This window comes from Mycolicibacterium neworleansense, assembly GCF_001245615.1.
GTDB lineage: Bacteria > Actinomycetota > Actinomycetes > Mycobacteriales > Mycobacteriaceae > Mycobacterium > Mycobacterium neworleansense.
Genome location: NZ_CWKH01000002.1, coordinates 513369 through 626160 on the forward strand (window position 1 = coordinate 513369; position 112792 = coordinate 626160).

Sequence of the window (112792 nt, forward strand, 5' to 3'; positions counted from 1 at the left end):
TCAGCACGTGGATGCAGTGAATCGACGTCAGGAAGAAGTAGTGCTGAAAGAACTCGTCGCTGGTGAAGGTGTTCCCGATGCGGATCTGGGTGACCCACTCGACGATCTTGCCGGCCAGGAACAACGCGCCGAAGGAGATCGTCAGGTAGACGTTTTTCAACGCGGATCGGTAATTGCCCTCGCGCGAGGCCTGGACGCACCGGGCGACGGCCCACGAACTCAGTAGCAGGGCAATGGTATTGACAACGCCAATGCGCAGGTCCAGATGGGATTGCGACTGCAGGAAGAGTTCTGGATTCTGGGTGCGCGACACCAGATACACCGAAAAATACGCGGTGAACAGCAGGGATTCGAACAGCACGAACATCCACATGTCCGGCTGCCCGGGCACTGCCCTGATGCGGGCACCTTCGACCTGTTCGGTCATCGAACCGCCTCCACCGAATCACGCAATTCGCCGGTATCCTTTGCCGGCAGATCCGGCAGTGGACCGGTGCCGAAGTCCTCGCGCTCGATCATCCTGCGTAGTAGCACGATGAAAACGCCGGTGTACGTGACGAATACGACCATGTTGACCCACCAGGCGATCGCGCCGTTCCAGGCGAACGCGCCCCGCTGGAAGATCCAGGCCGGCGCGACGACCACTTCGGTCAGCGCGTTGCAGAGGTTGAGGTAGCCGAACCACTTGGGGAACACGCGGTTCTTGTCGAGCAGGACCGCGGTCATCCACACCAGCGAGCCGATCAGGAACACCCCCATGGTCCCGCTGAACGACAGGAACGCGAATTCGTAGAGCCAGTGGATGATCTCGGGATCCCGGTCGGGTCGCAACGCGGCGGCGGTCATCGCGATGGCCATGACCAGCATGCCTGGAATTGCGCTCAGCGAGTACATGATCAGATACGAGTAGGCGAAGACAGGGCTGACCGACATGCGCCGCATCGAGTAGGCGAGCAGGGCGTTCATCGGCGCGCACAGTCCGGTGATGAGGAAGACGACGCCAAAGCCGGCGAGGACGCCGAACCGGTGGTCAGTGACCCAGTGCACGACCATCGGGGTGTCCCAGGCCGGGCTCGGCGGCGGTTGCACGCGGGTGACGAAGAAGAACAGCACACCGTAGAGCTGATAGAAGAACACCATCACGTACCAGGCGAACCACAGTTCGCGTTTGGGGTGGTAGCGGACGTTCCACAAGAACCTGCTCCACCGTGAGCCGCTCATGCCGGTACCTTGTCCTGCGCGCGTTGCTGCTTGATCGCCTGGGCGAGAACGACTCCCATCACCAGAATCCAGACGGCGATGGCAATGTTCTTGAGCCAGAAGGACAACACCCCGTCCCAGGCGAAGGGCCCGTCGAACGACAGGGCGGTGAACGTCGCGGGCACCAGCGCGGCCGCGACGACGAGATTGAAGTACGCCACCCACGGTTTGAACACCGATTGTTCCTGCTGATCCCAGTAGATCGCCAGCGCCAGCAGCAGGCATTGCGCGATCAGATACGGCACCAGAAGCGTGAAGGTGAGCCAGGCCAGATCGTTGAGCACCTGAGTCAATTCGGGAGCGCGGTCGGGGCGGAACGAGCCGAGCAGCCAGAACATGTTGGCGATGAGAAACAGCGTCGGCGGACCACCGGCGGCGGCGATCAGGCTGTAGGTCAGGATCGGCGTGCGGTGGGCCATCCGGCGTACCTGCATCGCCAACAGGATCACGATGGGGATGAGGCCGACACCGAACCAGTTGAACAGGATCATGCTGTACCGGATCCGCGCGGTGTCGTCCTGGTAGAAGCTCGCGACTTCCTCGGCAGACATGTTGGGGGACATCGGATGTACGAATCCGGGAAACAGGAAGAACGCGGAGATCCAGATGATTGCCACCACGGGCAACGTCCCCAAAAGGATCAACTCACCATCAGGTCGTCTCATCGTCGGACTCTCTTCATGCGTGACGTTGGTTGCCGATCGGCAACTTGGACGGTAGCCGATCGGCAACCAGGCGGTCAATCGTCGGTTACCGTTGATGCTGTGACGTCCACGCAGGAGGCCCGCACGTTCGGTGCGATCACGCGCACCGCCGCCCAGACGCGGGTGATGGACGCAGCGCTCAAGCTCATCGCCAATCACGGCGTCAGCGGGACGTCGCTGCAGATGATCGCCGACGAAATGGGCGTCACGAAGGCAGCCGTCTACCGGCAGTTCAAGACCAAGGACGAGATCGTCATCGCGATCACCGAGCGGGAAATGAGCCGGCTCGAAGAAGCATTGGAAGCGGCTGAGGCGGAGGGGTCGCCCGGACAGGCCCGCGACGCGCTGCTCGACCGGATGATCGAGCAAGCCATCGACCGCCGCGGCACCTTCAGCATTCCGATGTTCGACCCCGTGATCATCCGCCTACAAGCGGAGTACGAACCGTTTCAGCGGTTCATCGAACGCCTCTATGCCGCACTGCTGGGCACAGAAGCCGGCGTGGAGGCCCGGTTTCACGCGGCGATGCTCTCCAGCGCGATCAGCGTGGCCGTCATGCACCCCCTGCTCGCCGACATCGACGGCGAAACGCTGCGGGTGCAGTTGAACAAGATGACCCGCCGCGTGCTCGGGCTCGCCGACTAATCAGTACTTTCGGTCACCTTCGCTGTCATCGAAGAATGCCCAGTCGCCATCGGCCGACAGCACCTCCATGCGCCAGCCCAACTCGGGCTTGGCCTTCTGGTCGACGAACCACGCATGCGCATCGCCGGCGCTCTCGATGTCCTTGGTGTCGACAACCTCGCCTTTGGGGTTGAGAACTCGATATGTAGCCATTCGTCCAGCGTTCCCCCGATCTCGGGGTTCGAATCAGCTCGCGCCGCACCCATCGATATCACTGAGGGCCTGAACACTTCCGACCGACAAGTCAGGTAGTCGAGTACTCATTCGCTTGGCCAAATCAGCGTGCAGGATTCATTGTGTCCAGGGTTCTTGTGACCATTCCAGCCTCCATATCAGCAGGCACCAGATTTTCTCGGGAGGGGGCATGCGACAGCTGTTCATTTCTTATGCCCGCGAGAACAGAGCTGATGTCGAGGCGCTGCTCCGTGACCTACACGCGTTGGGCTATGAGACCTGGGTGGATTCGTCGCTGCGGGGCGGACAATCCTGGTGGCACGAGATCCTGGAGCGCATCGCCGACTCCGATGTGTTCGTGGCGATCGTCTCCGGCCACACATTGAACTCGGTGGCATGCAAGCGAGAGCTGGCATGGGCGTTGGCGCTGAACAAGCCGGTGTTACCGCTCGCGGTAGAGCAGCTTCCCGACGCGCTACCCCGGACCCTCTCGATGCGCCAGATCATCGACTATTCGCAGTCCGGCCGGGAGGCGGCCTTCGCCCTGGCCGGTGCGCTCGGGACTCTCCCGCCCGCGCCTCCGGTGCCAGATCAGCTGCCCGAACCCCCAGGGGCCCCACTGTCGTACCTGTCGGACTTGTTCGAGCAGGTGGGGCAGGCTGAACCGCTGACTCAACAGCAGCAGCATCAGATCCTGATCCAGTTGGAGCCGGCGCTGCGATCGGCGGATGCCGAGGAGCGTCGCGGCGGGCGCTACGTGCTGAAGATGTTCAGCAGGCGCGGCGATCTGTACGCCGACGTCGACCGGAACCTGGCTCAAACAGTCCTGGACGACCACGACATAGAACCTTCGGCCGACGACGCGGCGACCGTCGAGGTCCCCGACAACGGCCTACCAAATCCAGCCGAGGCGCCTGCCGATATCCGTCGGAACCTGCTGACCGACCCGCGGTGGGTCGATTCGATGAGTGCCTTCTTCGCCGAACGCTGGGCTGAGGCAGCCGAGCGGCTCGAGACGCTGCAGGCCTCCTATCCGGGTGAGACGAGGATCGAAACCAGACTGACCGAGGCCCGCCGGCGGCGCGACATCGACGGATGGTCCGGAAAGGCCGCGGTTTCCGCCGATGCGGGTGACTGGGACACGGTCGTGAATGCGCTGGAGAATCTCTCCGCGCTCGACCCGACTCACCCCGATGTCGAGACGCGCCTCGAGCAGGCACGGACAGCCCAGCGGCGGCGCGCACTGGTGGATGAGATCGCGGCCCTGCATCGAGCCGAGCGTTGGACTGCCGTCACGGCCGCCGCACGGGAGTTGGCCCAAATCGACCCGCACAACCAGGATCCGGAGGGGATGGTCTCGCACGCGCAGGCCAAGATCCTCGAAGCCCAACGCGCCGAGCGGTATGCGCAAGCACTCGACCATCTGGACCAAGAAGACTGGCAGCAGGCAGCCAACATGCTGGCCGAGATCGAGCGGGAACAGCCCGGCTACCGAGACGCTGCCAACCTCCTCACGACCGCCCAACGGCGGCGTGCACGGGCGGCACTGCCCGATCCAGTTGCCGCAGAAGAACATCGGGCGGTTCCGCCGCCCCCGACAACGACGCTTCCCCGCAGACGCCGGCTCGCCGGCCGCTGGCTTGTCGTCACCATTTCCATCGCCGCGGTCGGCATCACCGCAGCACTCATCCTGGCCGTGATGCAGAGCTCGAAGTCGTCTGACACCTCGACCTCGACGACAGACCGTGCCGCTCCCCCGACGTCGGCTCAAATATCCGGTCCCAACGAGACGCTCGCCGACTACATCAAGAACAACGACATCCAGCGGACCGCAGTCGTTCCGGGCACACCGGGAGCGCCGAAGATCGACCTGCCTGTTCCAGAAGGCTGGACCAGGATCTCCGCAGGCGCTGACGCACCGTACTTCGAGATCGTCCCGATCACGCCGGCAGATCCCGCCGATCCGCCCAGAATCACCGCAACCGTCGACAAACTGACAGGCGCTGTCGATGTGGACAAGCTGTTGCTCGTCGCACCGGGCGAAGTCAAGAACTTGAGCGGTTACCAGGGTGACGACGCCGTACGGGCCACGATGAGCGGCCATCCCTCATCCCGGCTCGGCGGCTCGTACACGAAGAACGGTGCCATACGAATGGTTGCCCAGAACACGGTGGTGATCCAGAACGCCGGCGGCATATACGTATTGCAGATCGCCGCCGAGGGCCCGCAGGCCGACGCCGGACCGTTGCAGGCCGCGGCGAAGGAGATCGTCCAGAAAGCCACGATCGCGCCGTGACACCCGGGTGAGGTATTGCTCGGATTTTTCGAGTAGCGCACTACTCGTGACCAGGCGAAACTTGGCGAACAGACTTCTCCCATGGTGAGGTCCGACCGCATGCAGCACCGCGGGCCCACCAGATCGAAGGAGTAGCCATGGACGCCAAGTTCACCGGCAATGGCCCCCGGACAGCATCACCGACCTACGTCAGGTCCCCGTGGCACCGCCGCGCAGGCATCCTTTGTGGGTCTGCCGCGGCGATAGCCGGGGCCGCAACGGTCATCTCGGCGCAGGGTGAGCCGGTCACCACGCCTGCCGGCTCAGCCCAGGCGAGCACGCTGTGGTCGGTGGGCTTCTCGCTCATTGCGACCGATTATTGGGAACCCGCACCGGCACCCCCGCCTCCGGTGGCCGCGCCACCACCGGCACCCGCACCGGAGGAGGCACCGGCACCACGACGCGCGGCACCCCGCCCCGCCCCTGTCGAGGAACCCCAACAGGCCATCGTGGCGCCCCCGCCGCCGCCGCCACCGCAGTTGAAGTTGTGGTTCGGTCCTGGCGGGCCCGAGGGGATATCGGCTTTCGCGTCGATCGCCAACAACGACCGCCCGACGGTGGGTTGCACCTATAACGCCGTTGCCGTGTCGGGTGCGGCGGCTCTGGTCAACTACAACGACGTGGTGAACTTCGCGGTCAACGGCTCGGCGGAAGCAAGGATCGATCGGCCTGGGCCGCCTACCGGCTCGAACTGGCACGTCACAGTGACGTGCGACAACGGGCTGTCGACCGCTCAGGACGTGGTCTACTGAGCTGCGAGCGAACCTAATACGTCGTCGAGGGGTTGGGACTGCGCTCCGCTGCCAGCACCAGTTGCCGCCGGATCAGAAACAGCGGGAAGGCCACGCTGACGGCGATGACGGCACTGAGCACCAGATAGATCCACACCTTGGGAATGCCGACTCGGCGAGCCTCGACCACCATGAACACGAACGCGGCCAATCCGAACAGCAGCAGATCATTCGTCAGTGACGACGACGCGTAGTTCACATAGCCGCTCTGGAAGAAATCGATCAGGCTGGTGCTCTCGGTGGTGAAGAAACCGATGTTGTTCCACCAGGTGGCGACCAACGCTATCAGCGCGATCACCGCGTAGGTGCCACACAAAATCTTGTCGTTTCGTGTCAGCATTGCCATCGTCACGCCTCCCCCGTCACCCCGACCCGGTCCAGGCGAACTTATCGATCCCGCGGCTTCCAGGGGGCAATTTGGAGCTCAGATTGGTGAGTGAGTACTCTCTCACCATGTCGACCGGACGGGACCGTCTCCTGGCCACAGCACTGAAGCTGTTCGCCGCCAAGGGGTACGCCGCGACGTCGGTCGCCCACATTCAGCAGGCCGCCGGCCTGGCGCCGGGGTCGGGCGCGCTCTACAAGCACTTCGGCTCGAAACGGGAACTGCTCGAGGCCGCCGTCTCACACCGCATCGATGCCATCGTCAGTGCCCGCGAGCAGTATGACGCCGGCAATCCCAAGACCGTCGAAGAGGCGGTTCGCAGTGCCGGGCAATTGATCTGGACCAACCTGACCCAGAGCGAGGAATTGCTGCGGGTCATGCTGCGTGAACCTGACGAACTCGGGGAGCTCGACGAGAAGACGTGGCAGGTCATCACTGACAACGCGTATCAGCGATTCGCCGACGAACTGGCGGCATCCAATCGCTCGGGCCGATTCGAGATCCCCGATCCGGAGGCCACCGCGGCCGTCGCGATCGCCGGGCTGTCCTACGCGGCAACTCTGCAGGCCCTGACCGGGCGCTTGCCGGGCAACGTCGACCACGAACGTTTCTTCGAGGCCTGGGTCACCCAGACCGTCAGCATGATCAAGCAACACCGCTCTCAAACCAACTGACCATCAACATATTTCAGGAGCCCGACTGTGACGTTCTCCATGCAACTGAGCGACGACGTGATCGAGGTCCGCGACTGGGTCCACCAGTTCGCGGCCGATGTGGTGCGTCCGGCCGCCGCGGAGTGGGACGAGCGTGAAGAGACGCCGTGGCCGGTCATCCAGGAGGCCGCCAAGGTCGGGCTGTACTCCCCCGAGCTGTTCGCCCAGCAGACCACCGAACCGACCGGACTGGGCATGCTGACCGTGTTCGAGGAGCTGTTCTGGGGTGACGCGGGTATCGCGCTGTCCATCCTGGGCACCGGCCTGGCCGCGGCGGCCTTGGCGGGCAACGGAACTCCCGAGCAGATCGGCCAGTGGCTGCTCCCCATGTTCGGCACCGCCGACGAACCCCAATTGGGCGCCTTCTGCTCCTCCGAGCCGGATGCGGGGTCTGACGTCGGGGCCATCCGCACCCGCGCTCGCTTCGACGAGGCGACCCGCGAGTGGGTTCTCAACGGCACCAAGACCTGGGCTACCAACGGCGGCATCGCCAACGTCCACATCGTCGTCGCCTCGGTGTACCCCGAGCTCGGCTCCCGCGGACAGGCCACGTTCATCATCCCGCCGGGAACTCACGGCCTGACGCAGGGCCAGAAGTTCAAGAAGCACGGCATCCGCGCCTCGCACACCGCCGAGGTGGTGCTCGACAACGTCCGCCTGCCCGAAGATCTCATCCTGGGCGGGCGCGAGAAGTTCGAGGAACGCATCGCGCGGGTGAAGTCCGGAGCCTCGGCCGGTGGCCAGGCCGCGATGAAGACCTTCGAGCGCACCCGGCCCAGCGTCGGCGCGATGGCGGTCGGCGTGGCCCGAGCCGCCTACGAGTACGCCCTCGACTACGCCTGCCAGCGCGAGCAATTCGGCCGCAAGATCGGTGAGTTCCAGGCCGTCGCATTCAAGCTCGCCGACATGAAGAGCCGGATCGACGCCGCCCGGATGCTGGTGTGGCGGGCCGGCTGGATGGCGCGCAACAATCAGCCCTTCGACAACGCCGAGGGCTCGATGGCCAAGCTGGTGGCCAGTGAGACCGCGGTGTACGTGACCGACGAGGCCATCCAGATCCTCGGCGGCAACGGCTACACCCGCGACTACCCGGTGGAGCGGATGCATCGCGACGCCAAGATCTTCACGATCTTCGAGGGCACCAGCGAGATTCAGCGCCTGGTCATCTCCAGGGCGATCACCGGACTGTCGATCCGATAGACCGCAGGCCTACTTGCCGTTGCGCTCGCGGTGCTTGCACCCGGGCCAGCAGCACGGCCGCCGCTGACCTTCCTCCAACTCCTCCTGCGTGCGGCGGATCCGTCGCTCGCGCGTCACCTGCTGCTTGGCGTCCTCGACCCAGCAGATGAACTCGTTGCGCGCGAGCGGCGTGATGTCCTGCCAGGCGGCCAGCGCCGTGGCATTGCCGATCAGGGCTTCACGCAGGTCCGCCGGCAACTTGTGCACCACCCCTCCGGGCACCCGTTGGCCAGTCATGAAGCCAGGTTACGGGCGGTGGGTCAGCAACACACTTGCGACACGACATTGCCCTTACCGTGACCTTAAAAGGATCTTATTTTTCTTAGAGTTGGTGTACGGTGGGTGCTCAAGGGCGGTTGTGACCACAGGCACACCACCGTGGTCTCACCGGTCAATCTCGGCCCAGCCGCCTCGGCAGTGACGGAAAGGAACCCGACATGCAGCCTGCAGCAGCCACCCGGATCGCTCTTGTCACCGGTGCATCGCGGGGTATCGGCGCCGACGTCGCTCAGCAGCTCGCCGGACCGGACACCCACGTCATCGTCAACTACCGTGAGAAGGCCAAACGCGCCACCACGGTCGTCGACGCCATTCGCCGGGCGGGCGGTCGCGCCTCCACCCTCGGGGCCGACATTTCCGATGAGGCTGCTGCCGCCGCCATGATCGAGCGGGTGGGCCGCGAGTTCGGCCGGCTCGATGTCCTGGTGCTCAACGCATCGACCGGGCTTGAGCTGGGGACCGACCCCGGCTACGCGATGCGCCTGAACCGCGATGCCCAACGCCGGCTGGCCAAGCTGGCCCTGCCGTTGATGCCGGTGGGCGGTCAGATCGTTTTCGTCACCAGCCACCAGGCCCACTTCTTCCCGAACAAGGCCGTGCCGAAGGGCTACGCGGCGATCGCCGCGAGTAAGCGCGCCGGTGAGACCGCGCTCTACGCCATGCGTTCCGAATTCGACCGGCGGGGCATCGATTTCACCGTGGTGTCCGGTGAGGTGATGTCCGACCGGCAGTTGGCGACGACGATCGCGCGCGCGGCGTCCGCACCGTACCCGTCCGGCATCGTCTACGTCGGCGGGCCCGACTGCCTGAGCCGGATGTCGGCCTGACAAACACCGAGTCAACAAGTGAGGGCGCCCGGATGGGCGCCCCTCACTTGTTTCGTGCATCAGCGGCCGTGCATCAGCGGCCATTGCCCACTATGGATGTGACGGCGCCGGTGCTGGCGTGCTGCTGGTTGTCGTGCACCCACTGGTGATGGGTGATGTCAGCCTGCGCCGGGGCGGCCAGGCCGACGATGGCGGCGGCGAAACCAGTGGCGATGATGCCGGCAAAACCAAACTTCTTCATGTCGAAGCCCTTCGTTTCTGGGCGTTCGAGCCGTGGCGTGGGAGTCGCGGTTCGGACGTCTCTCCACCGGTTCGGGGGATTCCTACCCGGTCTGGCTCTCACAACACGCTGCTCGACACGGTTAATTCCGCTGGCAGAAATTGAGCGGCCGTTGGCAGCAATCACTCGAACCCGGTGGCGTCAGGCGCCCTTCGGGATCATCGCCAGCTGGCGGCTCTGCACGACGACCGCACCGGTCGCATCGAGGATCAGGTGATCCTCCTCGAACCAGGTCGTGCCCATGACCGTCGAATTCGCCCTCACGCGTAGCCAACCCGGGGCCGGGCGCCGACGAAGATACGTCGTCAGCTGGACGGTCGGGGCCCAGCCGAACATTCCGCGGTTCATCGTCACCGGAGCACTGATGTCACCGGCCATCAGCGCGAACAACAATGCCGTGTCAGCATCGGCCTCGTCGGCTGCGAACGGCCGCAACCACATCCGGTTGACCGGATCGCCCTGCTGCCCGGCCAGGAACAGCGCCGCCGAGGGGTCCACCCGCAGATCGCAGCCCTGCGCGACATGGACGATCTGCCCCATCGGATGATCCGGCGTCACATGCACGGCATCGGCCGTCGGCTCAGCCGCCATCTGCGTCAACGCCAGCGGCTCCTGATGCCGCGGGTCGCCGTCATCGAGCAGACCGAGGGTGACTGCTGCCGTCACCGCAACCCGATCGCCCTGCGACAGCTGCACATCCACGGCGCACACCTGTCGGCCCAGCTTGCGCAGGCTGGTGTTCACCTGCACCTCGCCGGGATCCGGGGCAGCCAGGTAGTTGGCGCTCACCGCGATGGGCTGCAGCGCCGCGCTGCCGCCGGCGGTGAGGACGGAGCGACGCGCGGCGGCCGCGCAGATCGCCATCATGCATCCGCCGTGCACCTTGGGCCCGATGGTCCACATCGGGTCGACGGAGGCGATGAAGCTGTCCGGACCGAGTTCACGCAAGGCGGTCAGGTCAGCGAATGGGCTGGTGCGGGCGAGTATCTCGGTCACGGGGTTCCTTTCGGGATCTCCACGGTCGGCTCATCGCCCGCGCCGGCGCCGGCATGTGCGGGAACAGGTTGCGGGACAGCACGACTGGGGCGCACCGGTCGGCTGCGCACCTTGAGCGGCCACCAGAACCAGCGGCCGAGCAGCGCCGCGATGGACGGTGTGATCAACGACCGGACGATGAAGGTGTCGAACAGCAACCCCAGACCGATCGTGGTGCCGATCTGGCCGACCGAGCGCAGATCGCTGGCGATCATCGAGATCATGGTGAAGGCGAACACCATTCCGGCTGCGGTCACCACTCCACCGGTGGCACCCATCGCCCGGATCAGCCCCGTCTTGATGCCGCCGCCGAGTTCCTCCTTCATCCGCGACACCACCAGCAGGTTGTAGTCCGAGCCGACGGCCAGCAGCACGATCACCGACATCGCGATCACCAGCCACTGCAGTTCGATGCCCAGGATGTGCTGCCAGATCAATACCGACATGCCGAACGACGCGGCGAGCGAGAGCACGACGGTACCCACGATCACGATCGAGGCCACCAATGCCCGGGTGATCAACAGCATGACCACGAAGATCAGGATGATCGCCGCGATGGCCGCGATGAACAGGTCGTAATGCGCGCCTTCCTGAATGTCCTTGTAGGTGGCCGCGGTACCCCCGAGATAGAACTTCGCGTCGGCCAGCGGTGTGCCCTTGACGGCCTCCTTGGCGGCCAGCAACTCGGCGTCCACATGCGAAATGCCCTCCAGCGTGGCCGGATCCACGTCGTGGGTGATCAGGATCCGTGCCGCCTTCCCGTCGGGTGAGAGCATCAGCTCCATACCGCGCAGGAAGTCCGGGCTGGTGAAGGCCTCTGGCGGCAGGTAGAACATGTCGTCGTTCTTGGCCTCGTCGAAGGTCTGCCCCATGGCTGACGCGGTGTCGGTCATCTGCTCCATCTGGATGAGCATCCCGCGGAACGTGCTGTGCAGGGTCAGCATCAGGTCACGAACCTGGGTGGAGATGGAGATCATCGGCGGCAGTTGTGCGGCGATCTGCGGCGTCAGGCCGTCGACCTTGTCCATCGCCGAGGCCAGCGACTTGGTGTCGTCGGCCAGTTTGTCGAATCCGTCGGTGGCGTCGAAAACCGACCGCAGGGCGTGGCACACCGGGATGTTGAAGCAGTGCGGTTCCCAGTAGAAGTAGTTGCGCAGCGGGCGGAAGAAGTCATCGAAATCGGCGACCTGATCCCGCAGTTCGGCCATGGTGGCCTCCATGTCGTGCGTGGCACCGACCGCGCTGTGGGTCGCATCGGCCAGCTGCACGCTCAGGTCGTGCAGGTGCTGCATGATCGCGATCATCTCGCCGAGGTGATCGGTCATTTTCAAGGTGTCGTCCAGTCTGGCCCGCAAGAACTGCAGGTTCTCCCGCATCGCCACCCCTTGCGCGCTGACCTGGAATGGCACCGAGCCGTGCTCCATCGGCGGGCCGAGCGGGCGGGTGATGCTCTGCACCCGCGCGATACCCGGCACCCGGAAAATGTTCCTGGCGATGCGGTCCAGCACGAGCATGTCGCGCGGGTTGCGCATATCGTGGCCGACCTCGACCATGAGCATGTCGGGATTCATTCGGGCCGAAGAGAAATGCTTCTCGGCGGCGGCGTGCCCGATATTCGACGGGACGTCGGCGGGAACGTAGTGCCGGTTGTCGTAGTTTGTCCGGTACCCGGGCAGGGCGAGCACGCCGATGAGCGCGACCGCCGTGGCAGCGGCCAGGATCGGCAGCGGCCAGCGCACGACTGCCGTGCCGACTCGCCGCCAGCCACGGGTCTTGGTGGCCCGCTTGGGATCCAGCCAACCGAATCGCACACACAACGCCAGCACCGCCGGCGCGTAGGTCAACGCCATCACCAGGATCACCAGCATGCCCAGCGCGCACGGGACGGCCAGCGTGTTGAAGTAGTTCAGCCGCGTGAAATGCAGGCACAGCATCGCCCCGGCGATGGTCAGCCCGGAGCCGGTGATGACATGGGTGACACCGGAAATCGTGGTGTAGTAGGCGGTTTCGCGGTCTTCACCGGAGTTTCTGGCTTCGTGGTAGCGGCCGACGAGGAAGATCCAGTAGTCCGTGCCCGCCGCGATGGCCAGCGCGGTGAGGATGCTGACCACGAAGGTCGACAGACCGAAGGCGTGCACGGAGCCGAGCACGGCGATCAGCCCCCGCGCCATGCTCATCTCGGTGAGCACGACCAGCAGCGCGATGAACATGGCCCCGAACGAGCGGTAGACCACCAGCAGCATGATCGCGATGACGGCGAGCGTCACGCCGGTCATCTTCACCATGCTCTTGTCGCCGGCTTCATTGGTGTCGGCGACCAGCGCGGCCTGCCCGGTGACGTAGGCCCGGATACCCGGTGGCGCTTCGGTGCGTTCGACGATCTCGCGGACCGCGTCGACGGATTCGACGCCCTGGGTGGAGCCCTGGTTTCCGGCGAGGTTCACCTGGACATAGGCGGCCTTGCCGTCCTCGCTCTGCGACCCGGCGGAGGTGATGCGGTCGCCCCAGAAATCCTGAACGTGCTGGACGTGCTCGGTGTCGCGTTCCAGGTTGGCCACGAGTTCGCCGTAGTACCCGCGGGCGGCGTCGCCGAGCGGCTCGTCACCCTCCAGCACCACCATCAGTGCGCTGTCGGAGTTGAACTCGTCGAACTTCTCGCCGATGTGCTTCATGGCGATCACCGAAGGTGCGTCCTGCGGGGACAGAGAGACGGCGTTGTCCTTGCCGACGATCTCCAGCTGCGGCACCAGCACACTGACCGCGATGGTGGACGCCAGCCAGAACAGGATGATCGGCACCGAAAGGGTGCGAACCAGCCGCGGGTAGAGCGGCGGACGGGCGCCGTCGACGCTGCGGCGCCCGCTCATGCCGCCTTCACCAAACAGCTTGTGGTGGCGGTGTATCCGTCGGCGGTGCGCTCGTCCCGCAGTTCGCCGTTGACGGTGATGCGGCAGCCAAGGGCACCGCTGTCGCCCTGTGCGACGACGTTGGCGAACACGCTCGGCACGGTCGTGGTCAGGGTCAGAGTCCACGGCAGGGCGTCGAACCGGACCTCCTGCGCCTGCGCGTGCTCGTCGATGTAGCTGACCATCCCCGACGTGGCCGCCGGTCCGTACACCTCGTAGGTCACGTACTTGGGCACGGTCGAGACGATGTTCTCCACCCGGGCGTCGCCGCCGGCCGTTCGCTGCGTGCCGAACACCCCGTGGAACCGGTTGATGATGAACGCGCCGGCACCGACCACCACGACGATCACCAGCAGAATCCACATCCGCGCCAGCCCGCTCACCAGTGTCTTCATGGCCTGCACCCAGACGTTTTTCGCGTTACCGCACCCAACATGAACGCTGACCTTACAACCATAAGGAAACAGCTGTAAAGTTGAGCCGTGCAGACTCCGACCCAGGACACGCATAGGCAAGGAGGTCGGTAACAGGTTTGGCCACAACGGTTTTGACACGGGGGGTCAACGCCACCCAAATCGAGGGGAACAACCTATAGTGGTCATCGGCGCGACAACCGGTCAGTTAACCTAACACGTGTTAGCATACATGCATGGTCTCCGCCCCTCGCCGACGCAATCTGCGTGGTCAGGGCGCTCTTCTGCGCGAGGAGATCCTGGCGGCGGCGATCCGCGTCATCGACGCCGCGCAAAGTGAGGCCGAGGTGTCGCTGCGCAGCATCGCCCGAGAGGCCGGCATCGCCGCCCCCTCGGTCTACGCGCACTTCGAGGACCGCGACAGCGTGCTGGACGCGGTGGCCGAGGCGAGTTGGACACAAGTGTCCGAGGAGATCGCCGAACACCGCACCGGCAGCCGGCCCCCGCGCGAGCGGCTGTTTCTCGGCTGCCAGACCTACGTGTCATTCGCCGAGCGCCACCCGCTGCGCTACGCGCTGATGAGCCAGATCACCGACACCTCGCCCGCGGCCCGGCAAGCACTGGCGATCGTCACCCGAGGGCTGCTGGCCTGCCGCGGCGACGACCCACAGGCCCCACCGACACTGGAAGCCGATCGGATCGCCGCGGCCCTGTCGGTCGCTGTGCACGGCGTGGCGATGCTGCACCGCACCGATACCCCCCACCTGTGGCTGAGCTCCTTCAGCACCGATGAGATCCTGCGCAGCCTGATCGACGCGGCCATCCTGCAACTGGATCAGGCCGCCGCCCCGGCACAGCGGAAATCGACGTCAGGGCGTGGACGCAAGGACCGCAAGCTCAGTACGTGACCGGCAGCTTCACAGCGCGCCCGTGGCGTACTACATTCGGTAGTAGTCGACTCCCAGGGGGCACGATGCGGTGGCGCGGAGTAAGTCATGTCGAGTTCGCGGTCTTGGATTACGACGAGTCGATCGCGTTCTACGACGCGATGTTCGGCTGGCTGGGGTTCAGCAGCTTCTCGTCACTGAACATGGAGTACCAGTCGATCTACTACATGACGCGATTCATCAACCCGCACAGCTATATTGGCATCCAGCCTGCGCATACCGGGGAGAAGCTCACCCATGCCGACCAGGCCGTCGGCATCAACCACGTCGCGCTGTGGGCCCGAAACCGCAAGGAAGTGGACCGCTTTCATCGCGACTTCCTGATCCCCCGGGGCATCGCGGTCACCGATGAGCCGACGGAGTACCCGCAGTATTGGCCCGGCTACTACGCGGTGTTCTTCGACGATCCGATCAACGGCATTCACTGGGAGCTGGCCTGGGTACCGAAAGTCCCCAGCCCCCGCCAGGTCTGGTCCTTCTACCGGACGATGCGGGCCTTCGGCAAGCAACGACCGGACCTGGCGAGGACGGTGCCCGGCATCACCCTGCAGGCGATGCGGACCCTGCCCGGCAAGTGAGACATCGGGCTAGGCCAGGGCCACTCCCAACTCCTGGGCGAAGACCTTGATCATGTGCTGCACCGCAATCTCGTTGCGGCCGATGATCATATGGTCGTGTTGACCGTGGCGGACTCCTTCCCCACACTGCGGGAGCATCGCGAAATCCTCGTCGCGCACCGCGGCGTGAACGCCTTCGTAGACCGCGTCGTAGGCGGCCCGCATGTCGTCGTTCGTGGCCGGAATCCGGCCCATCCAGCTGTGCCGAACCGTGCAGCGGGTGGGTTCACCCTCGGGCAGCATGTCGATGATCTCCACGCCGACCGGGCTGTTCGCGAGGATCAGATTGGGATAGACCCAGTAGATGACGCCCATGTTCGCCGACGGGTCGAACGAGGCGCTCGGATCGTCGGTCAGGTTCTTGATCCAGTTGAACGGGAAGCCGATGCGGTGATGCTTGCCGAACTCGTCGTAGATCGCGGTGTTCGGCAAGGTGTTCTGCCCGATCAGACTCTCGCCGTGGACGAACGGGAAGTGATAGCCCTCGGCAAACGCCTCGAGTGCACCCTTCCACGACACCTCTGAGGAGAACTCGCGGTCGGTGTGATAGCCGTACGTGTCGTAATTCCATTGCGCCAGTTCCGGTCCGAGTTCACCGAGATGGGCGTCGAGGTCGATGGCGGCATCCGCGGTCAGAACCGCCCAGATGAAGCCGTGGCGCTCCTCGGACGGCAGCTCGACCAGGCCGTAGTCCGCGGTGTCCATCGTGTCGAAGCCCGCCTTGCCCGGGACCATGAACAACTCGCCGGTGTTGCGGTAGGTCCAGGCGTGATATGGGCAGACGAACCGGGACGCGTTGCCCGAACCGCAGGCCGGCATGGCGCCGCGGTGACGGCAATAGTTGAGGAACACGTGGGCAGCTCCGGCGCGGTCCCGGGTGACCAACAGGGAGTCCCCCAGTACCGAGCGGACCACGAAGTCGTTCTTCTGCCGGATCTGGGCCGACGGCACGATCGCCAGCGGGACGCGGCGCAGGATCTGGGATTCCTCGATCTCGGTGATCTTGGGATCGCGGTAGTAGTGCAGCGGCACCTTGAGCACCGCCTCCGCCATGTCCGTCGTCCCCTCGACGGCATGCCGCAGGGCGCGGCGGGTCAATTCCTCATCGGTGCTGCTCACTGGGCTGACGGTCATGGTTTGACCATACAACGAGCATCAACTGTATTGTCAAGATCTGATCGTCCATTGTGCGACCATCGACGGATGCGCAGGCACGGCTGGTCGGGAGACATTCCCGCCGACGACGACGAAGCCGTCGGCCGCATCATCGGCGTGGCCCGCCAGGCCATCGACGCTCGCGGCACGGTGAGCGTGTCCGAGGTGGCGCAGGCTCTCGGAGTGACCCGTCAGACGGTCTACCGCTACTTCCCCACGCAGGAGAGCCTTCTGGGCGCCACTGCCCTGTCGTCGGTGGACGGCTTCCTCGATCGGTTGGCCGCAGATCTGGGTTCGATCACCGACCCGAGCGAGGCCGTCGTCGAGGGCATCGCCTACACCCTCGAGCAGATCGCACATGACCGTTATCTCAGTCTGGTGTTGCAGCCCGGCAAGGCCAGTGCCTTCACCGCCGGTGTCACCTCAGATCTCGCCATCGAATTCGGCAAGTCGATCCTGCAGCGGTTCGACATCGACTGGTCTTCAGCAGGTTTCGACGGCGAGCTGCTCGATCAGCTGGTCGAGTTCATGTTGCGTACCCTGCAGTCGTTCATCATCGACCCCGGTGGCCCATCACGCCACGACGCCGGATTGCGTGCCTACCTGCGCGATTGGGTGGCGCCGGCGGTTTCCGCGCACGCGATTTAGAGCGTCGCAGTTCCTTGGAAGCAGGTGGTGGTGATGCCACCGACCCAGACCGACCCGTCGGATTCGGCCATCACGCTGATTTCACCTGCCCTGCCGAGCCGCGCGCCCTGAGATACCCGGTACTTCGCCGGAGCGGCACCGGTACTCGTCAGCCACTGCCCCACTGAGGCATTCATGCTGCCGCACACCGGATCCTCGGGAACGCCGACCGCGGGCGCGAACGTCCTCATCTCGTAGTCGTGCTCGGATCCGGCCGGATAAGCACCGACGACACCGACCATGGCCGTGGGAATCCGGGCCAGATCAGGCTCCAATTCGAGCACCTGCCGCGCGCTGCCCAACACGAGCACCGACCAACCGGGCCCGTTGTCCACCCATTGATGCGCGAGGACGTCGGCGCGCGCCAGTCCGAATGCGTCGACGAGCTGATCCAGGTAATCGTCCGCGAGAAGTCCGGATCGCAGCGTCGGCGGCGCCTGGAAGTACAGCTCCGCGTCGCGTTGCCGGATCTCCACGAGACCGGCACCGCACTCCTGCACGACATGACCCTCACGCCGAGGTTGATTACCCTGCCCAAGCCAGGCATGCGCGGACCCGAGGGTGGGGTGCCCGGCGAACGGCAGCTCGCTGCCCGGGGTGAAGATGCGCAGACGGTAGTCGGCCTCGGGATTGGTCGGGGGCAGTACGAACGTGGTCTCCGACAGGTTGGTCCAACGCGCAAGGCGTTGCATCGCAACCTCATCCAGCCCCTCACCATCCACCACGACAGCGACCGGATTGCCCAGGTACGGGGTTCGTGAGAACACATCGACCTGGGCGAATGCACGTTGACGGGCCATTGTCATCCCCTTTGAAGATCGCAGCAGCGTCCTCCAGTATCCGCCGAGTCCATGGGGGGCTCGTAGGTCAGGCGTACGCTCACCCACGTGGTCGACCTCTCGTATGTCATTGCCGGATCCGAAGCCACCGGCGGCGCCGGCCTGCAGGCGGACCTGCGCACCTTCCAAGAGTTCGGTACCTATGGCGTGGGCACCGTGACCTGCATCGTGTCGTTCGACCCCAAGGCGAACTGGGGACACCGATTCGTGCCGGTCGACCCGCAGGTCATCGCTGATCAAATCGAGGCGGCGACCGCGGCCTACGACCTCGACGTCGTCAAGATCGGCATGCTGGGCACCCCCGCAACGATCGATGTGGTCGCCGCCGCCCTGGCGCGTCAGCCCTGGCGGCACATCGTCGTCGACCCCGTCCTGATCTGCAAAGGCCAGGAACCCGGGGCCGCGCTCGACACCGATACGGCCCTGCGCCGCCAGATCCTGCCGCTGGCCACGGTCGTCACCCCGAACCTGTTCGAGGCCCGCACGCTCGCCGGGATGGATGACCTGTCCTCGATCGACGACCTTGTCGAAGCGGCCCGACGCATTGCCGATCTCGGCCCGTCCTACGTCGTGGTCAAGGGTGGTGTGGAGTTTCCCGGCGACGACGCCGTCGATGTGCTCTTCGACGGCACCGACGCGGAGATCGTGCGCGCACCGAAGGTCGGACACGAGCGCGTCGCCGGCGCGGGATGCACTCTGGCAGCGGCGATTACCGCCGCGCTGGCGAAGGGGTCCGATGTGGCCGAGGCGGTCCAGCGGGCCAAGGAGTTCACCACCGCGGGCATCGTCGACCGTATCGGCGGTAACGCACCGTTCGACACGGTGTGGCAGGGCGCCGGCGCCACCACCCGCTGAGACCGGTCACCGCGGCGCGATTCCCAAAGCAACGGCGAGGGATTCGTACATTCCGAACGCGTCGTCGTCATACACCTGGAGCAGAACCTCCGGCATCTTCGGGTGCGGCGCCGAACGTTGGCCCACCACCTGGATTTGCACGTGATTCGCCCCGGCCGCCAGGTGCTCGCGCAATCCGCGCGCGACCGTCACCGCGTCGCCGTGAACGGCGAGCTGGTCGATCAAGCGGTCGCTACCGTCGCCGGCCAGATCCTCGTCCGTGAAGCCGAGTCGCCGTAAGTTGTTGGTGTAGTTCACCAATCCGAGGTATGGATGCTTGATCCGCGGACGCGCGAGGGCCCGGGCCCGTTCGGGGTCGGATTCGAGGACCACCTTCTGTTCCGGCGCGAGGATCCGCCCGGGTCCCAACGCCGACCGCGCGAGGCGGGTGTGCTCGGGCGTGACGAGGTAGGGCACCGAACCGGCCGCACGCTCGGCCGCCAGGGCGAGCATCTTCGGGCCGAGCGCGGCCAGCGCCCGCTTCTCGCGGGGCAACCCGTGCTCATCGAGCGCATCGAGGAACCCGTTCAGAGTGGCCATCGGGCTCCGGTAGTGGTCAACCTGCTCAGGGTGGCCCACTCCGAGGCCCAGCAGCAGGCGGTCCGGGTACGACCTCTCGATCCGCCGGTACGCCGCCGTCAAGGTGGCCGCGTCACCGCGATAGACGTTGTAGATACTGCTGGCCACCACCAAATGGTCCGTGGCGGCCAGCAGTTCGTCGATCCCCGACAGATCCGGCTCCGGGCCACCCAACCACAAGGCGGTGTAGCCCAGATCCTCGATCCGCTTGGCCATTTCGGGTGTGGTGGCATAGGACGGTTGCCAGACACCGAATTCCCCGAGATTCACTGCACACCTCCAGTCACGCGCTTTTACCCCACGAGCGTGACTCGAGAAAAATGGACCCTCAAGTCCAAAGCGGTACCTTCACCAACCTGCCTCATCCAGCGAGCTCAGCGGGGGCGCAATGGTCTTCAGCCCCACCGTCATGGTGTCGTGATCGCGCAGAACGCCGAACGACAGCCCGGACAAGCGCTCGATGTCGGCAACGGATTTCTGGAACATCACCACTTTGTCGATGTCGGTGAAGGATTCAGTGCCGGATCCGAAGGCCGCATCCAATGCCGCGTTCTGATCGGCCAAGAACGCCGTGGCCCGGAGGTCGCCATCCGCGGCGCTGACCCGCACGACGATCTTCCAGAACTGTCGCGGCACGTTGACGCCTCGGTACAGCGGGTCGTTGCCACCGAACACCGGCCCGGTGATGACGGTGATCTGTCGTTTCTCGGCGCCGGCATTGACCAGTGCATAGTTTTCGATGCGCGCCCACAGATGCTGGTTGAACGCCGAGATCTGCGGGCAGCAATTGGCGAAGTGGAAGGTGTCATCGGTCCCCTGTTTGGCGGCCACCGCACTGCCCCACGCCGGGTCGAGGCGGCGCACCATATGCCCGCGGTCGAACAATCGCGGCTTCTGTCGTTCGAACACATCCTGATCGAGCTGGAGTTCCGGATGCAGGCGCGGGTCGGTGTACCACGTTTCGACGGCCTCGACCTCTCCCGTCTCGCGTTTGATCTTGCGCAACCGGCGGCCGTCGATGTTGACGATGGTGAACAGTGGCATCCGACGGTCGGCGCGGATCACCAGGCTGAAGTGGTGGTAGCGCAGCACCACATTGGCCGTCGAGCGTTTGAGCCCGTCAGGAACAGCGCACTTCGCCAGCAGCTTCGTCGGGATGACCGGGACTGCAACGGCTTTGGACAGGAAATCCGGATCGTAGCCGGATCGATTGCTGTAGTCCGGGTTGGGTGCGTCGTTGCGTTCGAGGACCGACGGTTGCGCCGGGTTCGACACGTCGTCGATGACGGCCGCGGCCGCGGTGACTTCCAACGGTGTTCCGGCCGCCGGGGGATTGAGCGCTTCCGCCAGTAAATCCCTCAGGGCGGAAGGCAATTGGTCGTGGCGGGCACGGAGGGCATCGACGATCGCGCTGGTCCGGATACCCTCATTGCATTCTTCCGGGACGGGCCGCCCGTCTTCGAGCTCGGTGTCATTGCGACCGCCGCCGGCATGATGCAGGGCCACCAGAACGAATTGATCATTGAACACCGGGCTGCCGCTGGAGCCGTGCAGCGTATCGGCGGCGTAGTAGAGGGTGGCGCCCTTCTTACCTCGGCCCATCACCCGGTTCTCGCGTAGGGCGATCTGCTTGTAGTCGGCATCGGGATGTTCGATGATCGTGACGTGGTCACCTTCGGCGTGTTTGTCCAGCGCCGATGACAGTGCGGTCCAACCGAAGTCGGACAGGTTTCCGTCGCCTGCGGTGCGAGGGCCGACAGCGATCAGCGAGACGTCGAGTTCGTCTTCCGGGCTGGTCCAGAAGAAGGTTTCCGGGTCGAGCCCGAACTCGGTCACCGGTGCCGGCACATCGTCGATGTCGAGTTGGTAGTTGAACTGGATCGACGTCGAGGCGGCACTCTGCGCCTCCGCGATGACGTGGTTGTTGGTCATGAACAATCGCGGAGACACCATGACGCCGGTGCCCAGAGGACGGCGCTTTCCGTCAATGACGCGCGCCACCGCGCGCGCGGACAGCCCCGCCCTGTCGATGAAGCAGATCGGCACGAAATCGGTCGTCGGCCCGATGATCTTCCGCAGCTGATCCCGCATCTGCGGCTTGAGCAGAGCGGCCACCTTGTCCTTGCCGGATTGGGGGAGGTTCTTGAGCAGGTCGAGATCGCCATCGACGACCTTGCTGATCTGAGTGGAGGTCAGGTCGCCTTCGGTGATCGCAGCGACGCGGCGAACCAGCCGGCGGTGGTCAGGTTCCAGGAACACGTTCGACATGACGGCTACCTCGTGGACGTCGGGTTATCGCTGCAACCAGTCTTTTCCCTGCGCCCGGTCGGCACACGCGTAGGCGGATACTCGTTTCCACACAGGCTGCACTAGTAGTGCGTTATATTGCACTCATGGACGAGGCCGCGGCCAAGCTGGCCACCGCGATCGGTACCCGTGTGAAACAGGAGCGCACGGCCCGGGGGTGGACACTGGATCAGCTCGCGGCCGCCGCATCGGTCAGCCGGCGCATGGTCGTCAGCGTCGAACACGGCGAGGTCAACCCCAGTGTCGGGACGCTGCTTCGGCTCAGCGATGCGCTCGGTGTCGGACTGCCCGCCCTGGTCGAGCCGCCGGAGACCCGCCCGGTGAAGGTCACCCGCGCCGGGGACGGCGCGCAGCTGTGGACCGGCGAGGCCGGCGGACGCGGCGTGCTGGTCGCCGGCACCACCCCGCCCGACGTCGTCGAATTATGGGACTGGGCGCTCGGCCCCGGTGACCGCCACGCCAGCGAGGCACACGCCGCCGGCACCGAGGAACTGATTCACGTGCTCGAGGGCGCGATCGACGTCGAGGTGGACGGCCGGGTGATCGCCCTGCGAACCGGCGACGCCCTGACCTTCCCCGGCGATGTGGACCACGCATACGCCAATCCCCACGACACCCACGCCCGGTTCGCCCTGACGGTGTTCGAACCCGGCGTCGGCACCGTCCAACGACGCCAAGGAGACTGACATGTTGATCCACCCATGGGATGCCGCGCTCGACGAGGACGAATGGCAGAACTGGTTGGCCGGCACCGACCGATTCGGCATTCTGGGTGTCAACAACGTCGACCCGGCCGCCGCGCCGCTGATGGTGCCGACCCACTTCACCCACGCCGGCCCCGAGCTGCTCTTGCATCTGGCCCGGCCCAACCCGGTCTGGCCGCACCTGGAAGCCGCCATCGAGGTGCGCCTGAGCGTGATCGGCGACTACGCCTACATCCCCACCTACTGGCGCGCCAAAGCGGGCGGCCCCGACGAGGACGGGGTGCCGACGAGCTATTACTCATCAGTCCAGTTCATCTGCCGCCCAACAATTCTCGACGATGCAGAGGGCAAGGCCCGTATTCTGGCCGCACAACTTGCCGACTTCCAGCCCGAGGGCCGCCACGCCAACGTCGCCGTCGGCGAAGACCCCTACGGACGCATGCTGCCCGGGATTCGCGGCATACGCCTGGAGGTGCTGCGGGTGGACGCCAAGTTCAAGTACGACGACGCCAACCCCGTCGAACACCGCGAGCGCGTCATCGACAACCTCGAACAGCGCCGACACGGCCTGGACACCGCCGCCGCATCTCAGCAGCGCCGACGCCTCGACGCGATCGGCGACTGGAAGCTCAGGCGGAAGGAAAACGGAAGATGAGCGCGTCCAGCAGGCGCCTCACCTCGTTGACTCGCGCGACCACCGCATCCTGATGGCGGAGGGCTCCCGGCCGGCCCGCACTGACGCGCCGTTCGATCCGCGCCAATTGTGACTGGAGGTCGGCCATCTCATCTTCGAGCATCGCGATGAACGCCTGCGCCTGGCGTACGTCGGCGCTGGCTCGCGGAGCCAGGTTCACCACCGGAGCAGGCACGGCCAACGGCCGACGCCAGAGTGGATCCACAGGGTCTACCGTCATCCGGATACGGTGGCAGTGCGCCCCGCCGATACAGTTTCCCGCCCGTATCCGTTCAGTAAGGAGCTGTTCACACGGCAGTCAACCCGAGTGTGAGCTTTCGCTCTGGTCGACTCCAGAAAGGCAACGCCATGTCCGCTTACAGCCATCCGCACTCCTTGGACGGCCACGCCGTGATCGTCACCGGGGCGGCCCGTGGTGTCGGTAAAGGCATCGCCACCGCCCTGCTCTCCCGCGGGGCCCGTGTCCTGGTGACCGACATCCTCGATGACCTATTGGCAAACACCACAGCCGAATTCATCGAAGCCGGATTCGATGTCGCAGCCGTGGTAGCAGACCTGCGTGACGCCGGCAGTGCCCAGAACATCGTCGGCGCCGCGCTCGACGCATTCGGAACTGTGGACGGCTTGGTCAACAACGCCGTGGCCAGCGCCGGACCCATTCCGTTCGTCGACATCCCCGCCGAGGAGTACGAGCGGGTCCACGACACCGGACCACGCGCCACTTTCCGGCTCATGCAGGCGATTCACCCGGTCATGGCCAAAGGCGGCGGATCCATCGTCAACCTGGGTTCGGCCGCGGGCACGGTCGGCACGCACTCCTTCGGCGCGTACGCCGGTGCCAAGGAAGCCATCCGCGGCATGTCCAAAGTCGCCGCCCTGGAATGGGGAGTCGACGGGATCCGTGTCAACGTGGTCTGCCCGCTCGCCGAAACCGACGGCCTGAAAGTGCTGCGCGACATGGCGCCCAAGCAGTACGACGCGGTGGTCAGAAGCACCTCGCTCAAGCGAATCGGCGATCCCACCAACGACATCGGTGCCGTCGTCGCTTTCCTGCTCGGAGACGACTCCACCTATCTCACCGGTCAGACGCTGCTCGTCGACGGCGGGGCAGGCTCGTTCCGGTAGCGGCAATCGCCGCCAAAGCAGTGGTCACCCTTGTAGCTTCGAATTTGGATACAAAGAAGGCACGAGCGAACAAGGAGGAAGACCAATGACGAATCGTTCAGGAAGTGCGTTCTCCCGACGCACGTTCATCCGCGGCGCCGCCGTCACGGTGCCGATCATCGGAGCCGCCGTCATTGCGCCGGTTGCCCTGGCGGCACCTCAGGAATGTGGTGACCCAGCCGGCAAGGTCGGCAACTGCGCGGCTCAGTTGCCGCAGGAGTTCACCTCGACCAGCTTCAGCACGACCGCGATCGTCGGCGGCACGAACTACTCAATCCTGTTCAGCACGAACATCAGGCGCGGCCCACTCATCCCGTCCGGCACCACCGGCTACCGGATCAGAAGCGTCAGCGTGTCCGGCACGAAGCTGGACGGCGCACCGTTCTACCTCACACCAGGTATCGGTGAGGTCGGCCCGCGCTTGCTCAACGCCTTGTCCGCGTCGTCCTTGGGTTTCGCCCTTGATGTGCCGTGGGATCCGAACCAGCTGGTCCGGTCGTTCCTCTACACCTACGACGTCGAATTCTTGACCGGCCTGACGGTGAATCAGACCTGCCGCTACACCACGACGATGACGCTCGCCGACAACGGCATGACCCTCGGCGGTGTCGGATCGGTCAACTTCTCCACGCCGATGCTCGCCGAGTGCGAGACGGCTCCGCCGCCTCCGCCGCAGTAGCGGCCGGCCGCGTCGTTACCCGTGCGCCTTGCGGACCAGGTCGATGGCGTACTGGTTGACGAAGGTGCCCGCGGAGGCCTCGCCCGTGCCGCAAGCGCCGTCAGACTCACCGGGCCGCTTGACCCAGAGGAAGGCGTCGACGTTTCCGTTTCCGGTCGCCGTGGTGGGGGCCGCGCCGAGGGCCCGGCCGCTCGGGTTGCACCAGTACATCTCGCCCTCGGCCGGTCCGGCGCCGTTGCGCGAGGTGTCGATGACGTAGGGCTTGCCGCCGGTCTGGCCGGAGATGGCGTCGCCGTAGCCGATCTCCTCCTCGGTGGTGAAGAAGTTGGCGGTGTTGAGGCTGAAGCCGCGTGCCTTTGCCACACCGACCCGGTTGAGCCGGTTGGCCATCTCGCCGGCGGCCACCCAGCGGGAGTGGCCCGCGTCGACGTAGACCGCGGTGCCCGGATTGCGGGTCAGCGTGTCAACGGCGTAGCTCATCAGGTTGTAGCGTTCCTCGCGCTGATCGCCCGACAGGCAGTCGGCCATCGCCAGCGCGTCGGGTTCCAGGATGACCGCGGCCGGCCCGCCACCGATGGCGGCGGCCACCCCGTCGATCCAGCCCTTGTAGGCCGCGGCCGATCCGAATCCACCGGCGGCGTAGCTACCGCAGTCGCGGTGCGGAATGCCGTACAGCGCCAGGATCGGCATGGTGCCGGCGGCCTGCGCCGTCGCGATGTACTTCGCGTCCACCGCGGGGCTCGACACGTTGTCCATCCAGTACGCCGTGGGCGTGTTGGCGATCGCCTGCAGCTCAGGGCTCGGGTCGCCCTGCGCGGCACGCGCGGCCTTCGAGGAGGGGTTGACGTAGAACGAGTGCCCCTCGAGCGGATTGCCATCACTGGCCAGGCGCACCTGCGGCGCCGGATCGGCGGCAAGACCCGCACCGACTACGGAGGCAACTGCGAGGAAAGGGACGATCAACCGTGCGACTGCGCCAGCAGCTGAGGACATCACCTCAGGGAAAGTAATGGCGCGGCGCGAGAAGCGCCAGTCGCCCCTTACCCGGACGGCGCGTCAGTCTTGAACCTCTCGGTACAGAAACTCATGCGCTCCCGCAGCTCGGCGGGGTCGATGCCGAACTGCTCGGGCCGGTAGTGGTGTTTGCCTTTCCCGTGGCGGGGTTGGGCGCGGTGGTGCGCGGCGAGCATTGCGGCGATGTCGGGCGCCTCCATCTGCGCGGCGGCGTAGATGCGACGCACCGTCTCCTCGGGGTCGGCGACCAGGTCGGTGTATTGGATGTCGAGCCAGGTGACGGTCGGCTCCGCCGCGGCTCGTGCGGCCACGGCGCGCCGCAGCCACAGTTCGGTCTGTTCGGTTTGAAACCGGCCGACGTCCATCCCGTCAACGTGGTCGCTGTAGGTGGACCGATACGTCGCGAACAGGCTCGCACCGGAGGTGACGGTTTCCACGATGTCGCGGTGCAGCGCCACGATGCAGGCGCCGGGATATGTCGCGATCACATGGCTGAGCTCTGCGGTATGTGCCGGGGCCTTGAGCACCCAGCGGCGCGCGTCGCCGGCGTCGAGGATCTGCAGCATGCGCCGGTGCTGGGCGTATTCGAGTGCGAAGTCCTGACCGGCCAGCCAGCGTGCGTAGCCGTCCAGGCGGGTCGTGGCGGTGAACCCCCAGTTGCGCAGCGTCGTCCCCATGCCGAGCACACACTCCTCGGGCAGATCGGGCCCGGAGTCGTGCACGATCGCCATCGCCGGGTTCAGCACGTGTAGCAGGTACTGGCCGGCGGCAGCCTCCTCGAGGCGCCGCACCCGCTCCGCGGGGTCGAGGTCCCCGGGTAGCCGCCAGGGAGCACCCAGCTCGGCGGGCAGCGGCGCGCGCAATCTGGGGTCGCGGTCGAGTAGCCGGAACAGGAACGTGGTGCCGGTGCGCCAGCCTCCGGTGATGATGACCGGCGGCGCGAGCTGTCGGTTCTCGGTCGCCGGATGTTCGTTCAGGTGCCGCGCGATCGCGATCCGGGCAGCCAGTCTTCCGGCCGCCGTCCGTTGGGCGGTCAGCGCGCCGAGCGCATTGAGCCGGCCGTCCTCCTCGGCCGACGCGAGGTACTGCCGCAGCCCTGGACGCCACTGGTCGGGGTCTCCGAGGGCACCGGCGCCCGCACCGCGGGTTGCGCGGTCGACGACGATGTCGATCGCATCGGCGCCGAGCTGATACCGCTCGGGACGGACAGCCCGATCTGTTTCGGCCGCCGCGTATGCCTCGAGCGCCTGCGGGGTGCGGGCGGGCGCGGTCCAACCACTCATGCGCGCTGCGCCAGGTCTGTCAGCCGCACGACGCGCGTCGTCGGCACGACCGGCTGATGTTCGGGTTGCAGGAACCGCATGACGACGATGCCGAATGCGCGTCCCTCGCTGTCGATCCAATCGCCGGCGTCCGGGCCGGGATCGGTGGCCGAGACGACGAAGCGGTAGCGGCCGGCATCGACCTGGGCGGTGACACCGGTATAGGACACGCGCCGGTGTCGATAGTCCAGTGAGTTGAGAAATCTGCTGTACGCCAAGATGTTCCAGTAGCGGCACGGCATCAGCTCGCCCTCGATGAGCAGTGCTTCATCGGGCCCCAACTGCCAGCCGCCGCGCAGGTAGTGAATGGCGGGCTCGGTGAACACCGCACCACCGGCCATCTCGGTCCAATGCCGCATCTGGTTCGGCGACGTTCCGTCGGCGGCTGCGGCGGCGTGCCAGATGCGGGGCAGGTGCGTGATCGCCGCCGACGTTTTGGACAGGTGCTTGCCGAACCGTGCCGGGTCGATCGGCGCCGGGGTCGGCGGCACCTCGACCGGCTCGATGGCACACCAACCGATGTGTTCGGTCCGCACGTCGTCGTGGAAATGACGTACCCAGACCACGGTCGCGCGCTCAGGCAGGTCCAGCCAATCACCGTCCGGCGCTCCCCCGACCGTTACCGTGTAGGCCCCATCGGCACCGAAAGTAATTGCGTCACTGTCGATCCTGGACGTCGCCTGGGCCTCTCCCCCACTCGCCCCGTAGACGGTGATCGACACATATGCCGCGTCGCCGCGGTTACCGCGGATCCGATAGCGGCCGTCCGTCCGGATATCGGCCACCCAGTACTGAAAGTCGGGATTGTCCATCAGGAACTTCTGACGCCAACCGTTGAATGCCACGAACTCGGGCTTGTCTCGGTCGACTTCGAAGCGTCCCAGCTGATTTGACACCGCCCTCAGCAGTGCGCGGAAGCCATCCGCGCGCTCGGACTCCGGGAGGTCCGCGGTGTCGATCGCGAGTTGCGCACCGGCAGTGCGTAATCCGTCGACAAACGCCTCCCAGGCTTCGACTTCGGCGCGGGATTCTTCTGCACTGGGCGCGGCCACGGGCATCCCTCCCAATTCCGGAAGCATGCGCTTCCGGAATTGGATCGTGCCCGCTACGCTGGCGGCATGTCAAGGCCGTACCGCGGCCAGGCCGCCGACGCACGGTCGGCGGAACGCCGCGCCCGACTGCTCCAGGCAGCCGTTGAGCTGGTCGGCACCCACGGGGTCGCCGCCATGACGATGCGTGCCGTGTGCCGCGAGGCCGAACTCAGTCAGAAGTTCTTCTACGAAAGCTTCTCCGACACCGACGATCTGCTCCGCGAGGTCTACCGCAGCACCTTCGAGCACGCGCGTCGCGCCATCAATGCCGCAGGCGACCCCGCAACCGATCTCCCCTCCCGCACACGCGCCGGCGTGGCAGCCGCAGCCCAACTCGTCAAGGACGATCCCCGGATCTGCCGAATCCTTTTGGTGGAGCCGATCGCCGACCTGAGACTGCGGCAGTTTGTGCGCGACACCATCGGCGCGATGACGCTGGGCGGGCTCACCATCCCGACCGACGGGCCCGGCACCGCAGCTCCGGCCCGGGTGAAGATGCAGTACGCCACCGTGTTCGGCGCCATCATCTCGCTGTTCATCGAGTGGACCGAAGGCAACCTGGGTTCCGATCAAGAGGCATTCGTCGAGCATGTGACCACCATGCTGTTGTCGTCACCGCTAGTGGACAGCACTCGGCCCCGTCGACGCTAGGGTGACGGCACGGGGTCCAATTCAACGGCATGTTCTGCGGCCCGTCGGCCCGAGAAAACGCAATCAGCCAGCGACAGCCCACTGACATACGAGTTGACGCAGATCCCGATCGCCGTTCGCCCCGCGGCATACAAACCTGGAATTGGTTGGCCCTCAGGTGTTTTCACCGCACCACTGTCTTCGTCCACGATCAGGCCGCCGAGGGTGAACATCGGGCACGGGTTGATCAGGCTGCGTTTGATGGATATCGCGATCAGCGAGAACGGCCCCTGGCCGACGGGCTGTACGAATTCAGCGGGCTTGCCCAGCGGATCCGGCAGCCCCTCTGCCGCGGCGGCGTTGTGGGCCTCGACGGTGGCCCGCAGCCCCGCTGGATCGACGCCGGCCTTGGCGGCGACTTCCTCCAGGCTCTGTCCGACGACCCGGTCGGTACGCAACATGGCTTCCATCTGCAAACGCTGAAACCAGATGGCCTGCTTGGGAAGCTGTGCGCGTGCCTCGTCGAGCAGCCGCTGATCGGCCAGGATCCAGCCGCGGCCGCCGTGATCTTGGACCATGGCGTGCCCGACGGCCGCGCCGTAACGGGTCTCGTCGATGAATCGCTGTCCGCGATCATTGACGACGAGGGCACCCAGGAACGCACTCGGTGGGGTGATGAACCGCCATGCCGATACGTTGTCGAGGCGATCGACGGCGGCACCGATATCGGCGGCGAGAGTGATTCCGCTGCCATCGTCGGCGCTCGTGCCGAGCTGAAGTCCGTCGCGGTAGTCCGGTGCGTGCTCGGCGATCCACTCGCGGTTGGCGATGTACCCGCCCGCACTGAGGATGACCGCTTGCCGCACATGAATGTCGACAGTGCGGGCATACCTGCGCTCCAGGCGGTCCAAGAGCCGTTCCATCGCGGCCCGCAGCGGCGGGTAGTAGATGCCCGGTTTGATCGCGAGTTCAGCGTATGCGCGGTAGCGGTGTCGGACCCAGGCCGGTGCGTCGGCGAGCGTGCTGGCGCGTACCCCGACCACCCGGCCGTCGGCATTGGTCAGCAGCGCGACGGCGCGGGTGTGGAACTGCGTGCGCACGCCCATGGCTGCCGCCGATGCGGCCAGGGGCTGATAGATCTTCTTGCCAGAGGCACCAGACCCTTTGGCCCGGTGGCCGCGTTGGGCCGGCGGGGTGATCGCACGGAACCGCCCGGAGTTCTCACTGCCCGAGTAGTACAGGTAGTACTTGTTGTTCGGGTAGGACGTCTTGTACGGACACACCGAGGCTTCGAATGGCACGCCGTGTTCGGTGAGCCAGTCGATCATCGCCGGGCTGCCGTCGACGAAACGTCGAAGTGTTTCGGGACGGACGGCATCCCCGATCTCCGCCTGCAGGTAGGCATACATCGCATCGGCGTTGTCCTCGACGCCGGCTTGACGCTGCACCCAGGTGCCACCCCCGGCGTAGATGATCCCGCCGGAGACCTGAGTCGCGCCGCCTCCATTGAAGCGGTCGATGGCCAGCACGTCGGCGCCCCTGGAGCGCGCTTCCAGGGCAGCACAGACGCCCGCGGCGCCATATCCGACCACGAGGACGTCGACTGTGCGCGCTTCTGCCATGACTCTCCCTGAACGTGATCGGTCGCCGATCTTGGACACCTAGTTTGTACTCAAAGTACAAACACAGCGCAAGAGCGCTCTAGACTGCGCTCGTGGTTGAACAGAGCGGGCGGACCGTGCCCCCTGCCGTTGCCGAGAAGCTGTACGCCGCGACCGACCTCATTGCCGCCCGCGGGCTGGAGAAGACCAAGATCGAGGACATCGCCACGGCATCAGGCGTCCCGAAGGCAACGCTGTACTACTACTTCAAGGGCAAGGACGACATCCTCGCCTTCCTCTTCCGGGACTCCCTGGACGCGCTGGCCCGCGATGTTGCCGCCGCCGCCGACGCTCCCGGGCTGGGCCGAGACCGATTGGCGGCAGTGCTCCAGGTCCAGGTGGCGCACACCATGAGCCGGCCAGGCACGGCTCAGGCACTTGTCGGCGATCTGGGCCGCGCGATTCGCCTCCCCGACCTCGCGTCGGCCGTTCAAGAGGCCTTCTACGAACCGATCGCACGCGTGCTGCGGGCCGGGGCCGACGACGGCTCGCTGCGGAATCTCGCCGACCCACAGACCACCGCAATCAGCATCTTCGGCGCCATCATGCTGACCGCGGTACTGCACAACGTCATCGGCTCCGACAAGACACCCGATGACATCGCCGACGACGTCATGGATCTCATCGGCAACGGGCTCGCACCCCCGGCCTGAGCCCTTCCACCCCGATGGAGGCCGGATGCTTCGCGACCGATGGCATCCATTGGCCCCGCGGCTCCGAATACCTGTGTAGAGGAAGAGGAGGTCCGCGATGTTGAACCAGTTGCGAACGGTCGCGACACAGATGGCGCAGGCGGTGGGTTCGGTGGCCGGAGCCCGCAGCGGGATCGAGGAGCCGCCGCACAGTGTGCAAAAGGTCGCCGACGGCGTGGAGATCCGCCGGTATGCCGCCCGGATCGCCGCTCAGACGACGGTGCTGGCAGACGAGGCGGCCGCCCGCAACGCGGGCTTTCGCCACTTGGCCGGCTACATCTTCGGCGCCAACCACCAACGCGAGAAGATCGCCATGACCGCACCGGTCGGCCAGCAAGCCGATGGGAGTCGGGGCTGGGTGATCCGGTTCTACATGCCGTCGGAGTGGACACTGGAAGCATTGCCGAGCCCCGACGACCATCGCGTCGAACTGGTGACGGTGCCACCCGAAACGGTTGCGGTGCTGCGATTCAGCGGTGATCGAGGTCCCCGCAGCATCTCAGCGCGCACCTCTGAACTTCGAGACATACTGCGCTCCAACAATTTCGAACCTGCCGGAAACCCCACCGCGTGGTTCTACGACCCGCCATGGACAGCTCCGTGCCGACGTCGCAACGAGATCGCCATCCCCATCGGCGATCACCGAGCGACCGATTGATCACCGCCACCCGAATCGTTCGCACACCGCTAGGACATGATGGGAAGCATGAATTCGAGCGTGAGGCGCACTGGTTCTAGGACCCGGCCGTTTTCCATCGCGATGGCGCTGGCCCTGCTGGCGACGATTTTGATGTGGGGCCCGGGTGCCGGACGCGCGTACGCAGCGGAGGCGTCGCCGGCCGGCGACGTCCTCTCCATCGGCGACCCCGCCGCGCCCGGGCAGATCGACCTCTATCTGGATCCGCTGTGCCCCTACAGCGGGAAGATGGTCCGCGAACAGGGCGCCGAGATCGGCCGGCGTATCGAGGCCGGCAAGCTCCACATCAATCTGCGGCTCGTGAATTTTCTCGAAAAGTACTCCGCCAGCGGCACTTACGACAGCCGCGCCATCTACGCCGCGTTCATCGTCGCCGACCACTCGAAATCGAGCGACGTCACGTGGCGGTTCATCGAGCAGATCTTCGCCGCCGATCAGCAGCCGGAGGAAAAGGGTGCGACGGACCTGAGCAACGATCAGCTCGCCGGCCTGGCCGACCGCGCCGGTGCGCCACCGTCGGCGCAGGACATGATCAAGCTGGGGCTTCCCATCCCCTACGACGGACACATCATCGCGGCCAACAACCTGCCGCTACTGCGGCAGCTCCCCGACTCCGGAGTGCCGATGGTGGTCATCGACGGTGAATCGGTCGACGGAAACTCCGATTGGCTGGATCGCCTGCCCCGCTGATCACCGAGCGGTTCCGATCGGGGGCAGCGAGCCGACCGCCTCGAGCTGGTCCTGCTGGGCCGCGAGGGTATCGGCGAGGAACATCCGGGCGATGAGCAGCAATTCAGCGATCTTCGGGTGCGCGATCGTGTAGTACACCGCGTTGCCGACCCGATGCCCGCTGACCACATGGTGACGTTTGAGGACCGCCAGATGCTGCGACAGCAGGGTCGGCTCGATGTCGGTGGCAGCCAGGATCGAACTGACCGGCGTCGGCTCCTCGTTCACGGACAGGATCTCGAGCACGCGGATGCGCGCCGGGTGCGCCAACGCCTTGAACAGGTTGGCCTTGATCTCGTACAACGGTCGCTCGGGACCATCCAGGACGCTGTCCGTCACCGCTGCCCCAATGATTGATGGATTGATGAAATTCGCAATCCATCATAGCGACCGCTACCCTGCAGCAATGCCCACCGGCCACGCCCCACGTACGAAACCGGGCCCACTGCAGTACATCGGGTACTGCTACGGCAAGCGGCTGCCCGACTCGATGCGCGACTGGGTGGCCAAGGACCTCGCCGGCCCCGGAGCCACCATTCGGATGATGGTGCGCGTCGCGATACCGGCCATCCTCGTCCTGGCGCCGATCTGGTTCATCCCGATGTCGCTGTACCTGCACGCCAGCATGACGGTGCCCATCTTCATCCCGTTCGTGTACTTCTCACACGCTCTGAACAAGGTGTGGCGTCGTCACATGCTGGCCAAACACGGCCTGAATCCGGGTCTCGTGGACGAACTGTCACGCAAGAAGAACGCGCACATCCACCAGGCATACGCCGAACGCTACGGCCCCCGCACCGGTCCGAGCAGCAGTCACGACGTCTGACCGCTCACCCGGCAGTTACGGCTGCAGCGTGCACAACGTGAGCGCAAAGGCGGGAGCGGCGGCAGCCCCGATCACGATGAGCAACATCGTCATCGACTGTGGGTGCCACCGAATCGACCGCCGGGGTTGCATGAGGCGGGTTATCCGGTCGGTCACCGCACTGCCGGCTGCGGCCAGCACACCGTCGGGCAGGCGGAGCCGGGTGCTCAACGTGACGAGACCGGTCAGCAGTGGCTCACGGCCGTGCCTGCGGGTGGCCGCATCGTCGGCGCACATCTCCAGCAGGACCGGCACAGATCGCGCCGCCGCCCGCATCAGGGGCAGCCGGGGCAACGCAGCCGCGAGGGTGCTCAGGATCGCGATGACATGGTGGTGACGGCCTCGCAGGTGTGCCCGCTCGTGGGCCAGAACCGCGGCCAGCGCCGGCGGGTTCAACAACTCCAAGGCAGCGGTCGTGACGACGATGGCGCGCCGCCGGCCGCCGGATACGCAGTATGCCGTCGGTTGGTCAGCCGTGATGGCGACGACGCCGTCATGGCCCGTGGGCATGCCGATGATGCGGACCGCTTCGACGTGTCGGCGATTGGCGCGCCGCGTTCTGTACAACGTGACGATCACCCTGCGGGTGGTGTTCGTTGCCACCGCGGCAGTGACTGCAAGCAGTGCGACGACCAATACCGTAGCCACAGTAGGCGGTAACGTCACCGCACTGGCGATCCCCAGCGTTTCGACGCAGAACGTCGGTGCACTGCGGGTGATCAGGCTGTGGGCGGCCCCCGCGATCAGGATCACCAATGCTGCCACCCAGGCGAATGACGCGGTTGCGACGACCACCAGCCAGCCCGCTATCGAGAGCCTCGGATGAATGCCGGCCGAGACCGGGCCGGTGAACAAGACCGGCGCCAGCCAGCTCAACGCCATCGCGTAGCCGAGGAGAAAGGTGACCGCGTTCATCGTGACCGCCCGTCGGTGAACCGCTTGAGCGCCTGCCGCAGCTTCGTCGAGTCGTCGTCGACGATCTGCTCGAGGAAGAAGTTGAGGATCAGCTCGCTGTCACCGCCAGATTCGAACACGGTGCGCATCAGCTGCGCGGAGTGTTCCTCGCGGCTCATCACCGGCCGATAGCTGTAGGCCAGACCGACCTTCTCCCGCTGCAGCCATCCCTTTCGAAACAGGTTGTCCATGGTCGACATGACCGTGGTGTAGGCGATCTGGCGCTGGGTGACGAGCTCATCATGCACGCTGCGTACCGTGCAAGGCTCGGTACGCGACCAGAGCACTTCCATCACCACAGCTTCGAGATCGCCAAATCCCGTTATTCCCATAACCATTACCGCCCGCCAAGGTGCGCCGTCACCATTTCCCGGCCCCGCGCGTCGAACCTATGTAGCGCGATAGTAGCTGCTCTGCTCATTTCGTCGCGCTCCCGATCCCGGTGGCCCGCCGCCGCCACAAACGAATTGACCGCCACACGATGAGTGCGACCACCACGCCCAAGATCAGCCACGGATCACCGACGCTCGACGACAGCCGACCCAGCCAAACTTGCAGGTCGTACTGTGCGTCGACGGAAAGCAGGCCGCCGAGATTCGCGGTTCCGTCGGTGAACAGGAACACCCCACCGAGCATGATGAACGCCGCCCCGGTGAGCACAGAGGTGGTGTGTGTCTCCAGCGGGCCCAGACGCACCGGCCGGCCCCGAAGCCAGGTCCGCTTCGACAGCTCGAAGCGGTCCCACAACCACGCGAGCAGGAACAACGGCGCCGCCATCCCCAACGCATACACGGCCATCAGCAGTGCCCCGTAGGCCGGGTCGGCACCCATCGCCGACATGGTCAGGACCGCGCCCAGCAGTGGTCCCGCGCAGAATCCGGCCAGGCCGTAAACAGCTCCGAGCACGAACACCGAGACCGTGCCGGAAATGTTGATCCGCCCGATCGTCCGCTGCACGAATGGCATGCCGAATCCCTTGCCCAGCAATGTCATCAACCCGAAGGCGATCAGCGCCAGCCCACCGACGACGGTCACTTCGCCGCGATAGCGCGTAACCGCGCTGCCCAGCAGGCCAACACCGGCGCCCAGGGGCACCAGCACCACGCAGAGACCCACCCAGAACACGAGAGTACGTCGAATCAACAGCTGCGCCCGATCGAAGGCGTACGCGAAGAACGACGGCAGGAGCAGGGCTGAGCAGGGGCTGAGCAGCGAGGCCAGCCCGCCGAGGAAGGCTCCGAGCAGGCCGATACCGGTCATCGAGCGGCCAGCGCCGCGTCGATGGCGCGCACGAACTCTTCGGTGGGCTGCGCCCCGAGCATCGGCACGTCGTTGATCAGGAATGCCGGAGTGCTGGGGACGCCGATTGCCGTGCCCCGGGCCAGATCGGCATTGATCGCAGCGTCGAAGGTGTTTCCGCGCAGGCCGGCGGTGAATCTGCCGATATCGGGAACTCCTGCCTCCCTGGCGTACTCGATCAAGGCCGCGTCTGTCAGGTCCGCCTTCGATCGCTCTGGCGCGGCGGCGTAGACGGCCCGGTTGAACTCCCAGAACTTGCCCTGCTCGGCCGCCGCACGACCGGCACGCGCGGCTGACATCGACTGCGGGCCGAAGATCGGGAAGTCGCGCCACTCGATGCGCAGTTGGCCCGCATCGACGTAGCGCTTGACCAGCTCGGGCTCGATGTCACGGCTGAACTTGGCGCAGAACGGGCATCGATAGTCGGAGAACACCACCAATGCCACGGCCGCGTCGGTAGCGCCCAACGCAAGGGGGTCACCCGCCTGACGACGCTCCACCGGAGGTCGGCGACCGTCGAGGCTGCCGCCGGCCGCTTCGGCGTCGGACAGGGACGTCACCGACGGGCCGGTGGTGGGCGCGGCGGAGACCGCGTCGTCGCCCGGACGTATCAGCAGGTAAGCGATCAGCGCAGCCGCAATGACAACAAGCCCTCCGATGAAGACGAGGTCCTTGTTGACATTCTCTCGCCGTCCACTCACCGCGCACCTCCATGCTAGCCTCAAACCTACGTAGCTACGCCGTAGCTACGTATTCCGTTCTAGCACACCGCGTCACCAGCGCGCAGGAGCAGATGGGAGACGCCGGGATGCCAGCGAGTTCACCCCAAAAACGGCCGGCGCCGATCCTGTCGGCACTCGCCCTGATCGTCATTTCCACCGTCAGCGCGAGTTGGTGGCGCCCCAGCGCCCCCTCGGGCCCGGTCGCCTACACATTGGCCACGTCAAACGAGAAAGCTCAGGTCAGCTTCACCGCGACGTCGGGCGCCAAGCTGGTCGACGGCGGGACCTACGGTGTCGGCACCGTCATCGTGGCCAACTTCGACGAACCGGTGGCCGACCGCGGCGCCGCGGAGAGACAGCTGTCAGTCAAGACCGTTCCGCCCGTTGACGGCTCGTGGTATTGGATGGACAACCAGCGCGCCCACTGGCGACCGCAGCGCTACTACAGCCCGGGCACCGAGGTCGTCGCCGCCGCGAACAGCCGAAGTACGGATGACTCCGCAGGCCAAAGTGGCAGTCGAGTTTCTTTCCGGGTCGGAGAATCTCACGTATCCATCGCCGACGACGCCACCAAGCAGATCCGCGTTTACCGCAATGACGAGCTGGTCCGCACCATCCCGACCTCCATGGGCATGGGAGGATCCGAAACCGTTGCAGGTAAGACGATTTCGTTCTGGACCCAGCCCGGCGTCTATACGGTGATGGACAAAGCCGGCACCGTCGTCATGGACTCCTCCACCTACGGGCTTCCGGTCGCTTCACGGCTCGGATACAAGTTGACCGTCAGCAATGCGGTGCGGCTCACCAACAGCGGGATCTACGTCCACCAACTCGACAGCACGATCTGGGCGCAAGGCAAGACCAACACGTCGCACGGTTGCCTGAACGTCAACGCCGACAACGGGCGGTGGTTCTACGAATTCTCTCAACCCGGAGATGTCTTCGAAGTACGCAACACCGGGGGCGACCCATTGCCCGTTTGGCAGAACGGCGACTGGAGCGTCACGTGGGAACAGTGGCTCAGGGGCAGCGCCCTGCGGTGACGGCCAGTAGGTGAGCGCAGGCCCCAGACGTTCCGCCGTTGACGTGGACATACCGGTGATCGGACGGTCCCCGATCTCGTCGATTTCGACGTCCGGGGGTTGCTCTGGCACCGGCATGAGAACCTCTCTCGCCCCCTCCAGATCCGAACATTCCACCTGTGACCTGGGCCACTGCCGGCCTCACGGCCATACCGTGGCGTTTTGTGAGTTTGGACAATCGTTAACATCGAAGCGCTACTCACCCGAGGGGCCAGCCCACACGACCCACAGGACGCTTGATTTGAACTCGCCAGAACTCGCCCACTGGAATGCCCAAGAAGCACTCGCGGAGGCGATGATCCCGATCATCGGAACCCTGCACCGGGCGAAGGGCGTGACGGTTCTGCTGCACAGCCGGTCGCTGGTGAACAAGTCCGTCATCAGCATCTTGCGGACACACCGCTTTGCGCGGCAGGTGGGCGGCGACGAACTCTCGGTCGAAGAGACCTTCCCCTTCCTGCAGGCACTGGCCGACCTGGACCTGGGCCCGTCGAAGATCGACCTGGGCCTGCTGGTGATGGCCTACCGCGCCAGCGATGGCCAGCTGTCCGTCCCCGAGTTCACCGCGCAGGCGCTCAGCGACGTGACCGGCGACAACAAGAGCGAACCGCAGGGCCCGCGGGATGTGGTGCTCTACGGGTTCGGCCGCATCGGCCGGCTCGTCGCACGCCTGCTCATCGAGAAGGCCGGCTCGGGCAACGGCCTGAACCTGCGCGCCGTCGTGATCCGCAGCAACGGGCACGGGGACCTGGCCAAGCGGGCGTCGTTGCTGCGCCGCGACTCGGTCCACGGCCAGTTCAACGGCTCGATCAAGGTCGACACCGAGAACAACTGCCTCATCGCCAACGGCAACGTCATCAAGTTCATCCACAGCGATGACCCGGCCTCGGTCGACTACACCGAGTACGGCATCGACAACGCGATCCTGATCGACAACACCGGCAAGTGGCGTGACCGTGACGGTCTGTCCAAGCACCTGCGCCCCGGAATCGCGAAGGTTCTGCTGACCGCACCGGGCAAGGGCGACGTGCCCAACATCGTGCACGGGGTCAACCATCGCACCCTCGACCTCGAACAGCAGATCTTCTCGTGTGCATCGTGCACCACCAACGCGATCGTCCCGCCATTGAAGGCGATGGACGACGAGTACGGCGTCGCGCGCTGTCACGTCGAGACCGTGCACTCATTCACCAACGACCAGAACCTGTTGGACAACTACCACAAGGCCGACCGCCGGGGCCGGTCCGCGCCGTTCAACCTGGTCCTCACCGAGACCGGTGCGGCCTCCGCCGTCGCCAAGGCGATGCCGGACCTGAAGGCCAAGATCAGCGGCAGTTCGATTCGCGTCCCCACCCCGGATGTCTCGGTGGCGATCCTGAACATGCAGCTGAACAAGCCGACCACCAAGGAGGGCGTCCTGGAGTACCTGCGCCAGGCGTCCTTGTCAGGACCGTTGAGCCGCAACCTCGACTACACCGCCGCGACCGACGCCGTGTCCAGCGACTTCATCGGCTCACGCGCGGCGAGCATCATCGACGCCAACGCGACGATCGTCGACGAGGACAACGTGATCCTCTACGTCTGGTACGACAACGAATTCGGCTACTCGTCTCAGGTGGTGCGCACCGTGCAGTACCTGTCGGGAATCGAGTACCCGACGTACCCGCGGATGTGATCTGAGCGCGCCGGTATTCGACTCGGCGCAATCGTCATGTCGGCTCAGCGGTATCGGCCTGTCCGGGGTCGCCCGACCTGGCCCGGCACATTGCCCGACCGTTGTTTCAGCGAGATTCACCATCAGCGGCGATCGGCTGTCCCGGACACGCCTCGATGTAGTCGAGTTCGGGCGAGACCCACTCGTTCCACTGCTCGTGACTCATGTTGTGGGTGATCTTCGCGCACAATGCATCCGGCGATCCCGTGGGCACCGTCCACATCCGCAGCGTGTTGTCCATACTTGCCGTGGCCAAGGTCGTGTCGTCCGGGCTGAAGGCCGTGGCCAGCACCATCGACCGGTGTCCGGTCAACGGGGCACCGAGCTGCTCGCGGGTGTTCACATCCCACAGCCGAACGGTGCCGTCGCCACTCCCGACCGCGAGCAGTGCTCCGCTCCAACTGAACTGCATGGTCGTTGCCGGCGACGTGACCGGTATGGGCTCCCCGACAGGTTGGGAGGTCGCGGTGTCCCACAGCCACACCGCACTCTGAGTGTTGTCGGTGCCGCCCTGGGTCCCCGCCGCCAGGTGGGCACCGTCGGGACTGAATTCGGCAGTGATGACCAAGCCGGAGGCCTTGACCTGGCCACGGCTCTTGCCGGTTTCGACGTCCCAGAAGGTAATGGTCGATTCCGCGCCTGTGGTCGCCAGTGTCTTGCCGTCCGGGCTGAAGTAGAAGCCGAGGAAGCCTCCCGGCCAGATCGGCGCACCCACCGGAGTCATGTTCTCGTCGAAAACCTGAATGCCGTTGCGCGCCACTCGCATGGCGATGCGAGGCGGAGTAGCAATCCACGAAGCGCTCTGCAGCATCTGGTCATCGGGCATGGCCAGGGGATCCCCGACAGGTTTCGCGTTGTCGGCGTCCCAGAGCCGCAGGTTGGTGGCCCCGGTGGACAGCAATCGGTGGTCTCCCACCCAGTACAACGACTCGACGTCGGGATCGTCGACGCGCTTGACCTGGCCGATTTCTCGCCTGGTGGCAACGTCCCACACGCGCGCCGTCCGATCGCGACCGCCGGACCGGATCTGCCGGCCGTCGTCGGAGAATCTCACCGAGTTGACCATGTCTTGATGCCCTACCAACGGCTGTCCGCTGCCGGCATCCCAGATGCGCAATGTGCGGTCGCCGGCGCCGGAGGCCAGTCTCAGCCCGTCGGGGCTGAACGCGACCGTCTCGACCGTGGCGCGATGTCCGGTGAGGGTACCCACAACGCTGCCCGTCGCCGGATCCCACAACCGAATGGTGTTGTCGCTGCAACCGGCAGCCAACCGGCTGCCGTCCGGGCTGAACGCCAGGGCGGGCACCGCAGCTTCCGACCGCAGCGGTACTCCGGCCGGCTTTCCGTCGGCCACCTCCCACATCCGGATGGTCTTGTCGGCGCCGCTTGACGCGATCCGGCTGCCGTCGGGGCTGAACGCCACGCTCATGACCGCCGCTTCGTGACCGCGCATCGGCGCCCCGACCGGTTGCCCCGTGCCGGCATCCCACAACCGCACCGTGTCGTCGAAGCCGGCCGACGCGATCTGACGACCGTCGGGGCTGAACGCCACGCTCATGACCGCCGCTTCGTGACCGCGCATCGGCGCACCGATCGGCCGCCCGGTGCCGGCATCCCACAACCGCACCGTCGCATCCGAACCTCCCGAGGCGATTCTCTTGCCGTCCGGGCTGAACGCCACACGGGTAACGCCGCCGTCGCTGCGCAGGGGCTGGCCGATCGGTTGCCCGGTATCGGCATCCCACATACGCAGGGTCGCGTCGGGGCTGCCGGATGCGATCCGGCTGCCGTCGGGGCTGAACGCGAGGCCGATCACCATCTTGTTGTGGCCGCGCATGGGAGCACCGATCGGCTGGCCAGTTTCGGTATCCCACAACCGCACCGTCGCATCCGCACCACCCGAGGCGATCCTCTTGCCGTCCGGGCTGAACGCCACAGACACGACCTGCGACGAGGTGTCGATCAGTTTGAGCGTGTCGCGCTCACGCTGCTGCGCGACCCGGAGGTAATCGTCCCCGTCGAGGCCGGCGCCAATCACCTTGGCGGCCAGCAACTTCTGCATGGCCACCACATCGTTGGTGTTCCCGGTGGTCATACCGTCGAGGTCGAGCTGTGCCTCCGCGTATAGCCGCGCGGCAGTCGCGTCGCGGAACTGGGCCGCAGCATCGTCGCGCTGGACCTTGAACGCCCAGCCGAACGCCGCCGCCACGCCTACGGCAACGACTGTCACAAGACCGAGCAGGACGCGCACCAGGTTGGCGCGGTTTGGCGTCGTCCACGCCGACCGCGGTGCGGCGGGATGCTGGTCGGCGGCCGGTGAATCATCTACGCCCGGCGGCATAGCCGCATCGAATCGACTGCTTTCCATATGCCTACGGTGCTCGCCTGTTCCCGAGGGGGCGTGAGTAGTCGGCTACTCGAATTGGCCAGGCCATCTACCCGGTCACCCCCGCACATTCGGGTAGTCGACTACCCGTGTCGCCGGACGCGTGCGGTCGTAGCGTCCTGTCGAAGGGAGATCGTCGTCAGGAGGGTGCGGTGGCGAACATCTTCATAAGCCATTCGAGCGCAGCGAGCGACAGCGAGTGGACAGACCGCATTCACGGCTGGATGCGCGAGGACGGGCACGCCGTGTTCCTCGATCACGATCGCCGTGACGGCATCCCCGTCGGTGACGAATGGGAAACCCGACTGTACGAACGCCTCCGGTGGGCCGACGCCGTCGTCTGTGTCGTGACGCCGGCGTACCTGTCATCGGTGTGGTGTGCCGCCGAGATCGGTGCCGCCCGGGCACTCGGTTCTGAGTTGTTGCCCGTGCGGGCGTCTTCGGGAGAGTTGCCCGACCGATTGCTCAAGAGCACACAGCACCTCGACGCGACGCGAGACCCGTTGGAAGTAAGGGAAAGCCTGCGGTCGAGGTTGCGCGTGATCGATGGTGGCGGCGGACGTGGCTGGCCCGACGGTAAGTCGCCGTATCCAGGTCTGCGTTCGTTCGACCTCGGGGAACATCTGGTGTTCTTCGGAAGGGTCGGTGAGGTCACGCAATTGGCGCAGCGGCTCCGCTCGCCCGAGCGTGCGACGGCGAGCATTCTGGCGGTGGTGGGGCCCTCCGGTTGCGGAAAGTCGTCCTTGGTTCGGGCCGGGCTGCTACCCCGGCTCGCCACCGAACGGCTATGGCTGTCGGTGCCGCCGATGATGCCCGGTTCCGATCCCATGGGGTCTCTCGCGCGGGCACTGGCCGCCCTCGCCCGAGAACACAAGATCGGCATCGACCTGACGTCGATGCGCACCCAATTGGCGAGCGGCGGCCTGAAATCGTTGGCCACCGACATCTTGATCGCCGCGGATTGCGATACCCAATGCAAGCTCCTCATCGTCATCGACCAATTCGAGGAGTTGCTCACCCAAACCGAACCTGACGACCGGGCGGAGTTTCTGGACACCATCGAGCCGGCGCTGGGCGGACCGGTTCAGGTACTGGCCACGCTGCGGCCGGAGTTCCTGGACGCCATCACCCGGGACGCACAGCTGTCCACATTGGCTCTGGTGACGCATCAGGTGCGTCCGCTGGATCTCGCCGCCCTGCGGTCGGTGATCGAGGGGCCCGCCAAGGTCGCCGGGCTCGGGTTCGAACCCGACCTGGTGACGCAGCTCGTCGCGGACACCGCCAGTGGCGATGCGTTGCCGTTACTGGCGTTCACCCTCGAACAGCTCGCCGACGGTGCGCAACGCGGCGACACGTTGACCCATCAGCGGTACGTGGCCATCGGCGGGGTGCAGGGCGCGTTGCGCCGCCAGGCCGACGCCGCATTGGACGAGGCCGTCGCGAAGGCCGGCGCCTCGCGCGACGAGGTGATCGCCGCGTTGCTGGCACTGGTCACGATCGACGAGGACGGCAGGCCGACGAAGCGGCATGTGTCGTTCGACGACTTCTCACCGACCACGGCGGCGCACCTCGAGCCGTTCATCACGCGGCGGCTGTTGTCCACCGAGCGGGTCGGCGAGACGACGTTCATCACGGTGGCGCACGAGGCATTCCTGGCGAATTGGGCGCCTCTTGCCGACGAGATCGAGGCCGAGGTCACCGCGCTGCGTGCCCGCCGGGTGGTGGAGAACGCGGCCAGCGACTGGGTGGCGGGCGGACGCGACGAGCGTGCCCTGCTGCAAGGCGGACAGCTGACGAAAGCCGCCGTCGACACCGGTGCACGCCTCCTCGGTTCGCCGCGGTGGTGGCGCGGTCGCCGACGACTCGATACGCGAGTGGATCTCAACCGTGAGGGCCATGAATTCCTGGAGGCCAGCATCCGGTCAGATCAACGGCGCCGCCATGGCACCATCATGCGGGTCGCTGCCGTCATCGCGGTGTTGTGCATCACCGCCGCGACCGCCGTGGTGGGTTTCGTTCAAGCACGGGCACAGCGGGCCGAGGCCCAGTCGACGGCGCGGGAGGCCATCGCCGCCCGGATTCTGAATGAGGCCGGCGGCATGCTGGCGCAGACCAGGCCCGGAGGCGACATCCGAGCGTTCCAGGAATTGCTCGCCGGTCACGCTCTGGCTCCGAACGCGGTGGCAGGCGGGTTGCTCGAGGCGGCGACGCAACGAGTCACCACCGTCAAGATCATCGACGTGGGCGCCCCGCTGTGGGGCCTGGCGTTCAGCCCCGATGGCAGCCGCGTCTCCGTCGGCGAGGGCAACTCGGTTCGCAGCTTCGATGCGCGCAGCGGCCAACCGGATGGCGAACCTCTTCAGGGACACGGCGATTCGGTCGCTGGACTGGCTTACAGCCCGGACGGCGCCCGCTTGGCCACCGCGAGCAAGGACCACACGGTGCTGCTCTGGGATACGGGCACGCGGAAGATCCTCGGAGGCCTGCTGAGCGGTCACACAGAACCGGTGAACAACGTCGTCTTCAGCCCTGACGGCAAACGACTGGCCAGCGCCGGCCAAGACCACACCATCCGGCTGCGGGACACAGAGACCGGCAAACCGATAGGCGGCCCGCTGACTGGCCACAGCGCCAGCGTGAACACCGTCGTCTTCAGCCCCGACGGCAAACGACTGGCCAGCGCAAGCGACGACCACACCATCCGGTTGTGGAACGCCGACACGGGCCAACAAGTCGGACCGCCCTTGGACGGCCGGCAAGGGGCCGTGCTCGACGTGGTGTTCAGCCCGGACGGGCACCGATTGGCCGCCGGCACCTATGAGCAAACCGTTCAGGTGTGGGATGCCGACACCGGAACAACCGTCGGCACGCCGTGGCACGGACACACCGAGCCGGTCGGCCTGGTTGCCTACAGTCCGGATGGGCGGTTGTTGGCCAGCGGATCCGTCGACAACAAGGTTCAGGTGTGGGACGCCAAAACCGGCCAGCCCCTTGGCCCCCCGCTCGTCGGACACACCGACGCGGTGCGGGGCATGCAGTTCAGTCCTGATGGACGAATGCTGGCCACCGCGAGCACCGACGGCACGTTGCGACTGTGGAACCCCACCGCGGGACTACCGCTGACAGGTCACACCGACGACGTCAATCGGGTTACCTTCAGTCCCGACGGCAAGCGCATCGCCTCTGCCAGCACCGACCACACGATCCGGCTGTGGGACGCCGACTCGGGTAAGCAGTTGGGCATTCCCCTGACCGGCCACACAGAAACAGTTCTGGATGTCGCGTTCAGTCCTGACGGTCACCGGTTGGCCAGCGGCAGCGCGTACCCGGAATCAGTTGTGCGACTCTGGGATGCGGATACGGGGAATCCGATCGGAACTCCGCTGACCGGCCATACCGACGCCGTGTTCGCCGTGGCATACAGCCCCGACGGCAAGCGCATCGCGTCTGGGAGCGCAGACCGGACCATCCAGTTGTGGGACGCCGATACCGGTCGTCCGCTGGGTGCTCCACTGGTGGGCCACGCCGATTCGGTGTTTTCCGTGGCATTCAGCCCGGACGGAAACTTGCTGGCCAGCGCCAGTGCTGACGACACGGTGCGATTGTGGGAGGTCGACGGCGGGCAACCTGTCGCCGAGCTGAAGGGACACACCAACGACGTCATGGGCGTCGCGTTCAGCCCGGACGGAAAGTTGTTGGCCAGCGCCAGCGCCGACCAAACGGTGCGGCTCTGGGACGTCGAATCCCGGCAACCGGCGGGTGATCCGTTGCGCGGCCATGCGATCAACGCCAACGACGTCGCGTTCAGCCCGGATGGCACCTTGCTGGCCACCGCCGGCTATCGCACGGTCCGGGTGTGGGACGTCAACGCCCGCCAGCCGGTCGGACAGTTGACGGGGCACACCGACATCATCTTCGGGGTGGCGTTCAGCCCCGACGGCACGCGTGTCGCCAGCGCCAGCTGGGACGATACGATTCGGATCTCACCAGCCAGCGGAACCTCGAAGATGTTGTGCGACAAGCTTTCCGCGAACATGACCCACCAGCAATGGAAAGACTGGATCTCCTCTGGCCTCGACTACCGGACACTGTGTGACAATCTGCCGGTCCCACCCGACTGAGGACCGGCGGTGCAGTAGAGCTCACCGGGACTGCGTGGCGTCGCACTCTGGGGCGACGTGAACGGCGATCCGGCTGATTTCGGTATTGATGTTCACCGCGATGTGCTCGCGGGCGGTCATCTCTGCGTCGTCGCGGCTGGCGACGGTGACGGCTTGGTCCAGTTCAGGAATCCGCACCCGGTAGCCGTGTCGCCTGGGTTGGATCTCGATGGCGAACCGATGGTCCGGCAGTGGCATCGGCTGCGGCCGGAAGAACCTCCTGTTCAAAGATTCCAGTAGACAATCAATCTGGTACTGCTCCCGGCGCTTGAGTCTGACGGCTTCGTGTAGGCGTGGCATCCGACGCCGGTTGCGATCATCTGCCGAATGCCTGACCAGCAGTTCGCAGTCACGGGCCAAATCCGCGTCGATCTCAGCCCGCTGCGCCTTCAGAAGCCCCCGGTAGTAGCGAGCCTGCCGGACCTCTTGCTGACGAGTCAGGCGGACGACCTGGTCCTCGTCCGTCATCGTCACAAAGACATTTTGGCGGACGAGAACGGCGACTGTCGCGGACTTCATATCAACTTCATGTCAGCACGCCGTTACCGCCGTCGACCTCATGCCCGCTTGGGAAGCGGGATCCTGGCCAAGTCCTCGGCGGTGATCACCTCACCGCCGAACACTTCGGCTGCTTCGTCGTGGTGATGCCCGGCGTCGTCGTAGCGCTGGGAGAAATGGGTCAGCACCAGCCGTCGCACGTTGCTCTCGGCGGCGATTCTGCCGGCCTGCCGCGCGGTCAGATGTCCGTAGCGCGAGGCCAATTCAGTGTCCGCGTGCAGGAACGTCGCCTCGATCACCAACATGTCGACGTCCTGGGCCAGCGCGAAGGCGGCGTCGCACAACCGGGTGTCCATGATGAAGGCGACGCGCTGTCCCCGCCGGGGCTCGCTGACATCGGACAGACGCACCTCTCGGTCGCCGACCCGTGCTGCTCCGGTCGTCTGCAGTGCCCCGACGGCCGGTCCGGCGATCCCGAAACTCGCCAGCAATTCGGGCACAATCCGCCGGCCGTCAGCCTCAACGAGGCGGTAGCCGATGGAGGGCACCGAGTGATCGAGTTCGCGCACCTCCAGCCGGCCGAAGGCGCCATCGGCGACCGGGCCGTCCGCGCTGATCGGGTGCTCGCGCACGTCGAGCGTGTCGTGGAAAAGGCTCGCGTGCCGAAGCCGGGTGAAGTACTCCTGGCCAGAAGCCGGGTAATAGGCGTGCAACGGATGCGTCGCCCCGTCCAGCGACAAGCGTTGCAGCACTCCTGGAACCCCGAGACAGTGGTCGCCATGAAAGTGGGTCAGGCACAGCCGGGTGACAGCGCTTGCCGACACACCTGCCAGGAGAAGCTGGCGTTGAGTTCCCTCGCCTGGGTCGAACAGCAAGCCCTCGCCGTCCCAGCGCAGCAGATATCCGTTGTGATTGCGGTGCCGTGTCGGCACCTGGCTGGCGGTACCGAGCACGATCAACTCACGGATCGACACGCCTCCGACAGTACGATTCGGCACGGCGCCACGTTTGGTGGGCCGGTGTTCGGGTGTGTGCTGGAATGACTGAATGGCGGAGTTACCGGCTAGGCACCGAGATTCGCCACAGTCGAATCCAGCTTCGCCGCCTCCTCGGCCATTTGATCCTCGGACATTTGCGCTCCGTGGGCCCGGCTGATCAGATCGGCCCGGGAGATCACGCGCAGCGCGCCGCGATAGTCGTCCGACTCCAGTTGCGTCGCAGACACCACGTCCGTATGACCCTGAACCAGGACCAGCACGGCGTCGGATATGTCCGTTGCCAGGAGCCGTCGTAGGTCGTCAGCTGAAATTGTCATGGGCCGTCCTCTGTCCTCGCGTATCGGTGTCCAGCAGTAGCAATGCCCGTTCGCTGCTGGTCCTATTCGCTTGGACGTGAGAACGACCGATAACCAGTCACCACCGCATCGAGAAACTGGGACGTGTCCCAGAAATGGCGGCGTGGCCGGTTACTGATCAGGCTCGCCGGTCGATCAGCGCGAGGAGCTTCAGAGGTGCGGAAGCAATCAGGACCGCGACAAGAGCCGAGAATGCCAACCCCAAGAACGCCGCGGTCATCGCGATGTACATGGCAGTTACCAACCGCTCGAAAACAACACTCATGAAGCAACCTCTACAGACGAACTGACGCTATTGCGGGCCGGTCCCTTTGCTCGGCCATCGTGCACAACGCAGACCTTAGGTCGCTCGACCACCAGGCCGGGGTTACGCAATGTAATGAATTCGGTCGAATCGTTGACACCCTGCAAGCCGGCCGGACACCTCAACTGCTCGGCGCGAGCTGATGGAGTTCTCGGAGGTCGATCGATTCTCCGAGGATGCGTTCCGCTGCCCGATGTCCCGAAAGCAACGCCCCGTTCACTGTCGCCGGGTCGGTGCTCCAGGTTGCTTCCCCGGCAAGGTGCACCACCCCCGCTGCCGGAGTCGCCATCGCGTCGTGGTCCTCATGGGACGCGCCCACCGCCACATAGGAATACGAACCCAACGAATACGGATCGCCGCCCCACCGGGTAACCCAATGATTCACCGGGGACGGAACCTTGTCGCCATAAATCTGTCTCAGGGAGGCCAGCGCCGAGGCGAGGACCTGCTCGTCGGTCATCGCCTCGACCTCCCGCCCCCGCGGGCCACCGGCGAACGTCAACAGCATCGGCTGCCCACTGCTACCCGACACGTCGTACCACGAATGCCACACGTCTCCGCCTGCGCCCTGCTGACGCATCGCATAGATATCGCTGGGCCAGAAGTGCTGTGGGAACTGAATGAACACCTTGACGAACACACCCATACCGAGCCGCTCGATCGGGCCGGCGACCTCGGGCGGCAGTTCGGGAACGAATTCGATGGATCCACTCTTGAGGACACCCAACGGCACCGTCACCACCACATTGCGACCCTGGAAAGAAGCCGCTGCGGTATCCACGCGCCCCCCTTCGGCCGACCACACCACCGACTTCACGACCTGGTTCAGCCGAACATCAAGCCCGCGGGCCAAAGTCAGCACCAGCTGGTCATAACCGCCCGGGAAAACCACCTCATCACCGAAGATCACATCTTCATCGAGGCCGTGTGCCGCAACGTCGCTGATATGCGCGCCGCACTGCTCCTCGGTGCGGTGACGATAGAACTCCCACACCCTCTGCTTGCGCTCGGTATCCCAGTCCCGGGTGGCAAGTGCTTGCGCCGCGACCGCGGCGTAACTCTGGCCGGGCTCGCACGAGGCGATGACGCGCTCCAGCTCCTGGTCAACATCGTGAACGTCATCAGCCCATCGTTGCGCGGCAACAGGATTCAACAGGGTGAACGACGGGTCATAGTTCGCGATCGGCCGGCTGTCGGGCTGAAACGCGCCCACCGTGAACTCGACGGTGTCGATGCCGAACGCCTCGACCAGATCGGTCAACGGATTCCCGTCGACGCCATGAATCCAAGAGACACCCAGATCCACACACAACCCGGCCGACCGGTCCGTCCACAACCGCCCACCGACCCGGTCCCGCGCTTCCAGAACAACTACCCGCTGACCTGCACGGCTCAGCAAGTTCGCGGCCGTGACGCCCGCTACCCCGGCACCCACAACGACCGTATCGAAGGCACTCACAGGGCGTCCTTTTCAGCCACCAGCCTGGCGCTGCTCCCAGCATTGAGTTCGGTCAGCGCGACATCCACAGCGCTGACAAAGGCGTCCGCATCCTCGACTGTCAACGTGAGCGGTGGCTTCACCTTGAGCACGTTCTGTCGTTCGGACGTCGCCTGCATGATGACGCCTAGATCGAGGAGTCGCTCACAGAGCCAAGCGGTTTCGGCTGTTGCCGGCGTCAAGGATTCGCGATCTTGCACGAGTTCCACTCCGAGGTACAGGCCGCAACCGTGGATCGCACCGATGATGGGGTGTTTTTCGCTCAGCTTCGAGAGCCGCTGATGCAGGTGAGCGCCGACCCGTGCCGCGTTGGCCTGCAGACCTTCCTCTCTGATGACGTCAAGGACGGCTGACCCGGCCACGGCGCCGGCAGGCGCTCCGGCGGCGGACGAGAAGAACATCCCCTCATCGCGCAGGGCGTCGACAATCTCACGGCGGGTGATGACCGCGCCGATCGGATAAGCGTTGCCTGCGGCCTTGGCAACCGCGATGATGTCCGGCACCACCCCCTGCATCTGAGAGCCCCAGAACGCCGCCCCCAGTCGGCCATACCCGACCTGCACCTCGTCGGCAATGGCAAGCCCGCCGTGCCGGCGCACAACCGCATACGCCTCAGCGAGATAGCCCTGCGGCGGTATCACCCCGCCTGCGTTGCCGAGCACGGGTTCGCAGATAAATGCCGCCGGGGCACGGTTTTCCGATGCTAGCGCAGCGGTGACGTCGAAAACTTGAGCCGCATATCGAGCGCCGGCGTCCGGACCTCGGAAGGGCCCACGGTAGGCGTTCGGGGCATCGACCAGGTGCACCCAATCAGGCCGTGAGGACAGCGCGTTGGGGTTGTCGAAAGCGGAGGTGCTCACCGCGTCCGCGGCCATCGTCCACCCGTGGTAGCCCTCGCGCGTCGCGATCACGTCGCGCCTGCCGGTTGCCACCCGGGCAAGCCGAATGGCGAGGTCGATCGCCTCAGAGCCGCTGTTCACCGGGATCACCGTGTCCAGGGACGGGTCCGGGCTGTAGGCGAGAAGCTTCTCGGTGAAGTCGGCGTAGGCCTGATACAGGAATCGCGAGTTCGTATTGAGCAGGTTCAGCTGTCGACCCACCGCGTCGGCCAAGCGAGGATGCGAATGGCCGATAGCGGTCACGTTGTTGACCATGTCCAGGTAGGCGCGCCCCTGGGTGTCGATCAGTCTTGTACCCCAGCCTCGTTCGATCTGCGGTGGCTCGGCATAGTAGCGCTCGGCAGCCCCACCCATGGCCCGATCACGGCGAGTGCGCACCGCGCGAAGTTCTGCGAGCGGGTCAGGCACGGAAGGTGCCCCGAGGATGAGCGACGGGTCTGCCGCACCGTCGGTCTCGTACTCGTCGTCGGGTCCGGCGAAGGTCGCGTCACCGGAGGCGTCCCGCACCCGCCGGGCAATGATGAGCCGGCCAAGGCCTTCCGGATCCGCGGCGACCTGGCCGATGGGCTCCCCTGCCTGTACGTCACCATTGGGGGCGGCTGGTGAAAGTCCTTCGAAACGAAGCACCACTCCGCGGTCGGCCAGTTCGAGCCCGGCCTCGTCTTGCACGACGGAGCCCGAAAAGGGGGCGTTCACAATCGTTCCCGGTCGCGTCCAGAGTTCGACGCGTCGCGCGCGGGCCGGTGCCGGCTGTCCAACGTCCAGCGATACCCGGGTGAGCCGGGCCTCGCCGAACCGCATCACTGCGACCGGCCCATGGTTCAGCGCCTCGCGCACAAGCTCACGTTCCACGCCGGGCGCGATCCACCGCCCGCGGTCGAGGGCTTCGCTGCGAACACCGAGATCGATCACGCGCGCTGCGCGGCTTCCCGGCAGAATCTCGGCATAGTCGTGCCCGGCGACGTGAGCTCGCCCCGCCGCCAGTCGCAGGTGCGAAGTAGCCTGAGCCGGTTCGTAATCCAGGGTTTTCTCGAACACCTGCCACTCGTGCTCGAGCCGCTCCTGTGCGTAAGCGTTGTCCGGGTCGATACTCAGCTGGCTCCACCCGCTGACCACCAAGACCGCACCGCGAAGGACCATCATGGGCCAAAGCGCAGCGAGCTCCTCATCAGTGAGTTCAACCTCCGCGGCGAAACCACGAACGGCGCGTCCGACCATGGTCATGCTTCCGGTGCGCCCAAGGACGTCGGCCGCCAGTACCGCCAGTTCTGCGACGCGCCACGAGTACGACACGTCCCCGAGGTCCACGACCCACAGCTCGCCTTGCCCGTCCATCAGCACGTTGTCGGTGGTCAGGTCGCAGTGGATGACCTGGCGCCGCAGCGCCGGCGCGAACGCCTCCAGTTGCGTGGCCGCTTCCCGTGCCGCGCGCAGGCATCTGTCGCGCAGATGCAGCGGAAGGTCTTTCTGCAGAGTCTCAACCACCTCGAGACTTCGGCTCAGTTCCCATTGGATCTCTCGGTCAGCGGCCGGATGCTCAAAACCATCCAGCGCTCGGACAGTGCGACCGGCAAGTGTGCCCAACTCCTGCGCCAGCACGCCGGTGAGCGGCTCACAATCTGCGACCGGAGCCCCTGAGACGAGTTCGAACGCACATGCTTGCGCCGGCGTCCCGTCGGCCGCCGAGACACTGATCGATCGCTGCCCGCTCGTCGTCGAGAGGACCGCCGGCGTCGCGATGCCGGAAGCCCGTAGGCGGTCCGACACCCCAGCCTGCAGTTCCAGTACCTCGGCCGGCACCGATGGGTGGTTCACCTTGAACAGCAGGCCGTCTCCCGATTCGGGGTCGACGCGAAAGTTGCGGTCCTGCTGGCTCCCGAGCTCGGAAATTCGCCCTGTCACGCCGAAGTGCTCGGCGACCACCTGCGCTGCCGCCTCGACGTCAATGGCCGGACGTACCAGGCGCCACCGCTGATCCGCGATGTTGTCCACTGCTGCCCCAATCAAGATCTACATCGTGACCGTTTACGGATTCGTGGTCATGTTACATCACTAAGCAGCGGCGAACAGTGCGTATTTCTCACCACGCACTGCTCAGGTCTTGGCATGGCGCAGCGCTGACGCACACGTGTAGAACCAGCGCAGAGCGCGGTCGCACGCATTCGTCAGGAAGCTAGCGGACGCCCCATTCGAACCGGTGCGTACGAATTCCGTAGTACGGGAACGTCTCAGCACGAGCCACGCCCGGGATGGGGCGAATTTTCTGGTTGATCACTTCGAGCATGGAAGCTTGATCGGTGGCGATGACCTCGACCAGGAGGTCGTAACGCCCCGCCGCGAGGACCACGTAGATGACGTCCTCGATGTCGTTGAGAGCTGCAGCGATGGCCTCGACATCGCCGTCGGCAACGATGCCCACCATCGCCATACTGCGATAACCGAGCCGGAGCGGATCCGTGACACCGACGATCTGCAGAATCCCACGGTCCTGAAGGCGCTTGAACCGCTTGCGCGCGCCGCCCGCGGTGAGGCCGACGAGCTCTCCGAGCTCGGCGTACCCGATGCGACCGTCCTTCTGCAACGCAGTCAGCAGGATGCGATCGATCTCGTCGAGATCGTCCCTGGCCTCAGAAGCGGGCGAACTCATGCACCGGCTCCACAAGTGAGGAAAATGGACTCTTTCGCTGCCATCAGTTACGCATCGTAACCGCTGCGCTCCGACGGCATCGCTGCCGTCGGGTTCAAAAATGGTGACGAACACCCATCTGGCTGAGCGCACCCACGGCTGGACTCGAACCAGCAACCTCCTGCTTCGTAAACAGGCGCTCTCTCCATTTGAGCTACGCGGGCATCCTGTGCCGTGCCCCTGGACGGATTCGAACCGTCAACCTTCGCCGTCGGAGGACGACGCTCTGTCCAATTGAGCTACAGGGGCATGGACATGGGTGGGGTGGCGAACGGGATTCGAACCCGTAACGACCAGGATCACAACCTGGAGCTCTACCGGATTGAGCTACCGCCACAGCGGAAGTGGAGGGACTCGAACCCCCAGCCGCGGGGTCACCACGACCACGGCTTAGCAAGCCGCTGCATTACCGTTCTGCCACACTTCCCGAAACCGCCGGCACGCGGTAGCGGTCCCGCTCGCGTGGCTCGTACGGCTCCCAGAACAACCGCATCCCGGCCTCTTCGGGAGTGCGATTCCCCTTGCGTCCGTTGCACGGCGCGCACGCGGCGACAAGATTCAGCCAGGTGTTCTGACCCCCACGCGACTCAGGTACGACGTGGTCCAGCGTGTCGCCGTATCCGCCGCAGTAGGCGCAGGTGTGGCGGTCACGTTCCAGCACCCCGGTGCGGGCTGCGCGATCGCCAGGCCGGTACGGCACGTGGATGTACTCACGTAGCGCGACCGACACCGGCAGCTCGATGACCGTCGAGGGGCTGTGTATGTGTACGACCGGGCTGTGGCGCTCGATCACGTAGACCGAACCCCGCAGCAGCAACCGTACCGCCTCCTGCCAGGTCACGTGGGTCAGCACGCGGTAGTCGGCGTTGTAAACCGTCACGGCCTGCCGACGGTTCGTGTGTTGATGAAAGCGCTTCATGATCGCGTGCCTCCTCTCTGATTGTGGCCGCGGGAACGATGGCACGAACGGAGGGGTTCGAACCCCCAACCAGTTTGGAAGACTGGCGTGCACAACCGGTTACACCTCAGCGGCATGAAATATTGGTGCGCCGTGGGGGTTTCGATCCCCCGTCTCCAGATTAAGAGTCTGGTGCTATCCCGACTCAGCTAACGGCGCGGGTGTCACATTCTTTAGTTTTCAAACGTCTTACGGGGCACGATATTTCGCGCTTCCCATCATTCGGCACAGACGTTGATCCGTGCGCCCTGCGCAAACAGCATGCGCCGTCGAGCCGGCGATTGTCGAGAGCATTTTCTGTCGTAACTTGCTGCACACCAACATAATTGGGTGAGACGAACTACAGAAACGTCAGGCGACGTTCCTGTCAGCGACAACGACGAGGTTGAGAGACTTGTGAGATTGTTCTTGGGGCCCGCGCTTCCGGCCGGGGCGCACAGAATTTTGCAGGCGTATTGACCGGAAGCAACTGCGATGCCAAAGGGCATTGCGCTCGACCGACTGCCAGGCAATGCCTTTGGCGCCCTCGGTGCCCGCGTACGACAAACTCGCCGCGGATGCATAGCGCATCCCGGCGAGCACATCGTCGTCGCAGAACATGGTCACGGCGTGACGGTAACACCGCATTGCGACAGGTCCTAGCGTTTTTTGTGCGGGACGGAGGGTTAGCCGTGACGGCGCACGGGACCGGCTCGCAAAGGAGGCACCGGGTTCTTTGCGGTAGGGGGCGTATGCCGGTGGTTGACCGGGATCGCAACGGGGCCCGTGGAGGCAGGGTCAGTGGGGTTGGGTTGTGCTGGTGTGGCAGTGCGGGCCGTGACGCCGTCGTAGTCGGCGCGGCGGGTGGGGTCACGCAGCATGGCGTAGGCGGCCAGCAGCTGTTGAAGCTGCTGGTCGGCGATGCGTGAAGACGATGCGGGACGGGTGTCGGGGTGCTGGGCGCGCAGCCCGGCGCGGTACGCGTGGGTGATTTCGGCTTGTGTGGCCGTCGGTGACACGCCCAACACCCGGTAGGGATCGGGCTGGGCGCACCCCATAGTTGCCACCTCACAGTGTCGGGCGGTGGCTCCCGGGCTTCGAGCGAGTCCGGGAGCCACCGCGGCAAATGGACTTTCGGTCGTCTACGCCGGTGCGGGGCGGGGGTTCGTTTCCCGCACCGACGCGGAATGGGCGAACCCCCGGGGCGACGGGTCCGGTTTCACTGCGGGCCCGCTGGGCCGCCCCGGAGTATTGCCACGGCGCCGGGTACGCGCCACGTTCGGTGCGCCACTTGTGGTGGCGGTGCGTGCGCGCGCCGACATCCTGCGTCGGTCGCGGTGACGCCACAATCTTCACAGTTGTGGGCGACACCGGCGTCGGTGGCGTAGAGGGTTCATCGGCGGGGTTATCACCTCCCTTGGCCAACAACGTGTTTGAGTCGCAGACCCCGCATGCGCGGAGGGGAGCGCTGGGTAGCCCACACTGGCACGGGAAGCCCAGGTCGGGCGAACCACCGGCGAGGACCGTCGGGCATCGGCGAGCCAGGGCGCCGGCGCGCGCAGGTAAGCGCGCCGACGCAAGGCGGGCGAGCCCGGGGCGCCGACCCCTCGGCGGAAAGGTCGGTTAGTTCGAGCTCCCACAGGGCCTCATCCTGTCGCAGGCTTATCCATTCGGCCTCCACGATCGCCGCTGCCTCGTCGAGCAGGCTGATGCCCCAGTCGGTATCGCGTTGGATATCGGGCGCCATGTCACTCACCCCCTTCCCGGATACGGCGTCCCGGGCCCCGCGTGCGGCGGGCCTCGTCCTCAGGCGTTGATGGCGGTCTTGTCGGTGTTGCTGGTGACCTCGATACGCCGCGGTTTGGCTTTTTCGGCCACCGGGATCGTCAACCGCAACACCCCACCGGCGTAGTTGGCCTCGATCGCATCGGTGTCCAGCGTCTCGCCCAAAAACAGCTGCCGGCTGAAAACCCCACGAGCACGCTCGGCCGAGACCATCTCCCGGTCGGGATCCAGTTCCGGACGTTGAGCGTGCACTGTGAGCACATTGCGCTCGACATCCAGATTCAGCGAATCCACATCCACCCCAGGCAGATCGAACTCGACGATGAACTTGTCGCCGTCGCGCCAGGCGTCCATCGGCATCACCGCCGGGCGCGCCGTGGTGCCCAGCACCTGCTGGGCCAGGCGATCGAAGTCGCGGAACGGATCGGTACGCATCAACATGATCATTGCCTCCTAACCCACTGTGCTGAACTACAGATGATCTATGTCATCTGCCATAAGTTTCTTATAGCACCGGCATCCGGCTTGTGCAAGGATGAATGTGGACCGAATCCGAGAGAAGTAGGAGCGGAACTGTGGAGGGCGACTCGTTGGCGCGATCGGCGCGCGGCGTCTACGGCATTTCGGTCGCCGCCGAGCTCAGCGGGATCGATCCGCAGACCCTGCGCCTGTATGAGCGCCGCGGCCTGCTCACCCCGGCCCGCACCGACGGTGGCACCCGCCGCTACAGCGACGACGACCTCCACCGGCTGCAGCGAATCGCCGAGCTGGTCGCCGACGGCGTGAACATCGCCGGTATCGCCCAGATTCTGCCGCTGCAGGACCTCAACGCCGAGCTGGCCTCGACCAACGGTGAACTCGCTTCGGAGAACGCGCGGCTGCAATCCCGAGCGCCACGCACCGCCCGCCGGTGACGCTCAGCGTCCGGCCCGGCGGTTCCACCGCGCCGAAAGCCTCACACCTATCCGCAACTCAGGTTCGCGGATCCTCATCAATCGCGCTGTCGTCTGTGCGCTGCTACAGCAAGGCCTTGATGACATAGGCCATTGCGAGCTGGTCTTCGAGTACCCCTGGCGGATCCGCCATCAGCCGGACGGCGAGGCTTGGCACGCTAGGGGACTGCATGAAAATCGCTAATGCATAGAAAGAATCATTAGCTGTACTTGATCACTGCACGTCCATAGCCTCGGAGGCATGGCTTCACCCGTCCTCGTCGGATTCCTCACCACCATGGCGTTGATCGCCGCGATCGGCGCACAGAACGCCTTCGTGTTGCGTCAGGGCATCCGCGGGGAGCACATCGTCGCCGTCATCGCAGTGTGCACGGTCTCCGATCTGATCCTGATCGCCGCGGGCATCGCCGGTGTCGGCGCGCTGATCACCGCTCACCCCGACGCGATGACGGTGGCGAAGTTCGGCGGCGCGGCCTTCCTGATCGGCTATGGCGTCCTCGCTGCGCGCCGCGCCTTCCGACCCTCGACCCTCAACCCGTCCGAGCGCACGCCGGCCCGACTGGCCGAGGTGCTGGTCACCTGCCTCGCGTTGACCTGGCTGAACCCGCACGTGTACCTGGACACCGTGGTGCTGCTCGGCTCGCTGGCCAACGAACACCAGGAACAGCGGTGGCTGTTCGGTGCAGGCGCGGTGGCCGCGAGTGCCCTGTGGTTCACCGGCCTGGGACTGGGCGCGCGCCGGCTCGCGGGATTGTTCGCCACCCCGATGACCTGGCGCATCCTCGACGGCGTCATCGCGGTGATGATGGTGGCGCTCGGCGTCAGCCTCGCGGTGTCCTGAGCGTCGGCGGCGCCACCTCGGGCTGCCGGAATTCGTCAGGCAAGTGTCGGTCGGAGTTTGGGCATGAGACAGAATCAGCAGGTGAGTCCCATGTTCCGCCGTGAACCGTCGCCGCCCCCGCACCCTCTTGCGAACGCCCCGGCCTGGTTCACCTCCGCACTGGAACAGACCCCAGAGCACTCGACCATCGACGTCGACGGCTGCTCCATCCACGTGCGCAGCTGGGGCGACCCGGACAAACCCCCGCTGGTGTTCGTCCACGGCGGTGGAGCGCATTCCGGCTGGTGGGATCACATCGCCCCGTTCTTCGCCCGGACCCACCGGGTCGTCGCACCCGATCTGAGCGGGCACGGCGACAGCGGAACCCGCACCGAATACGCCCTGTCGATCTGGGCCCGCGAAGTCCTCGCGGCCGCCGCAGCCTCCGGATCATCGGCGCGGCCCACGATCCTCGGACACAGCATGGGCGGCTGGGTCGGCGCCTCGGCGGCCACCCACTACGGCGCGCAGATCGACAGCATCCTGGTCATCGATTCGCCGTTGCGGGATCGTGCACCCGAGGAGGTGCGACTGCGCAACCGTCGCCGAGACACCGCCGGATATCCCACCGAAGACGAGATCGTGGCCCGATTCCGGGCAGTGCCCAAGCAGGACGTGACACTGCCCTATATCGGTCACCACATCGCCGTGCAATCCGTGCGCAAGACCGACGACGGGTGGGTGTGGAAGTTCGATCCAGACATCTTCGGTGGTCTGCTGATGGACGAGACTCCCGACGACGAGGAGATCCTGGAGAACGCCTTCGCCCGAATCCCTTGCCGCATTGGGTATTTGCATTGCGAACACGGGGTTGTTCCGCCCCGGATGGCCGACCAGATCCGTTCGATCCTGCAACTTCGTGGCCCGTTCGTCGAGCTCGCCGAGGCCGGCCATCACCCCATGCTCGACCAGCCGCTGCCCCTGGTGGCGACCATCCGCACTCTGCTGGAGTTCTGGTCGATCACTTAGCCTGCAGCGGACCTGCGAATGACTTCTTCAGCGCTCGCGGGGCGACGATGGGTAGCAGAGCGGCCAGCAGCTTGCGCTTGAGTCCCGTTGGGTTGCGGATCAATTCGATGTCGATCCGGGTACCGCCGGCTTGTGAGGTGAGCTGAAACACCCAGCCACCGCCCGGGCCGAAGACCTTGGAATCGTGGGTCGCGACGGTGACGCGCCGACTGTGTGTATCCCAGTCGTAGCGGGCGCGCTCCCACGCCGCCGCGGTTCCTTCGGTGACTTCGGCCCAGGTGTCGCCCGATGCGTGCACCTCGAAATGGTCCGCGTCGATCGTCGGCCACCGCTGCGGACGTGTCGGTCCGAAGTCGGTCAGCACACTCATGACGGCAACGGGATCGAGCGCCGATGTCATCTGAAACGAAACGGCGGGCATGTACGGCTCCTCGGGGTGTAACGAATTCTTCTGGGGCATTGCGACATTCATCCGGCGCCGGCGATCGCGCCTACGAATGTCATGCGTCCATCTGACCCGCCAAAGGTGATCAAGTCCAACGATTGCTTTAGATACAAGTCATCTCCACTAGAGATGGCTTACACACGGCGGGGGCCGGAACACCTCGCCGAGCCATAATTCATACTACGACTGAATCAGTCGATGCCTAGACGGTCTTGGACATGCATCAATGCGCTCCTTTACATTCCACTGTGAGGCGGGTCACTCATCCGGTGTATCCCGCAACCACCGCACATCTCGGTGGAGCTGACCGAAAGGAGCGGAAGTGTCGATCACGCAGCCCGCGCCCGCCGACCTGCAGTCGGCGGTGTCGAAATTCTTCCGCCGCGTTGTGCCGCTGCTGATCATCATGCTGATCTGCAACCAGCTCAACCGCGCCAATATCGGTTACGCACAGGAATACCTTGAGGCAGACGTCGGTATCGGTGCTGCCGCCTACGGTTTCGGCGCAGGCGTGTTCTTCGTGGCCTACGCGCTCTTCGAGCTTCCCAGCAACATCCTGATGGAGAAGTTCGGCGCCCGTATCTGGCTGACGCGCATCATGATCAGCTGGGGACTGGTGTCCGCCGCCATGATGTTCGTGCAAAGCGCCGAAATGTTCTACGTCCTGCGATTCCTGCTGGGCATGGCCGAGGCCGGCTTCTTCCCGGCGGTCATTTACTACATGGCCAAATGGCTGCCCGACAGCCATCGCGGACGGGCAACAGCGCTGTTCATCGCCGGCTCCTCCATCGCCGCGGCCATCTCAGGTCCACTGTCTGGGCCTCTCCTCTCACTGCACGGCCAGGGCGGTCTTCGCGGATGGCAGTGGCTGTTCCTGATCGAGGGGATGGTGTCCGTGCTCGTCGGCATCGTCGCGTACTTCATGCTCAACTCGAAGATCCGCGATGCCCGGTGGCTGACCCGCGCCGAACAGGACGCCCTCATCGACGCGATCGATGCCGAGGAAGCCGAAAAGACCAAGTCTTCCGGCGTCGAAGGCAAAGGCAACCGCTGGAAGATGCTGGCGGACCCCAAGCTGCTGCTGTTCTGCTGGATCTACTTCGCCATTCAGCTGTCCATCTACGCCAACACTTTCTGGCTGCCATCCATCGTCCGACGCATCGACGGCCTCAACGACATCACCGTCGGCCTGCTGTCGAGCCTGCCGTGGATCAGCGCAGTCATCGCGATGTACCTGTCCTCACGCCTCGGCGACTACAACCCCTCACTGCGTCGCCCCCTGCTGATCTTCGCTCTCCTCACCGCCGCCGCCGGCACCTACCTGGCGGCCATCACCTCGCCGTTGCTGGCGCTGTTCTTCCTGTGCATCGCGGCGATGGGCTTCAAGAGCGCCAGTCCGCTGTTCTGGTCGATCCCCCAATCCTCCATGCACCCAATGGTATTGGCGCCGGCGATCGCGATCATCAACTCGCTGGGCAATCTGGGCGGATTCGTCGCGCCGTTCGGTTTCGGCCTGATCAAACAAGCCACCGGTACGGTCACCTGGGGCCTGTATGCACTGGCCGCCGCAAGCCTGATCGCTGCCGCGTCCGTCTTTCTCGTGCGCAAGCGGTCGGTCGATGTCACCGACTACTTCTTCCCCGAGAAGACATCGGCAGACAAGGCGTCGCACTGACGAACCCTGACCACTCACTGTCGTCACCTTGGTCTCCCCGCCACCGCCGTTCCGGTCTACGAGGCCACCGACAACGGTATCCGTCCGTCCCGATTCGGCCTCACCAACCACGTTTGACTGAACGGACCGCGACCGCACCGAGGTGTCTGTCACGTCACGGCCCCCGGTAGGCTGCCGGAGCGAAAACCCATGCGCGATCGGAGGTCCGCTACCCCGTGCTCGACGCTGACGACGTGCGCAGCATCGCACTCTCCTTCCCCGAGACCACCGAGAAGGAACGCTGGGGCCATCCCACCTTCGACGTGGCGGGCAAGATGTTCGTCACCGTACCCGACGACGAGACCTCATTTGCGGTGCGCTGCCCCCGGTTTGACCGTGAGGAATTGATCGCCGCCGAACCGCACAAATTCTGGGTTCCACAACACGAGGCCGCCTCGGCCTGGGTGCGGGTCCGGTTGACCGAACTGGAGGATCGGCAAGAGCTCCGCGATATTCTGCTCGACTCCTGGCGGCAAGCGGCGCCGACCCGGCTGACCGAGTAGCTTCACCTGGCGCGACCGGTCAGACCGCGGCAACGCGATCGGCCCACGGCATCGCCTGCTCGAGCTGCGACCCCAACTTCAGCAGCAGCGCCTCACCGGCAAGCGGTGCGACGAACTGCACGCCGAGCGGCAGGCCCTCTGCCGTCCAGTGCAGCGGTAGCGAGATCGCCGGGCGGCCGGTGATGTTCGCCAACTGCGTGTAGGGCACCCAGCCCAAGTTCTTGTCCACCATGTCGTCGACGATCTTGGTGTAGCGCAACATGCTTGCGGTTCGGGTCTTGATCAGCGCGTCCGCGGCGTGCTGCAGCATCACCGGCAGATCGAACTCCCCGATCCGCGGAGGCAGGGTGGCCAGGGTGGGCGTCAACAGCAGGTCGTAGGACTCGAAGTACGTGCTGAGCCGCCGGGTGTGTTCGTGGCGCCGCTGCACCGCGTCCAGGTAGTCGACACTGCTCGTAGCCCGGCCGATCGCCGCCATGATGAGCGTGTCACGTTCGAAACCGTCGTCGCCCGCGCCGGTGAGCCGCTTGGCCTCGGCGAGTTCCCATGCGCTGTAGACGAACCAGGTCAACAGGAAGTCACGAGCGAGCGCGGCGTCGTCGAAGGGCGCTTGGGGCAGTTCCTCGACATGGTGGCCGAGTTCTGTCAGCACGGCAGCTGTGGCCTCGACGGCGGCGAACGCCTCGCGGTGGGGCGCCGGGTTGATCGCCGTCGGAACCCGCAGCCCGATCCGAAGTTTCCCGGGATCTGCACCCACACAGGACGCGAACGGCTCAGCGGGCACGCCGGGCACGTACGGCCCCCAGGATTCGCCGCCGCTGAGGACGTCGAGCATCCCCGCCGTGTCACGAACCGTCCGGGAGACCACCCCTTGCACGGCCGCGCCGTGCATGGATTCCGCGGTCGCCGGGCCCGACGGGGTCAGCCCGCGACCCGGCTTCAACCCGACGAGTCCACAACTGCCCGCCGGAATGCGGATCGATCCGCCACCGTCGTTGGCGCCGGCGCAGGGCACGATGCCCGCCGCGACGGCGGCCGCCGATCCACCCGAGCTCCCACCCGGCGACCGGGACAGATCCCAGGGGTTGCGGGTCGGCCCCCAGGCGTCCGGCTCGGTGATGCCCTTCGCCCCGAACTCAGGTGTGTTGGTCTTGCCGAAAATGACCAGGCCGGCGTCGAGCCAGCGCTGTACGACCGTCGCGTGCTCTGGGGCGATCAGCGACATCTGCGCACGTGAACCGGCCGAGGTGGGCAACCCCGCATAGTCCTGCGCAAGATCCTTGATCAGGAACGGGACCCCGGCGAATGGACCGGTCAGATCGTCCGACGGCGACGCCGGGACGTCGCGCACGATGGCATTGATCGTCGGGTTGACCGCCGCGGCCCGCTCCCGGGCAACCGCGAGAAGCTCAGCCGCCGAAACCTGCTTGTCAGCAACCAGTTTCGCCAAGGAGGTAGCGTCATGAGCACGGTACTCGTCGAAGTCCATCCCATGAACCTAGACCGCGCCGACGTTGCGCGGTGATCTACCGGCAGTATCTGAGGAGCAACCGACCCGAGGAGGAGCATTCGTGGAGTTCACGACGATCCGGCACGAACTCGACGACGGGATCCTCACCGTCGTCCTCGACCGCCCGGACAACCTCAACGCCTTCACTGTCGAGATGGCCGACGAGCTCGAGCGGACCTTCGTGGCGGTCAACGACGACGACGCGGTTCGCGCGGTCATCGTGACCGGTGAGGGAAGGGCGTTCTGCGCCGGCATGGACCTGTCGAGCGAAGGCAACGTGTTCGGCCTGGACGAGTCGAAGACGCCGAGCCTGGCCGACATGGCCGACCTCGACGACCCCGAATTGCAACGGGTCCGGGATACCGGCGGCCGGGTCACACTGGCGATCTACGCCTGCCGCAAGCCTGTGATCGCCGCCGTCAACGGCGCCGCGGTGGGGATCGGCGCGACGATGACGCTGGCCATGGACGCTCGGCTCATGTCGACGAAGGCCCGCTTCGGCCTGGTCTTCGGGAAGCTCGGTATCACCCCGGAAGCGTGTTCCACCTGGTTCCTACCGCGGATCGTCGGTATGCCAACGGCTTTGGACCTGGTGTACCGGTCGGACATTCTCACCGCCGACGCCGCCCGCGAGATCGGCCTGGCCCAGGCCGTGTACGAGCCCGACGCACTGATCGCCGAGGCACGCATGCTGGCCGACGCGTGGACACGCGACCGCTCACCGGTGTCGGTGGCACTCATGCGGCAGATGCTCTACCGGAATGCCGCTGAGCCGCATCCGGTCGACGCACACCGGGTCGACTCCCTGGCGATGTTCTACACCAGCATCGGCGACGGCCACGACGGGGTGCGGGCCTTCCTCGACAAGCGGCCACCACAGTTCACCGGCCAGGCTTCCGAGATGCCGCCGTTCTATGAAGAGTGGATCTCCGGCGGCGATAGACCGCGGTCACGCTGACGTTTGGCGCGCACAAAAAGCGGCTACCGACAACGCATGTCTCAACCCAACGCTGACAGCCGCATCGACGACGTCGCCCCCGGCGACATCATCGGCCCAGGTTCCGGCGAGCCGGCCTGCAAGGTGGTTCACAAAGAACCAACGGAAACAGGCTTCCTGGTCACCTTCGAGGGCAACGACGGGGAGACCTTTCAGCGTGAGTTCGCCGCCGGAACCCCGGTGACGCGGTCATTGGAGGCCAAGTGGGAGTCCACCCAGAGCCCGACTGCGCATTCGTAACCGTGAACCGTCCCTTTACCAGGTAGGCGAACCATAAAGCCGACGACTGTCGCCCACGCGATCGCAGAGCGCCGGTGACTTGCGTCATGATCGATGATCGAGCAGTTCTCGGAGCAGGTCGATGGTGCGCTGCCGAGACGCACTACGTTGGGTCCGGTCAACACCCACCGCGACGGGCTGGGCCCAGATGTCGGTGGCACCGGCATCGAGCAAGCTCTGCAACTGGGAACGCACCGACTTCTCGTTGCCCACGATCGCGAGGTCAGCTGGTGCACTGCCGCCGCCGGTTTCGATGATGCGTTGGTAATTGGGCATTCCGCCGTAGATTCCGGCGGTGGCGGCGGTGGCGGACCTGGCAGCGGATTCGTCGTCGTGAACCGCTACCGGCAGGCCGGCCACGATGCGGGGCGACGGCCGGCCGGCGGCGGTCGCAGCGGTGGCAATGCGCGGAACGATATGGCTTTCAATCGCTTTCGCAGACGCCATCCACAAGATCGTTCCGTCGGCGATCGCTCCGGCCACCCTCAGCATCCGGGGCGAGAGCGCCGAGAGCAGCACCTGTACTGGCGCCGCGGGCGCCGCGGGCGCGGAAGTGTGGGCGCTCCAGTCGTGGCCGGTGAAGTCAACCTGCTCGCCGCGCAGCAGCGCGGTGATGATGGTGAGGTACTCCTCGGTGTTGCGGCCGGGATGGGCGTACGACAAGCCGTAGAGGCCTTCAACGGCTGTGGCGTGCGAGGCTCCCAACCCGAGAGTGAGGCCGGGCCTGCCCATGGCATCAGCGGCCGCGGTGACACGGTTGGCCTGCAGTAGCGGATGGCACGGATAGGTCTGCAGCACGGCGGTGCCCAGCTCGATCCACGAGGTTTCCCGGCCGGCAAGTGCCATGGCGGTCAACGGATCTGACGCAACGTTGCTGGCGTACCACAGTGAGCTGAAACCTTGTTCTTCGGCGATGCGGGCTTGGCGCAGGATCGACTCCACGGTCGATCCGCCGCCGGTCAGTCCGATGCGCATCGGCCCTGCGCCGGGTAGAGCTCGTGGTACCGGCTCATGAGATCGGGGATGTCGTCGTCCATGGTCAACTCGAACGACTTGAACAGACGCGCCAGGATGTCGTAGCCGCCGGCGGTGAACACCAGATCCAGCAACTGGCGGGTATCGAATTCCGTGGCGAGCACTTGCCATGTGGCCGTGCTGATTCCGCCGTCGAGGATCATCTCGTCGACGGAGCGGATAAGGGCCGCCTCGAGCGGGCTCCATAACGGGGAATCCGGTCCGTAGGCGATCCGGCCGACTTCCTCGTCGGTCAGACCCGCGTCTCGCGCGACGAACAGGTGTTGGTACCACTCGTAGCTTGATTTGCGCACCGCGGCCACCCGCATCACCACGATCTCCCGTTGCCGTTCGGTCAGGGTCGTGCCGAGCAGGAGATGGCCATTGAAGGTGAAGTAGGCACGTGCGAGGTCGGGATGGTGAGCGAGCGTTCCCAGAGTGTTGAGCGCTTTGGGCCGGTCTTTGGTGGGCATGGGTTGGTGCCGTGGGTTCGGCGGACGCAATCCTGCCATCGCCGCGCGGAATTCTCCCGAAAACTCTTGGGGTGGTATTGGATTGATGCGTGCCATGTGGTCAGAGAACCCTTCCGCCGTTGACGCCGATAGTCTGGCCGGTTATGTAGCCGGCGGCCTCCGAACACAGAAAGGCGGCCGCCGCTGCAATGTCATCCGGTTGTCCGATTCGACGCACCGGGGTCTTGGCTTCGGCAGCGTCGACCCCGGGCCCGAGAAGTCCGCGTTCTTCGCTGCGCCGCAGCATCGGGGTGTCGATGAAGCCCGGCGGGATCGTGTTGACGGTGATCCCGCGTGGGCCGAGCTCTTGGGCGAGCGCTTTGGTTAAGCCGACGACACCTGCCTTGGCTGCCGAGTAGTGCGCCATCAATGGATTGCCAGTCTGTGCGCTGGAGGAGGAGATGTTGACTATGCGGCCCCACGCGGCGGAGAGCATGTGTGGGACGACCGCCTGGCAGCAGCCGAAGGTCCCGGTCAGGTTGACGGCCAAGATCTTTCGCCAGCTCTCAGCGGTGATGGACAGGAACTTCTCGAATCCGTCGAGACCGGCGCTGTTACCAGGATGGTCGGCGGCCCGAGTTCCTCGGTAGTGGTTTCGATCGCGGCGTCGATGAGGAAGCGGTCGGTGACGTCGACCCTCAACCCCAGTGCCCATCCCCCGCTGTCGGTGATGGCCTTCGCCGAGTCGATAGCAGCCGTGGCATCCCGGTCGAAGATGGCCACCGCCGCGCCCTCCTCGCTGAGGCGCCGTGCGATCGCCAGTCCGATACCCGATGCACCGCCGGTGACGATGGCGGTCCGTGGACTACTCCAGCTTGGGTGAGCGCTCATGCGATGGCTTCCTCGCCGCCCAGCGTGGTGCGATGCATCAGGCGCCGCGATGTCGGCTCGTACGGGATAGCCCGGTGAAGCATGCCGGTGTTGTCCCAGATCACCAGGTCCCCTACCCGCCAGCTGTGATGCAGGACGAAACGGGGTTGGGTGGCCCAGTCCAGAATCTCGTCGAGCACCGCACGGCTCTGCTCGTCGGCCATGCCAACAATCTGTCCGGCCGTCGCCCCGATCAGCAGGGACTTGCGTCCGTCACGGCGCCGCCACACCAGGGGATGCTCGCGGGAAGGGGCTTTGTCCCATTTGGCTCGCTGCTCCGGACTGGGGTGTGGGTTGAGGAGCAGCTGCGATGCGGCCACGCTGTGGACAACCCGGTAGCCCTCCAATTCGGCACGCCTGTCGGCGGGCAGAGCATTGAAAGCCGCGTAGGTGTTGGCGAATTCGGTGTCACCACCTTGGTCGGCGATCTCCCGTGCGGTCAGCAGGGTCGCCTTCTGTGGAATCTGATCGGTGAGGCCGTCGGTGTGCCAGAAGATGGTGCTGCGCCGCAACCCGGCCAGCGCGCTCTTCGTCGGGTCCAGGGTGACCGGCGAGATTTCGGGGAATTCCGGGTGCCCGCCGGCCCCGGCGACGACGACCTCGCCGAGCCGGCGGGAGAACGTCACCAGGTCCGCATCGGTGATGTGCGCTTCGCGGTAGACGACGACGCCGTAGCGGTCGAGCAGCTGCTGGCAGTCCTGCGCAGCGTGCGGTGCGAGGAAGTCGGCGCTGCTGTACCCGGCCACTTCCACGCCGATGTCCTCCGAGATCGGGGTTGTCGTCACGGCCATAGGTCAGTCCTCGGTGTTGGTGGGCAATGGAAGTCGTCAGCCATGCTCAGGCCGCGACGAATTCGAGATGCAGGTCGCTGAGCCCACGGATGATGTAGGTGGGGTCGTGCCGGAACTGGCGGGCGCCTGCGGGGCCGTGGTGCTCCGCACAGAGCGTGAGTGAGGCGGTGCGGTCCAGGAAACGTTCGATGGTCACTCTCCCTTCGGCCCGCGCCAGCGGGCCTCCCGGGCAGGAATGCGCACCCCGACCGAAAGCGATGTGCTCACGAAGGTTTTCGCGGTCAAGGCGGAAGCTCGCCGGGTCCGGAAACTTGCGCGGATCCCGATTGGATGCGCCCGGATGCAGCATGATCGTGGTCCCGGCCGCGATGTCGACGCCGCCGACGGTGGTGGTCTTCTGGGTCATGCGGAAGTCGCTCATCGTGGGACTCTCGAGTCGAAGCACCTCTTCGATGAACACCGGGATCTGCCGGCGATCGGCTCGAAGGACCGCCTGCAGGTCCTGATCTTCAGCCAAGAAGCGAAGAGATGAAGCCATCAATCGCGCCGAGGTGTCCTGTCCAGCGCCGAACAGGAACGTCGCCAACCGCACCACCGCCTCGATGTCAGGCAGGGAACCATCCGGATACGCCGATGTGGCGAGTGCGGTCAGCACGTCCTCACGTGGCTCACGTCGTCGGTCTTCGATGTAGCCGCCGAACGTTTCGTACATGTACTCGAGCGGGTTCTCTGGCAGCGGAGAGTCCCCGCCGAGCGCCGCCACATGCTGTCCGGTGAAGATCTTGCGGAAATGATCGCGGTCCTCATCGGGTACGCCCAGCAGATCGGCGATCACCATGGTGGTGAACGGCTTTCCGTAGTCGCACACCACCTCGAGTCGGCCGGAGTCGATGAAGGCGTCGATGCAGGCGTCGGCGATACCCGCCATCTGATCTTCGTTCTCTTTCAACCTCTTCGGGGTCATTAGGCGGCGTAGTAGCGAGCGTTCCGCCGCATGGTCCGGCCCGTCCTTGGTCACCATGAACTCGTTGAACACCCAATGTTCACGGTTGCTCTGAATCGCATCGGTGATGTCGTCAATGCCAGGGTCCACCGGGAACGGCGGAAATGGGCCGCCCATCGCATTGCACGACGAGAAGGCAGCGTGATTGCGGTACACCTCGACTGCCTCGTCGTAACCGGTGACCGCCAGCACGCCGGGCTGCGCGATCGCCTGTACCGGGCAACGCGACCGCAGATCGTCGAAGTAGGGATAAGGGTCGTTGATGACCTCTTCGCTGGTGAAGATGTCCACCTTGTCCAGACCACTGGCCATGAAACCTCCCTATCGACGGCACGGGGCCTCGATCGATGATTTTGTTAGGCGATCGCCTAGTTAAGACGCTGGCATATGCTTAGCACCCGATCCAGGCGCCGGTCAAGATGCCCGGATTCGCGAGGCACAGGACAGGACGGATGAGGATGGCGACACCGAGCAAGGCAGGCACGCGGGACACCGGCACCCGGGACAAGCTGCTCGACGCGTGCGCCGAGATCATGCTCGAGGAGGGTTATGCGGCCGCAACCTCCCGACGGGTCGCCGAGAAGGTCGGGGTGCAACGCGCGGTCGTCTACTACTACTTCCCCACCATGGACGACCTGTACCTGGCTGTGCTCAGACGCGGAAGCCAGACCACCTTGGACGTTCAGCGCCGGGCATTTGCCTCCAAGAAGCCGCTTCATGCGCTGTGGGACCTCACGGTCGACCCGCGAGGTGTCCAGCTGATCATGGAGTTCATGGCCCTGGGCAACCACCGCAAAGCGATTCAGGCCGAACTCGCCGCCGGCGCGCAGGCCTTCCGCGAAGCCCAGGTCGCCGCCCTCACTTTCATCTTGCGCGAACATCAAGACGACCAGCCGCTGCCGGCCGAAGTGGTCTCCGTGCTGATCGCAGCGGTCGGCCGCCTGCTGGTCCTTGAGTCCGGTCTCGGTATCACCACCGGACATGACAAGACCGTCGCGCTCGTCAACGAGTATCTCGACCGATACGAGGCCGCGCCGCCGAGTAACTAGGCAACTGCCTAACAAAATCGGATCGGGCACGCTAGCATCGCCCGTCATGAGTCAGATCGTCGATTGCACTGCCCCGAAGGTCGCCGTCGTCACCGGAGGAGCCTCCGGCATCGGGCCCGCCGTCGGTGCTCACCTCGCCCGAGCCGGACACGCCGTGGCACTGCTTGACCGCCAAGGGCCACTGGTCCACAGCGTCGCCGAAGCACTACGGGCCGCCGGAGCCCGGGCGATCAGCATCGAAGTGGATGTCACCGATCGAGAGACCGTCCATGAAGCCGTCGCGGCGGTCCGAAGCGAACTCGGCCCCATTGCCATCGCGGTCACCAGCGCCGGCATCGATGTCGGTGTGCCAGTACCGATCACGCAGATCACGCCCGAACAATGGAACCGACTCATCGCCGTCAACCTCACCGGCACCTTCAACTGCATCCAAGCCGTCGTACCCGACATGCAATCCGCAGGCTGGGGCCGAATAGTCACCATCTCCTCATCGAGCGCCCTGTCTGGCGCCCCTGAGCGCGCGCACTACGTCGCTTCGAAGGGCGGCGTCATCGCACTCACCAAAGCCCTTGCCTTCGAGCTTGCACCCCAAGGCATTACGGTCAACACCATCCCGCCGTCCATCGTCGACACCCCCATGGCGCGTGCAGGTGTCAAGGTCGGCACCGTGCCCGACTTGGACATCCTGGCCACTATGGTTCCCCTGCGCCGCAACGGAACTCCCGACGACATCGCCGCCGCGGCGGCCTTCCTGTGTACAGACGGCGCGTCCTACATCACCGGCCAGGTCATCGGCGTCAACGGCGGCATGTACATCTAGCTCACCTTGCCACCGACCACTTTGCCGCTGAGATCGTCGGCGGCGGGCCGACCACGAACCCGCGGCCGGCCCTGCGAGAACTCGCGTCAGTTCAGCAACCCTGACCGCCCGCAGCAGCCTGCCTATGACAACCCCTTGTCACATAACGCTACGACGCGTAGCGTAACGCCGCGTGACCCGGAGCTTTCACGTCGGCCAGCCGTTCACCACGTCCGACGCCGACATCGCAGCGGCATTGGAGCAGGTCAGCATCCCGACACTGCTGCTTTCGCTCGTGCACATCACCGGCGACCCGCGCTTCGTCCGCGAGTTCAAACAGGCCGGACTGTTCCTCAACGAGGTCCAGGGCTTCATGAGCGAGGAAGACAAGGCGCGCGCCCGCGAGGTCGCGCTACCGGTGATCGCCGACTACCGGGACCGCGGCTGCCCGGTCCCCGACCCGCTGCCCGCCGAGGTGGTCCGGGAGATGATGGACTGGGCGGCCTGCGAGCCCGTCGATGAGGACAACGTGCCGCTGATGCTCGAAGAGCTCGACCTCGAAGGCCTCGACCCACGTCGGCCCGCCACCCTGGAGGACACCGACGGTTTTCGCGTCGTCGTGATCGGCTGCGGGGAATCCGGGGTGCTGGCCGGCGTGCGCCTCAAGCAGGCCGACATCGATTTCACGATCGTGGAGAAGAACGCCGGCCCGGGCGGAACCTGGTGGGAGAACAGCTATCCCGGTGCGCGCGTCGATGTGGCCAACCACTTCTACTGTTACAGCTTCGAACCCAGCAACCACTGGGACCACTTCTTCGCCGAGCAGCCCGAGCTGCGTCAGTACTTCCGCGATGTGGTGGACCGCCATCACCTGGAACCCCACATCCGGTGGAACACCGAGGTGGTCTCGGCCGCGTGGGACGGCGCGATGTGGAACGTCACGGTCCGCTCGGCAGCGGGAACCGAAACGCTGCGGGCCAATGCCGTCATCACCGCCGTCGGGCAGCTCAACCGGCCGCAGATCCCGGATTTCCCCGGCGCGGAAACCTTTGCGGGACCAGCGTTTCACTCCGCGGCCTGGGACCACGACGTGGACGTCACCGGCAAGCGGGTCGCCCTCATCGGCGCCGGTGCCAGCGGCTTCCAGATCGCCCCGGCGATCGCCGACAAGGTCGAGCACCTCGCTGTCTTCCAGCGCACCGCGCAGTGGATGTTCCCCAACCCGATGTACCACGAGCCCGTCGCCGACGGGGTGCGCTGGGCGATGGAGCACCTGCCCTATTACGGCCGGTGGTACCGCTTCCTGCTGCTGTGGCCTGGAGCCGACAAGGGCCTGGACGCCGCGCGGGTGGACCCGGACTATGACGACCAGGGCAATGCGGTCAGCGAGATCAACGCCATCGCCCGCATCATGTTCACCGACTGGATCAGCACCCAGGTCGGCGACGACCCCGAACTCCTGGCGAAGGTGTTGCCCGACTATCCGGCCACCGGCAAGCGCACCCTGCAGGACAACGGCAGCTGGCTGGGCACCCTCAAACGCGACAATGTGGACCTGGTCCGCACCCCCATCGAACGCATCACCCCGACTGGGATCGTCACCACCGACGGCCAGACCTACGACGCCGACATCATCGTCTACGCCACCGGTTTTCGTGCCACCGACGTGCTGTTCCCGATGACCATCACCGGACGCGACGGCATCGATCTGCACGACGCCTGGGGGCAGCGTCCCTACGCCTACCGCGGCATCACGGTGCCCGGATTCCCCAACTTCTTCATGACCTACGGCCCGGGCACCCACCTGGCCCACGGCGGCAGCCTCATCCTCAACTCCGAGCTGCAGATGCGCTACATCAACAAGTGCCTGGAGCATCTGATCACCGAGGGCTTGCAAACCATGGAGCCGCTGCCCGAACCGACCAAGGAATGGCACCGGCGCTCGCAGGAGGCGATCCGCCAGACCGTGTGGGCACAACCCTCGGTCAAGCACTCGTATTTCAAGAACGCCGACGGTGAGATCCACACTGTCAGCCCATGGCGCTTGAGCGAATACCGTTCCGCCATCGACGAACCCGTCTGGTCGGACTTCACAGTGCAGGAGGCTTGAGCATGCGCGCAGTCGTCGTGGAAAGTTCTGGGGAGGTCAGTGTCCAATTGCGGCCGGACCCGGTCCTGCCCGGTCCTGACGGGGCGGTCGTCAAGGTCGAGGCCGCCTCGATCTGCGGATCGGACCTGCATTTCCTGGAAGGCCACTACCCGATCGTCGATCCGGTGTCGGTCGGGCACGAGGCCGTCGGCACAATCGTCGAAATCGGCCCGGAGGTAACCGGATTCGCCGTCGGCGACCGGGTACTGGTGTCCTCGGTGGCCGGTTGCGGGCATTGCGGTGGCTGCGCCACATCCGATCCGATCCGCTGTGTGCAGGGCCCGCAGATCTTCGGCACCGGATTCCTCGGCGGCGCCCAGGCCGAGTTGCTTGCGGTGCCGGCCGCGGACTTCCAACTGCTGAAGATGCCGGAGGGCATCAGCACCGAACAAGCCCTGTTGCTGACCGACAACCTGGCCACCGGCTGGGCGGCGGCCAAACGCGCCGACATCCCGGTCGGCGGCTCGGTCGCGGTGATCGGCTTGGGCGCGGTCGGCATGTGCGCCCTGCGCAGTGCCATCACCCTCGGCGCGGCAAAGATCTTCGCCGTCGACCCGGTGGAGGCCAGGCGTGACCGCGCGGAGGCTTCGGGTGCGGTCACGTTCGCCCCGCCGTCGGCACAGGCAATCCGGGAGGCCACCGGCGGCCTCGGCGTGGACTCCGTCATCGACGCGGTGGGCATGGACGCCTCGATCAACGACGCCATCGACGCGGTCCGCGCCGGCGGCACGGTGTCCATCGTCGGTGTGCATGATCTGCAGCCCTACCCGATGCCCGCGCTGGCCTGTCTCCTGCGCAGCCTGACCATCCGACTGACCACCGCGCCGGTTCAGCAGACCTGGCCGGAGCTGATCCCGCTGCTACAGGCCGGCCGGCTCGACGTCGAGGGCATCTTCACCACCACGATGTCGCTGGACGACGCCGCCGACGGGTATGCCAGGGCGTTCTCCCGCTCGGGTGAAGACCTCAAGGTTCAGCTCAAGCCGTAGCTGTCGCGGATCAGCCACCACCGGTCGCGAGCGTGGCACGTATGCACGAAAACCGGGGTGAACGCGTGCAGGAACGCCACGGTCGGAGCCGTCGGGCTGTACAACACATCGTTGCTCTATGCAAATTTTCGTGAGTCGGTTCACAATCCGGAATCAACTCGCTGACAACGGAATAACGCCTGTGGTGCGGGCGGTTAAACGGACACGTGCGCCAATCGAACTCATCAGTTGACTGTCCGAACCTGGCGCCGCAGCGCCAGGCACTGCCGACAGCCCGCACCGGGCGGCGCTGATGCGCCAGGGACCCCTCGCCGGCCGGTATCCGGCGGTGGCCGCCATGGTCACCTTGGCCTTGATCCCTTACCTGGCACTGTCTGCCGCAGTCGATCCGCTGGTGCCGATCATCTCCGCACAGCTGCATATGTCGACCCAGGCGATGAGCCTGGGCTCAGGCCTGGGCAACGCGGCGTACGCCGTCGGCACCGTCCTGGCGGTCCAGTTCGCCCAGCACCTGCCCCAGCGCCGGATGCTGCTCGCCTACGCGGTGGTGCTGGTGGTGGGCTCGGTGCTCGCCGCCTCCGCGCTGAACGGCCCCATGTTCATCTGCGGGCACATCCTGCAAGGACTGGCCACCAGCATGCTGCTGATTGCCGCCGCACCACCGCTGACCATCGGCTTCCCCCGAGACAAACTTCGCAACACCGCCGTGATCATGAACATGTGCGTGTTCGGTGCCGTCGCCCTCGGCCCGTTCATCGGCGGCGTACAGGCCGAGGCCAACGCCTGGCGACCGCTGTTCTGGATTGTCGCCGTGATCGCCTTGCTGGCCCTGGTCATGGCCGCCCTCACGTTCGAGGATGCACCGCCCGCCGATCTCGATGCACCACGCGACCTGCGCGCCATCGGCCTGGCGTCGGTCGGTTGTGCCGCGGCGTTCATCGGCGCCTCACAACTCACCAGCCACGCCTTCACCGATCCCGCGGTGATCGTGCCGATGCTCGGTGGTCTGGCGCTGATCGTGGTGCTGATCGTCTACCAGTTCAGGTCGGCCCGCCCGCTGCTGACCGTCCGCACGATGCTGACGAGTTCGATCCCGGTCGCCGGCGTCGGCGTCGCCCTCTTCGCGGCGGCCGCGTCGGTGGCGGCAACCGCACTGACCGCCGAGGTCTTCATGCAGACCTACAGTCCGGTCCGGGTCGGACTGCTGTTCCTCCCGGAACTCGGCGGCGCCATCGTGATGGCCTTCGTGTTCGGAGCTGTCATCTCCAAGCGAGCGATGCACTACCTGCCACTCGTCGGCATGGCGCTGCTCGCCGCGGGGATCGTGGTGTTCCGGCTCGCCATCCCGGCGAACCAGCCACTCGCCCTGCTCGCCTCGGCGCTGACCGGACTGGCACTGGGCGCCACGGTGGCCCCCGCATTGTTCGTCGCCGGTTTCTCCCTGCAGTCCAACAGCCTTCAGCGCGTGTTCGCGATCATCGAGTTGTTGCGGGCCGTGGCCGCCTTCATGGTGGCACCGATCTTCGCCCACTTCGCGGCCACCGCGGCCGGCGGCCTCACCGCGGGTGCCGGCGACGCCCTGTGGGTCGGATTCGGATTGTCCGTCGGCGGCGCCGTCTTCGGCGTGGCCGTCTACGCGCTCAGCGGCGCCCGGCCCCAGGCGCCCGACCTCGACCAGTTCCTCGATGGCGAATCCCCGGCCTGGTACTCGCCGCCACTTCTGGCGCGGCTGCGTCCGGGTCTGCCCGCTCCGGTCACTCCACCCCACCGGGCTCGGTCTGTGGTGCCGGCAGAGCAAGGTTCATTCCCCCTCTCGCCGGGACCGGTGTTGTTCGCCTACGACGGAACACCTCGAGCCGCGTCCGCCATCGAGCAGGCCGCGGCCGAATTGTCGGCGCACCGCGACGCGCTGGTGGTGTGCGTCTGGCAACCCGTCGATGTCGGCTTCACGCCGGTCGAGACCACGCATTTCGACGCCGATCAGGCCGCCGAAGTACGCCGGGTCGCCCAGCGGACCGCCGACCATGGCGCATCGCTGGCCACCCGGGCCGGTTTCTCGGCCCAGGCGGTAGCCGTCGAATCCGCGCCGATTTGGAAGGGCATCGTGGAGACCGCCCACGAGCACAACGCGAGCCTGATCGTGGTCGGTCCGCACCGGCGCGACGGCTTGCTGGGCCACTTGGAAGGCAGTGTGGCCGCCGCCGTCGTCGCGCATTCCAGGAGGCCGGTCTTGGTCGTCCCCGAACAGCACAGCTGTCAGGCAGTGTCCTGAATGTGTCTCCGGAGGTTGTCCCGGAGCGTGGAGACACCTCGCTGCATGATCTTGAGTTCGTCCAGTGACAGACCGGTTGCCGCCACGAGATCCATCTCGAACGCCTGCTCGCGCAGCGCACGGCCGGCGTCGGTGAGGCTGACGACGACCTGACGCTCGTCGCTGGGATCACGTTGCCGCGTGACATATCCCAGCGCTTCGAGCTTCTTGAGGATCGGGGTCAGCGTGTTGGACTCCAGGAACAGTTTCTCGCCGAGGCTGCCCACGGTCTGGTGGTCCTGTTCGGAGAGCGCGACGATCGCGATGTACTGCGTGTAGGTGATGCCTTTGGCGTCCAGGATCGGCTTGTAGGCCTTGCCGTAGGCGAGGTTGGCCGAGTAGACGGCGAAGCACAGGAAATCGGAGAGCTGCGGAGCCTCGGGTGCCATGGCGAAATTATATCGGATCCGATTTAATCGGATGGGATGGAATGTGGAGCATCCTGCGTTCATCTCTAACGCATCCAATTGGATCCAGATATCCACACGAAGGAGAACGACGTGACCACCAGCCAGACCGACAACGTGCTTTACACCGCCCAGACCCACACCACCGGCGGGCGGCAGGGCGAGTCCTACAGCTCCGACGGCAACCTGGACATCCAGCTCACGCCGCCCGGCGGCAAGGGCACCGGCACCAACCCCGAGCAGTTGTTCGCGGCCGGCTGGTCGGCGTGCTTCCTGAGCGCCATGGGCCTGACCGCGGGCAAGCACAACGTGAAGCTGCCCGCCGAGACCGCCGTGGATGCCGAGGTAGACCTGCTCAACACCGACGGGGCATTCTCCCTGCGGGCGCGCCTCAACGTGACCATCCCCGGTGTCGATCGAGAGACCGCCCAGGCCATCGCCGATGACGCGCACCAGGTCTGCCCGTACTCGAAGGCGACCCGCGGCAACATCGACGTCACCATCAACGTCGCCTGACCGCTGAGGCGGGCCGGGGTTACTCCTTCATGTCCAGCACCGGCGTCGGCCGCTGGAAACCACGGGTAACCCCGGCCAGCCACACGAATCCCACTGCCAACCAACACAACCCGACGATCAGGGTGAACCCGGACAGACTCGTCCACAGCCACACCGTCAACAGGAAGCCGATCAGGGGCAGCACGAGGTTGCCGACCACCTGGATGCCGTCGCGCTCCCCTTGGTCCACGAAATAATGCTTGATCACCGTCAGGTTGACCACCGAGAACGCCACCAGCGCACCGAAACTGATCAGTGAAGCCAGCGTGGACAACGAGATCACGGTGGCCAGCAGCGACACCACCGACACCGCCAGGATCGCGTACACCGGGGTGGCGAACCGTGCCGAGACGTGACCGAAGAACTGCCGCGGCAGGATGCCGTCGCGGCCCATCGCATACAGGATTCGCGCCACCGAGGCCTGCGACGTGATGGCGGATCCGAGCGCACCGGCGACATAGGCCGCAGTGAAGAAGGTTTGCAGGAACTGCCCGCCCGCGGCCAGCATCAGGTCCAGAGATCCGGACTCGACATCAGCGAACTGGTTGGACGGGAACACCAGCTGTCCGAGGTAGGACAGCACAACAAAGATCACACCCGAGACCAGCGTAGCGATCATGATCGCCTGCGGCACAGACCGTTTGGGCTCCTTGGCTTCCTCGGACAAGGTCGACACCGCGTCGAATCCCAGGAACGACAGACACAGGATCGCCGCACCGGCAAGGACCGGACTGAAACCCGTCGCGCTGCCATCACCGTGGAACGGCGCCATCAGATCGAGCGCGCCCAGGCTCAACACCTTGGAGCAGGCCAGCACCAGGAATGTCACGATGAAGATCGCCTGCACCGCGATGATGACAAAGTTGGCCCTGGCGACCGACACGATGCCGACGACGTTGAGCACCGTCACCACGGCGATGGACAGAACGACGAATACCCATGGCGGAATCGCAGGCAGTGCCGCATTCAGATAGATCCCGATCACCAGGTAGTTGATCATCGGCAGGAACAGGTAATCCAGCAGCAGCGACCATCCGGCGAGGAATCCGACCGGAGCGCCGAACGTCTTCTGCGTGTAGGTGTATGCCGACCCCGCGACCGGATAGGCGACGGCCATCACGGCGTATGACCGGGCGGTGAACACCATGGCGGCCAGCGTCACCAGGTACGCGACCGATAGTCGGCCGCCGGTGGTCTGGGTGACGATGCCGTAGGTGGTGAACACCGTCAGCGGCACCATGTAGACCAGACCGAACAGCACCAGCGACGGCAGCCCCAAGGCTCGGCGCAGCCGCCCCTCGGTCACTTCAGCCACATCGGACATGCCAGTTCCTCTCATTCCGCGGCCGAATAGACCTGCGTGCCCTGCAGATAGGTGGCGCGCACCGTCACCGCGGGAAGCTCAGATGGGGCGAGGTACCTCGGATCACGGTCCAACCACACCAGGTCAGCACTCGCACCGGGCCCGATGTGGCCCCAATTCTCTTCTGCAAACGCCTGATACGCCACCGCAGTGGTGTAGGAGGACAGCGCGTGCTCAATCGGGAGAATCTCTTCCGGCGTCCAGCCACCCGTCGGCTCCCCCTCGGATGTGCACCGCGAAACCGCGACGGCGATACCGTCCAGCGGCGCACCCGAGGACACGGGCCAATCCGATCCGAACGCCAGCGCCGCACCAGAACTCTCCAGCGTGCGCATCCGGTACTGCCGATCAGCCCGCTGCGCTCCGAGGCGGGGAATGGTGAGCACCGTCATCAGGGCATCCATCTGTGCCCACAGCGGCTGCATGTTCGGGATCACGCCCAGCTCGGCGAACCGGCCCAGATCGGCGTCGTCCACCAGCTGCGCGTGCGCGATCACGGGCCGCCGGTCTCGCGGACCGTTGTGCCGCGCAACGTATTCGATGGCGTCCAGCGCTTGGCGGACCGCGGCATCGCCGATGGCATGGATGTGGATCTGCAGTCCGAGATCGTCGACTTTCTTGGCCGCCTCGGCCAGCGCGTCACCCTCCCACAGCTGCATGCCGTGCGAATGCAGGCCCGAGCAGTACGGCTCCAGCAGCGCACCGGTCTCGTTCTCGACCACCCCGTCGGCGAAGAACTTGACGGTCTGCGCGGTCAGCAGGGGTGAGCCCGCGGCCTGGACCCGATCCCTGGCCGCAGCGTATTGCGTCACCTGCGTGTCGAAGTGGCGCGGGTCGGCATAGAACGCCAGATTGAACCGCATGCGCAAGGCGCCCTGCCGGACCGCCGCGAGGTAGGTGTCCAGCTCTGCCGGCTCGACCCAGGCGTCCTGAACCCACGTCACGCCGCGCGCCAGGTAGTAGTCGGCGGCCGTGCCCAACGCCGCGATGCGGACATCCTCGTCAAGGGCCGGCATGACCGCGGTGATCAGGTCGGTGGCACCCCACTCGCGCAACGTGCCCAGCGGTGAGCCGTCCTCGCGGCGCGGAATCTCACCGAGCACCGGCTCGGGCGTGTCAGCGGTGATACCGGCGCGTTGCAGGGCAACCGAATTGACCCAGAAGGTGTGATAGTCCCAGGCGCGCAACACCACCGGCCGGTCCGGGACCGCCGCGTCGAGCCAGCGCGCGTCGAACAGGCCACCCGGGGCGAGGCTGCCGTCGTAGGATGCGCCGACGATCCAGTCCTGATCCGGGTGTGAGTCGGCGAACAGTTTCACCGCCGCCACGATTTCGTCGACCGACCGGCAGGGCCGGACGGCCGGGCCTGCCGACTCCAGACCGCCGAACAGCGGATGTGCATGGCCGTCACCGAACGACGGCATCAGGAAGCCGCCCTCGAGGTCGACCTTCCGGACGGCTGCTGCCGCCACAGCGTCCTCGCCGACTGCCCGCACCACGCCATCGGCGATGAGCAGCGCATCGGTGGTCATCGTGGGCGTCCAGACCACACCGTTGTGGAAGAGCACCGCAGTCTTGTCGGGCGGGGAGAGTGACGTCACGAAAGTCCTATTTCTCGGGCAGGAACGCCGCCACCGCGCAGCGGCCGTACGGCAGCACGGCGCGACAGCGGCACCCGGGCGGCGGCGGTGAACCTGGTCATCGAACTCCTAAAGCGAATGGAATTCGTTTATTGTGTGATGCAGACCACCAGTTGTAAAGCGGTGAGACGAAATCTAGGGGGAACTGATCATGGGGCGTCCGTCGATACCGATCCTGTCAATGGACCGAATCGCCAGTGCAGCAATGGATCTCGTCAACACAACCGGCGGATTCACCATTCCCGAACTCGCCCGCAGGCTCAAGGTCAGCCCATCATCGCTGTACAACCACGTGTCCGGACGCGAGCAGATCGTCGAACTACTCCGCGAACGGGCGATGTCGGAAGTGGAGTTGCCCGACATCGACGCCGACCGGCCATGGGCCGAGATCCTGGCCGACATCATGCGCTCATACCGCAACAGCTTCGCCCGCTACCCGCGGCTGATTCCGCTGCTCACCGCACATGCCGTCAACAGCAGCCAGGCCCTCACGATGTACAACGCGCTGGCGGTCACCCTGACCCGCGCCGGCTTCAGCCCCACCGACACGCTGCGGATCATCACCCTGGTCGACAACTACGTACTGGGATCCGCCCTCGACCTGACCGCCCCCGACCAACCCTGGGAAGCCGGCGCCGTCGTCGGCCCCGAGCTGACCGCCGCGCTGGCTACCGGCGCGCCCCGGCCGGCACGCGCCGACGATGCATTCGAGTACGGACTGGCGGTGCTGCTGCGCGGATTGGCTCAGCCGTAGCCGTCTACCCGCCGCAGCGGTTACGGAAATCGATCGCCGGTTGCCGGATGCCGGTCAGCTCGGCACGGATCTGCGGCTTGTCCTCGAGGTAGACGCGCACCGAATCGGCCATCTGCTCGTTCGACTGCCCCTTGAGGCTGGTGAAGAACGCGTTGACCTCGGGATGGGTGAACAGATAGGCCGAGGTGGACGCACGGACCCCGGCCATCACGCCGGCCAGGTCGGCGGCGGTGCAGTTCGGCTCTTCTGCAGCGGCGACGGGTGCACCAACGGCCAAGAGCGACAAGCTGATTGCGCCGGCGGCTATCACACGGGAGAACATCGTGGCTCCTAAGTCGACTCGGATAACTGAGCTGAGGCTCACGGACGTCCGGGGCGCCAACCGCCGCCGCCACCGCCGCCATTGTCAGGCCGGCCGGGGTCGAGATTGATCTCGAGGCCCCAGTCACCGCAGTACCAGTCGTTGGCACACGGATACGGGTAATAGGGACCGGCTTTCGGCGGCGTCGGACCTCCGCCGCGCACATTGCCCTGCGCGCACACCGTGGAACCGCCGGCATCGACGCAATCAGCGGCGGCGGGCGGTGCGGAGACAATCGCGATCGGCACAGTCAAACTGGCCAATCCGAGTAACACTGGACGCCACGTGCTCCGCATGACCACTCCTCAGTAGGTCCCCGTAGGCCGAGAATAGATCCCGAGGACGCCCTATATGCGGGATCGACAATAACCGGTCCCCTGCCAGGACGCACACCGTTCGTAACCGGTTGTATTCGCGGAGATCGCAAGGCTCCCCGGCGCATTTGCACCTACCTAGCCTGACGCGCGTGAACGAAGACTGGCTGGCCGTGATCGTCGGCCTCACCCTATTGACCCTCGTGCTCGTCGGCGCCGTCCCCGGCAGCGTGATCCCATGACCAGCACCGAGGAACGCGCCGAACAGCGCTCGCCAAAGATCGGCTACGCCGTGGCCGGTGTGCTGGTGGTCATCGCGCTGGGTGCGGCGACGCGCTTCCTGGAGAGCCAGGTTCCGGCCTGGGCCGCCGGAACACCGCTGGCCAAGATCGCGAAATCGGTCGAATTCCCGGTCTACGCAATCGCTCTCGGACTGATCGGCAACGCGATCCTGGCCAGGTTCGCATTGAGAGATGTTCTGTCTCAAGGCTTCCGCACCGAGTTCTTCATCAAGACCGGCCTGGTGCTGCTGGGAGCGTCGATCAACCTCAAGGTGCTCGCCACCGCCGCGGGACCGGCGATCATCCAAGCCCTGCTGCTGATCTCGATCGTCTTCGGGTTCACCTGGTGGCTGGGCGGACGGCTCGGCCTCGACGACAAGCTGCGGGCACTGCTGGCCTCAGCGGTCTCCATCTGCGGGGTGAGCGCCGCCATCGCGGCCGCCGGTGCGGTGCAGGCCCGGAAAGAACAGCTGGCCTACGCCGCGTCGCTCGTCATCGTGTTCGCCCTGCCCTCGATCTTCCTGCTGCCGTGGTTGGCCGACGTGTTCGGGCTGTCCGACGCCGTCGCCGGCGCCTGGATCGGCGGCAACATCGACACCACCGCGGCCGTGGCCGCCGCCGGCACCATCGCCGGCGAGCAGGCACTTCAGATCGCCACCATCGTCAAGACCACCCAGAACGCGTTGATCGGCATCGTCGCCATCGCCCTCACCGCGTACTTCGCCCTCAAGGTCGAGCGCCAGTCGGACAACCCGGACCCCGCCGTGGCACGCCCGTCGCTGCGTGAATTCTGGGACCGGTTCCCCAAATTCGTGCTCGGCTTCATCGCCGCGTCGATCATCGGCACGCTCTACCTGCAGTTCGCAGCCGACGGCAAGACCGCGATCGCGACCGTGAACGACCTGCGGACCTGGTTCCTGATCTTTGCCTTCGTGGCGATCGGGCTGGAGTTCTCGCTACGCGGCCTCAAAGAAGCCGGCTGGCGGCCGATCGCCCTGTTCGCGGCGGCCACCGTGGTCAACATCGTCGCAGCGCTCGGGCTGGCCTCCCTGTTGTTCGGCGGTTTGTTCGGGAGCTTCGGCACGGGGTAGCCGTTACCCTGGCTAAGTGCCGACAACCTGGTCACGGCGAGGGTTTTTCACGGTCACCGCTGGGATGGCCCTGGTCGCCGCATGTAGCACGCAAAAGCCCGGCGAAGTCGCGAAGGACGGTTCGGTGACCGTCCGCCACCTCTTCGGCGACACCACCATCCCGGGACCACCACAACGGGTGGTGAGCGCGGGATTCACCGAACAGGACGACCTACTGGCCCTCGGCGTCGTCCCGATCGCGACGACCGAATGGTTCGGGGGCGAGCCGTATGCGGTGTGGCCCTGGGCGCAACCGAAACTCGGTGGCGCCCAGCCCACGGTGCTGGGGCTGACCGACGGCATCCAGGTCGATGAGATCGCGGCGCTCAAACCGGATCTGATCGTGGCCACCAATGCCGGCCTCGACTCCGATACCTACGCCAAACTCTCCGAGATCGCCCCCACCATCGCGCAGTCCGGACCCGATGCATTCTTCGAACCATGGCGCGACCAGGCCACCCTCATCGGACAGGCCGTGTTCCAGAAGGACGCGATGGCCGGCCTGATCGCCGGTGTGGACGACAAGTTCAAGGCGGTGGCCACCAACAATCCGCGATTCGCCGGTAAGAAGGCCATGCTGCTGGGCGGCACCCTGTTCCGCGACAGCGTGCAGACCCAGACCGGATGGCGCACCGAGTTCCTCACCCAGATGGGCTTCGAGGTGCCGCCGACACCCGCACTGATCCCGCGATCGGACATCGCCGCGGTGCTCGACGCCGCCGATGTGCTGATCTGGACCACCGAGAGCGATCAGGAACGCGACGCGCTGCTCGCCGATCCCGCGATCGCCGAACTCAAGGCGACCACCCGCAAGCGGCACATTTTCACCCCGAAGGAGCTGGCCGGCGCCATCGCGTTCGCCTCGCCGCTGTCCTACCCCGTGGTGGCCGACCAGCTGCCGCCCCTGCTCAACCAGGCACTGACCTGACAAGATGACCGGGTGACAAGCACCAAGGGAAACCTCGAACACCGCGGCACGGCCATCGTCGGCTCGGCCTATTATCCGGCGCTGGTCGCGGTCTTCACGGCCCTGGTGATCATCTCCAACGTCACCGCCACCAAGGGCGTCGCCTTCGGACCGATCATCGGCAACTGGTCGATCATCACCGACGGCGGATTCATCGTCTTCCCGCTGACCTACGTGATCGGCGACGTGCTGTCCGAGGTGTACGGATTCAAGGCCGCACGCCGCGCGATCTTCCTCGGTTTCTCGATGAACGCCCTTGCCGCACTGGCATTCTGGATCACCGTCTACCTTCCGGCGGCCGACTTCTACACCAACCAGGAACACTTCGAGAACATCGTCGGCGCCTACACCCAGTTGATCGTGGCAGGCCTGGCCGGGTTCATCGTCGGGCAGACCATCAACGCCTGGGTCGTCGTCGCCATCAAGGAACGGACCAAGGAGAAGCACCTGTGGGCCCGCCTGGTCGGATCCACCTTCGCCGGCCAGCTGGGAGACACCCTGGTCTTCTGCGCCATCGCGGCCAGCGCGATCGGCATCAACACCTTCGGCGACTTCGTCACTTACACGGCGCTGGGCTGGGTCTACAAGACCGCGGTCGAGGTGATCATGCTGCCGATCACCTACCGCGTGATCGCCGCCATCAAGCGTCGTGAACCCACGTATCAGCTCGCCGTGTGAGGCTTCGATAAGGCACCTCTGGCAAGGTTCATAGAGCCGGCGCTTTCTTAGCTACCGACGGGTAGCTTCAGGTCATGAGTGTGACATCAGAGGTGATGGACGCGACGGGACCCAGCCTGAGCCCAGGCACCGCCCGCGACTATGGCGATCAGGCTCTGCTGCTCGAGTTCGACAGCACTGCCGATGTTTTGGCGTGGACCGCCACTCTCACGGCGGCCCAACTACTCGGTGTGATCGACATCGTGCCGGCGTCACGCACGATCTTGATCAAACTGGCCGATCCCCGCTACCAGGCACCCACCCGGCAGCGGCTGGGCAAGTTGCGGCTGCAACCCGGATCGGCGCCGGTCCGCCCGGTGGGTCAGGCCGACGTGACCATCGATGTGGTCTACGACGGTGAGGACCTGCAGGACGTCGCGGCACTGACCGGGATGACCCCCGAACAGGTGATCGCGGCACACACCGGCACCCCGTGGCAGGTCGGATTCATGGGCTTCGCGCCCGGATTCGCCTACCTCGTCGGCGGCGACGAACGACTACAGGTACCCCGCCGAGCCGAACCCCGCACCAGCGTTCCGGCCGGTGCGGTGGCGCTGGCCGGCGAGTTCAGCGGCATCTACCCGCGACAGTCGCCCGGCGGCTGGCAGTTGATCGGACGCACCGACGCGGTGTTGTTCGACGTACATCGGGACCAACCCGCACTGCTCACCCCCGGTACGTGGGTGCAGTTCCGGGCGACGAGCTAGTCGGCGAGGAGGACACCATGACCACGACATTGGAAGTTCTGCGTACCGGACCGCTGGCCCTGGTCGAGGATCTCGGCCGCCCCGGCATGGCCCACCTCGGTGTCACCCGCTCAGGTGCCGCCGACCGCCGGGCCCACACGCTGGCGAACCGACTGGTCGCCAACCCCGGTGAGCACGCCACCATCGAGGTGATGTTCGGCGGATTCTCCGCACGAGTGGTCGGCGGGGATGTCTCCATCGCGGTCACCGGCGCCGATACTGACCCCGCCGTCAACGGGGTCCCGTTCGGCACCAACAGCATTCACCATGTGCACGCCGGCGAGGTGATCTCGCTTGGCGCACCGCACTCGGGGTTGCGCAGTTATCTGGCGGTGCGCGGCGGCATCGCCGTCGAACCGGTCCTCGGTTCGCGGAGCTACGACGTGATGTCGGCGATCGGGCCGGCGCCGCTGCAGCCCGGCGACATCCTTCCGGTCGGTGAGCACACCGCCGACCTGCCCGAGACGGACCAGGCCCCGGTCGCCTCGATCAGCGATGACGTGCTGGAACTCAATGTGGTGCCCGGGCCGCGCGACGACTGGTTCGTCGACCCCGACGTGCTGATCCGCACCAACTGGCTGGTGACCACCCGCAGCGACCGGGTGGGCATGCGCCTGGTGGGCATGCCGCTCGACTACCGCTGGCCGGATCGTCAACTGCCCAGCGAGGGCGCGACCCGTGGAGCAATTCAGATACCGCCCAACGGTTTTCCGGTGATCCTCGGGCCCGACCACCCCGTCACCGGCGGCTACCCGGTGATCGGTGTGGTGACCGACGAAGACATCGACAAGCTGGGCCAGGCACGGCCCGGCCAGACCGTGCGACTGCACTGGGCGCACCCCCGCCGCCCGTTCGAGGGCTAGTCGAGGACAACGTAGAGACACCGGCGCGCGGCGCTGGTAGAACATGGGTGTGCCCATCCAGGATGTCAGTTCGCCGTCCGTCCGAGGCGGGATCCTGCACACCGCGCGCCTGGTCCATACCGCCGATCTCGACCACGAGACCCGCGAAGGCGCCAGACGCATGGTCATCGAGGCGTTCGAGGGCGACTTCAGCGACGCCGACTGGGAACACGCCCTCGGCGGCATGCACGCGTTCATCTGCCATCACGGCGCCCTGATCGCGCACGCCGCCGTGGTTCAGCGGCGCCTGATCTACCGTGACACCGCACTGCGCTGCGGCTACGTGGAAGCCGTGGCGGTGCGCGAAGATTGGCGCGGTCAAGGTCTGGCCACGGCCGTGATGGACGCCGTCGAACAGGTCCTGCGTGGGGCCTACCAACTCGGCGCGCTCAGTTCGTCGGAGTCCGCCAGAGACATCTACCTCGCCCGCGGCTGGGTGCCCTGGCAGGGCCCCACCTCGGTGCTGCAGCCTTCCGGCGTGACACGCACTCCCGAGGACGACCGGTCGGTCTTGGTGCTGCCGGTCGACTTGCCGGTAGGCCTGGAACTCGACACCACAGCCGAGATCACCTGCGACTGGCGCAACGGCGACGTTTGGTAACCACCTGTAAGCACAGGCTCACATCCATGTAGGTGAGCGGGTGAGCGGAATTTCACGGCCGGGTCATCGCGGGGAGCGCCTGCGCAATAATCGCTTCCTACTTTTGCGCCATGCCCACATTGCTGAAGTCGAATCGCATCACCAACTGGGATCCCGAGGACACCGTGGCCTGGGAAGCCGGCAACAAGTACATCGCGCGACGGAATCTGATCTGGTCGGTGTTCGCCGAGCATGTCGGCTTCTCCATCTGGTCCATCTGGTCGGTGATGGTGCTGTTCATGCCGGAGGCCGTGTACGGCTTCTCGGCCGGGGACAAGTTCCTGCTGGGCGCCACCGCCACCCTGGTGGGCGGCTGCCTGCGCATCCCCTACACGCTGGCCACCGCCACCTTCGGCGGCCGGAACTGGACGGTCTTCTCGGCCTTCGTCTTGCTGATCCCCACCGTCGGAACGATGGTGCTGCTGGCCAATCCGGGCCTGCCGCTGTGGCCCTACCTGCTGTGCGCGGCCCTGGCCGGCTTCGGCGGCGGCAACTTCGCCTCGTCGATGACCAACATCAACGCGTTCTACCCACAACGGCTCAAGGGCTGGGCACTGGGGCTCAACGCCGGCGGCGGCAACATCGGCGTGCCGATGATCCAGCTGGTCGGGCTGCTGGTGATCGCGACCGCGGGTAACCGTTCCCCGTACTGGGTGTGTGCCATTTACCTCGTGGCGCTGGCCGTGGCCGGAATCGGCGCGGCGCTCAACATGGACAACCTCGAGCAGCACAAGATCGACCTGGGCGCGATGAAAGCCATTCTGGCAGAACGTGATACCTGGGTGATCTCGCTGCTCTACATCGGTACCTTCGGATCCTTCATCGGTTTCTCGTTCGCCTTCGGCCAGGTCCTGCAGATCAACTTCGCCGCCGGCGGCCAGACCGCGGCGCAGGCCTCGCTGCACGCCGCGCAGATCGCGTTCCTCGGCCCGCTGCTCGGCTCGGTGTCCCGGGTGTACGGCGGCAAGCTGGCCGACCGGATCGGTGGCGGCCGCGTGACCCTGGCGGTGTTCGCCGGCATGATCCTGGCGGCCGGGCTGCTGGTCGGGATCAGCATGTTCGACGATCACACCGCCGGTGCGGCCAACAGCCTCATGATGATCGGCTACGTGGTCGGATTCATCGCCCTGTTCCTGCTCAGTGGCCTGGGCAACGGCTCGGTCTACAAGATGATCCCGTCCATCTTCGAGGCCCGCAGCCACTCCCTGCAGGTCAGCGAAGAGGAGCGGCAGCGGTGGTCGCTGTCGATGTCGGGCGCGCTGATCGGATTCGCCGGTGCCATCGGTGCCCTGGGCGGCGTGGGCATCAACCTGGCGCTGCGCCAGTCCTACCTGACCAGCGGATCGGCCACCGCGGCGTTCCTGATCTTCCTGGCCTTTTATCTGGTGGCCTCGGCCTGCACCTGGTTCCGCTACGTCCGGCGGCCGGCTGCGACGGGCGTCACACCGGCCCCCGAAGACCGACACGCCTCGGCAATGGTCGGTTAATCACTTGGAAACACGAGATGCCTTCACTGGACACATGAACGAGCCCGACTGGGCACCGCTCACCGGTTTTCGTGTGGCGGTGACCTCCGCCCGACGTGCCGACGAACTGAGCGCGCTGCTGACCAGGCGTGGCGCGACGGTGACCAGTGCGGCCGCCATCACGATGGTTCCGCTGCCCGACGACGATGAACTGCGCGCCCACACCGCGTCGCTGATCGACGTCCCACCGGACATCGTGGTGGCGACCACAGGCATCGGTTTCCGCGGCTGGTTCGCCGCGGCCGACGGCTGGGGCCTGGCCGCCGAGCTCACCGACGCGCTGAGCAAAGCCCGCATCGTCTCCCGTGGCCCCAAGGCCACGGGAGCGTTGCGGGCCGCGGGCCTGCCCGAGGAATGGTCGCCCGAATCGGAATCCTCCCGGGAAGTGCTGCGCTACCTCATCGAGCAGGGCGTCGCGGGACAACGCATCGCCGTCCAGCTGCACGGAGCCACCGACGAGTGGGATCCGTTCCCCGAGTTCCTCGACGAATTGCGCAGTGCGGGCGCCGAGGTGGTACCGATCCGGGTCTACCGCTGGCACCCGGCGCCGCGGGACGGCGAATTCGACCAGATGGTCACCGGAATCGCCGAACGCCGCTACGACGCAGTGAGTTTCACCTCGGCCATGGCAGTGGCCTCCGTGCTGATGCGGGCCACCGAGATGGATATCGCCGACCGGGTGCTCGCGGCGCTGCGCTCCGATGTGCATGCCATGTGTGTCGGTCCGGTCACCGCCCGGCCCCTGGTTCGGCTCGGGGTGCCGACCTCGTCGCCGGAACGAATGAGGCTGGGCGCCTTGGCCCGTCACATCACCGACGAACTGCCACTGCTGCAAGCCCGCACCGTCCGAGTCGCCGGGCACACCCTCGAGATCCGGGGCACCTGCGTCGTGGTCGACGGCACGGTCAAGTCGCTGTCCCCGGCCGCGATGGCCACCATCCGGGCACTGGCTCACCGCCCCGGTGCGGTGGTGTCGCGGTTCGACCTGCTCAGCGCGCTGCCGGGCACCGGCACCGACACCCACGCCGTGGAAACCGCAGTGCTGAGGCTTCGTACCGCGTTGGGAGACAAGAACATCGTGTCTACGGTCGTCAAGCGGGGCTATCGCCTGGCCGTGGACGAAGCCGAGATGGCGCGGGCGCGATGAGTCTGGTCCTGGTCGCACACGGAACCCGCAAGCCCGGCGGGGTGGCGATGATCGGCGATCTCGCCGCACGGGTGTCCGACATGCTGGGCCGGCCCGTACACGTCTCCTTCGTCGACGTGGTGGGCCCCACACCGAGCGAAGTACTCGCATCTCTTCCGACGGACTGCCCGGCCGTGGTGGTGCCCGCATTTCTGGCCGCCGGATACCACGTCCGAGTCGACGTGCCCACCCATGTGGCAGCCAGCGAACACCCCGCCGTCACTGTCACCCAGCCGCTGGGCCCATGCCCCGGCACCGTCCGCGTGCTGGCCGACCGGCTCATCGAATCAGGTTGGCGACCTGGCGATTCCGTGATTCTCGCAGCGGCCGGAACCTCCGATCGAAGCGCGCAGTCGGACCTGCGGCGCACCGCCGCACTGCTGTCAGCGGTGACCGGCGACCGCGTAGAACTGGCCTTCGCCGCCACCGGCGCGCCTAGTGTGGCCGAAGCCGTCGCCGCGCAGCGCGGCCGCAGCCATCGCCGCGTAGCTGTGGCGTCCTACCTGCTCGCCGATGGGCTTTTCCAGGACCGGCTGCGTGAATCCGGCGCCGACCTCGTAAGTGAACCGCTGGGCACCCATCCCGGAATGGTCCGGCTGATTGCGAACCGGTTCCGCCGCGCCGGGGTACTGAGCCTGCCGGCCGCGGCGTAGGCGGATCGACCGCGCGATGAGCGGTCCGGCGCAACCCACGAGGATGAGTGCGCCGCCGGCGCCCGCCACCGAGAAGGCCGCCGAGCGGCGCGCACCGACCATCGCCGAACATTGCTCGACGTAATCACTGGCCATGAAACCCGGTCCGGCGAGCGTGTGTTGATCCAGGTTGAGCCGGTCCTGCTGAGCGGCAACCGAGTAATCCGGTCGCGCTCCGTTACCGCATGGAATGGGTTGACCGGCGCGATCCACAGCATTCAAGGCCAAGGGCACAAACGTTGCCCCGAGTGCGCCCAGCATCGCTGCCGCCCCCACCAAATTCAATACCGAACGCGCAAACATCCCTTGTCAGCCCCTCTGACGACGCTTCCTTGCGAGGGAGTCTAAACACACCCAGCGAACTATTCTAGTTAGCCAGGGAGATACGCACCACAGCTTTGAACAATGTCCCGACCGTGCAATTCTGGCAAATTCCTTCCCGAAACCGCCTCTGTGCAGGTAGTTGCCGGGGTAACTAGCCTCAGGACCGTTTGCCGACGGATCGCGGTGTCAGATACGGGCCGAAAACTCAGCTATCGTTAGCGCGATCATCGGACGATTCGGCGGGAGTAGAGACAAAGGTGCAGGTGACAACACCGGCGGGCGCAGCCCGTCGAGACGACGCGCACGGCAGTGCGACCCGGTGACCGGGTCCCGGCCGAACGTCTGCGTCAGCACCTGCTCAATGCGCTGGAACGCACGTCACGGCCGATGACGACCGCACAGCTACGTGACGACATGCACGAACACTTCCGTGCACCCGTCGTAATCGAGTCCGTTTACCGCAACCTGACGGTCCTGGAACGGCGCGGAGACGTCGAGCGCCGCAAGCTCCAGGGGCGCGACGCCCACTGGAGCCGGGCCACCGATCAGGATCAGGCTGCGATCTGAACGAACCCACCCGGAGTGACCCGGGTCCGGTACACCGGGATCGACACCTCCGCGTCATCGAGGCAACTACCGTCGTCGAGCGCGAAGGCCTGCTTTTTGATCGGTGACTGCACGGTCGCCCGGCCACCGCGATCGCCCACGATCCCGCGGGAGACCACGGCCGCACCGGAGAACGGGTCGATGTTTCCGACCGCGTGCAGCGAGCCGTCATCGAGGCGGAACAGCGCCGCCTGCGCGCCGCCGGGCAGCAGCACCGCGACCCCGCGGCAAGGAATCAGGAAGTCGTATCGACAGGCCGTCGTCCACTCCGAGAGGTTCGGTGCGGAAGCGTCTTTGCGATCGTCGAGCACTGTCATTTCGCCTCCTGGAATCCGCGGATCTTCGGCATCCCGATATCAGTGGCGCCGGGCACCTTCCGGCCGGCGCGCTCGGTGAAGGTGATGGTCGGATCGTCCACGTCCGGTGCGTTGACGAACGACACGAACCGCGAGAGCTTCTCGGGGTCCTCCAGCACGCCCTTCCATTCGCAGGCGTAGCCGTCGACATGGCGTTCCATGGCCGCCTCGAACTCCTCGGCCAGCCCGAGCGAGTCGTTGCACACGACCTCGCGCAGGTGATCGAGTCCACCGTCCATCGCCTCCAGCCATGGCGCGGTGCGTTGCAGGCGGTCCGCGGTACGGATGTAGAACATCAGGAAGCGATCGATGTAGCGGATCAGTGTCTCGTCATCGAGGTCGCCTGCCAGCAGCTGGGCGTGCCGCGGGGACATCCCACCGTTGCCGCAGACGTAGAGATTCCAGCCCTGCTCGGTCGCGATGATGCCGACGTCCTTGCTCTGCGCTTCGGCGCATTCGCGCGCGCACCCGGAGACGGCCATCTTGATCTTGTGCGGAGCCCGCAGGCCCCGGTATCGCTTCTCGATCTCGACCGCCATGTTCACCGAATCCTGCTGGCCGTACCGGCACCAGGTGCTGCCCACGCAGCTCTTCACGGTGCGCAGCGACTTGCCGTAGGCGTGACCGGACTCCATGCCGCCCTCGACCAGGCGCGCCCAGATCTGCGGCAACTGCTCGACCCGCGCCCCGAACATGTCGATGCGCTGCCCGCCGGTGATCTTGGTGTACAGGTCGAAATCCCGTGCGATTTCCCCGATCAGGATCAACTGTTCGGGCGTGATCTCACCGCCGGGCGACCGGGGCACCACCGAGTAGCTGCCGTTCTTCTGGATGTTGGCCAGGAAGTGGTCGTTGGAATCCTGCAGTGAGGCCTGCTCGCCGGCCAGGATGTGGTCGGAACTGGTCGACGCCAGGATCGAGGCGATCGTCGGTTTGCAGATGTCGCAACCTTTTCCGGTTCCGAACCGCTCGATCAAGCCGGAGAAGGTCCGGATCTCGGTGGCGCTGATGATCTCGAAGAGTTCGGCCCGAGACTGGCTGAAGTGCTCACACAGCGACTTGGACTGCTCGACACCCTCGGCCTCCAGCAGCTGCTTGAGCAGCGGCACACAGGAACCACACGACGTGCCGGCCAGCGTGCACTTCTTGAGGCTGGGCACATCGTCGCAGCCGCCGCAGATCGCTTCTTTCAGATCACCTTTGGTGACGTTGTTGCACGAGCAGATCTGTGCGATATCGGGAAGGGCCGCCACGCCGAGCGCGGGTGCGTCGCCGTCGCTGACCGGAGCGATCAACGCCAGTGGGTCCCCGGGGAGTTCGCTGGCGACCATCGGCCGCAGCACCCCGTACGCCGACGCGTCACCGACCAGGATGCCGCCGAGCAGCGTCTTGGCGTCATCGGAGAGCACCAGCTTGGCGTACGTCTGCTTGACCGGGTCGTTGACGACCACCTCCAGGCAGTTGGGCGTAACCCCTTTGGCATCACCGAAACTGGCGACGTCGACGCCGAGCAGCTTGAGCTTGGTCGACATGTCCGCACCGGGGAACTCGGCCTCACCACCGAGCAGGCGGTCGGCCACCACCTCAGCGGTGGTGTATCCCGGCGCCACCAGGCCGTAGCAGCGGCCATCGATCGCTGCCACCTCACCGATCGCATAGATGTTGGGATCGCTTGTCACACAAGACAGATCGGTGAGGACGCCACCGCGCTGCGCCATGTCGAGGCCGGCCGCGCGGGCCAGCTCGTCACGCGGGCGCACACCGGCCGCGAAGACGACCAGCCCGGCATCGATCGTGCTGCCGTCGTTCAGCGAAATGCGCATCGAGTCATCCACGTCGGACTTCCGCAGCGGCTTGTGCCGCTGTACCGGCGCAATGCTGTCGGTGCCGACCGCGGTGTGCACCTCGATGCCGAGACCCCGCATCATCCGGTTCAGCAGGGTGCCACCGGCCTCGTCGAGCTGTGCCGACATCAGATGCGGCGACATCTCCAGAACGTGGGTCCTCAGGCCGAACTGCCGCAGCGCGTTGGCCGCTTCCAGGCCGAGCAGACCACCACCGATCACCACTCCGACCGGCGACTTCGAGTCCATCGCGCTCTTCGCGCTGGCGCGGATGGCGTCGAGGTCATCGAGGGTGCGGTAGACGTGCACGCCCGGCAGGTCACGCCCGGGCACCGGCGGCACGAACGCATACGAGCCGGTGGCCAGCACCAGCGCGTCGTACTCGAAGCTCTCGCCGGTGACGGTGTGCACCGTGCGGGCTTCCCGGTCGATCTCGGCGACCGCGCAGCCGAGCCGCAGCTCAACCTGGTCATCACCGGCGTAGTCATTTCCGGGCAGGGCCAGCTGGGCCCGGTCCCAGTGCTCGGTGTAGGCGGTGAGTCCGACCCGGTCATATGCGGCGTCAGCTTCCTCCGACAGCACGGTGACCCGCCAGGTCCCCGCGGCGTCACGCGACCGCAACGCCTCGACGAAGCGGTGGCCCACCATGCCGTGTCCGACGACCACGACGTTCTGTGTTGACGACATACGGCGAGGTTAGGAACTCGAAGTTGCCGAAATGTCGCCCTGTGTGAAGCGCCCGTCACGGTGTCCTCACGGCCTCCGCCGCGCACATGTGAGATCGGCCGACGGTGAGGTCGAGACGCTCCAGCTATCCCAATTGACGGTCAAGGGCACGGCCGATGACCTGGGCCCCCTCGGCGAAGCGTTGCGGATCGGGTCCGGAGTAGTTGAGCCGCAGGTACGGCCCGGATGGCTCGGCCGGGAACCACTCGTTGCCCGCCGCGACCAGCACCGACTCCGCCTCACAGTCGCGTACCAACCGCTGCAGATTCGTCGCGTCGGGCAGACGCAGCCACAGGTGCAACCCACCGCGGGGTATCTGTTCGAGCTGCGTACCCGGAGCATGTTCGGTCACCGCGGCAATCAGCAGGTCACGCCGGGCCCGTAACTGCTGGCGCAGATCACGCAGGTGCGTGCGCCAGGCCGGCTGGGTGACCACATCGAGCGCCGCGGCCTGCAACAACCCACTGACATACATCGACTCCGCACCCCGGTCTGCCAGAATCCGGTCGCGGGCCGGGCCCCTCGCCACCATCGCCCCCACCCGGATCGACGGCGACACGCTCTTGGTCAGCGACCTCAGATAGATGACGTGCCCGGCGTCATCGGATGCCGCCACCGGCCTTGGGCTGCTGTCGATCCCGAAATCATGCGCCCAGTCATCTTCGACCAGGAACGCGCCGTGCCGGCGCACCACTTCCAGGATCTCGGCGGCGAGCTCCGGCTCCCATTGGGCACCAGTTGGATTGGCGTAGTTGGGCTGGGCGTAGAACACCCGGGCACCACTTTCGGCGAAGGCGCGCGAAAGTTCCTCGGGTTCAGGCCCGCGCGGTCCACTGGGCACCGGTACCAGCCGCACGCCGCACTGGGCCGCGGCCAGAATGGCTCCCCAATAGCTCGGCGACTCGATCAGCATCGGCTGCCCGAATCCGACCAGTGCACGAAAGATCGAGCTCAGGCCGCTCTGGCTGCCCGGCAGCACGATCACCTCACGAGCCGTCGGGACGGTGACGCCCGCCCCGAAGGCCTCGGCCAACTCCTGCGCGAACCAGGCCTGCAGGTCCGGGCGGCCGGGCGCGGGAGCCGGGCTCAGTGCGGCGTCCCCGCGCCCGGCCCTGGCGCATGCGGTACGGACCAGTCGTTCGGGAAGTAGTTCGCGGACCGGATAACCGGAGTGAAACGCGATCACGTCGGGCGCGACGCTGCGCAGCGGCGTCGACAGCGCCGGGACGCGCGCCTGCGGGGAGCGCAAAGCCGCCGTCTGCCAGCCATAGTCGGGCAGACGGGCCGTGCGCACCGTTCGCACGAACGTCCCGACCCCCGGCCGGCTCTCGACCAGTCCCAGGCTGCGCAGGGTGCGCATCGCCTTGGCGACGGTGACCGGACTGGCCGCATATTCAGCCACCAGCGCCCGGTTGGACGGCAGCTGCGCGCCCGGTGGCGCGGTGCCGATCCACTTCCGCAGGCCGGACACGATCCGCTCAGTGCTATCGTTATCCATGTTGGTACAGAGTAGCGCTACTCGGAATAGTTCGTCTGCGCTATCCCACCCCGGACTGTGGTGGGGACTGTTGGGCGTGACGGCGTTCTCCTTCACCATCGTGTTCACCAAGGTGGCCATCGGCGGGCTGTCCGCACTGTTCATCGGCGCCGGGCGGGCCGTCGTCGCGGCCGCCATCGCCGCAGCGGCCCTGGCCCTGACCCGGCAGACTCTGCCCACCGGCCGGCAGTGGGCTCGGCTGGCCGTGGTGGCAGCCGGCGTCGTGGCGGGCTTTCCGCTACTGACCTCATATGCACTGACGGTGGTTCCGGCCAGCCACGGGGCCATCGTGGTCGCGTTGCTGCCGGCCGCCACCGCGGTGTGCGCGGTGCTGCGCGGGCACGAGCGTCCGCCGGCCGCTTTCTGGGTGATGGCGGCGGCCGGGGCGCTGGCCGCAGTCGTTTTCGCCATGCTGCACGGCGCCGGATTCGGCCACCTCAGCTGGCCCGACCTGTTGCTGTTCGGCGCGGTGCTCGCCGCGGCGATCGGATACGCCGAGGGCGGGCTACTGGCCAGAGAACTCGGTGCCTGGCAGACCGTGTCCTGGGCCCTGGTGGTCGCGGCGCCGGTGATGCTGGCCCTGACCGCACTGGCCGTCGTGCAACATCGCCCGCACGCGACCCCGGTGCAGTGGGCCGCGTTCGGCTACCTGGCGGCGGTCAGCATGTATCTGGGCTTCTTCGCCTGGTACCGAGGACTGGCCATCGGGCCGATGACCCAGGTGAGCCAGGTGCAGTTGATCCAGCCGGTGATGACCATCGGCTGGGCGGCGCTGTTGCTACACGAACAACTGACCTGGTCGACCGTGCTCGGTGGGGCCGTGGTGATCGGGTGCGCGGCCCTGGCGGTCCGCATCCGCCTTCGCTGATCACAGCGAAAGCCGCTGGAACCACTTGGCTCCAGCGGCTTTCGGATGAATCAGAGTTTTACCGGGAAGTCCGAACTGTAGACGTCACCGCGAACGCGTCCCGGTTTCGGTGGCCCCTCGACAACCACCCAGGCCTGCGTCGCGTCCGAACTCAGTGGCCCGGCGACCGTGACGGTCGCCGTCCCGCTGGCATCGGTGTGCAGCAGGGCGCCCGACACACCGGGATCCCCGAGGTTGCACGTCGCCACCGACGGCCGTGGCAGCTGGATGAGCCTGACCCGATATTCGGTGAAGGGAGTGGCCGACTGCAGCCTGACCTCGGCACCTACGTGCGAGCCATCGGCGCCGATGCTGGCCATGCCGGAGCCGGAACCCGAGCCCATACCCCCGAGGAACAACGCTTTCGTGAAATCACACCCCCGGATGGAATTCGACAACGGCACCATCGTCGTCGCCCCGGCCGGCGGTGCGCCGATCCCGCCGAGCACCCCACCGGCCGCCACCAACGTCACCATGCTTTTTGTGCGCCAATCCATCGCATGCATCCCGCCTGCTCGACGTATCAGTGCGTCATTATTGGCACACATCGCACGTCGAGAAGCGGGACTTTGCGCAAATCGCTGACGGCTACCTCCAGCGGCCGAGCACCTCTTTGGCCCGCGCGCTCAGCACGGCCTGCAGGAACGGCCCGAAGGTGATCCGTCCGACGCCGGCGGCCGTCAACTCCGCGAGGTCGGCGGTATCGGGCGGGACGGTCACACTGACCGGCAGCGGAACCTCGGACACCAAGCGCGCCAACGCTTCCGGGTCACGCAGCCCTGGCGGGAACAGCGAGTCGGCCCCGGCGGCCGCCGCCTCGGACAGCCTGGCGATCGCCCGGTCGACGCGATCGGCATCATCTCCGTCGTTGCGCAGGAACAGGTCGGTCCGTGCGTTGATCACGACGTGCACCCCGGCGGCATCGGCTGCCGCACGCAGCTGCCCCACCAGCTCGGCGTGCTCGGTCGAGCTACGCAGGCGCTTGCCCTCCTTGTGCACGGTGTCCTCGATGTTGAGCCCGACCGCCCCGGCGCCGAGCAGGCCCTCGATGAGCCGCTCCGGCCGCTCGCCGTAACCGGACTCGATGTCCACCGAGACCGGCACGTCGACCGCGTCGGTGATTTGCCGCACCCGGGTCAGCAGATCGTCGAACGACATCACCTCGCCGTCGGCCTTGCCGATCGAATCGGCCAGCGGGTGACTCCCCACGGTGAGCGCGGAGAAGCCCTCGCCGACCGCCAGTCGCGCCGACCAGGCATCCCACACCGTGGGCAACACAACGGGGTTGCCGGGTTGGTGCAGCGCCAGCAGCGCCGCCGCCCGCTCCTGCAACGTGGTCTCACTCATTGATCCTCCAGGTACTCAGAATGTGCTGCTCAGATGTCCTCCGGCCAGGCGCGATGCCGGCGAAAACAACACTACGACCCGGGCCCCGAGGGCTCACGACGAGCGGGGCGGGACGGCCGAGTCGACGTGATGCGCATCACGTCTCGATCGTGATGTGGCTAGCATTGGGTGTCGTACTGTGAGCCCTGACACCTTCAGCCCGAGGAGGTCACTTGTCCACCACCACTGAGTTCTCTGAACTTCACAACCTGATCGGCGACATGCGTCGCTGTGTCACCACGTTGGCGTCGAAGTACGGGGATTCCCCCGCCATGCGCCGCGTGATGAACGACGCCGAGCGGATCCTCAACGATATCGACCGGTTGGACATCGACGCCGAAGAGTTGGAGATGCGTCACGGCGTGACACGCCAACAACAGGCCCGCGAGAAGATCGGCATCCCCGACACCCAATACGGAAGCGAGTTCTGGCAGGACGTCGCGGACGAGGGTCTCGGCGGATATCGCTGAGCTCACGGGCGTTTGACGCCCGAGAAAACAACTGAACCTCAGAAAGGGAACCGTGAGCGCACCCACCGCTGACCGTCGCGCGACCGGGGTCTTCTCGCCCACACGAGCGCAGATCCCCCAACGCACCCTACGGACCGACCGGTGGTGGCAGGCACCACTGTTGACCAATCTGGGGCTCGCGGCGTTCGTCATCTATGCGACGGTCCGGGCGTTCTGGGGAAGCGCGTACTGGGTAGAGGACTACCACTACCTGACGCCCTTCTATTCACCGTGTATCAGCACGGCCTGCGCGCCCGGATCGAGCCATCTCGGTCAGTGGGTCGGCGAGCTGCCCTGGTTCATCCCGATGGCGTTCATCTCACTGCCGTTCCTGTTGGCCTTCCGGCTGACGTGCTACTACTACCGCAAGGCGTACTACCGGTCGGTGTGGCAGTCGCCGACCGCCTGCGCGGTGGCCGAGCCGCACGCGAAATACACCGGGGAGACCCGCCTTCCGCTGATCATGCAGAACCTGCACCGGTACTTCTTCTACGCCGCGGTACTCATCTCACTGCTCAACACCTACGACGCGATCGTGGCGTTCCACTCGCCTTCCGGCTTCGGATTCGGCCTCGGCAACGTCATTCTGGTCGGCAACGTCATCCTGCTGTGGATCTACACGGTGTCCTGCCACTCGTGCCGGCACGTCACCGGCGGCCGGCTGAAGCACTTCTCCAAACACCCTGTGCGCTACTGGATCTGGACACAGGTGAGCAAGCTCAACACCCGCCACATGCTCTTCGCCTGGATCACGCTGGGCACCCTGGTCCTCACCGACTTCTACATCATGTTGGTGGCCAGCGGCACCATCTCGGATCTCAGGTTCATCGGCTGAGTCGGCCAGCTGAATTCATTGGCCGGCAAGTACATACACGCGAAAGGGCGAGTGGGGAATTTCTATGGGTGAGCTGGAGCGGCACACTTACGACGTTGTCGTGATCGGTGCCGGTGGGGCAGGTCTGCGCGCGGTGATCGAGGCCCGCGAACGCGGCCTGCGGGTGGCCGTGGTGACCAAGTCGTTGTTCGGCAAGGCCCACACCGTGATGGCCGAGGGTGGCTGCGCGGCGGCCATGCGCAACGTCAACACCAAGGACTCCTGGCAGGTGCACTTCGGTGACACCATGCGCGGCGGCAAGTTCCTCAACAACTGGCGGATGGCCGAACTGCACGCCCAGGAAGCCCCCGACCGGGTGTGGGAGCTGGAAACCTACGGCGCCCTGTTCGACCGGACCAAGGACGGCCGGATCAGCCAGCGCAACTTCGGCGGGCACACCTACCCGCGGCTGGCCCACGTCGGCGACCGCACCGGCCTGGAGATCATCCGCACACTGCAGCAGAAGATCGTCTCGCTCCAGCAGGAGGACAAGAAGGAACTCGGCGACTACGAGGCCCGTATCAAGGTCTTCCACGAGTGCTCCATCACCGACCTGATCAAGGACGGCGACCGGATCGCCGGCGCCTTCGGCTACTACCGCGAGACCGGCAACTTCGTGCTGTTCGAAGCGCCCGCGATCGTGCTGGCCACCGGCGGTATCGGCAAGTCGTTCAAGGTGTCGTCGAACTCCTGGGAGTACACCGGCGACGGCCACGCCCTGGCGCTGCGCGCCGGGTCGGGCCTGATCAACATGGAGTTCATCCAGTTCCACCCGACCGGCATGGTGTGGCCGCTGTCGGTCAAGGGCATCCTGGTGACCGAGGGTGTCCGCGGGGACGGCGGAGTGCTCAAGAACTCCGAGGGCAAGCGGTTCATGTTCGACTACATCCCCGCGGTGTTCAAGGGTCAGTACGCCGAGACCGAGGAAGAAGCCGACCAGTGGCTCAAGGACAACGACTCCGCGCGGCGCACGCCTGACCTGCTCCCCCGCGACGAGGTGGCCCGGGCCATCAACTCCGAGGTCAAGGCCGGCCGCGGCTCGCCACACGGCGGCGTGTACCTCGACATCGCCTCGCGCATGCCGACCGAGGAGATCAAGCGTCGGCTGCCGTCGATGTACCACCAGTTCATGGAGCTGGCCGAGGTCGACATCACCAAGGACGAGATGGAAGTCGGCCCCACCTGTCACTACGTGATGGGCGGTATCGAGGTCGATCCGGACACCGGTGGCGCGGCCACCCCCGGGTTGTTCGCCGCGGGCGAGTGCTCAGGTGGTATGCACGGCTCCAATCGCCTTGGCGGCAACTCACTTTCGGATCTGCTGGTGTTCGGCCGACGCGCCGGGCTCGGCGCCGCCGACTATGTGGCGGCGCTGCCCGAGCGGCCCAAGGTCAGCGAAGCAGCGCTCATCGAGGCCACCGAGTTGGCGTTGGCGCCGTTCGAGTCTCACGCCAATCCGGAGAATCCGTACACGCTGCACGCCGAGTTGCAGCAGTGCATGAACGACCTGGTCGGCATCATCCGCAAGGAAGAGGAGATCCAGGAAGCCCTGGCCAAGCTGGCCGAGCTGCGGACCCGCGTGCACAACGTCAGCGTCGAGGGCGGTCGCGCCTTCAACCCGGGCTGGCACCTGGCCATCGACATGCGCAACATGCTGCTGGTCAGCGAGTGCGTGGCCAAGGCCGCGCTGGCCCGCACCGAAAGCCGGGGCGGGCACACCCGCGACGACTATCCGGACATGGATGCCAACTGGCGCAACACCCTGCTGGTGTGCCGGGCGGTCGGCGAGGACCAGGTGGTGCCGGACGTGACGGTGACGCCCGAGTCGCAGCTGCCGATGAGGGAGGACCTGCTGGCCACGTTCGAGCTGTCCGAACTCGAAAAGTACTACACCGCACAAGAACTGGCCGAGCACCCAGATCGGAAGGGCTGAGCATGAGTGCGTATAACGCGAACCTACGCGTCTGGCGCGGCGACGACACCGGAGGCGAGCTGCAGGACTACACCGTCGAGGTGAACGACGGCGAGGTGGTGCTCGACATCATCCACCGGCTGCAGGCCACCCAGACTCCCGACCTGGCGGTGCGGTGGAACTGCAAGGCCGGCAAGTGCGGGTCCTGCTCGGCCGAGATCAACGGCCGCCCGCGGCTGATGTGCATGACCCGGATGTCGACCTTCGATCCGTCCGAAACCGTCACAGTGACGCCGCTGCGGACGTTCCCGGTGATGCGCGATCTGGTGACCGATGTGTCGTTCAACTACGAAAAAGCCCGCCAGATCCCGTCTTTCACGCCGCCCAAGGAGCTGCAGCCCGGTGAGTACCGGATGCAGCAGGAGGATGTCGAGCGCAGCCAGGAATTCCGCAAGTGCATCGAGTGCTTCCTGTGCCAGAACGTCTGCCACGTGGTGCGCGACCACGAGGAGAACAAGGAGGCGTTCGCCGGGCCGCGGTTCCACATGCGGATCGCCGAGTTGGACATGCATCCCCTCGACGTCCTTGACCGCAAGGAGATGGCGCAGGACGAGTTCGGCCTTGGCTACTGCAACATCACCAAATGCTGCACCGAGGTGTGCCCGGAGAACATCAAGATCACCGACAACGCGCTGATCCCGATGAAGGAACGGGTTGCCGACCGCAAGTACGACCCGATCGTGTGGCTGGGCAACAAGCTGTTCAGGCGTAGCTAGTCAGCCGAGCGTGCGCTCAGATCGCAGGTCCGCCCCCAAACGCGATCTGAGCGCACATTCGAGGGCAAGAATTTGGTGCACCCGCTCCCCGGCAACCGTTGTTAGGCTCAACCGACATCAAGCGCGCTTCGACGGGGGATACGTATGCAGTTGTCCGGACCTCAGCTGTCCCATGAGGACCTCCAGCGCGTCGGCGGGACGATCCAGTACCTGCACAACGCGCTGTCAGCCAAGATCGTCGGCCAGAAAACCCTGCAACAGTCCCTGTTGATCGGACTCATCGCCTCGGGTCACGTCTTGCTGGAAAGCGTTCCGGGGCTGGCAAAGACGACGGCGGCGAAGACCCTCGCCGAAAGCCTGTCCGCACGTTTCCAGCGCATCCAGTGCACACCGGACCTGCTGCCCAGCGACATCACCGGCGGGCAGATCTGGGACCAGAAGAACGGTGAGTTCAAGGTCTCGTTCGGCCCGGTGCACGCCAATATCGTGCTGCTCGACGAGATCAACCGGTCATCGGCGAAAACCCAGAGCGCAATGCTGGAAGCCATGGAGGAACGCCAGACCACCATCGGCGGAACGGTCTACCCCCTGCCGAACCCGTTCCTGGTGCTCGCCACGCAGAACCCCATCGACCAAGAGGGCACGTATCAGCTCTCCGAGGCGCAGATGGACCGCTTCATGCTGAAGGACATCCTCACCTACCCCACGGCAGAGGATGAGGAGGAAGTCATCTCGCGGGTCGCCGGCGGGGTGTTCGAGACTCGGCCGGAGGCCGGCAACGGACAACTCGACATCCAGCGGGTGCTGTGGCTTCAAGCCATGTTCAAGCGGGTGTTCATCGACCGCTCGATCGTGAAGTACACGACCTACATCGTCAACGCGACCAGGCATCCCAAGAACTACCTGGAACCGCAGCTGGCCGATCTCATCCAGTTCGGTGCCAGCCCCCGGGCCACCATTTCTCTCTGCCGGGCGGCGTGCGCACACGCCCTGCTGGAAGGCCGGCCCTACGCAGTCCCCGACGATGTCAAGGCCGTTGCCAAACGTGTTCTGCGGCACCGGATCATACTGAAATTCCAGGCCTCTGCCCAAGGTGTCACCCCGGAATATCTCATCGACGGCATCCTGCACCGCGTTCCGACGCCGTAGCGAGCCACGATGGGGGACATTCTCAACCGGGTCCGCGCCCAACTCAATTTCGACCCTCGGGCCGTCGGGATGCGCCTGCGGTCACACCGGGTGTTGGAGGGCGGCCACACCTCGCTGCAGTTCGGCCGCAGCGACGATTTCGTCGACCTGCGCGAGTACGCCATCGGCGACGACGTCCGCGACATCGACTGGAAGGCGTCGGCCCGCAACACCCACCTGGTGGTCCGCCGGTACGTCGCGGAGAAGGCCCAGGAGTTCCTGCTGATCGCCGATACCGGTGCCAACCTGCTCGCCCACGCCCCGAGCGGAGAAAGCAAACGTGACCTGGCGATCTTGTCCCTCGGGGCGGTCGGGCTGGTCGCCTCGGCCCAGGCCGACAAGATCAGCCTGGTCTACGGGGACGACCGCGGATCGTCCATCGAGCCGGGCAAGACCGGCGAGGACCATCTCGAGCAGATGCTGACCCTGCTCAGCCACATCAACATCGAGGTCGGCAACCCGTCCAACATCGTCAGGCAGCTCGAGTTCGTGGCCGGCAATCTGGACAAGCGCTACGCCGTCTACATCGTCTGCGATCAGCCCGCTGTCACACCGGAACTCGTGGCAGCGGCGATGACGGTGCGGGGTCGCAACGCGATCCACTGGATCCTGATCGAGGACCTCGACATCCTCGGGCAACCGCACGCCGCCGACGAGGTGCTCGACGTGGCCACCGGCAAGGCCCTGCTCACCCCGTCGGTCCTGGGAGCCAGGGTGCTGGAGTCCTACCGCCGGGCCGAGGCGGCGCGCCGGGCTGAATGGGAGTCGTTCATCGCGCAACTCGACAGTCCGTGTGTCCGTATCTCGTCGCGGGCCGATATCGGCCCGGCCCTGTCCGTGCTGTCGGAGGGACGACGCTGATGCACGACGCGATCGACTTCCTGTTTCCCCCGATGTCCTACCCGGTGTGGTGGGTGATCGGCGCCGCGGTCCTCGTCCTTCTCGTCATCGGCTGGATCGTCGGGGTGATCGTGTGGACCCTGCCCATCGAGGTCCTGCGCCGAATCCCGGTCATCCGCGACATCAGCTACAAGGTGCTGCGGTTCAAATTCTCCCGGTCACTGACCAAGGTTGAGCAACTGCATCACGAAGGGCAGCTCTCCACCCGCCAGGCATTCCACGAGATCAGCCGAATCTTCCGGAATTTCATCGATTTCCGGACCGGATTCCAGGCGCGCAGGATGACTGCGACCGACGTCGCGCACAGCCCTCTGGCCGGCCCTGCGCTCAATGTCCTCGCGATGACCTATCCGGGCCAGTTCGACGACGCCGACCCGCGGAGCGTTCCCGTTGTCGTCGAGGCAGCACGGACGGCGGTGCTGACATGGGCTTGAAATGGCCTCTCCTTCTGCTGCCGATCGCGATCGCCATCGGCGTCGCGCTGTGGTACGCCACGCGGCGTACGCGCTTCGGCTGGCAGGGTGAATTGCCTTACCTCGCACGGTCGTTCCGGATCACCACGCTCCCCGAGTACCAGCGGGCCCTGCGGCTGCACGAACGCCTCTCCGTGGTGGCACTGGTAATGGCGGTGATCGCGGTGTTCATGCTCATCGGCGCCACACTCCGACCGACCAAGACATACGAACCGCAGCTGGCCGGGTCGGACACCCCGAACGTCGACATCATGTTGTGCTTCGGACCGCTCTACAACATCGGCATGACCGACAGCGTTGCCATATCCCAGTTGATGACCATCCTGGGGGAGAAGGTGGACGGGTTCGGCAATCAACGCATCGGGATGACCAAGGAGTTCTACCGCAACTTCCCGGTCACCTCGGATCTGCCGTGGGTGTCAGAACGTCTGGCCGAGATCGGCAAGGTCGCCGAGGCGGCCGGGTCCAAAGACAATCCGGCGGCGGCTTTTTCCTCCGACAGCGAGCTGTTCAACCGGTACGCCGACACCAGGTCGACGATCAACGACACGATCGCGATGTGCGCCATGGGCCTGCCCGCCGTCGGATCGGACAACGGCCGCGGCCGGGCGATCATCTACATCGGCGACACCAAGACCTATTCCGACACTCCCCCGACGTATTCCGACGCGATGCTGACCGGCATCGTCAAGGATTCGAAGATTCAGGTGAACACCATCGTCCCGGGGACTCACCCCGGGGAGTTCATCGACCAGCTGGTGAAGGATTCCGGTGGCAAGCAGTACCTCTACACCGAGGTCGGCGGTCTCATCGGTGACGACGCGACACCCAGGAAGATCGAGAACCAGAAGGAAGAGCTGTCGAGCGCGCTCGACAAGATCATGTCGAACCCACCGCCGTCGAAACTCGACGAAGAACGCCAGGAGGAGAAGCATCCGTTCCGGTGGGATGTTCCTGACCTGCTCCTGCAGATCGCGTTGATCGCGGCTGTCGCGCTGGCCGCAGCACGGCTGGGGATGCGGCTGTGAAACTCAGCGTCGCCCCGGTTTTCCCGATCTGGTTGATCGTCGCGTTCGTGCTCGTGGCGGTCGGCCTGCGAATTGCCGCCGCCATCGTCAGCACCCGCCGCCGAGGGCGGATGCCCGACGGCCGGGAGTGGCTGCGCATCGGCATGGCCCTGGTGGCCATCGTGTGTCTCGGCCTGGCCGCCACCCGCCTCGGCGACGAGTCCGATGCCGAGCGCCCGCCCCGGCTGACCACCACCGCCGAAGAATCCAACATCAACGTGTTCCTGGTGATCGATCGCTCGGCGGGCATGAATGCCAGCGGCTTCGGCCGTTCGGCGGGAACCAGCTACGGCGACAGTGAAACCCGTTTGGAGGGCGCCATGAAGGACGCCCAGGTGGTGCTGACGAAGTATCCGGATGCCCGGTTCAGCGTGATCTCCTACGCCGAGACCGCCCGCGTCGACTGGCCGATCTCGCGGGACGAGTGGAGCCTGGCCCCGTTCCTGCAGAACTTCAGACCCTACGGCGAGCGGTCGACCGATGGTGTGGTGAAAACCGATGTTGCGGCGGCGAATTCGCTTCTCAAAGACCAACTCAACGCAGCCTCACGCACGTACCCGGGGTCGGCGAATCTCGTCTTCATCTTCGGTGCGGGCAGCGACTCGGACAATCCGGAGTTCGACATCCCACTGGCCCAGGTATCCGGCGGGGCGGTGTTCGGCTACGGGACCAACGACACCAAACCACGCATCTACGCCGGCCCGAACTACGACACGGTCGACGTCCCGCTCAACGAAGAGGCCCTGACCACCGCGGCCGACAGTCTGGGTATTCCGTTCCAGAAGCGTGAGAGCGGGTTGGTCAGCGCCGACGAACTGCCCTCTGCGGTGCCCCAAGCTGCCCCCGCCGATCCGATCAATCCGAAAGTCCCGCATCCGGATCGCACCGAGTTCTACTGGTTCTTCGCCGCGATCGCCGCAGCGCTGTTCGGCGTCGAACTGTACGGGCTGGCCGGTCACTGGCTGCGACGCAGAAGGGGGACGGTACGGAAATGACGCAGACACTCCCGCCCGCCGAATCGCGCGAGGCACAGCAGACCGGACAGCAGAAACCGTCTGCTCCGCGGCCCAGCCGCCTGCAGTTGCGACGCAAACTTCTGCTCTGGTCGATTCCCGTGCTGGTACTGCTGCTCCTGCTGGCGGTCAAGATCGCCAGTGTGGGCATCCTCGGCAACAGGCTGCCCGGCCAGTTCGCGGCCCGCGACGATGCGGCCATGCAGAACACGCTCGAGTGGATCGATGTCGGCAACATCGGGCGCGGCTTCCGCGAAGAGTTCGCCCAAGGTGACCTGCTGATGCTCCGCGGCGACGTCCCCGGCGCCTTCGACCGATTCAAGGCCGCGCACGAGAAGGAACCGAGTGCCTGCCCGCCGCGCGGCAACTTCGCCCTGATCGCCGAGAAGCTCAGTGACAGTGAACTCAAACAGGGCAATTTCACCAAGGCGCGGGAAATCCTGACGCCCGCGGTGGAAGCCGCCAACGGCGACACCGGATGCTTCACCACGTTCCCGTCCGCGAGCCCCGACATCCGCGCGTTCGTCGGTGAAACGCCCGAGCGGCTGGCCAACAAGCTCGCAGCCCTCAAAGCCGGAGCGCTGACCAAGACGCCCGACGGCTACGACTACAAGCGTGCGCCCGGCGGCGGAATCGACTTCACCGAGTCCAAGACCGGTCCCTGCCCCTATCCCGACGACGAAGCCCGCATGAAGGAATGCATCACGCTCAAGGACCGGGAAGTGGCACAGAAGACGGAGGCAGCGCGCCAGGCTCAGCAACAGCAAGAACAGGCCCAGCAACCCCCGGCCGATCCCAACCAGCCACCGGCTCCCAATGCACCACCCCCACCCCCGCCGCCGACGCCGACGCCGACGCCGGCCCCAGGACCGGGGCCGGGGCCGGGTCAGGGCCCGGGGACCGAAGCGCCCCTGAAATACCCTGACCACGTGGAGCTTCGTCCAGCCGACGGTCCGGGTTTCTGCGACCCCGACGGAACCCCGCTCGGTCACTTGACCACAGCCCTGTGCAGCACGGCAGGACCCCAGCCGTGAGCGGGCCCAACGGGATGCCCGACCAGTGGTCATACTCGGCGCCGCCAGGTGCGACGAGTCCCCGAAAGCTGTCGCGGCGAACGATCATCCTCGGCAGCGTCGGCATCGGCGTCGCAGTGGTCCTGGTCGCGGCGCTCGTGGCCTGGCTGGCCTGGCCGCGGTCGGCGCCCATCGAGCACGCGGATGCGCCCGAAAAGGGCAGACCGCTGCTGAGCGACAAGCCACCCACGATGATCCTCAACGCGATCGACTTCGACTCGCTGTACCCGCCGGGCTACACCGAGTTCGACTACACAAAGATGAATCAGAGCGGGGGCTCCGGGTACGACCCCGACCGCGAATACAAATTCACGTCGGAGCCGCAGGGTTGTACGTCAGACGACGATCCGCTGTACACCGCCAAATGGGACTTCGGGGGCGACGACGATCCGGAGCGATACAAGGACGCCCGCATCTCACGCCTGATGTACCCGGTCGACGATCCCGGCGGCAACAAGGAAGACAGCAAGTCGTTCTCGCTCACGGTGTTCCCGTCGAAGGAACCGACCAGCCTCGACTTCGCCCGGCAGTGGTACGAGCGCTGCAAAGGCGCCAAGATCACCACCGTCATCAGCAAGCATGGCCAGGTCATCGAGACCAAGACCCGCTCACTTGACCATGTGGTGATCGCCGCACCCGAATCGGCCGCCGACGACTCCTTCGCGCTGACCAGCACGGAGCGGGAGGAGTGCGACTACTACGGCCTGGTCCGGGGAATGATCGTCAACGTGACCTGCCCGCCCGAACAGAAGGACGCCGGCGCGCAGTTGTTCCGCAAGGTCGTCATCGGGCTCCAGGAAGTTTGAGCCGCTCGGTGAGCTTCGGCGCGTAGGCTCGAGAAAGCAGCCAATCAGCGTCGAAAGGCAGCTTCATGAGCATGGCACACACTCACAGCATCAACGAGATCCGGACCGCGATCCGGGAACTGTCGGTCCGGGCCGATCTGGCCCGTAAAGAGGGCCGCGCGGGCGATGCCGGCGAGATCGAACAGCGCATCGCCAAATACCGGGACGAACTGGCCGCCCGGCCCTGAATCAGACGAGCCCGCGTGCGCAGGCCCCGCGCGATCAGGCGCCGAGCTTGCGGAACGTGCTGCGGTGGAAAACGATTGGTGCCACGTCAGCATTGACCGTGATGTCGCTGACGCGCAGCACCACGATGGTGTGATCGCCGGCCTCCACCAGCTGCTCGATGGTGCTCTCCAACCACACGCTGGTTCCGTGGATGAACACCGCCCCGGATTCGCGTGACTCGGTCTCCAGGCCGGCGAACCGATCCCCGGTCTTGGCCGCGAGTGTGCGGGCCGCCGCGTCGTGAGATTCGCCGAGCACGCTGATTCCCAGCGACGGCAGATCCTTGAGCTTGGGCCACGTGGTCGAAGAATTCTGCACGCAGAACGACACCAGCGGCGGGTCGAGCGACACCGGCACGAAAGTGCTGGCCGCCAGGCCGACGAGGGTGCCCTCCACCTCGGCAGCAATCGCGATGACACCGGACGGGAAGTGGCCGAACGCTTCACGCAGCGACGTCGGGCTCAATTCTGTTGCACTCATAACACCTCCATCTTCACACAGCGCCTTGTCACACCTGTTCCGCCCGCCCATAGCCATGAGCGGCGGCCACGTCCGGGTGCGCGCGCACCCGGCTCTTCCACGCATTGCGTCCGTACACCGGATAGATGCGGTCGTTGGACGGGTCGTTGCTCACGCCGCGGGCATGGCCGGCGAGTCCCTCGGGAAGCGTCAGCACAGGCAGACCGGCGTCGAGTCGGGGATTGAAGAAGTAGGGCACCGAGATGCGCTCAGCGGCGCTGACCTGCACCCGGTGCTCGGTGGCCCGCAGATAGCCGCCGCTGGCGACCTCCAGCATCTCGCCGATGTTGACGATGAAGGCCCCGGGCAGCGGATCGACGTCGATGAACGCGCCATCGCTGCCGCGAACCTGTAGACCACGGGATCCCGGTTCGGCGAGGAGCAGGGTCAGTACCCCGGCGTCGCGGTGCGCACCCACCCCCTGGTCGGTGTCGGCCTGGGCCGGATACCGCACGATCTTGATCAGGGTGGCCGGGGTGTCGGCGAACGCGGCGTCGAAGACACCGGGATCGGCGCCCAGACCGGTCGCCCAGCGCCGCAGCAGCACCCGCCCGACCCGGGCCAGTTCGGCGTCCCACTGCGCGATGACCTCGGGCAGCTCCGGCAGGCCGGCCGGCCACTGGTTGGGGCCCTGTAGCCGCAGGTAGTCCTGATCGGGATCGGCCAGCGGGGCGAGCTCCGGGCCGATGTCGAGCTGTTCCCGCCAATCCACGCGGCCACCGGTCAGTTCACCGCCCAGCCGGGTGTAGCCCCGGAAGTGCGGACTGTTGGTCATCGCCACCGCATCCTTGGCCGCCTGAGGCAAGGCGAACAGGCGGCGCGCAGCGGCCAGTAATCGGTCCGACAGCTCGGAGGGGACACCGTGGCCGGTGAGATAGAAGAAGCCCACGTCGTGCGCGACCTGGCGCAGCCGCTCAGGCGCGTCGTTCAGATCGACGACCGGCAGGGCCGTCTGCACAGACGTCACGCGGTCCATCATCGTCGCGACCGGCGGGATGGGCCAGGGTCGCGATCGCGGTGAACACAACCCGGCGGCTGGCCGGTAAGTTGGCGCCCATCATGTGGATTCCGCTTCTGGTGATGGCCGCCGCCGTCAGCCTGGAGCCCTTCCGCATCGGCATGACCGTTCTGATGCTCAACCGCCCGCGGCCGCTGCTGCAACTGCTGGCCTTCCTCATCGGCGGATTTGCCATGGGCACCACGGTGGGCATGGTGGTGCTGTTCCTCCTGCGGCCAGCCCTCGGGTCGGCCCATTTCACCCTGCCCAGGATGCAGCTGGTGGTGGGGGCACTGGCCCTCGTGACGGCAGCCGTCCTGGCCGTGGGATGGCCGACGCGTGTGGCGGGGCCGAAACCCGGCCGAGAGCCCGGGCCATTGATGGCACGCATCCGGCAACTGCTGGGCGGCCATTCGCTGTGGACCGCCGGCGTCGCGGGCCTGGGCATCGCGCTGCCCTCGGTCGACTATCTGGCCGCGCTGGCGCTCATCGTCGCCTCCGGTGCCGCGGCAGCCACCCAGATGGGTGCCCTGCTGCTGTTCAACGTGGTGGCGTTCGGCCTCGTGGAGATTCCGCTGATCTCCTACCTCGTGGCACCCGAACGCACCCGGGCCACGCTGGCAGCCCTGCACGACTGGCTGCAGACCCAGCGCCACCGCAAGGTCGCCGCCGTGCTGGCGATCGTCGGCTGCGTGCTGCTCGTCGTGGGATTCGCCGGCCTGTAGGCCGTCAGCCCTTTCCGGCAGGATGAGCTCAGACGTCCAAGCGCGTGAATTCGTCCTGCCGGTACTGCTCGACGCAGGCCGCGCGCCGGACCTTGCCGCTCGTCGTCGTCGGAATCGAGCCCGGAGACACCAGGACGAGATCCCCGACGTTCAACCCGTGCGCATTGGAGATCGCCGAAGTGACATCGCTCTTGATCTCCTTGAGCCAGTGCACCGCCTCCACGGTGGACTCTCCCCGCTTCTTGACCTCGATCACCGTCACCAGCTTCTCGGTGCTGTTCACCGGAACCGAGATCGCCGCGACCCGGCCGCCGGTGATCTGCTGGACCGTTGCCTCGATGTCCTCGGGATAGTGATTGCGACCGCGGATGATCAGTAGATCCTTGATGCGCCCGACGATGAACAGGTCGTCATCGGAGACGAAGCCCAGATCACCGGTTTTCAGCCACGGTCCGTCCGGCGTGCCCGGCGTCGGATCGACGAGGGTGGCGCCGAAGCACTGCTGCTCCTCGGGCGACCTGCTCCAGTAGCCGGCCGCGACGTTGTCGCCGTGCACCCAGATCTCGCCGACCACGTCCTGCGCACATTCCCGGTTCGTGTCGGAGTCGACGATCCGCACCACCGGTGACTGCGGCAGGTCGTATTTCACGAGCGCAGTGCCGGATCCGGCCGCGCAGCGCCGCACCCGGCCCGCAGACAACTCATCGACGTCGAAGTGACCCACCTCCGACGATTCCCGCCACGTGCCGGTGGCCACGAATACCGTTGCCTCGGCCAGCCCGTACGACGGACGCAGCATGTCCTCGCGAAAATCGAAGTGGGCGAAGCGATCTGCGAACCGTTCCAAGGTGGCCGGTTCCACCCGCTCGGCGCCGTTGATGATGCCGATCACCCCGCCGAGGTCCAGGCCGGCGAGGTCGGCATCCTTGGTCTTACGAGCCGCCAGGTCGAAGGCGAAATTCGGTGCCGCGGAAAAGGTCTGAGGACTCTCAGCGAGTGCGCGGATCCACCTGGACGGCCGCTCCAGGAACGCCAACGGGCTGGTCAGTACCGCGGGATAGCCGCTCAGGATGGGCGCGCAGACACCCAGCACCAGGCCCATGTCATGGTAGAAGGGCAACCACGACACGATCGTCGCCTTGGCGGATCTGAGCTGCGCATCCGCGAAGAAGCCCCGCATCAGCTGCTCGAAATTCGCCTGGACGTTGCGGTGCGAGATCATCACGCCCGTGGGCAGCCGGGTCGAACCCGAGCTGTACTGCAGGTACGCCGTGGCGGGGAATTCGGCGGGGCCACCGTCGGATTCGTCTGATACGTCGTCGGCGTCCAGATTCAGCGAATCGATCACGACGATCTTCGGAGCGGTGTTCATACGTGACTGATCCACGTAGTCTCCGACATCCTCGGCGACCGCGGATGTCGTCAGGACAACCGACGGTTTGGTGTCGACGAACACCGCACTCACCCGGTCATGGCTTGAGCCGCGATGCGGCAAGGGCAGCGGCACCGCAACGAACCCGGCCTGCATCGATCCCAGGAACGCCAAGATGTACTCGAGCCCCTGCGGCGCCAGGATCACCGCCCGGTCACCGACCGACCCGTGAAGCCCGATCTCGCGCGCCACACTCATCGTCCGGCGGGACAGCTCAGACCACGTCAGGGTCTCGGTGACGCCCGCGGGATCGTCGGCGTAATCGGTGAAGGTGAAGGCCACATCGTCGGGGCGCAGACTGGCGCGCCCATGCAGCATCGACAGAATTGATGACTGGGGGGTTGGCATCACATCACGTCCGTAACTCGTCGAATCCATTGGCTCGCA

The 112792-nt window shown here is 65.8% G+C and carries 115 protein-coding genes, 5 tRNA genes and 1 pseudogene (1 of these 121 running past the window's edge); 60 read left to right on the forward strand and 61 right to left on the reverse strand.

Annotation, left to right across the window (positions count from 1 at the left end; all coding sequences use genetic code 11):
• The 3 genes in view from BN2156_RS18145 to BN2156_RS18155 are tightly spaced (each overlapping or abutting the next) and all read right to left on the reverse strand, a layout consistent with a single transcriptional unit that may run on beyond the window.
• Window positions 1-427: the 5' portion of a cytochrome c oxidase subunit 3 gene (locus BN2156_RS18145; RefSeq protein ID WP_090516393.1), read on the reverse strand. 149 nt of this gene lie to the left of the window's left edge; only the first 427 of its 576 coding nucleotides appear in the window; the start codon lies at window positions 425-427; its stop codon lies beyond the left edge, outside the window.
• A complete protein-coding gene (locus BN2156_RS18150) occupies window positions 424-1221 on the reverse strand; it encodes a hypothetical protein (protein WP_090516394.1) in 798 nt (265 codons plus the stop codon). The genes BN2156_RS18145 and BN2156_RS18150 overlap by 4 nt, the downstream gene beginning before the upstream one ends.
• Window positions 1218-1925 carry a hypothetical protein gene (locus BN2156_RS18155; protein ID WP_090516395.1) on the reverse strand — a complete coding sequence of 236 codons (708 nt, stop codon included), beginning with the start codon at window positions 1923-1925 and terminating at the stop codon, window positions 1218-1220. Before BN2156_RS18155 ends, BN2156_RS18150 begins: the two co-directional genes overlap by 4 nt.
• A gap of 165 nt (window positions 1926-2090) precedes the next feature.
• On the opposite strand from BN2156_RS18155, the gene BN2156_RS18160 reads away from it, so the two are divergent.
• A complete protein-coding gene (locus BN2156_RS18160) occupies window positions 2091-2609 on the forward strand; it encodes a TetR/AcrR family transcriptional regulator (RefSeq protein ID WP_235625470.1) in 519 nt (172 codons plus the stop codon).
• On the opposite strand, the gene BN2156_RS18165 is transcribed toward BN2156_RS18160, so the two are convergent.
• Window positions 2610-2801 (reverse strand): hypothetical protein, encoded by a 192-nt coding sequence (locus tag BN2156_RS18165; RefSeq protein WP_090516397.1) that lies wholly within the window; start codon window positions 2799-2801, stop codon window positions 2610-2612. It abuts the gene before it with no gap.
• 211 nt (window positions 2802-3012) lie between these two features.
• Here BN2156_RS18165 and BN2156_RS18170 point away from each other — a divergent pair, with 211 nt between their 5' ends.
• The gene (locus BN2156_RS18170) at window positions 3013-5118 is read left to right on the forward strand and encodes an LpqN/LpqT family lipoprotein (protein ID WP_090516398.1); all 2106 of its coding nucleotides are present in this window, start codon (window positions 3013-3015) and stop codon (window positions 5116-5118) included.
• A 137-nt stretch (window positions 5119-5255) separates the two neighbouring features.
• Window positions 5256-5909, forward strand: coding sequence for a hypothetical protein (locus BN2156_RS31030; protein ID WP_110811033.1), 654 nt, complete (start codon window positions 5256-5258; stop codon window positions 5907-5909).
• A 13-nt stretch (window positions 5910-5922) separates the two neighbouring features.
• Here the strand turns inward: BN2156_RS31030 and BN2156_RS18180 are convergent, their stop codons facing one another.
• The gene (locus BN2156_RS18180) at window positions 5923-6294 is read right to left on the reverse strand and encodes a DUF2834 domain-containing protein (RefSeq protein ID WP_210436668.1); all 372 of its coding nucleotides are present in this window, start codon (window positions 6292-6294) and stop codon (window positions 5923-5925) included.
• Between the two features lie 107 nt (window positions 6295-6401).
• Between BN2156_RS18180 and BN2156_RS18185 the strand changes: the two genes are divergently transcribed.
• Together BN2156_RS18185 and BN2156_RS18190 are read left to right on the forward strand one after the other, a co-directional pair.
• Window positions 6402-7007, forward strand: a complete 606-nt coding sequence (locus BN2156_RS18185; protein ID WP_090516399.1) for a TetR/AcrR family transcriptional regulator — start codon at window positions 6402-6404, stop codon at window positions 7005-7007.
• 27 nt (window positions 7008-7034) lie between these two features.
• Complete coding sequence (locus tag BN2156_RS18190) at window positions 7035-8246, forward strand: acyl-CoA dehydrogenase family protein (RefSeq protein ID WP_090516400.1); 1212 nt, start codon at window positions 7035-7037, stop codon at window positions 8244-8246.
• A gap of 9 nt (window positions 8247-8255) precedes the next feature.
• Here the strand turns inward: BN2156_RS18190 and BN2156_RS18195 are convergent, their stop codons facing one another.
• On the reverse strand, window positions 8256-8522 hold the full coding sequence (locus BN2156_RS18195) for a YdeI/OmpD-associated family protein (RefSeq protein ID WP_090516401.1): 267 nt from the start codon (window positions 8520-8522) through the stop codon (window positions 8256-8258).
• Window positions 8523-8722: 200 nt separating this feature from the next.
• Here BN2156_RS18195 and BN2156_RS18200 point away from each other — a divergent pair, with 200 nt between their 5' ends.
• Entirely contained in the window at window positions 8723-9391 is a 669-nt protein-coding gene (locus BN2156_RS18200) for an SDR family oxidoreductase (protein WP_090516402.1), read from the forward strand.
• Window positions 9392-9464: 73 nt separating this feature from the next.
• On the opposite strand, the gene BN2156_RS30900 is transcribed toward BN2156_RS18200, so the two are convergent.
• The 4 genes from BN2156_RS30900 to BN2156_RS18220 all read right to left on the reverse strand — a co-directional run bounded on the left by BN2156_RS30900 (window position 9465) and on the right by BN2156_RS18220 (window position 14007).
• Window positions 9465-9632: a hypothetical protein gene (locus tag BN2156_RS30900; RefSeq protein WP_090516403.1), complete on the reverse strand. Its 168-nt coding sequence runs from the start codon at window positions 9630-9632 to the stop codon at window positions 9465-9467.
• Window positions 9633-9812: 180 nt separating this feature from the next.
• A complete protein-coding gene (locus BN2156_RS18210; RefSeq protein WP_235625399.1) occupies window positions 9813-10667 on the reverse strand; it encodes a thioesterase family protein in 855 nt (284 codons plus the stop codon).
• Window positions 10664-13573: an MMPL/RND family transporter gene (locus tag BN2156_RS18215; RefSeq protein ID WP_090516404.1), complete on the reverse strand. Its 2910-nt coding sequence runs from the start codon at window positions 13571-13573 to the stop codon at window positions 10664-10666. Before BN2156_RS18215 ends, BN2156_RS18210 begins: the two co-directional genes overlap by 4 nt.
• The gene (locus BN2156_RS18220; protein ID WP_090517470.1) at window positions 13570-14007 is read right to left on the reverse strand and encodes an MmpS family transport accessory protein; all 438 of its coding nucleotides are present in this window, start codon (window positions 14005-14007) and stop codon (window positions 13570-13572) included. The genes BN2156_RS18215 and BN2156_RS18220 overlap by 4 nt, the downstream gene beginning before the upstream one ends.
• 254 nt (window positions 14008-14261) lie before the next feature.
• Between BN2156_RS18220 and BN2156_RS18225 the strand changes: the two genes are divergently transcribed.
• Window positions 14262-14933, forward strand: a complete 672-nt coding sequence (locus tag BN2156_RS18225) for a TetR/AcrR family transcriptional regulator (protein ID WP_090516405.1) — start codon at window positions 14262-14264, stop codon at window positions 14931-14933.
• 65 nt (window positions 14934-14998) lie between these two features.
• The gene (locus BN2156_RS18230; RefSeq protein WP_090516406.1) at window positions 14999-15550 is read left to right on the forward strand and encodes a VOC family protein; all 552 of its coding nucleotides are present in this window, start codon (window positions 14999-15001) and stop codon (window positions 15548-15550) included.
• Between the two features lie 9 nt (window positions 15551-15559).
• Here the strand turns inward: BN2156_RS18230 and BN2156_RS18235 are convergent, their stop codons facing one another.
• A complete protein-coding gene (locus BN2156_RS18235) occupies window positions 15560-16723 on the reverse strand; it encodes an aromatic ring-hydroxylating oxygenase subunit alpha (RefSeq protein WP_090516407.1) in 1164 nt (387 codons plus the stop codon).
• Between the two features lie 69 nt (window positions 16724-16792).
• Between BN2156_RS18235 and BN2156_RS18240 the strand changes: the two genes are divergently transcribed.
• Window positions 16793-17392, forward strand: coding sequence for a TetR/AcrR family transcriptional regulator (locus BN2156_RS18240; protein ID WP_090516408.1), 600 nt, complete (start codon window positions 16793-16795; stop codon window positions 17390-17392).
• Here the strand turns inward: BN2156_RS18240 and BN2156_RS18245 are convergent.
• A complete protein-coding gene (locus tag BN2156_RS18245) occupies window positions 17389-18231 on the reverse strand; it encodes a PhzF family protein (RefSeq protein ID WP_090516409.1) in 843 nt (280 codons plus the stop codon). The genes BN2156_RS18240 and BN2156_RS18245 overlap by 4 nt on opposite strands.
• A gap of 87 nt (window positions 18232-18318) precedes the next feature.
• Between BN2156_RS18245 and thiD the strand changes: the two genes are divergently transcribed.
• Window positions 18319-19125, forward strand: coding sequence for a bifunctional hydroxymethylpyrimidine kinase/phosphomethylpyrimidine kinase (gene thiD, locus BN2156_RS18250; protein WP_090516410.1), 807 nt, complete (start codon window positions 18319-18321; stop codon window positions 19123-19125).
• A 6-nt stretch (window positions 19126-19131) separates the two neighbouring features.
• Here thiD and BN2156_RS18255 read toward each other — a convergent pair whose 3' ends face one another.
• Window positions 19132-20013 carry an LLM class F420-dependent oxidoreductase gene (locus BN2156_RS18255; protein WP_090516411.1) on the reverse strand — a complete coding sequence of 294 codons (882 nt, stop codon included), beginning with the start codon at window positions 20011-20013 and terminating at the stop codon, window positions 19132-19134.
• Between the two features lie 78 nt (window positions 20014-20091).
• Complete coding sequence (locus BN2156_RS18260; RefSeq protein WP_090516412.1) at window positions 20092-22011, reverse strand: DNA/RNA non-specific endonuclease; 1920 nt, start codon at window positions 22009-22011, stop codon at window positions 20092-20094.
• A gap of 125 nt (window positions 22012-22136) precedes the next feature.
• Here BN2156_RS18260 and BN2156_RS18265 point away from each other — a divergent pair, with 125 nt between their 5' ends.
• On the forward strand, window positions 22137-22736 hold the full coding sequence (locus BN2156_RS18265) for a helix-turn-helix domain-containing protein (protein WP_090516413.1): 600 nt from the start codon (window positions 22137-22139) through the stop codon (window positions 22734-22736).
• Between the two features lies 1 nt (window position 22737).
• Window positions 22738-23409 carry an FMN-binding negative transcriptional regulator gene (locus BN2156_RS18270; RefSeq protein ID WP_090516414.1) on the forward strand — a complete coding sequence of 224 codons (672 nt, stop codon included), beginning with the start codon at window positions 22738-22740 and terminating at the stop codon, window positions 23407-23409.
• Here BN2156_RS18270 and BN2156_RS18275 read toward each other — a convergent pair.
• Window positions 23384-23668 carry a hypothetical protein gene (locus tag BN2156_RS18275; RefSeq protein ID WP_090516415.1) on the reverse strand — a complete coding sequence of 95 codons (285 nt, stop codon included), beginning with the start codon at window positions 23666-23668 and terminating at the stop codon, window positions 23384-23386. The genes BN2156_RS18270 and BN2156_RS18275 overlap by 26 nt on opposite strands.
• Before the next feature lie 128 nt (window positions 23669-23796).
• On the opposite strand from BN2156_RS18275, the gene BN2156_RS18280 reads away from it, so the two are divergent.
• The gene (locus BN2156_RS18280) at window positions 23797-24573 is read left to right on the forward strand and encodes an SDR family NAD(P)-dependent oxidoreductase (RefSeq protein ID WP_090516416.1); all 777 of its coding nucleotides are present in this window, start codon (window positions 23797-23799) and stop codon (window positions 24571-24573) included.
• A gap of 85 nt (window positions 24574-24658) precedes the next feature.
• Window positions 24659-25291: a hypothetical protein gene (locus BN2156_RS18285; RefSeq protein WP_090516417.1), complete on the forward strand. Its 633-nt coding sequence runs from the start codon at window positions 24659-24661 to the stop codon at window positions 25289-25291.
• Between the two features lie 15 nt (window positions 25292-25306).
• On the opposite strand, the gene BN2156_RS18290 is transcribed toward BN2156_RS18285, so the two are convergent.
• From BN2156_RS18290 to BN2156_RS18300, 3 genes are read right to left on the reverse strand one after another with little or no spacing between them, the layout of a single operon-like run.
• The gene (locus tag BN2156_RS18290; protein ID WP_090517471.1) at window positions 25307-26284 is read right to left on the reverse strand and encodes a glycoside hydrolase family 6 protein; all 978 of its coding nucleotides are present in this window, start codon (window positions 26282-26284) and stop codon (window positions 25307-25309) included.
• 47 nt (window positions 26285-26331) lie between these two features.
• Window positions 26332-27588, reverse strand: coding sequence for a sulfotransferase family protein (locus BN2156_RS18295; protein WP_090516418.1), 1257 nt, complete (start codon window positions 27586-27588; stop codon window positions 26332-26334).
• Window positions 27585-28679 (reverse strand): hypothetical protein, encoded by a 1095-nt coding sequence (locus tag BN2156_RS18300; RefSeq protein ID WP_235625400.1) that lies wholly within the window; start codon window positions 28677-28679, stop codon window positions 27585-27587. Before BN2156_RS18300 ends, BN2156_RS18295 begins: the two co-directional genes overlap by 4 nt.
• Window positions 28680-28745: 66 nt before the next feature.
• On the opposite strand from BN2156_RS18300, the gene BN2156_RS18305 reads away from it, so the two are divergent.
• A complete protein-coding gene (locus BN2156_RS18305; protein WP_090516420.1) occupies window positions 28746-29369 on the forward strand; it encodes a TetR/AcrR family transcriptional regulator in 624 nt (207 codons plus the stop codon).
• On the opposite strand, the gene BN2156_RS18310 is transcribed toward BN2156_RS18305, so the two are convergent.
• Window positions 29366-30970 (reverse strand): FAD-binding protein, encoded by a 1605-nt coding sequence (locus tag BN2156_RS18310; protein ID WP_090516421.1) that lies wholly within the window; start codon window positions 30968-30970, stop codon window positions 29366-29368. The two genes, BN2156_RS18305 and BN2156_RS18310, sit on opposite strands and share 4 nt — an antisense overlap.
• Window positions 30971-31062: 92 nt before the next feature.
• Here BN2156_RS18310 and BN2156_RS18315 point away from each other — a divergent pair, with 92 nt between their 5' ends.
• The 3 genes from BN2156_RS18315 (at window position 31063) to BN2156_RS18325 (ending at window position 33088) form a co-directional block, all read left to right on the forward strand.
• Entirely contained in the window at window positions 31063-31662 is a 600-nt protein-coding gene (locus tag BN2156_RS18315; RefSeq protein WP_235625401.1) for a TetR/AcrR family transcriptional regulator, read from the forward strand.
• Window positions 31663-31759: 97 nt separating this feature from the next.
• Window positions 31760-32359, forward strand: a complete 600-nt coding sequence (locus BN2156_RS18320; protein ID WP_090516423.1) for an SOUL family heme-binding protein — start codon at window positions 31760-31762, stop codon at window positions 32357-32359.
• 102 nt (window positions 32360-32461) lie between these two features.
• Window positions 32462-33088 carry a DsbA family protein gene (locus BN2156_RS18325; protein WP_090516424.1) on the forward strand — a complete coding sequence of 209 codons (627 nt, stop codon included), beginning with the start codon at window positions 32462-32464 and terminating at the stop codon, window positions 33086-33088.
• On the opposite strand, the gene BN2156_RS18330 is transcribed toward BN2156_RS18325, so the two are convergent.
• Window positions 33089-33466 (reverse strand): ArsR/SmtB family transcription factor, encoded by a 378-nt coding sequence (locus BN2156_RS18330; protein ID WP_090516425.1) that lies wholly within the window; start codon window positions 33464-33466, stop codon window positions 33089-33091.
• 67 nt (window positions 33467-33533) lie between these two features.
• Here BN2156_RS18330 and BN2156_RS18335 point away from each other — a divergent pair, with 67 nt between their 5' ends.
• Window positions 33534-33953 carry a DUF5313 domain-containing protein gene (locus BN2156_RS18335; protein ID WP_090516426.1) on the forward strand — a complete coding sequence of 140 codons (420 nt, stop codon included), beginning with the start codon at window positions 33534-33536 and terminating at the stop codon, window positions 33951-33953.
• Window positions 33954-33968: 15 nt separating this feature from the next.
• Here the strand turns inward: BN2156_RS18335 and BN2156_RS18340 are convergent, their stop codons facing one another.
• The 4 genes from BN2156_RS18340 to BN2156_RS18355 all read right to left on the reverse strand — a co-directional run bounded on the left by BN2156_RS18340 (window position 33969) and on the right by BN2156_RS18355 (window position 36946).
• Entirely contained in the window at window positions 33969-34907 is a 939-nt protein-coding gene (locus tag BN2156_RS18340) for a M56 family metallopeptidase (protein ID WP_090516427.1), read from the reverse strand.
• Complete coding sequence (locus tag BN2156_RS18345; protein WP_090516428.1) at window positions 34904-35278, reverse strand: BlaI/MecI/CopY family transcriptional regulator; 375 nt, start codon at window positions 35276-35278, stop codon at window positions 34904-34906. Before BN2156_RS18345 ends, BN2156_RS18340 begins: the two co-directional genes overlap by 4 nt.
• Window positions 35279-35363: 85 nt before the next feature.
• Window positions 35364-36206 (reverse strand): cytochrome c biogenesis CcdA family protein, encoded by an 843-nt coding sequence (locus BN2156_RS18350; RefSeq protein ID WP_090516429.1) that lies wholly within the window; start codon window positions 36204-36206, stop codon window positions 35364-35366.
• Window positions 36203-36946 carry a DsbA family protein gene (locus tag BN2156_RS18355; protein ID WP_090516430.1) on the reverse strand — a complete coding sequence of 248 codons (744 nt, stop codon included), beginning with the start codon at window positions 36944-36946 and terminating at the stop codon, window positions 36203-36205. The genes BN2156_RS18350 and BN2156_RS18355 overlap by 4 nt, the downstream gene beginning before the upstream one ends.
• Window positions 36947-36957: 11 nt before the next feature.
• Here BN2156_RS18355 and BN2156_RS18360 point away from each other — a divergent pair, with 11 nt between their 5' ends.
• Together BN2156_RS18360 and BN2156_RS18365 are read left to right on the forward strand one after the other, a co-directional pair.
• Window positions 36958-38010, forward strand: coding sequence for a L,D-transpeptidase (locus BN2156_RS18360; protein WP_407661729.1), 1053 nt, complete (start codon window positions 36958-36960; stop codon window positions 38008-38010).
• Window positions 38011-38290: 280 nt separating this feature from the next.
• Window positions 38291-39724, forward strand: a complete 1434-nt coding sequence (locus tag BN2156_RS18365; protein ID WP_090516431.1) for a glyceraldehyde-3-phosphate dehydrogenase — start codon at window positions 38291-38293, stop codon at window positions 39722-39724.
• Between the two features lie 106 nt (window positions 39725-39830).
• Here the strand turns inward: BN2156_RS18365 and BN2156_RS18370 are convergent, their stop codons facing one another.
• Window positions 39831-42131: a WD40 repeat domain-containing protein gene (locus BN2156_RS18370; RefSeq protein ID WP_090516432.1), complete on the reverse strand. Its 2301-nt coding sequence runs from the start codon at window positions 42129-42131 to the stop codon at window positions 39831-39833.
• Window positions 42132-42301: 170 nt separating this feature from the next.
• Between BN2156_RS18370 and BN2156_RS18375 the strand changes: the two genes are divergently transcribed.
• Window positions 42302-46270 (forward strand): nSTAND1 domain-containing NTPase, encoded by a 3969-nt coding sequence (locus BN2156_RS18375; RefSeq protein ID WP_090516433.1) that lies wholly within the window; start codon window positions 42302-42304, stop codon window positions 46268-46270.
• A 21-nt stretch (window positions 46271-46291) separates the two neighbouring features.
• Here the strand turns inward: BN2156_RS18375 and BN2156_RS18380 are convergent, their stop codons facing one another.
• From BN2156_RS18380 to BN2156_RS18450, 16 genes are all read right to left on the reverse strand, one after another.
• Window positions 46292-46828 (reverse strand): hypothetical protein, encoded by a 537-nt coding sequence (locus BN2156_RS18380; protein WP_090516434.1) that lies wholly within the window; start codon window positions 46826-46828, stop codon window positions 46292-46294.
• 38 nt (window positions 46829-46866) lie between these two features.
• On the reverse strand, window positions 46867-47781 hold the full coding sequence (locus BN2156_RS18385) for a ribonuclease Z (RefSeq protein WP_090516435.1): 915 nt from the start codon (window positions 47779-47781) through the stop codon (window positions 46867-46869).
• An 89-nt stretch (window positions 47782-47870) separates the two neighbouring features.
• Window positions 47871-48122, reverse strand: a complete 252-nt coding sequence (locus BN2156_RS18390) for a hypothetical protein (RefSeq protein ID WP_090516436.1) — start codon at window positions 48120-48122, stop codon at window positions 47871-47873.
• A gap of 157 nt (window positions 48123-48279) precedes the next feature.
• Window positions 48280-48426, reverse strand: coding sequence for a hypothetical protein (locus BN2156_RS30730; RefSeq protein ID WP_159402853.1), 147 nt, complete (start codon window positions 48424-48426; stop codon window positions 48280-48282).
• 160 nt (window positions 48427-48586) lie between these two features.
• Window positions 48587-49924: a flavin monoamine oxidase family protein gene (locus BN2156_RS18395; protein ID WP_090516437.1), complete on the reverse strand. Its 1338-nt coding sequence runs from the start codon at window positions 49922-49924 to the stop codon at window positions 48587-48589.
• Window positions 49921-52854, reverse strand: a complete 2934-nt coding sequence (locus BN2156_RS18400; protein WP_264035161.1) for an aminotransferase — start codon at window positions 52852-52854, stop codon at window positions 49921-49923. The genes BN2156_RS18395 and BN2156_RS18400 overlap by 4 nt, the downstream gene beginning before the upstream one ends.
• A gap of 181 nt (window positions 52855-53035) precedes the next feature.
• Complete coding sequence (locus BN2156_RS18405) at window positions 53036-53509, reverse strand: Lrp/AsnC family transcriptional regulator (protein WP_090516438.1); 474 nt, start codon at window positions 53507-53509, stop codon at window positions 53036-53038.
• 129 nt (window positions 53510-53638) lie between these two features.
• Window positions 53639-53712 (reverse strand) — tRNA-Arg (locus BN2156_RS18410).
• Between the two features lie 11 nt (window positions 53713-53723).
• Window positions 53724-53797, reverse strand: a tRNA-Arg gene (locus BN2156_RS18415).
• A gap of 11 nt (window positions 53798-53808) precedes the next feature.
• A tRNA-His gene (locus tag BN2156_RS18420) sits at window positions 53809-53885 on the reverse strand.
• Between the two features lie 2 nt (window positions 53886-53887).
• Window positions 53888-53975: transfer RNA gene (locus BN2156_RS18425), tRNA-Ser, on the reverse strand.
• Entirely contained in the window at window positions 53955-54467 is a 513-nt protein-coding gene (locus BN2156_RS18430; RefSeq protein ID WP_090516439.1) for an HNH endonuclease, read from the reverse strand. Before BN2156_RS18430 ends, BN2156_RS18425 begins: the two co-directional genes overlap by 21 nt.
• 123 nt (window positions 54468-54590) lie before the next feature.
• Window positions 54591-54665: transfer RNA gene (locus BN2156_RS18440), tRNA-Lys, on the reverse strand.
• Between the two features lie 192 nt (window positions 54666-54857).
• Window positions 54858-55112 carry a hypothetical protein gene (locus tag BN2156_RS30575; RefSeq protein WP_131725178.1) on the reverse strand — a complete coding sequence of 85 codons (255 nt, stop codon included), beginning with the start codon at window positions 55110-55112 and terminating at the stop codon, window positions 54858-54860.
• A gap of 59 nt (window positions 55113-55171) precedes the next feature.
• The gene (locus BN2156_RS18445; RefSeq protein ID WP_090516440.1) at window positions 55172-55543 is read right to left on the reverse strand and encodes a J domain-containing protein; all 372 of its coding nucleotides are present in this window, start codon (window positions 55541-55543) and stop codon (window positions 55172-55174) included.
• Window positions 55544-56291: 748 nt separating this feature from the next.
• A complete protein-coding gene (locus BN2156_RS18450) occupies window positions 56292-56711 on the reverse strand; it encodes an Hsp20/alpha crystallin family protein (RefSeq protein WP_090517474.1) in 420 nt (139 codons plus the stop codon).
• A gap of 134 nt (window positions 56712-56845) precedes the next feature.
• Between BN2156_RS18450 and BN2156_RS18455 the strand changes: the two genes are divergently transcribed.
• From BN2156_RS18455 to BN2156_RS18465, 3 genes are all read left to right on the forward strand, one after another.
• Window positions 56846-57184 carry a MerR family transcriptional regulator gene (locus tag BN2156_RS18455; RefSeq protein ID WP_235625403.1) on the forward strand — a complete coding sequence of 113 codons (339 nt, stop codon included), beginning with the start codon at window positions 56846-56848 and terminating at the stop codon, window positions 57182-57184.
• A gap of 280 nt (window positions 57185-57464) precedes the next feature.
• A complete protein-coding gene (gene lysE / locus BN2156_RS18460) occupies window positions 57465-58064 on the forward strand; it encodes an L-lysine exporter (RefSeq protein ID WP_090516442.1) in 600 nt (199 codons plus the stop codon).
• Between the two features lie 90 nt (window positions 58065-58154).
• Window positions 58155-59072: an alpha/beta fold hydrolase gene (locus tag BN2156_RS18465; RefSeq protein ID WP_235625471.1), complete on the forward strand. Its 918-nt coding sequence runs from the start codon at window positions 58155-58157 to the stop codon at window positions 59070-59072.
• Here BN2156_RS18465 and BN2156_RS18470 read toward each other — a convergent pair.
• Window positions 59065-59493 (reverse strand): hypothetical protein, encoded by a 429-nt coding sequence (locus BN2156_RS18470; protein ID WP_090516444.1) that lies wholly within the window; start codon window positions 59491-59493, stop codon window positions 59065-59067. The two genes, BN2156_RS18465 and BN2156_RS18470, sit on opposite strands and share 8 nt — an antisense overlap.
• Window positions 59494-59845: 352 nt before the next feature.
• Here BN2156_RS18470 and BN2156_RS18475 point away from each other — a divergent pair, with 352 nt between their 5' ends.
• Entirely contained in the window at window positions 59846-61192 is a 1347-nt protein-coding gene (locus tag BN2156_RS18475; protein ID WP_407661742.1) for an MFS transporter, read from the forward strand.
• 215 nt (window positions 61193-61407) lie between these two features.
• Window positions 61408-61734, forward strand: coding sequence for an MmcQ/YjbR family DNA-binding protein (locus BN2156_RS18480; protein WP_090516445.1), 327 nt, complete (start codon window positions 61408-61410; stop codon window positions 61732-61734).
• 19 nt (window positions 61735-61753) lie between these two features.
• Here BN2156_RS18480 and BN2156_RS18485 read toward each other — a convergent pair whose 3' ends face one another.
• Window positions 61754-63223, reverse strand: coding sequence for an amidase (locus BN2156_RS18485; RefSeq protein WP_090516446.1), 1470 nt, complete (start codon window positions 63221-63223; stop codon window positions 61754-61756).
• A gap of 82 nt (window positions 63224-63305) precedes the next feature.
• Between BN2156_RS18485 and BN2156_RS18490 the strand changes: the two genes are divergently transcribed.
• Window positions 63306-64202, forward strand: a complete 897-nt coding sequence (locus BN2156_RS18490) for a crotonase/enoyl-CoA hydratase family protein (protein WP_090516447.1) — start codon at window positions 63306-63308, stop codon at window positions 64200-64202.
• Between the two features lie 36 nt (window positions 64203-64238).
• Window positions 64239-64481, forward strand: a complete 243-nt coding sequence (locus BN2156_RS18495; protein WP_090516448.1) for a hypothetical protein — start codon at window positions 64239-64241, stop codon at window positions 64479-64481.
• 84 nt (window positions 64482-64565) lie between these two features.
• On the opposite strand, the gene BN2156_RS18500 is transcribed toward BN2156_RS18495, so the two are convergent.
• The 5 genes and pseudogenes from BN2156_RS18500 to BN2156_RS18520 all read right to left on the reverse strand — a co-directional run bounded on the left by BN2156_RS18500 (window position 64566) and on the right by BN2156_RS18520 (window position 69022).
• The gene (locus BN2156_RS18500; RefSeq protein ID WP_090516449.1) at window positions 64566-65495 is read right to left on the reverse strand and encodes a TIGR03564 family F420-dependent LLM class oxidoreductase; all 930 of its coding nucleotides are present in this window, start codon (window positions 65493-65495) and stop codon (window positions 64566-64568) included.
• Window positions 65480-66103 (reverse strand): carboxymuconolactone decarboxylase family protein, encoded by a 624-nt coding sequence (locus BN2156_RS18505; protein ID WP_090516450.1) that lies wholly within the window; start codon window positions 66101-66103, stop codon window positions 65480-65482. The genes BN2156_RS18500 and BN2156_RS18505 overlap by 16 nt, the downstream gene beginning before the upstream one ends.
• 4 nt (window positions 66104-66107) lie before the next feature.
• Window positions 66108-66877, reverse strand: a pseudogene (locus tag BN2156_RS18510) (SDR family oxidoreductase).
• Window positions 66874-67707, reverse strand: a complete 834-nt coding sequence (locus BN2156_RS18515; RefSeq protein WP_090516451.1) for a TauD/TfdA dioxygenase family protein — start codon at window positions 67705-67707, stop codon at window positions 66874-66876. The pseudogene BN2156_RS18510 and the gene BN2156_RS18515 overlap by 4 nt, the downstream one beginning before the upstream one ends.
• Window positions 67708-67753: 46 nt before the next feature.
• Window positions 67754-69022, reverse strand: a complete 1269-nt coding sequence (locus BN2156_RS18520) for a cytochrome P450 (RefSeq protein ID WP_090516452.1) — start codon at window positions 69020-69022, stop codon at window positions 67754-67756.
• Between the two features lie 146 nt (window positions 69023-69168).
• Between BN2156_RS18520 and BN2156_RS18525 the strand changes: the two genes are divergently transcribed.
• The 5 genes from BN2156_RS18525 (at window position 69169) to BN2156_RS18545 (ending at window position 75968) form a co-directional block, all read left to right on the forward strand.
• Window positions 69169-69759, forward strand: a complete 591-nt coding sequence (locus BN2156_RS18525) for a TetR/AcrR family transcriptional regulator (RefSeq protein WP_090516453.1) — start codon at window positions 69169-69171, stop codon at window positions 69757-69759.
• 46 nt (window positions 69760-69805) lie between these two features.
• Window positions 69806-70579: an SDR family NAD(P)-dependent oxidoreductase gene (locus BN2156_RS18530; protein WP_090516454.1), complete on the forward strand. Its 774-nt coding sequence runs from the start codon at window positions 69806-69808 to the stop codon at window positions 70577-70579.
• A 172-nt stretch (window positions 70580-70751) separates the two neighbouring features.
• Window positions 70752-72668 carry a flavin-containing monooxygenase gene (locus tag BN2156_RS18535; protein ID WP_090516455.1) on the forward strand — a complete coding sequence of 639 codons (1917 nt, stop codon included), beginning with the start codon at window positions 70752-70754 and terminating at the stop codon, window positions 72666-72668.
• A gap of 2 nt (window positions 72669-72670) precedes the next feature.
• On the forward strand, window positions 72671-73696 hold the full coding sequence (locus tag BN2156_RS18540) for an alcohol dehydrogenase catalytic domain-containing protein (protein WP_090516456.1): 1026 nt from the start codon (window positions 72671-72673) through the stop codon (window positions 73694-73696).
• 292 nt (window positions 73697-73988) lie between these two features.
• Window positions 73989-75968 carry a universal stress protein gene (locus BN2156_RS18545; protein ID WP_090516457.1) on the forward strand — a complete coding sequence of 660 codons (1980 nt, stop codon included), beginning with the start codon at window positions 73989-73991 and terminating at the stop codon, window positions 75966-75968.
• Here the strand turns inward: BN2156_RS18545 and BN2156_RS18550 are convergent.
• The gene (locus BN2156_RS18550) at window positions 75953-76396 is read right to left on the reverse strand and encodes a MarR family winged helix-turn-helix transcriptional regulator (protein ID WP_090516458.1); all 444 of its coding nucleotides are present in this window, start codon (window positions 76394-76396) and stop codon (window positions 75953-75955) included. The genes BN2156_RS18545 and BN2156_RS18550 overlap by 16 nt on opposite strands.
• A 111-nt stretch (window positions 76397-76507) precedes the next feature.
• Here BN2156_RS18550 and BN2156_RS18555 point away from each other — a divergent pair, with 111 nt between their 5' ends.
• A complete protein-coding gene (locus tag BN2156_RS18555; RefSeq protein WP_090516459.1) occupies window positions 76508-76930 on the forward strand; it encodes an organic hydroperoxide resistance protein in 423 nt (140 codons plus the stop codon).
• Between the two features lie 19 nt (window positions 76931-76949).
• On the opposite strand, the gene BN2156_RS18560 is transcribed toward BN2156_RS18555, so the two are convergent.
• Window positions 76950-78293 (reverse strand): APC family permease, encoded by a 1344-nt coding sequence (locus tag BN2156_RS18560; protein ID WP_090516460.1) that lies wholly within the window; start codon window positions 78291-78293, stop codon window positions 76950-76952.
• A gap of 11 nt (window positions 78294-78304) precedes the next feature.
• Entirely contained in the window at window positions 78305-79864 is a 1560-nt protein-coding gene (locus BN2156_RS18565; protein WP_090517476.1) for an amidohydrolase, read from the reverse strand.
• Between the two features lie 259 nt (window positions 79865-80123).
• Between BN2156_RS18565 and BN2156_RS18570 the strand changes: the two genes are divergently transcribed.
• The gene (locus BN2156_RS18570; protein ID WP_090516461.1) at window positions 80124-80726 is read left to right on the forward strand and encodes a TetR/AcrR family transcriptional regulator; all 603 of its coding nucleotides are present in this window, start codon (window positions 80124-80126) and stop codon (window positions 80724-80726) included.
• Window positions 80727-80730: 4 nt separating this feature from the next.
• Here the strand turns inward: BN2156_RS18570 and BN2156_RS18575 are convergent, their stop codons facing one another.
• Together BN2156_RS18575 and BN2156_RS18580 are read right to left on the reverse strand one after the other, a co-directional pair.
• Window positions 80731-81048 carry a heme-binding protein gene (locus BN2156_RS18575; protein ID WP_090516462.1) on the reverse strand — a complete coding sequence of 106 codons (318 nt, stop codon included), beginning with the start codon at window positions 81046-81048 and terminating at the stop codon, window positions 80731-80733.
• A 38-nt stretch (window positions 81049-81086) separates the two neighbouring features.
• On the reverse strand, window positions 81087-81383 hold the full coding sequence (locus BN2156_RS18580) for a hypothetical protein (RefSeq protein ID WP_090517477.1): 297 nt from the start codon (window positions 81381-81383) through the stop codon (window positions 81087-81089).
• Between the two features lie 256 nt (window positions 81384-81639).
• Between BN2156_RS18580 and BN2156_RS18590 the strand changes: the two genes are divergently transcribed.
• The 10 genes from BN2156_RS18590 to BN2156_RS18635 all read left to right on the forward strand — a co-directional run bounded on the left by BN2156_RS18590 (window position 81640) and on the right by BN2156_RS18635 (window position 91079).
• Window positions 81640-82773 (forward strand): YeiH family protein, encoded by a 1134-nt coding sequence (locus BN2156_RS18590; protein ID WP_090516463.1) that lies wholly within the window; start codon window positions 81640-81642, stop codon window positions 82771-82773.
• Window positions 82774-82837: 64 nt separating this feature from the next.
• On the forward strand, window positions 82838-83740 hold the full coding sequence (locus BN2156_RS18595; protein ID WP_276020573.1) for an ABC transporter substrate-binding protein: 903 nt from the start codon (window positions 82838-82840) through the stop codon (window positions 83738-83740).
• 12 nt (window positions 83741-83752) lie between these two features.
• Window positions 83753-84457: a queuosine precursor transporter gene (locus tag BN2156_RS18600; protein ID WP_090516465.1), complete on the forward strand. Its 705-nt coding sequence runs from the start codon at window positions 83753-83755 to the stop codon at window positions 84455-84457.
• A 74-nt stretch (window positions 84458-84531) separates the two neighbouring features.
• Window positions 84532-85203: a 5-oxoprolinase subunit B family protein gene (locus tag BN2156_RS18605; RefSeq protein ID WP_162490885.1), complete on the forward strand. Its 672-nt coding sequence runs from the start codon at window positions 84532-84534 to the stop codon at window positions 85201-85203.
• Window positions 85204-85220: 17 nt separating this feature from the next.
• Window positions 85221-86105 (forward strand): 5-oxoprolinase/urea amidolyase family protein, encoded by an 885-nt coding sequence (locus tag BN2156_RS18610; protein WP_090517480.1) that lies wholly within the window; start codon window positions 85221-85223, stop codon window positions 86103-86105.
• Between the two features lie 49 nt (window positions 86106-86154).
• Entirely contained in the window at window positions 86155-86745 is a 591-nt protein-coding gene (aac(2')-Ib, locus tag BN2156_RS18615; protein ID WP_090517481.1) for an aminoglycoside N-acetyltransferase AAC(2')-Ib, read from the forward strand.
• A gap of 110 nt (window positions 86746-86855) precedes the next feature.
• A complete protein-coding gene (locus BN2156_RS18620) occupies window positions 86856-88271 on the forward strand; it encodes a nitrate/nitrite transporter (protein ID WP_090516466.1) in 1416 nt (471 codons plus the stop codon).
• 34 nt (window positions 88272-88305) lie between these two features.
• Entirely contained in the window at window positions 88306-89457 is a 1152-nt protein-coding gene (locus BN2156_RS18625) for a uroporphyrinogen-III synthase (RefSeq protein ID WP_090516467.1), read from the forward strand.
• Complete coding sequence (locus tag BN2156_RS18630; RefSeq protein ID WP_090516468.1) at window positions 89454-90149, forward strand: sirohydrochlorin chelatase; 696 nt, start codon at window positions 89454-89456, stop codon at window positions 90147-90149. Before BN2156_RS18625 ends, BN2156_RS18630 begins: the two co-directional genes overlap by 4 nt.
• 672 nt (window positions 90150-90821) lie before the next feature.
• The gene (locus BN2156_RS18635) at window positions 90822-91079 is read left to right on the forward strand and encodes a helix-turn-helix domain-containing protein (protein WP_090516469.1); all 258 of its coding nucleotides are present in this window, start codon (window positions 90822-90824) and stop codon (window positions 91077-91079) included.
• On the opposite strand, the gene nirD is transcribed toward BN2156_RS18635, so the two are convergent.
• The 3 genes from nirD to BN2156_RS18650 all read right to left on the reverse strand — a co-directional run bounded on the left by nirD (window position 91064) and on the right by BN2156_RS18650 (window position 95542).
• A complete protein-coding gene (nirD, locus tag BN2156_RS18640; protein ID WP_090516470.1) occupies window positions 91064-91435 on the reverse strand; it encodes a nitrite reductase small subunit NirD in 372 nt (123 codons plus the stop codon). The two genes, BN2156_RS18635 and nirD, sit on opposite strands and share 16 nt — an antisense overlap.
• Window positions 91432-94005, reverse strand: a complete 2574-nt coding sequence (gene nirB, locus BN2156_RS18645; RefSeq protein ID WP_090516471.1) for a nitrite reductase large subunit NirB — start codon at window positions 94003-94005, stop codon at window positions 91432-91434. The genes nirD and nirB overlap by 4 nt, the downstream gene beginning before the upstream one ends.
• Before the next feature lie 124 nt (window positions 94006-94129).
• Window positions 94130-95542 carry an aminotransferase-like domain-containing protein gene (locus BN2156_RS18650; RefSeq protein ID WP_090516472.1) on the reverse strand — a complete coding sequence of 471 codons (1413 nt, stop codon included), beginning with the start codon at window positions 95540-95542 and terminating at the stop codon, window positions 94130-94132.
• Here BN2156_RS18650 and BN2156_RS18655 point away from each other — a divergent pair.
• Complete coding sequence (locus tag BN2156_RS18655; protein WP_090516473.1) at window positions 95541-96449, forward strand: DMT family transporter; 909 nt, start codon at window positions 95541-95543, stop codon at window positions 96447-96449. The two genes, BN2156_RS18650 and BN2156_RS18655, sit on opposite strands and share 2 nt — an antisense overlap.
• 50 nt (window positions 96450-96499) lie before the next feature.
• Here BN2156_RS18655 and BN2156_RS18660 read toward each other — a convergent pair whose 3' ends face one another.
• Both BN2156_RS18660 and BN2156_RS18665 read right to left on the reverse strand, forming a co-directional pair.
• Window positions 96500-96964, reverse strand: coding sequence for a hypothetical protein (locus BN2156_RS18660; RefSeq protein ID WP_090516474.1), 465 nt, complete (start codon window positions 96962-96964; stop codon window positions 96500-96502).
• Window positions 96965-97076: 112 nt separating this feature from the next.
• Window positions 97077-97835, reverse strand: a complete 759-nt coding sequence (locus tag BN2156_RS18665; protein ID WP_090516475.1) for an isocitrate lyase/PEP mutase family protein — start codon at window positions 97833-97835, stop codon at window positions 97077-97079.
• Window positions 97836-98047: 212 nt separating this feature from the next.
• Between BN2156_RS18665 and BN2156_RS18670 the strand changes: the two genes are divergently transcribed.
• The 12 genes from BN2156_RS18670 to BN2156_RS18725 all read left to right on the forward strand — a co-directional run bounded on the left by BN2156_RS18670 (window position 98048) and on the right by BN2156_RS18725 (window position 108692).
• A complete protein-coding gene (locus BN2156_RS18670; RefSeq protein WP_090516476.1) occupies window positions 98048-98344 on the forward strand; it encodes an Rv0250c family protein in 297 nt (98 codons plus the stop codon).
• A 52-nt stretch (window positions 98345-98396) separates the two neighbouring features.
• Window positions 98397-99218 (forward strand): succinate dehydrogenase subunit SdhC, encoded by an 822-nt coding sequence (locus BN2156_RS18675; RefSeq protein ID WP_090516477.1) that lies wholly within the window; start codon window positions 98397-98399, stop codon window positions 99216-99218.
• A gap of 64 nt (window positions 99219-99282) precedes the next feature.
• Entirely contained in the window at window positions 99283-101190 is a 1908-nt protein-coding gene (locus BN2156_RS18680; protein ID WP_090516478.1) for a fumarate reductase/succinate dehydrogenase flavoprotein subunit, read from the forward strand.
• A 2-nt stretch (window positions 101191-101192) separates the two neighbouring features.
• Window positions 101193-101945, forward strand: a complete 753-nt coding sequence (locus BN2156_RS18685) for a succinate dehydrogenase/fumarate reductase iron-sulfur subunit (RefSeq protein WP_090516479.1) — start codon at window positions 101193-101195, stop codon at window positions 101943-101945.
• Between the two features lie 144 nt (window positions 101946-102089).
• The gene (locus BN2156_RS18690) at window positions 102090-103094 is read left to right on the forward strand and encodes an AAA family ATPase (protein WP_090516480.1); all 1005 of its coding nucleotides are present in this window, start codon (window positions 102090-102092) and stop codon (window positions 103092-103094) included.
• A 9-nt stretch (window positions 103095-103103) separates the two neighbouring features.
• Window positions 103104-103994, forward strand: coding sequence for a DUF58 domain-containing protein (locus BN2156_RS18695; protein ID WP_090516481.1), 891 nt, complete (start codon window positions 103104-103106; stop codon window positions 103992-103994).
• Window positions 103994-104467 carry a hypothetical protein gene (locus BN2156_RS18700; protein WP_090516482.1) on the forward strand — a complete coding sequence of 158 codons (474 nt, stop codon included), beginning with the start codon at window positions 103994-103996 and terminating at the stop codon, window positions 104465-104467. Before BN2156_RS18695 ends, BN2156_RS18700 begins: the two co-directional genes overlap by 1 nt.
• Complete coding sequence (locus BN2156_RS18705; RefSeq protein WP_090516483.1) at window positions 104458-105534, forward strand: hypothetical protein; 1077 nt, start codon at window positions 104458-104460, stop codon at window positions 105532-105534. Before BN2156_RS18700 ends, BN2156_RS18705 begins: the two co-directional genes overlap by 10 nt.
• Window positions 105531-106568 (forward strand): vWA domain-containing protein, encoded by a 1038-nt coding sequence (locus tag BN2156_RS18710; RefSeq protein ID WP_090516484.1) that lies wholly within the window; start codon window positions 105531-105533, stop codon window positions 106566-106568. The genes BN2156_RS18705 and BN2156_RS18710 overlap by 4 nt, the downstream gene beginning before the upstream one ends.
• On the forward strand, window positions 106565-107620 hold the full coding sequence (locus BN2156_RS18715; protein WP_090516485.1) for a hypothetical protein: 1056 nt from the start codon (window positions 106565-106567) through the stop codon (window positions 107618-107620). The genes BN2156_RS18710 and BN2156_RS18715 overlap by 4 nt, the downstream gene beginning before the upstream one ends.
• Entirely contained in the window at window positions 107617-108465 is an 849-nt protein-coding gene (locus BN2156_RS18720) for a hypothetical protein (RefSeq protein WP_090516486.1), read from the forward strand. Before BN2156_RS18715 ends, BN2156_RS18720 begins: the two co-directional genes overlap by 4 nt.
• 71 nt (window positions 108466-108536) lie before the next feature.
• The gene (locus BN2156_RS18725) at window positions 108537-108692 is read left to right on the forward strand and encodes a hypothetical protein (RefSeq protein ID WP_162490866.1); all 156 of its coding nucleotides are present in this window, start codon (window positions 108537-108539) and stop codon (window positions 108690-108692) included.
• A 34-nt stretch (window positions 108693-108726) separates the two neighbouring features.
• Here the strand turns inward: BN2156_RS18725 and BN2156_RS18730 are convergent, their stop codons facing one another.
• Window positions 108727-109212 (reverse strand): flavin reductase family protein, encoded by a 486-nt coding sequence (locus BN2156_RS18730; RefSeq protein ID WP_029106325.1) that lies wholly within the window; start codon window positions 109210-109212, stop codon window positions 108727-108729.
• Between the two features lie 28 nt (window positions 109213-109240).
• On the reverse strand, window positions 109241-110218 hold the full coding sequence (locus tag BN2156_RS18735; protein ID WP_235625405.1) for an isopenicillin N synthase family dioxygenase: 978 nt from the start codon (window positions 110216-110218) through the stop codon (window positions 109241-109243).
• Window positions 110219-110310: 92 nt separating this feature from the next.
• Here BN2156_RS18735 and BN2156_RS18740 point away from each other — a divergent pair, with 92 nt between their 5' ends.
• Window positions 110311-110973 carry a GAP family protein gene (locus BN2156_RS18740; RefSeq protein WP_090517482.1) on the forward strand — a complete coding sequence of 221 codons (663 nt, stop codon included), beginning with the start codon at window positions 110311-110313 and terminating at the stop codon, window positions 110971-110973.
• Between the two features lie 28 nt (window positions 110974-111001).
• Here BN2156_RS18740 and BN2156_RS18745 read toward each other — a convergent pair whose 3' ends face one another.
• Entirely contained in the window at window positions 111002-112753 is a 1752-nt protein-coding gene (locus BN2156_RS18745) for an AMP-binding protein (RefSeq protein WP_090516489.1), read from the reverse strand.
• Between the last annotated feature and the right edge of the window lie 39 nt (window positions 112754-112792).

Coding starts and splice junctions, on each gene's coding strand:
- BN2156_RS18150 (WP_090516394.1), bottom strand. CDS start 1,221: ATGAGCGGCTCACGGTGGAGCAGGTTCTTGTGGAACGTCCGCTACCAC.
- BN2156_RS18155 (WP_090516395.1), bottom strand. CDS start 1,925: ATGAGACGACCTGATGGTGAGTTGATCCTTTTGGGGACGTTGCCCGTG.
- BN2156_RS18160 (WP_235625470.1), top strand. CDS start 2,091: ATGGACGCAGCGCTCAAGCTCATCGCCAATCACGGCGTCAGCGGGACG.
- BN2156_RS18165 (WP_090516397.1), bottom strand. CDS start 2,801: ATGGCTACATATCGAGTTCTCAACCCCAAAGGCGAGGTTGTCGACACC.
- BN2156_RS18170 (WP_090516398.1), top strand. CDS start 3,013: ATGCGACAGCTGTTCATTTCTTATGCCCGCGAGAACAGAGCTGATGTC.
- BN2156_RS31030 (WP_110811033.1), top strand. CDS start 5,256: ATGGACGCCAAGTTCACCGGCAATGGCCCCCGGACAGCATCACCGACC.
- BN2156_RS18180 (WP_210436668.1), bottom strand. CDS start 6,294: ATGGCAATGCTGACACGAAACGACAAGATTTTGTGTGGCACCTACGCG.
- BN2156_RS18185 (WP_090516399.1), top strand. CDS start 6,402: ATGTCGACCGGACGGGACCGTCTCCTGGCCACAGCACTGAAGCTGTTC.
- BN2156_RS18195 (WP_090516401.1), bottom strand. CDS start 8,522: ATGACTGGCCAACGGGTGCCCGGAGGGGTGGTGCACAAGTTGCCGGCG.
- BN2156_RS18200 (WP_090516402.1), top strand. CDS start 8,723: ATGCAGCCTGCAGCAGCCACCCGGATCGCTCTTGTCACCGGTGCATCG.
- BN2156_RS30900 (WP_090516403.1), bottom strand. CDS start 9,632: ATGAAGAAGTTTGGTTTTGCCGGCATCATCGCCACTGGTTTCGCCGCC.
- BN2156_RS18215 (WP_090516404.1), bottom strand. CDS start 13,573: ATGAGCGGGCGCCGCAGCGTCGACGGCGCCCGTCCGCCGCTCTACCCG.
- BN2156_RS18220 (WP_090517470.1), bottom strand. CDS start 14,007: ATGAAGACACTGGTGAGCGGGCTGGCGCGGATGTGGATTCTGCTGGTG.
- BN2156_RS18225 (WP_090516405.1), top strand. CDS start 14,262: ATGGTCTCCGCCCCTCGCCGACGCAATCTGCGTGGTCAGGGCGCTCTT.
- BN2156_RS18230 (WP_090516406.1), top strand. CDS start 14,999: ATGCGGTGGCGCGGAGTAAGTCATGTCGAGTTCGCGGTCTTGGATTAC.
- BN2156_RS18235 (WP_090516407.1), bottom strand. CDS start 16,723: ATGACCGTCAGCCCAGTGAGCAGCACCGATGAGGAATTGACCCGCCGC.
- BN2156_RS18240 (WP_090516408.1), top strand. CDS start 16,793: ATGCGCAGGCACGGCTGGTCGGGAGACATTCCCGCCGACGACGACGAA.
- BN2156_RS18245 (WP_090516409.1), bottom strand. CDS start 18,231: ATGGCCCGTCAACGTGCATTCGCCCAGGTCGATGTGTTCTCACGAACC.
- BN2156_RS18260 (WP_090516412.1), bottom strand. CDS start 22,011: ATGTCGAACGTGTTCCTGGAACCTGACCACCGCCGGCTGGTTCGCCGC.
- BN2156_RS18265 (WP_090516413.1), top strand. CDS start 22,137: ATGGACGAGGCCGCGGCCAAGCTGGCCACCGCGATCGGTACCCGTGTG.
- BN2156_RS18270 (WP_090516414.1), top strand. CDS start 22,738: ATGTTGATCCACCCATGGGATGCCGCGCTCGACGAGGACGAATGGCAG.
- BN2156_RS18275 (WP_090516415.1), bottom strand. CDS start 23,668: ATGACGGTAGACCCTGTGGATCCACTCTGGCGTCGGCCGTTGGCCGTG.
- BN2156_RS18280 (WP_090516416.1), top strand. CDS start 23,797: ATGTCCGCTTACAGCCATCCGCACTCCTTGGACGGCCACGCCGTGATC.
- BN2156_RS18285 (WP_090516417.1), top strand. CDS start 24,659: ATGACGAATCGTTCAGGAAGTGCGTTCTCCCGACGCACGTTCATCCGC.
- BN2156_RS18290 (WP_090517471.1), bottom strand. CDS start 26,284: ATGTCCTCAGCTGCTGGCGCAGTCGCACGGTTGATCGTCCCTTTCCTC.
- BN2156_RS18295 (WP_090516418.1), bottom strand. CDS start 27,588: ATGAGTGGTTGGACCGCGCCCGCCCGCACCCCGCAGGCGCTCGAGGCA.
- BN2156_RS18305 (WP_090516420.1), top strand. CDS start 28,746: ATGTCAAGGCCGTACCGCGGCCAGGCCGCCGACGCACGGTCGGCGGAA.
- BN2156_RS18310 (WP_090516421.1), bottom strand. CDS start 30,970: ATGGCAGAAGCGCGCACAGTCGACGTCCTCGTGGTCGGATATGGCGCC.
- BN2156_RS18320 (WP_090516423.1), top strand. CDS start 31,760: ATGTTGAACCAGTTGCGAACGGTCGCGACACAGATGGCGCAGGCGGTG.
- BN2156_RS18325 (WP_090516424.1), top strand. CDS start 32,462: ATGGCGCTGGCCCTGCTGGCGACGATTTTGATGTGGGGCCCGGGTGCC.
- BN2156_RS18335 (WP_090516426.1), top strand. CDS start 33,534: ATGCCCACCGGCCACGCCCCACGTACGAAACCGGGCCCACTGCAGTAC.
- BN2156_RS18340 (WP_090516427.1), bottom strand. CDS start 34,907: ATGAACGCGGTCACCTTTCTCCTCGGCTACGCGATGGCGTTGAGCTGG.
- BN2156_RS18345 (WP_090516428.1), bottom strand. CDS start 35,278: ATGGGAATAACGGGATTTGGCGATCTCGAAGCTGTGGTGATGGAAGTG.
- BN2156_RS18350 (WP_090516429.1), bottom strand. CDS start 36,206: ATGACCGGTATCGGCCTGCTCGGAGCCTTCCTCGGCGGGCTGGCCTCG.
- BN2156_RS18360 (WP_407661729.1), top strand. CDS start 36,958: ATGCTAGCCTCAAACCTACGTAGCTACGCCGTAGCTACGTATTCCGTT.
- BN2156_RS18370 (WP_090516432.1), bottom strand. CDS start 42,131: ATGGAAAGCAGTCGATTCGATGCGGCTATGCCGCCGGGCGTAGATGAT.
- BN2156_RS18380 (WP_090516434.1), bottom strand. CDS start 46,828: ATGAAGTCCGCGACAGTCGCCGTTCTCGTCCGCCAAAATGTCTTTGTG.
- BN2156_RS18390 (WP_090516436.1), bottom strand. CDS start 48,122: ATGACAATTTCAGCTGACGACCTACGACGGCTCCTGGCAACGGACATA.
- BN2156_RS30730 (WP_159402853.1), bottom strand. CDS start 48,426: ATGAGTGTTGTTTTCGAGCGGTTGGTAACTGCCATGTACATCGCGATG.
- BN2156_RS18405 (WP_090516438.1), bottom strand. CDS start 53,509: ATGAGTTCGCCCGCTTCTGAGGCCAGGGACGATCTCGACGAGATCGAT.
- BN2156_RS18430 (WP_090516439.1), bottom strand. CDS start 54,467: ATGAAGCGCTTTCATCAACACACGAACCGTCGGCAGGCCGTGACGGTT.
- BN2156_RS18445 (WP_090516440.1), bottom strand. CDS start 55,543: ATGGGGTGCGCCCAGCCCGATCCCTACCGGGTGTTGGGCGTGTCACCG.
- BN2156_RS18450 (WP_090517474.1), bottom strand. CDS start 56,711: ATGTTGATGCGTACCGATCCGTTCCGCGACTTCGATCGCCTGGCCCAG.
- lysE (WP_090516442.1), top strand. CDS start 57,465: ATGGCTTCACCCGTCCTCGTCGGATTCCTCACCACCATGGCGTTGATC.
- BN2156_RS18465 (WP_235625471.1), top strand. CDS start 58,155: ATGTTCCGCCGTGAACCGTCGCCGCCCCCGCACCCTCTTGCGAACGCC.
- BN2156_RS18470 (WP_090516444.1), bottom strand. CDS start 59,493: ATGCCCGCCGTTTCGTTTCAGATGACATCGGCGCTCGATCCCGTTGCC.
- BN2156_RS18485 (WP_090516446.1), bottom strand. CDS start 63,223: ATGGACTTCGACGAGTACCGTGCTCATGACGCTACCTCCTTGGCGAAA.
- BN2156_RS18495 (WP_090516448.1), top strand. CDS start 64,239: ATGTCTCAACCCAACGCTGACAGCCGCATCGACGACGTCGCCCCCGGC.
- BN2156_RS18500 (WP_090516449.1), bottom strand. CDS start 65,495: ATGCGCATCGGACTGACCGGCGGCGGATCGACCGTGGAGTCGATCCTG.
- BN2156_RS18505 (WP_090516450.1), bottom strand. CDS start 66,103: ATGGCACGCATCAATCCAATACCACCCCAAGAGTTTTCGGGAGAATTC.
- BN2156_RS18515 (WP_090516451.1), bottom strand. CDS start 67,707: ATGGCCGTGACGACAACCCCGATCTCGGAGGACATCGGCGTGGAAGTG.
- BN2156_RS18520 (WP_090516452.1), bottom strand. CDS start 69,022: ATGGCCAGTGGTCTGGACAAGGTGGACATCTTCACCAGCGAAGAGGTC.
- BN2156_RS18525 (WP_090516453.1), top strand. CDS start 69,169: ATGGCGACACCGAGCAAGGCAGGCACGCGGGACACCGGCACCCGGGAC.
- BN2156_RS18530 (WP_090516454.1), top strand. CDS start 69,806: ATGAGTCAGATCGTCGATTGCACTGCCCCGAAGGTCGCCGTCGTCACC.
- BN2156_RS18540 (WP_090516456.1), top strand. CDS start 72,671: ATGCGCGCAGTCGTCGTGGAAAGTTCTGGGGAGGTCAGTGTCCAATTG.
- BN2156_RS18545 (WP_090516457.1), top strand. CDS start 73,989: ATGCGCCAGGGACCCCTCGCCGGCCGGTATCCGGCGGTGGCCGCCATG.
- BN2156_RS18550 (WP_090516458.1), bottom strand. CDS start 76,396: ATGGCACCCGAGGCTCCGCAGCTCTCCGATTTCCTGTGCTTCGCCGTC.
- BN2156_RS18560 (WP_090516460.1), bottom strand. CDS start 78,293: ATGTCCGATGTGGCTGAAGTGACCGAGGGGCGGCTGCGCCGAGCCTTG.
- BN2156_RS18565 (WP_090517476.1), bottom strand. CDS start 79,864: ATGACCACCGATGCGCTGCTCATCGCCGATGGCGTGGTGCGGGCAGTC.
- BN2156_RS18570 (WP_090516461.1), top strand. CDS start 80,124: ATGGGGCGTCCGTCGATACCGATCCTGTCAATGGACCGAATCGCCAGT.
- BN2156_RS18575 (WP_090516462.1), bottom strand. CDS start 81,048: ATGTTCTCCCGTGTGATAGCCGCCGGCGCAATCAGCTTGTCGCTCTTG.
- BN2156_RS18580 (WP_090517477.1), bottom strand. CDS start 81,383: ATGCGGAGCACGTGGCGTCCAGTGTTACTCGGATTGGCCAGTTTGACT.
- BN2156_RS18590 (WP_090516463.1), top strand. CDS start 81,640: ATGACCAGCACCGAGGAACGCGCCGAACAGCGCTCGCCAAAGATCGGC.
- BN2156_RS18595 (WP_276020573.1), top strand. CDS start 82,838: ATGGCCCTGGTCGCCGCATGTAGCACGCAAAAGCCCGGCGAAGTCGCG.
- BN2156_RS18605 (WP_162490885.1), top strand. CDS start 84,532: ATGAGTGTGACATCAGAGGTGATGGACGCGACGGGACCCAGCCTGAGC.
- BN2156_RS18610 (WP_090517480.1), top strand. CDS start 85,221: ATGACCACGACATTGGAAGTTCTGCGTACCGGACCGCTGGCCCTGGTC.
- BN2156_RS18620 (WP_090516466.1), top strand. CDS start 86,856: ATGCCCACATTGCTGAAGTCGAATCGCATCACCAACTGGGATCCCGAG.
- BN2156_RS18625 (WP_090516467.1), top strand. CDS start 88,306: ATGAACGAGCCCGACTGGGCACCGCTCACCGGTTTTCGTGTGGCGGTG.
- BN2156_RS18630 (WP_090516468.1), top strand. CDS start 89,454: ATGAGTCTGGTCCTGGTCGCACACGGAACCCGCAAGCCCGGCGGGGTG.
- nirD (WP_090516470.1), bottom strand. CDS start 91,435: ATGACAGTGCTCGACGATCGCAAAGACGCTTCCGCACCGAACCTCTCG.
- nirB (WP_090516471.1), bottom strand. CDS start 94,005: ATGTCGTCAACACAGAACGTCGTGGTCGTCGGACACGGCATGGTGGGC.
- BN2156_RS18655 (WP_090516473.1), top strand. CDS start 95,541: ATGTTGGTACAGAGTAGCGCTACTCGGAATAGTTCGTCTGCGCTATCC.
- BN2156_RS18650 (WP_090516472.1), bottom strand. CDS start 95,542: ATGGATAACGATAGCACTGAGCGGATCGTGTCCGGCCTGCGGAAGTGG.
- BN2156_RS18660 (WP_090516474.1), bottom strand. CDS start 96,964: ATGGTGACGTTGGTGGCGGCCGGTGGGGTGCTCGGCGGGATCGGCGCA.
- BN2156_RS18665 (WP_090516475.1), bottom strand. CDS start 97,835: ATGAGTGAGACCACGTTGCAGGAGCGGGCGGCGGCGCTGCTGGCGCTG.
- BN2156_RS18680 (WP_090516478.1), top strand. CDS start 99,283: ATGGGTGAGCTGGAGCGGCACACTTACGACGTTGTCGTGATCGGTGCC.
- BN2156_RS18685 (WP_090516479.1), top strand. CDS start 101,193: ATGAGTGCGTATAACGCGAACCTACGCGTCTGGCGCGGCGACGACACC.
- BN2156_RS18690 (WP_090516480.1), top strand. CDS start 102,090: ATGCAGTTGTCCGGACCTCAGCTGTCCCATGAGGACCTCCAGCGCGTC.
- BN2156_RS18695 (WP_090516481.1), top strand. CDS start 103,104: ATGGGGGACATTCTCAACCGGGTCCGCGCCCAACTCAATTTCGACCCT.
- BN2156_RS18700 (WP_090516482.1), top strand. CDS start 103,994: ATGCACGACGCGATCGACTTCCTGTTTCCCCCGATGTCCTACCCGGTG.
- BN2156_RS18705 (WP_090516483.1), top strand. CDS start 104,458: ATGGGCTTGAAATGGCCTCTCCTTCTGCTGCCGATCGCGATCGCCATC.
- BN2156_RS18715 (WP_090516485.1), top strand. CDS start 106,565: ATGACGCAGACACTCCCGCCCGCCGAATCGCGCGAGGCACAGCAGACC.
- BN2156_RS18725 (WP_162490866.1), top strand. CDS start 108,537: ATGGCACACACTCACAGCATCAACGAGATCCGGACCGCGATCCGGGAA.
- BN2156_RS18730 (WP_029106325.1), bottom strand. CDS start 109,212: ATGAGTGCAACAGAATTGAGCCCGACGTCGCTGCGTGAAGCGTTCGGC.
- BN2156_RS18740 (WP_090517482.1), top strand. CDS start 110,311: ATGTGGATTCCGCTTCTGGTGATGGCCGCCGCCGTCAGCCTGGAGCCC.
- BN2156_RS18745 (WP_090516489.1), bottom strand. CDS start 112,753: ATGCCAACCCCCCAGTCATCAATTCTGTCGATGCTGCATGGGCGCGCC.